109 protein-coding genes (2 of these 109 running past the window's edge) are annotated in these 112491 nt (G+C 65.7%); 52 read left to right on the top strand and 57 right to left on the bottom strand.

Going from position 1 to position 112491, the window contains the following annotated elements; all coding sequences use genetic code 11:
* The 4 genes from BIWAKO_RS31250 to BIWAKO_RS31235 form a co-directional block, all read right to left on the bottom strand.
* Window positions 1-17, bottom strand: partial view of an ABC transporter permease gene (locus tag BIWAKO_RS31250; RefSeq protein WP_069881950.1) — the start only. Its footprint begins 856 nt before the window's first position; the window shows 17 of its 873 coding nt (coding positions 1-17); its start codon is at window positions 15-17; its stop codon lies off the left edge, out of view.
* Window positions 14-766: an ABC transporter ATP-binding protein gene (locus BIWAKO_RS31245; RefSeq protein ID WP_069882974.1), complete on the bottom strand. Its 753-nt coding sequence runs from the start codon at window positions 764-766 to the stop codon at window positions 14-16. The genes BIWAKO_RS31250 and BIWAKO_RS31245 overlap by 4 nt, the downstream gene beginning before the upstream one ends.
* A 142-nt stretch (window positions 767-908) precedes the next feature.
* Window positions 909-1877: a YVTN family beta-propeller repeat protein gene (locus BIWAKO_RS31240; RefSeq protein WP_069881949.1), complete on the bottom strand. Its 969-nt coding sequence runs from the start codon at window positions 1875-1877 to the stop codon at window positions 909-911.
* A gap of 70 nt (window positions 1878-1947) precedes the next feature.
* Window positions 1948-3210 (bottom strand): ABC transporter substrate-binding protein, encoded by a 1263-nt coding sequence (locus BIWAKO_RS31235; protein ID WP_244523602.1) that lies wholly within the window; start codon window positions 3208-3210, stop codon window positions 1948-1950.
* A gap of 455 nt (window positions 3211-3665) precedes the next feature.
* Here BIWAKO_RS31235 and BIWAKO_RS31225 point away from each other — a divergent pair, with 455 nt between their 5' ends.
* A complete protein-coding gene (locus BIWAKO_RS31225) occupies window positions 3666-4583 on the top strand; it encodes a hypothetical protein (protein ID WP_069881947.1) in 918 nt (305 codons plus the stop codon).
* Window positions 4584-4852: 269 nt separating this feature from the next.
* On the opposite strand, the gene BIWAKO_RS31220 is transcribed toward BIWAKO_RS31225, so the two are convergent.
* From BIWAKO_RS31220 to BIWAKO_RS31200, 5 genes are all read right to left on the bottom strand, one after another.
* The gene (locus BIWAKO_RS31220; RefSeq protein ID WP_069881946.1) at window positions 4853-6442 is read right to left on the bottom strand and encodes an HAD hydrolase family protein; all 1590 of its coding nucleotides are present in this window, start codon (window positions 6440-6442) and stop codon (window positions 4853-4855) included.
* Window positions 6331-7785, bottom strand: coding sequence for a phosphoribosyltransferase (locus BIWAKO_RS31215; protein ID WP_141740304.1), 1455 nt, complete (start codon window positions 7783-7785; stop codon window positions 6331-6333). The genes BIWAKO_RS31220 and BIWAKO_RS31215 overlap by 112 nt, the downstream gene beginning before the upstream one ends.
* 758 nt (window positions 7786-8543) lie before the next feature.
* Window positions 8544-9419 carry an ABC transporter permease gene (locus tag BIWAKO_RS31210; protein WP_069881944.1) on the bottom strand — a complete coding sequence of 292 codons (876 nt, stop codon included), beginning with the start codon at window positions 9417-9419 and terminating at the stop codon, window positions 8544-8546.
* 37 nt (window positions 9420-9456) lie between these two features.
* Window positions 9457-10410 carry an ABC transporter permease gene (locus BIWAKO_RS31205; RefSeq protein ID WP_069881943.1) on the bottom strand — a complete coding sequence of 318 codons (954 nt, stop codon included), beginning with the start codon at window positions 10408-10410 and terminating at the stop codon, window positions 9457-9459.
* Window positions 10411-10480: 70 nt separating this feature from the next.
* Entirely contained in the window at window positions 10481-12166 is a 1686-nt protein-coding gene (locus BIWAKO_RS31200; RefSeq protein WP_069881942.1) for a peptide ABC transporter substrate-binding protein, read from the bottom strand.
* Between the two features lie 303 nt (window positions 12167-12469).
* Here BIWAKO_RS31200 and BIWAKO_RS31195 point away from each other — a divergent pair, with 303 nt between their 5' ends.
* The 3 genes from BIWAKO_RS31195 to BIWAKO_RS31185 all read left to right on the top strand — a co-directional run bounded on the left by BIWAKO_RS31195 (window position 12470) and on the right by BIWAKO_RS31185 (window position 15023).
* Window positions 12470-13090 (top strand): helix-turn-helix domain-containing protein, encoded by a 621-nt coding sequence (locus tag BIWAKO_RS31195; protein WP_201788673.1) that lies wholly within the window; start codon window positions 12470-12472, stop codon window positions 13088-13090.
* 67 nt (window positions 13091-13157) lie between these two features.
* On the top strand, window positions 13158-13502 hold the full coding sequence (locus BIWAKO_RS31190; protein WP_069881941.1) for a RidA family protein: 345 nt from the start codon (window positions 13158-13160) through the stop codon (window positions 13500-13502).
* A gap of 84 nt (window positions 13503-13586) precedes the next feature.
* Entirely contained in the window at window positions 13587-15023 is a 1437-nt protein-coding gene (locus tag BIWAKO_RS31185) for an NAD(P)/FAD-dependent oxidoreductase (RefSeq protein ID WP_069881940.1), read from the top strand.
* A gap of 79 nt (window positions 15024-15102) precedes the next feature.
* Here BIWAKO_RS31185 and BIWAKO_RS31180 read toward each other — a convergent pair whose 3' ends face one another.
* From BIWAKO_RS31180 to BIWAKO_RS31170, 3 genes are all read right to left on the bottom strand, one after another.
* Entirely contained in the window at window positions 15103-15588 is a 486-nt protein-coding gene (locus BIWAKO_RS31180; RefSeq protein ID WP_069881939.1) for a pyridoxamine 5'-phosphate oxidase family protein, read from the bottom strand.
* A 134-nt stretch (window positions 15589-15722) separates the two neighbouring features.
* On the bottom strand, window positions 15723-16259 hold the full coding sequence (locus tag BIWAKO_RS31175) for a general stress protein (RefSeq protein WP_069881938.1): 537 nt from the start codon (window positions 16257-16259) through the stop codon (window positions 15723-15725).
* 56 nt (window positions 16260-16315) lie between these two features.
* The gene (locus tag BIWAKO_RS31170) at window positions 16316-16615 is read right to left on the bottom strand and encodes a PepSY domain-containing protein (RefSeq protein ID WP_069881937.1); all 300 of its coding nucleotides are present in this window, start codon (window positions 16613-16615) and stop codon (window positions 16316-16318) included.
* Window positions 16616-16769: 154 nt separating this feature from the next.
* On the opposite strand from BIWAKO_RS31170, the gene BIWAKO_RS31165 reads away from it, so the two are divergent.
* The 8 genes from BIWAKO_RS31165 to BIWAKO_RS31130 all read left to right on the top strand — a co-directional run bounded on the left by BIWAKO_RS31165 (window position 16770) and on the right by BIWAKO_RS31130 (window position 24587).
* Window positions 16770-17273, top strand: a complete 504-nt coding sequence (locus tag BIWAKO_RS31165; RefSeq protein WP_069881936.1) for a YciE/YciF ferroxidase family protein — start codon at window positions 16770-16772, stop codon at window positions 17271-17273.
* Between the two features lie 93 nt (window positions 17274-17366).
* Window positions 17367-18608, top strand: a complete 1242-nt coding sequence (locus tag BIWAKO_RS31160) for an NAD(P)/FAD-dependent oxidoreductase (RefSeq protein WP_069881935.1) — start codon at window positions 17367-17369, stop codon at window positions 18606-18608.
* 242 nt (window positions 18609-18850) lie between these two features.
* Window positions 18851-19243: a CopG family transcriptional regulator gene (locus BIWAKO_RS31155; protein WP_244523601.1), complete on the top strand. Its 393-nt coding sequence runs from the start codon at window positions 18851-18853 to the stop codon at window positions 19241-19243.
* Window positions 19244-19293: 50 nt separating this feature from the next.
* Window positions 19294-20358 (top strand): extracellular catalytic domain type 1 short-chain-length polyhydroxyalkanoate depolymerase, encoded by a 1065-nt coding sequence (locus BIWAKO_RS31150; protein ID WP_244523600.1) that lies wholly within the window; start codon window positions 19294-19296, stop codon window positions 20356-20358.
* A 450-nt stretch (window positions 20359-20808) separates the two neighbouring features.
* Window positions 20809-22605, top strand: coding sequence for an arylsulfatase (locus BIWAKO_RS31145; RefSeq protein ID WP_371332129.1), 1797 nt, complete (start codon window positions 20809-20811; stop codon window positions 22603-22605).
* A 90-nt stretch (window positions 22606-22695) separates the two neighbouring features.
* Window positions 22696-22917, top strand: coding sequence for a hypothetical protein (locus tag BIWAKO_RS31140; protein ID WP_069881933.1), 222 nt, complete (start codon window positions 22696-22698; stop codon window positions 22915-22917).
* Window positions 22918-23118: 201 nt separating this feature from the next.
* On the top strand, window positions 23119-23514 hold the full coding sequence (locus BIWAKO_RS31135; RefSeq protein ID WP_069881932.1) for a hypothetical protein: 396 nt from the start codon (window positions 23119-23121) through the stop codon (window positions 23512-23514).
* 74 nt (window positions 23515-23588) lie between these two features.
* Entirely contained in the window at window positions 23589-24587 is a 999-nt protein-coding gene (locus BIWAKO_RS31130) for an HAD family hydrolase (RefSeq protein ID WP_244523699.1), read from the top strand.
* A gap of 198 nt (window positions 24588-24785) precedes the next feature.
* Here BIWAKO_RS31130 and BIWAKO_RS31125 read toward each other — a convergent pair whose 3' ends face one another.
* On the bottom strand, window positions 24786-25418 hold the full coding sequence (locus BIWAKO_RS31125) for a DedA family protein (RefSeq protein ID WP_069881930.1): 633 nt from the start codon (window positions 25416-25418) through the stop codon (window positions 24786-24788).
* Window positions 25419-26357: 939 nt separating this feature from the next.
* Between BIWAKO_RS31125 and BIWAKO_RS31120 the strand changes: the two genes are divergently transcribed.
* Entirely contained in the window at window positions 26358-26735 is a 378-nt protein-coding gene (locus BIWAKO_RS31120; RefSeq protein WP_069881929.1) for a phasin family protein, read from the top strand.
* 247 nt (window positions 26736-26982) lie between these two features.
* Here the strand turns inward: BIWAKO_RS31120 and BIWAKO_RS31115 are convergent, their stop codons facing one another.
* Entirely contained in the window at window positions 26983-27624 is a 642-nt protein-coding gene (locus BIWAKO_RS31115; protein WP_069882969.1) for a GntR family transcriptional regulator, read from the bottom strand.
* Between the two features lie 153 nt (window positions 27625-27777).
* Here BIWAKO_RS31115 and BIWAKO_RS31110 point away from each other — a divergent pair, with 153 nt between their 5' ends.
* Both BIWAKO_RS31110 and BIWAKO_RS31105 read left to right on the top strand, forming a co-directional pair.
* On the top strand, window positions 27778-28440 hold the full coding sequence (locus tag BIWAKO_RS31110; protein ID WP_069881928.1) for a flavin reductase family protein: 663 nt from the start codon (window positions 27778-27780) through the stop codon (window positions 28438-28440).
* A gap of 51 nt (window positions 28441-28491) precedes the next feature.
* Window positions 28492-29826, top strand: coding sequence for an MFS transporter (locus BIWAKO_RS31105; protein WP_069881927.1), 1335 nt, complete (start codon window positions 28492-28494; stop codon window positions 29824-29826).
* A gap of 216 nt (window positions 29827-30042) precedes the next feature.
* Here the strand turns inward: BIWAKO_RS31105 and BIWAKO_RS31100 are convergent, their stop codons facing one another.
* Window positions 30043-30390 carry a helix-turn-helix transcriptional regulator gene (locus BIWAKO_RS31100; protein WP_069881926.1) on the bottom strand — a complete coding sequence of 116 codons (348 nt, stop codon included), beginning with the start codon at window positions 30388-30390 and terminating at the stop codon, window positions 30043-30045.
* A 380-nt stretch (window positions 30391-30770) separates the two neighbouring features.
* Between BIWAKO_RS31100 and BIWAKO_RS31090 the strand changes: the two genes are divergently transcribed.
* Window positions 30771-30962, top strand: coding sequence for a hypothetical protein (locus tag BIWAKO_RS31090; RefSeq protein ID WP_069881924.1), 192 nt, complete (start codon window positions 30771-30773; stop codon window positions 30960-30962).
* A gap of 437 nt (window positions 30963-31399) precedes the next feature.
* On the top strand, window positions 31400-32041 hold the full coding sequence (locus BIWAKO_RS31085) for a hypothetical protein (protein ID WP_141740303.1): 642 nt from the start codon (window positions 31400-31402) through the stop codon (window positions 32039-32041).
* 272 nt (window positions 32042-32313) lie between these two features.
* Here the strand turns inward: BIWAKO_RS31085 and BIWAKO_RS31080 are convergent, their stop codons facing one another.
* From BIWAKO_RS31080 to BIWAKO_RS35680, 5 genes are all read right to left on the bottom strand, one after another.
* On the bottom strand, window positions 32314-33204 hold the full coding sequence (locus BIWAKO_RS31080; RefSeq protein ID WP_244523599.1) for a DUF2950 domain-containing protein: 891 nt from the start codon (window positions 33202-33204) through the stop codon (window positions 32314-32316).
* A gap of 14 nt (window positions 33205-33218) precedes the next feature.
* Window positions 33219-34940 (bottom strand): DUF3300 domain-containing protein, encoded by a 1722-nt coding sequence (locus BIWAKO_RS37205; RefSeq protein WP_274533604.1) that lies wholly within the window; start codon window positions 34938-34940, stop codon window positions 33219-33221.
* 57 nt (window positions 34941-34997) lie between these two features.
* Window positions 34998-35582 carry an OmpA family protein gene (locus BIWAKO_RS31070; protein WP_069881920.1) on the bottom strand — a complete coding sequence of 195 codons (585 nt, stop codon included), beginning with the start codon at window positions 35580-35582 and terminating at the stop codon, window positions 34998-35000.
* A 16-nt stretch (window positions 35583-35598) separates the two neighbouring features.
* On the bottom strand, window positions 35599-36210 hold the full coding sequence (locus tag BIWAKO_RS35685) for a cysteine rich repeat-containing protein (protein WP_141740302.1): 612 nt from the start codon (window positions 36208-36210) through the stop codon (window positions 35599-35601).
* Window positions 36211-36389: 179 nt separating this feature from the next.
* A complete protein-coding gene (locus BIWAKO_RS35680) occupies window positions 36390-36515 on the bottom strand; it encodes a GMC oxidoreductase (protein WP_141740301.1) in 126 nt (41 codons plus the stop codon).
* Window positions 36516-36758: 243 nt separating this feature from the next.
* Between BIWAKO_RS35680 and BIWAKO_RS31060 the strand changes: the two genes are divergently transcribed.
* The 3 genes from BIWAKO_RS31060 to BIWAKO_RS31050 are packed head-to-tail and all read left to right on the top strand — an operon-like array spanning window position 36759 to window position 38994.
* Window positions 36759-36962, top strand: a complete 204-nt coding sequence (locus BIWAKO_RS31060; RefSeq protein ID WP_069881918.1) for a hypothetical protein — start codon at window positions 36759-36761, stop codon at window positions 36960-36962.
* The gene (locus BIWAKO_RS31055; protein WP_069881917.1) at window positions 36959-38026 is read left to right on the top strand and encodes a patatin-like phospholipase family protein; all 1068 of its coding nucleotides are present in this window, start codon (window positions 36959-36961) and stop codon (window positions 38024-38026) included. Before BIWAKO_RS31060 ends, BIWAKO_RS31055 begins: the two co-directional genes overlap by 4 nt.
* A complete protein-coding gene (locus BIWAKO_RS31050) occupies window positions 38023-38994 on the top strand; it encodes a helix-turn-helix transcriptional regulator (RefSeq protein ID WP_084652067.1) in 972 nt (323 codons plus the stop codon). The genes BIWAKO_RS31055 and BIWAKO_RS31050 overlap by 4 nt, the downstream gene beginning before the upstream one ends.
* 184 nt (window positions 38995-39178) lie before the next feature.
* Here BIWAKO_RS31050 and BIWAKO_RS31045 read toward each other — a convergent pair whose 3' ends face one another.
* A complete protein-coding gene (locus BIWAKO_RS31045) occupies window positions 39179-40789 on the bottom strand; it encodes a GMC family oxidoreductase (RefSeq protein WP_069881915.1) in 1611 nt (536 codons plus the stop codon).
* Between the two features lie 181 nt (window positions 40790-40970).
* Entirely contained in the window at window positions 40971-42455 is a 1485-nt protein-coding gene (gene pdxR / locus BIWAKO_RS31040; RefSeq protein ID WP_069881914.1) for a MocR-like pyridoxine biosynthesis transcription factor PdxR, read from the bottom strand.
* Between the two features lie 177 nt (window positions 42456-42632).
* Between pdxR and BIWAKO_RS31035 the strand changes: the two genes are divergently transcribed.
* The 18 genes from BIWAKO_RS31035 (at window position 42633) to BIWAKO_RS30950 (ending at window position 65306) form a co-directional block, all read left to right on the top strand.
* Window positions 42633-43739, top strand: coding sequence for a mandelate racemase/muconate lactonizing enzyme family protein (locus BIWAKO_RS31035; RefSeq protein WP_069882968.1), 1107 nt, complete (start codon window positions 42633-42635; stop codon window positions 43737-43739).
* Window positions 43736-45229, top strand: coding sequence for an aldehyde dehydrogenase family protein (locus tag BIWAKO_RS31030; protein WP_084652065.1), 1494 nt, complete (start codon window positions 43736-43738; stop codon window positions 45227-45229). Before BIWAKO_RS31035 ends, BIWAKO_RS31030 begins: the two co-directional genes overlap by 4 nt.
* Window positions 45230-45253: 24 nt before the next feature.
* A complete protein-coding gene (locus BIWAKO_RS31025; protein WP_069881913.1) occupies window positions 45254-46552 on the top strand; it encodes an NAD(P)/FAD-dependent oxidoreductase in 1299 nt (432 codons plus the stop codon).
* 168 nt (window positions 46553-46720) lie between these two features.
* A complete protein-coding gene (locus tag BIWAKO_RS31020; protein ID WP_069881912.1) occupies window positions 46721-47776 on the top strand; it encodes an ABC transporter substrate-binding protein in 1056 nt (351 codons plus the stop codon).
* The gene (locus BIWAKO_RS31015) at window positions 47773-48921 is read left to right on the top strand and encodes an ABC transporter ATP-binding protein (RefSeq protein ID WP_084652063.1); all 1149 of its coding nucleotides are present in this window, start codon (window positions 47773-47775) and stop codon (window positions 48919-48921) included. The genes BIWAKO_RS31020 and BIWAKO_RS31015 overlap by 4 nt, the downstream gene beginning before the upstream one ends.
* A complete protein-coding gene (locus BIWAKO_RS31010) occupies window positions 48918-49832 on the top strand; it encodes an ABC transporter permease (RefSeq protein WP_465247421.1) in 915 nt (304 codons plus the stop codon). The genes BIWAKO_RS31015 and BIWAKO_RS31010 overlap by 4 nt, the downstream gene beginning before the upstream one ends.
* 2 nt (window positions 49833-49834) lie before the next feature.
* The gene (locus tag BIWAKO_RS31005; RefSeq protein WP_069881911.1) at window positions 49835-50656 is read left to right on the top strand and encodes an ABC transporter permease; all 822 of its coding nucleotides are present in this window, start codon (window positions 49835-49837) and stop codon (window positions 50654-50656) included.
* A gap of 345 nt (window positions 50657-51001) precedes the next feature.
* Window positions 51002-51397, top strand: coding sequence for a response regulator (locus tag BIWAKO_RS31000; protein WP_244523598.1), 396 nt, complete (start codon window positions 51002-51004; stop codon window positions 51395-51397).
* An 87-nt stretch (window positions 51398-51484) separates the two neighbouring features.
* Complete coding sequence (locus tag BIWAKO_RS30995; RefSeq protein WP_069881910.1) at window positions 51485-53416, top strand: methyl-accepting chemotaxis protein; 1932 nt, start codon at window positions 51485-51487, stop codon at window positions 53414-53416.
* Between the two features lie 4 nt (window positions 53417-53420).
* On the top strand, window positions 53421-54848 hold the full coding sequence (locus tag BIWAKO_RS30990) for a chemotaxis protein CheW (protein WP_069882963.1): 1428 nt from the start codon (window positions 53421-53423) through the stop codon (window positions 54846-54848).
* Window positions 54845-55933, top strand: a complete 1089-nt coding sequence (gene cheB / locus BIWAKO_RS30985; RefSeq protein WP_069881909.1) for a chemotaxis-specific protein-glutamate methyltransferase CheB — start codon at window positions 54845-54847, stop codon at window positions 55931-55933. The genes BIWAKO_RS30990 and cheB overlap by 4 nt, the downstream gene beginning before the upstream one ends.
* Before the next feature lie 5 nt (window positions 55934-55938).
* Entirely contained in the window at window positions 55939-56772 is an 834-nt protein-coding gene (locus BIWAKO_RS30980; RefSeq protein WP_069882962.1) for a CheR family methyltransferase, read from the top strand.
* The gene (locus BIWAKO_RS30975) at window positions 56773-58710 is read left to right on the top strand and encodes a chemotaxis protein CheA (RefSeq protein WP_069881908.1); all 1938 of its coding nucleotides are present in this window, start codon (window positions 56773-56775) and stop codon (window positions 58708-58710) included.
* Window positions 58707-58949 carry a hypothetical protein gene (locus BIWAKO_RS30970; protein WP_069881907.1) on the top strand — a complete coding sequence of 81 codons (243 nt, stop codon included), beginning with the start codon at window positions 58707-58709 and terminating at the stop codon, window positions 58947-58949. The genes BIWAKO_RS30975 and BIWAKO_RS30970 overlap by 4 nt, the downstream gene beginning before the upstream one ends.
* Before the next feature lie 186 nt (window positions 58950-59135).
* Window positions 59136-59519 carry a response regulator transcription factor gene (locus BIWAKO_RS30965; RefSeq protein ID WP_069881906.1) on the top strand — a complete coding sequence of 128 codons (384 nt, stop codon included), beginning with the start codon at window positions 59136-59138 and terminating at the stop codon, window positions 59517-59519.
* On the top strand, window positions 59516-60154 hold the full coding sequence (locus BIWAKO_RS30960; RefSeq protein WP_069881905.1) for a chemotaxis protein CheX: 639 nt from the start codon (window positions 59516-59518) through the stop codon (window positions 60152-60154). Before BIWAKO_RS30965 ends, BIWAKO_RS30960 begins: the two co-directional genes overlap by 4 nt.
* Window positions 60155-60162: 8 nt before the next feature.
* Complete coding sequence (locus BIWAKO_RS30955; RefSeq protein ID WP_069881904.1) at window positions 60163-62541, top strand: hybrid sensor histidine kinase/response regulator; 2379 nt, start codon at window positions 60163-60165, stop codon at window positions 62539-62541.
* 242 nt (window positions 62542-62783) lie between these two features.
* Window positions 62784-65306: a rhomboid family intramembrane serine protease gene (locus BIWAKO_RS30950; RefSeq protein WP_069881903.1), complete on the top strand. Its 2523-nt coding sequence runs from the start codon at window positions 62784-62786 to the stop codon at window positions 65304-65306.
* Between the two features lie 87 nt (window positions 65307-65393).
* Here the strand turns inward: BIWAKO_RS30950 and BIWAKO_RS34585 are convergent, their stop codons facing one another.
* The gene (locus BIWAKO_RS34585) at window positions 65394-66047 is read right to left on the bottom strand and encodes a TVP38/TMEM64 family protein (protein ID WP_084652059.1); all 654 of its coding nucleotides are present in this window, start codon (window positions 66045-66047) and stop codon (window positions 65394-65396) included.
* Entirely contained in the window at window positions 66044-66778 is a 735-nt protein-coding gene (locus BIWAKO_RS30940; RefSeq protein ID WP_069881902.1) for an SDR family oxidoreductase, read from the bottom strand. Before BIWAKO_RS30940 ends, BIWAKO_RS34585 begins: the two co-directional genes overlap by 4 nt.
* A gap of 132 nt (window positions 66779-66910) precedes the next feature.
* On the opposite strand from BIWAKO_RS30940, the gene BIWAKO_RS30935 reads away from it, so the two are divergent.
* Window positions 66911-67429, top strand: coding sequence for a Crp/Fnr family transcriptional regulator (locus BIWAKO_RS30935; protein ID WP_069881901.1), 519 nt, complete (start codon window positions 66911-66913; stop codon window positions 67427-67429).
* Between the two features lie 348 nt (window positions 67430-67777).
* On the opposite strand, the gene BIWAKO_RS30930 is transcribed toward BIWAKO_RS30935, so the two are convergent.
* The 5 genes from BIWAKO_RS30930 to BIWAKO_RS30910 form a co-directional block, all read right to left on the bottom strand.
* The gene (locus tag BIWAKO_RS30930) at window positions 67778-67981 is read right to left on the bottom strand and encodes a cold-shock protein (RefSeq protein ID WP_069881900.1); all 204 of its coding nucleotides are present in this window, start codon (window positions 67979-67981) and stop codon (window positions 67778-67780) included.
* 310 nt (window positions 67982-68291) lie between these two features.
* A complete protein-coding gene (locus BIWAKO_RS30925; RefSeq protein WP_069881899.1) occupies window positions 68292-68528 on the bottom strand; it encodes a hypothetical protein in 237 nt (78 codons plus the stop codon).
* Window positions 68528-68722, bottom strand: coding sequence for a hypothetical protein (locus tag BIWAKO_RS30920; RefSeq protein WP_069881898.1), 195 nt, complete (start codon window positions 68720-68722; stop codon window positions 68528-68530). Before BIWAKO_RS30920 ends, BIWAKO_RS30925 begins: the two co-directional genes overlap by 1 nt.
* 3 nt (window positions 68723-68725) lie before the next feature.
* Window positions 68726-68869, bottom strand: coding sequence for a hypothetical protein (locus tag BIWAKO_RS36225; RefSeq protein WP_176733447.1), 144 nt, complete (start codon window positions 68867-68869; stop codon window positions 68726-68728).
* A 157-nt stretch (window positions 68870-69026) separates the two neighbouring features.
* The gene (locus BIWAKO_RS30910) at window positions 69027-69548 is read right to left on the bottom strand and encodes a hypothetical protein (protein ID WP_244523597.1); all 522 of its coding nucleotides are present in this window, start codon (window positions 69546-69548) and stop codon (window positions 69027-69029) included.
* Between the two features lie 704 nt (window positions 69549-70252).
* Between BIWAKO_RS30910 and BIWAKO_RS30905 the strand changes: the two genes are divergently transcribed.
* Together BIWAKO_RS30905 and BIWAKO_RS30900 are read left to right on the top strand one after the other, a co-directional pair.
* Window positions 70253-71488, top strand: a complete 1236-nt coding sequence (locus BIWAKO_RS30905) for a Zn-dependent hydrolase (protein ID WP_069881895.1) — start codon at window positions 70253-70255, stop codon at window positions 71486-71488.
* A 9-nt stretch (window positions 71489-71497) separates the two neighbouring features.
* On the top strand, window positions 71498-72151 hold the full coding sequence (locus BIWAKO_RS30900; protein WP_201788672.1) for a LysE family translocator: 654 nt from the start codon (window positions 71498-71500) through the stop codon (window positions 72149-72151).
* Between the two features lie 157 nt (window positions 72152-72308).
* Here BIWAKO_RS30900 and BIWAKO_RS30895 read toward each other — a convergent pair whose 3' ends face one another.
* From BIWAKO_RS30895 to BIWAKO_RS30815, 17 genes are all read right to left on the bottom strand, one after another.
* On the bottom strand, window positions 72309-74084 hold the full coding sequence (locus tag BIWAKO_RS30895; protein WP_069881894.1) for a CopD family protein: 1776 nt from the start codon (window positions 74082-74084) through the stop codon (window positions 72309-72311).
* A gap of 1 nt (window position 74085) precedes the next feature.
* Window positions 74086-74454: a copper homeostasis periplasmic binding protein CopC gene (copC, locus tag BIWAKO_RS30890; protein WP_069881893.1), complete on the bottom strand. Its 369-nt coding sequence runs from the start codon at window positions 74452-74454 to the stop codon at window positions 74086-74088.
* Between the two features lie 42 nt (window positions 74455-74496).
* The gene (locus tag BIWAKO_RS30885) at window positions 74497-75303 is read right to left on the bottom strand and encodes an ABC transporter ATP-binding protein (protein WP_069881892.1); all 807 of its coding nucleotides are present in this window, start codon (window positions 75301-75303) and stop codon (window positions 74497-74499) included.
* A complete protein-coding gene (locus tag BIWAKO_RS30880) occupies window positions 75297-76316 on the bottom strand; it encodes an ABC transporter permease (protein ID WP_084652056.1) in 1020 nt (339 codons plus the stop codon). Before BIWAKO_RS30880 ends, BIWAKO_RS30885 begins: the two co-directional genes overlap by 7 nt.
* Entirely contained in the window at window positions 76303-77325 is a 1023-nt protein-coding gene (locus tag BIWAKO_RS30875; RefSeq protein ID WP_084652054.1) for an ABC transporter substrate-binding protein, read from the bottom strand. The genes BIWAKO_RS30880 and BIWAKO_RS30875 overlap by 14 nt, the downstream gene beginning before the upstream one ends.
* Before the next feature lie 53 nt (window positions 77326-77378).
* Window positions 77379-77915 carry an OsmC family protein gene (locus tag BIWAKO_RS30870; RefSeq protein WP_069881891.1) on the bottom strand — a complete coding sequence of 179 codons (537 nt, stop codon included), beginning with the start codon at window positions 77913-77915 and terminating at the stop codon, window positions 77379-77381.
* A gap of 538 nt (window positions 77916-78453) precedes the next feature.
* Window positions 78454-79470, bottom strand: coding sequence for a PLP-dependent cysteine synthase family protein (locus BIWAKO_RS30865; protein WP_069881890.1), 1017 nt, complete (start codon window positions 79468-79470; stop codon window positions 78454-78456).
* Window positions 79471-79617: 147 nt separating this feature from the next.
* The gene (locus BIWAKO_RS30860; protein ID WP_069881889.1) at window positions 79618-80259 is read right to left on the bottom strand and encodes a GNAT family N-acetyltransferase; all 642 of its coding nucleotides are present in this window, start codon (window positions 80257-80259) and stop codon (window positions 79618-79620) included.
* Between the two features lie 282 nt (window positions 80260-80541).
* Window positions 80542-81876 carry an LLM class flavin-dependent oxidoreductase gene (locus BIWAKO_RS30855; RefSeq protein ID WP_069881888.1) on the bottom strand — a complete coding sequence of 445 codons (1335 nt, stop codon included), beginning with the start codon at window positions 81874-81876 and terminating at the stop codon, window positions 80542-80544.
* 38 nt (window positions 81877-81914) lie between these two features.
* Window positions 81915-82796 (bottom strand): ABC transporter permease, encoded by an 882-nt coding sequence (locus tag BIWAKO_RS30850; protein WP_069881887.1) that lies wholly within the window; start codon window positions 82794-82796, stop codon window positions 81915-81917.
* Window positions 82797-82815: 19 nt separating this feature from the next.
* On the bottom strand, window positions 82816-83733 hold the full coding sequence (locus tag BIWAKO_RS30845; protein ID WP_069881886.1) for an ABC transporter permease: 918 nt from the start codon (window positions 83731-83733) through the stop codon (window positions 82816-82818).
* Window positions 83730-85250, bottom strand: coding sequence for an ABC transporter substrate-binding protein (locus tag BIWAKO_RS30840; RefSeq protein ID WP_069881885.1), 1521 nt, complete (start codon window positions 85248-85250; stop codon window positions 83730-83732). Before BIWAKO_RS30840 ends, BIWAKO_RS30845 begins: the two co-directional genes overlap by 4 nt.
* A gap of 224 nt (window positions 85251-85474) precedes the next feature.
* Complete coding sequence (locus BIWAKO_RS30835) at window positions 85475-86113, bottom strand: class I SAM-dependent methyltransferase (RefSeq protein ID WP_069881884.1); 639 nt, start codon at window positions 86111-86113, stop codon at window positions 85475-85477.
* A gap of 85 nt (window positions 86114-86198) precedes the next feature.
* Entirely contained in the window at window positions 86199-87092 is an 894-nt protein-coding gene (locus tag BIWAKO_RS30830; protein ID WP_069881883.1) for a metallophosphoesterase family protein, read from the bottom strand.
* A 71-nt stretch (window positions 87093-87163) separates the two neighbouring features.
* Window positions 87164-88735 (bottom strand): ABC transporter substrate-binding protein, encoded by a 1572-nt coding sequence (locus tag BIWAKO_RS30825; protein ID WP_244523596.1) that lies wholly within the window; start codon window positions 88733-88735, stop codon window positions 87164-87166.
* Window positions 88736-88790: 55 nt separating this feature from the next.
* Window positions 88791-89693: an ABC transporter permease gene (locus tag BIWAKO_RS30820; RefSeq protein WP_074471642.1), complete on the bottom strand. Its 903-nt coding sequence runs from the start codon at window positions 89691-89693 to the stop codon at window positions 88791-88793.
* A 6-nt stretch (window positions 89694-89699) separates the two neighbouring features.
* On the bottom strand, window positions 89700-90623 hold the full coding sequence (locus BIWAKO_RS30815; RefSeq protein ID WP_069881882.1) for an ABC transporter permease: 924 nt from the start codon (window positions 90621-90623) through the stop codon (window positions 89700-89702).
* 197 nt (window positions 90624-90820) lie between these two features.
* Between BIWAKO_RS30815 and BIWAKO_RS30810 the strand changes: the two genes are divergently transcribed.
* From BIWAKO_RS30810 to BIWAKO_RS30800, 3 genes are all read left to right on the top strand, one after another.
* Window positions 90821-91579, top strand: a complete 759-nt coding sequence (locus BIWAKO_RS30810; protein WP_069881881.1) for an HAD-IIA family hydrolase — start codon at window positions 90821-90823, stop codon at window positions 91577-91579.
* Window positions 91576-92508: a MurR/RpiR family transcriptional regulator gene (locus BIWAKO_RS30805; protein WP_084652052.1), complete on the top strand. Its 933-nt coding sequence runs from the start codon at window positions 91576-91578 to the stop codon at window positions 92506-92508. The genes BIWAKO_RS30810 and BIWAKO_RS30805 overlap by 4 nt, the downstream gene beginning before the upstream one ends.
* Before the next feature lie 215 nt (window positions 92509-92723).
* Window positions 92724-93476, top strand: coding sequence for a siderophore-interacting protein (locus tag BIWAKO_RS30800; protein WP_069881880.1), 753 nt, complete (start codon window positions 92724-92726; stop codon window positions 93474-93476).
* Window positions 93477-93513: 37 nt separating this feature from the next.
* Here BIWAKO_RS30800 and BIWAKO_RS30795 read toward each other — a convergent pair whose 3' ends face one another.
* Window positions 93514-93765 (bottom strand): hypothetical protein, encoded by a 252-nt coding sequence (locus tag BIWAKO_RS30795; RefSeq protein ID WP_069881879.1) that lies wholly within the window; start codon window positions 93763-93765, stop codon window positions 93514-93516.
* Between the two features lie 187 nt (window positions 93766-93952).
* Here BIWAKO_RS30795 and BIWAKO_RS30790 point away from each other — a divergent pair, with 187 nt between their 5' ends.
* Window positions 93953-94345 carry a RidA family protein gene (locus BIWAKO_RS30790; RefSeq protein ID WP_069882953.1) on the top strand — a complete coding sequence of 131 codons (393 nt, stop codon included), beginning with the start codon at window positions 93953-93955 and terminating at the stop codon, window positions 94343-94345.
* Between the two features lie 29 nt (window positions 94346-94374).
* Window positions 94375-95055, top strand: a complete 681-nt coding sequence (locus BIWAKO_RS30785) for an antibiotic biosynthesis monooxygenase family protein (protein ID WP_069882954.1) — start codon at window positions 94375-94377, stop codon at window positions 95053-95055.
* 87 nt (window positions 95056-95142) lie between these two features.
* On the opposite strand, the gene BIWAKO_RS30780 is transcribed toward BIWAKO_RS30785, so the two are convergent.
* Window positions 95143-95715: an NUDIX domain-containing protein gene (locus tag BIWAKO_RS30780; RefSeq protein ID WP_069882952.1), complete on the bottom strand. Its 573-nt coding sequence runs from the start codon at window positions 95713-95715 to the stop codon at window positions 95143-95145.
* A 310-nt stretch (window positions 95716-96025) separates the two neighbouring features.
* Between BIWAKO_RS30780 and BIWAKO_RS36930 the strand changes: the two genes are divergently transcribed.
* Window positions 96026-96478 (top strand): PadR family transcriptional regulator, encoded by a 453-nt coding sequence (locus BIWAKO_RS36930; protein WP_244523595.1) that lies wholly within the window; start codon window positions 96026-96028, stop codon window positions 96476-96478.
* A gap of 142 nt (window positions 96479-96620) precedes the next feature.
* On the opposite strand, the gene BIWAKO_RS30770 is transcribed toward BIWAKO_RS36930, so the two are convergent.
* The 3 genes from BIWAKO_RS30770 to BIWAKO_RS30760 all read right to left on the bottom strand — a co-directional run bounded on the left by BIWAKO_RS30770 (window position 96621) and on the right by BIWAKO_RS30760 (window position 100541).
* Window positions 96621-98153, bottom strand: a complete 1533-nt coding sequence (locus BIWAKO_RS30770) for a DUF1254 domain-containing protein (RefSeq protein ID WP_201788669.1) — start codon at window positions 98151-98153, stop codon at window positions 96621-96623.
* A gap of 82 nt (window positions 98154-98235) precedes the next feature.
* Entirely contained in the window at window positions 98236-99564 is a 1329-nt protein-coding gene (locus BIWAKO_RS30765) for a DUF1214 domain-containing protein (RefSeq protein ID WP_069882949.1), read from the bottom strand.
* A gap of 338 nt (window positions 99565-99902) precedes the next feature.
* Window positions 99903-100541 carry a DUF2239 family protein gene (locus BIWAKO_RS30760; RefSeq protein ID WP_069881878.1) on the bottom strand — a complete coding sequence of 213 codons (639 nt, stop codon included), beginning with the start codon at window positions 100539-100541 and terminating at the stop codon, window positions 99903-99905.
* A gap of 89 nt (window positions 100542-100630) precedes the next feature.
* On the opposite strand from BIWAKO_RS30760, the gene BIWAKO_RS30755 reads away from it, so the two are divergent.
* Window positions 100631-100999, top strand: a complete 369-nt coding sequence (locus BIWAKO_RS30755; protein ID WP_069881877.1) for a GIY-YIG nuclease family protein — start codon at window positions 100631-100633, stop codon at window positions 100997-100999.
* A 48-nt stretch (window positions 101000-101047) separates the two neighbouring features.
* Here the strand turns inward: BIWAKO_RS30755 and BIWAKO_RS30750 are convergent, their stop codons facing one another.
* The 6 genes from BIWAKO_RS30750 to BIWAKO_RS36220 form a co-directional block, all read right to left on the bottom strand.
* Window positions 101048-102166: a response regulator gene (locus tag BIWAKO_RS30750; protein WP_069881876.1), complete on the bottom strand. Its 1119-nt coding sequence runs from the start codon at window positions 102164-102166 to the stop codon at window positions 101048-101050.
* Window positions 102167-102174: 8 nt separating this feature from the next.
* Window positions 102175-102741, bottom strand: coding sequence for a chemotaxis protein CheB (locus tag BIWAKO_RS30745; protein WP_069881875.1), 567 nt, complete (start codon window positions 102739-102741; stop codon window positions 102175-102177).
* Window positions 102738-103577, bottom strand: coding sequence for a CheR family methyltransferase (locus BIWAKO_RS30740; RefSeq protein ID WP_069881874.1), 840 nt, complete (start codon window positions 103575-103577; stop codon window positions 102738-102740). The genes BIWAKO_RS30745 and BIWAKO_RS30740 overlap by 4 nt, the downstream gene beginning before the upstream one ends.
* Entirely contained in the window at window positions 103574-107008 is a 3435-nt protein-coding gene (locus BIWAKO_RS30735) for a response regulator (RefSeq protein WP_069881873.1), read from the bottom strand. Before BIWAKO_RS30735 ends, BIWAKO_RS30740 begins: the two co-directional genes overlap by 4 nt.
* A 256-nt stretch (window positions 107009-107264) precedes the next feature.
* Entirely contained in the window at window positions 107265-107618 is a 354-nt protein-coding gene (locus BIWAKO_RS30730; protein ID WP_069881872.1) for a response regulator, read from the bottom strand.
* A gap of 216 nt (window positions 107619-107834) precedes the next feature.
* A complete protein-coding gene (locus BIWAKO_RS36220) occupies window positions 107835-108233 on the bottom strand; it encodes a DUF1236 domain-containing protein (RefSeq protein ID WP_069881871.1) in 399 nt (132 codons plus the stop codon).
* A 213-nt stretch (window positions 108234-108446) separates the two neighbouring features.
* Between BIWAKO_RS36220 and BIWAKO_RS30720 the strand changes: the two genes are divergently transcribed.
* From BIWAKO_RS30720 to BIWAKO_RS30705, 4 genes are all read left to right on the top strand, one after another.
* Entirely contained in the window at window positions 108447-108800 is a 354-nt protein-coding gene (locus BIWAKO_RS30720; RefSeq protein ID WP_069881870.1) for a hypothetical protein, read from the top strand.
* 121 nt (window positions 108801-108921) lie between these two features.
* Window positions 108922-109320: a FixH family protein gene (locus tag BIWAKO_RS30715; RefSeq protein WP_069881869.1), complete on the top strand. Its 399-nt coding sequence runs from the start codon at window positions 108922-108924 to the stop codon at window positions 109318-109320.
* Entirely contained in the window at window positions 109317-110726 is a 1410-nt protein-coding gene (locus BIWAKO_RS30710) for an efflux RND transporter periplasmic adaptor subunit (protein ID WP_069881868.1), read from the top strand. Before BIWAKO_RS30715 ends, BIWAKO_RS30710 begins: the two co-directional genes overlap by 4 nt.
* A protein-coding gene (locus BIWAKO_RS30705; protein WP_069881867.1) for an efflux RND transporter permease subunit crosses the window boundary here: on the top strand, window positions 110723-112491 show its 5' portion. It continues 1405 nt past the right edge of the window; the window shows 1769 of its 3174 coding nt (coding positions 1-1769); its start codon is at window positions 110723-110725; its stop codon lies beyond the right edge, outside the window. Before BIWAKO_RS30710 ends, BIWAKO_RS30705 begins: the two co-directional genes overlap by 4 nt.

The raw sequence follows: 112491 nt of genomic DNA, 5'->3' as shown, positions 1-112491 counted from the left end.
AGCGGGATGGTCTTCATGCCGCCACCGTGCCGGCAGGATTGGCCGTCGCTGAGCCCGTCATCGTCGTGAACGCCTCGCGTATCGTTGCGCTGCCCGTCATGGCGAGCAGGCTGTCGTGATCGCCGGCAAACAGCACCCGGCCCTTGTGCAGAATGACGATGCGGTCGCTCGGCGCGACCTCGTCGATCAGATGCGTCGCCCACAGGACACCGAGCCCCTGGCGGGCGACGAGCTCGCGCACCAGGGCAATGATGCCGTCGCGCGCGCCGATATCGAGGCCGACGGTGGCTTCGTCGAGCAGAAGGCAGCGCGGGTCGTGCAGCAGGGCACGTGCGATCTCGACACGGCGCGCCTGTCCGCCCGACAGCGCGCGCACCTTGTCGCGTGCCTTGTCGGCGAGCCCGATGATCTCGAGCAGTTCCATGGCACGCGCCCGCGCCGCGGCGCGAGCGAAGCCATGCAGCGCCGCATGATAGGCGAGGTTCTGCAGCAGGCTCAGATCGGCGTCGAGCGTGCGGCTCTGGAACACCACGCCGATCTGCCGCAACGCTGCCGACGGGGCGCGGCGCACATCATCGCCGAAGACACGGATTTCACCGCTCACATTGTCATAGAGCCGGGTGATCAGCGCAAAAAGCGTCGACTTGCCCGCGCCGTTGAGACCCAGCAGCACCGTGAACGAGCCGGCCGGAACCTCCAGCGACACATCGACGAGCGCGTGCCTGTCGCCGAAGGCATGGCTCACCCCGGCGACCGAGAGCGCCATGCCGGCCCGCCGAGTGTCGAACTCCGCGTTCACCTGACGATGAACCGCGCCGCGTTCGGCAGTGATGGAGCAAGGATGGGGACCCTCATGTCTCTCCTCCGGATGAAGCTGCTGGCCTTCTGCGTGCCGATACGCGGGGTGATCAGAATGGGGCGATGGCGACGCCCCAGGGATAGCGCCCGACCTTGACCGACTTGGTGACGCGCAGCTTCTCGACATCGATGATCGAGACATCGTTCGATGTTCCGTTCGTCGTGAAGAGCAGCTTCTCGTCGGGCGTGAAGGCGAGCTGCCAGACACGCTGCCCGACCAGGAGATAGCGCTCCACTTTCAGGGTGGCGGTATCGATGACGGCGACGCGGTTGGCTGGCCCGAGCGCGACGAAGGCCGTCTTGCCATCCCTGGTGATCCGCACCCCCACGGGCTGGATGGCGTCGGCGTTGACGCCGTTGATCTGGAACGACACCTTGCCGATGGCTTTGCGCGTCTTGACGTCGATGACGCTGACGGTGCCGCCGATCTCGGAGCTGACCCAGACCTGCGATCCATCCGGCGTGAACTGCGCATAGCGCGGACGGGCGTCGACCAGGACATGATCGACCGTCTTGTTGCTCTGCGTGTCGATGAAATGCGCCATGTTCGTCGTTTCGGAGGTGTTGACGAGAATGGTCCCGTCAGGGCTGATGCCCATGCCCTCGGGCTCGACGCCGACGGGGATTTCCGAGAGGACCGAGCCTTTTTCGATATCGACGACGGTGACGATGTTGTCGTCCTCGTTGGCGACATAGAGCGGGTTGCCCTTCGGATGCAGGGTGAAGAGTTCCGGGTCCGGGCCCGATGGCAGATTCTTGACGAATTCCAGGGTCTTGGTGTCGAATACCTGCACGACATTGTCGTCGCTCGCGCAGATCAGCAGCCACTCGCCGTTCCGGGCGAGCACGATCCCGCGCGGACGTTGACCGACCTTGATGGTCTTGGTCACTTCCAGCGTCGTGCTGTCGATGACGCTGACGGTGTTGTCCTTTTCATTGGAGACAAACACCGTGTAGGCATTGGCTGTGGATGCGAGCAGTAAAAGCGCGCCCGCCGAAAGACATGATGAGAGCCGCATGGTGTTCCGTTTCCGATGATGATGTCGAAAAACCAGGACGCGGTTGGCTTCAGGCTCTGACTTTACGCTCCTACAATCTGCATTTCGTTTCCGGTCGGTCGAGCCCGAGCGTATCCAGCGTCGAGAACTGGTGCAGGAAGCCCGGCTGCGGCGAAACCGAGACCGGGATCTTCGGCGTCGCGATCAGGATCGGTTCGCGCAGCTGACCGTTCCAGTCCCTGAATGTCAGTTTCTGGCCCTTGAACCCTGCCACATCGAACTCTGCGGAGCGCAGATAGGCCGCGATCTCGGCAAATGCGGTCGAGCGACGGCGCGCTGCCGCCTCGCCAATGCTGCGGACCGCGAGCCAGGCATCGTAGTCGAGCGGCCGCATCGTCCGGTTCGCCGATCGCCTGAAGCGGTTCTGGAACTGGGTCGCTCCCCATTGTTCGAGCGCGGGATGCCAGCTTGTCGCCGTCAGCCCCTGTGTCCCCACCACCGGTCGCGCCTCCCAGGTCCGAAACGGGAAGTACTCGCCGAACAGCCCGGCCTCGTCGGCCAGGACCACGACGTCATGTGCCGCCGCATTCTGCGTGAAGACCGGGATCTGCAGCTGGATCTGCTCGTGACCGCCGTCAGCGCGCCGCGAGCCGCCTTCGTCGGAGAAAGCCCGCTCCTCGACAATGCGGCCGCCGAAGCGCTTTGCCGCCCGTCGCACGGCCTCGGCGAAGGCCTGGTCTTCCGGCTGCGTTCCGCGAACCAGGAACCAGCGCCGCCACTGTTTCCAGACGAGATATTGAGCCAGCGCATCGGCGAGCATCGCGCGCGACGGGCTCGTATGCAGGACATTGGCGCGGCAATCCTCCTCGCGCAGGTTTTCGTCCGGCGCGCCGGCGTTGAACAGCAGTACATCCTTTCCCTTCAGCGCGTCGGCGAGCCTGAGAACGGTTTGGGGCCGAACGTCGAGAACGAGAAAATGCTGCCCGGTGGCGACGCGGCTTTCGGCTTCGGCAAGCAGTTCATCGGCCTTGGCGCTCTCGATGACGTCGAGCCGAAACTCCTGGCCGAGAAAACGCCCCGTATTGTTGTTGTCGGCGAGGGCGAGCCGCGCGCCGGCGATACCGTCGTCGGGCGGCGGAATGTCGAGCAGCGACAGCGGGAGAGGGCGGTCCTGGATCTCCCGGATGAACAGGACGCCGATCGTCCTGGCCTCCGTCGGCGGCGCCGATTGCGCAAGCGCCTTGATCGGTTCACCGGCGAGCAGCATCACGCCGAAGACCAGAAAGATGGCCGCAAGGCGCAGCATCCCGGCCTTCAGTCGAAGGTCATGGCGATGGGCCTCGCAATCCTCCATGCGCGGCACTCCCCGACGGGCGAAGGCCGGTTACAGCCGTGCGCGTCGCCCATTCCCTGCAAAGCTGCGCCCAGGCGCAATCGACGTCAACCGGGGCACGGCTGGCAGACCGATGCCCTGCCGTTCGGTCGCGGGACACATGTCGGAGGTTGCGGCCAGGCTCCGCTGTGCCGGTGACAGTATTCGATTCGATCCTGTTCGCGGGAAAGCCGAACGAGGGCGAGGCTATGGGGACTTTCTCACGAAACGCGACGCGAATCCGATGGGTCATTCTTGTCGCGGACCGTGAAGGGCAGCAACGCGAGGTCCATGTCGGCAAGCTGATGATCGTGACTTCGAATTTGGGCGGGTGGGATAAGTAAATATGTCACACCCATCGCTGCTTTGCGGTGGCAAGCAAGTTGCTCATTGAGCGGGATCAGTCTTCGGCGGATGCTGAGTGTGGATTTCGCAGCATGAATCGCAAAAAGGGGATTGCGATGACACTCAGCCACGCGAGGGCTTGCGGCTTCACCTTGTCGATGATGCTCGGGCTCGGCAGCGTCGTGGCGCAGGCCGCCGATCTGCCACCCCCGCCTACGCCCGTGCCGCCCGTGATGACTTCGGCATGGACCTACCGGTTCACGCCTTATGGCTGGCTCATTTCGCTCAACGGAAACCAGACCGTGAAGGGGCGAACCGCGAAGGTCGATGCGAGCTTCATCGATATCGTCGATGCTACGCTCGGAGACGGGGGCACGCTGTTTGCCCTGATGGCGGATATCGAGGCCCGCAACGGCCGGTTCTCCCTCCTCGGCAATTTCGCCGGTCTCAATGTCAGCGTCGATCGCGGTGGCATCAGGACGCGGAACGTTACGCCCGATATCGTGGGCGCGGTCGGCGCGTCCGGCGATGCCAAGACCTCGATGGCCATCATCGAAGCGGGGGCCTCTTACGAGTTGGCGCGCTACGGATCGGTCGCCTTCGACGTCCTGGCGGGTGCGCGCTACTGGTATCAGCGCGGCGAGCTTTCCTTCGATGCGGGCGCGACCGTCGATGTCGGCGATCTCAGCTTCGGGCGCAATGTCGCGATCGCCCGCTCCGGCTCGGTGGACTGGGTCGACGGATTTGCGGGTGCGCGCATGCGGATCGGCGTCGCGCCCGGCCAGGAAATCTTCCTGCGCGGCGACCTCGGTGGTGGCGGCAGCAAATTCTCGTGGCAGGGCATTGCAGGCTACAGCTTCGATTTCGCGGAGAAGAACGGCATCACCTATTCCGGCATCCTCGGTTACCGGGCGCTCTACGCCGACTACGCCCAGGGAGACGGACGTCGGCGTTATGCTTTCGATATGTTGATGCATGGCCCGGTCGTCGGGCTCAGCCTGAGGTTCTGAAAACTGGGCCGGGCTTCCGATCCTGCCGGGCATCGAGAGCGTCGCGAAGTCCATCTCCAATGACGTTGACGGAGGTCGCCGCGAGCGTGATCGCGGCGTCGGGGATGATCGCCAGTCGTGGACGCAGCCGAGACGCGACCTGCGCCGCTCGCTGGCGTCACCCGTGAGCGGGGGGAGTTCACAGGCACGACAAGATCATCGGTATCGCTCGCGGTCCTGCCGCCAAAGGAGCGGGCCAGCATCTCAAAGGCTGCAGATTCAGCGGGGTCTCACCAAAGGGCCCTCATCAGAGTTGCCCAGGGGGGCCGGTCCGCCGCCTTCAGGGTCTCCAGAAACAGATCGTCCCTGGGCCACGGCTCCCGGAGATTCGAGCAGTGGCTGCAGCGGCTGCCATCCGGGTGGGCGAGCAGGCGAGCGATATCCAGAAGGCCTCTCTGGTCGGAATGCGGGGCGATCTGGCAGCCGAGAAGCCGAGCCTGGAGCGCGCAATCGATCTGGGCCGGCGCGAAACAGCGATCGGCGACACGAAACATTGGGAGATCGGCTTCCGAATCGCCAATGGCGATTGTTTCAGCATCAGGGCTCAAGACCCAATCTCGCAGTGCCGTCAGGCCGACGCCCTTATCGGTCTCCTTTGCCACGATCGTCGTGTCGTTCATGGTCTTGTGGACCGAAAGCTGGTCCAGCCCCAGTTCGGTCATCAGATGATCGATGGCAAGCGGGGGCAGGGGGGTGGGGGGGCCGGGCCCGATGCCGAACCCACGAAGCGCGTTCACCAGGACGGAGAGCATGGCGCGCGGCATGGCCTGATAGGTGAAGGCCCGGATGGAGTACTGATGTCGGTCGTCGAGGAACACGCCGGGAATGGTGCGCAGGCGCGCGCGCAGTTCTGCCAATTGACGCCTGGCCTCCTCGCCGATGAGGACTTGCCCGCGCTGGGCCACCGCATCCCATAGATAGCTGCCATACTCGGCCACACCTCCGGCGAAGCCGTAAGCCTGACAATAGGCCTTGACCTCTGCGACGGAGCGGGCCGTGTTCAGCGCCACGCAGAATCCGTGGGCCCCCAAAAGCGAGACGGCCTCGATCCCGTCAGCCGTGGTCGACGGGAACCCGAAACGGCGGTGATCCAGGACACCGTCGATATCCAGGGAGACAAGCGGCGAACGCCACTGCACATCCGGCGACGATCGACAAAGAGCGCCGCAGAAAAGCGCCGTCTGCTCCGTCAGAAAGTTCCAGGCGCTCAGGAATTGCTGGTGGAGTTGCTGCTGTCGGTCGGCAGGCTGTGACTTGCAGAAGAGATGTTCCTGGGCCGAGGACATTGTCCAGAGACCCGCGAGCAACTTGTTGATGAACAGCCGCTGCTCCAGTTCATCGTCCCCGGTCATCTCGACATAGCGCCGGATGAGCCTGTGCTCCTCCTCCGGCGAGAGCGCCAAGGTCAGGATCGTCTCCGCTAGATCATAAGCCGGGTCCGTCGTGTTCAACTCGGACTTGCCCATGCCGTGGTGCTCATAGTCTGTCTTGAGCGGCCCGTGCGGCCCCATGATCCACTCGGCACGTCCCATTTTCCCATCGATGAGCGTGGGCAGCGGGCTGCGTTGCCGGGAGAGTTGCCGCTCGAGGCGGCGGCGCATCAGCGTGTGTCCCAGGAACCACGGATAAGCCCTGCCGAGCGTCTTGCGCAGCAGCTGAAGGCCCTCTTCGTGCCGCTTGATGCTCTTGCCCGATTCCGGGAGGCGGTTCAGGGCAAGGCTGCGGGCTCTCGCGGCGACATAGGAAGCCGATATGTCGATGAGTTCCTGCCGCGCGCCATCCTCCTGCTGGGCAAGCGACAGCTGAGGATACCACTCCATGTAAACGATCCCATCGCGTAGTCCGAGGATGGGCGGGACGAACCCGGAGAGCCGGTGACCGGCGAGAAAGGCATGATAGCCGAGCCACCCCCAGCCGACGCTCTTGGCGAGGACGTACCGGGTCTCCTTTCCCCGTCGTCTCTCGAGGCGAACTTCGTAGCCCCCTTGAGCCGCGCGCCGCGATCGCCTGACGATAGATTCTGCAAGCCTGCATTGAAGTCCTCGGCCGCCTTGCTGGCGACCAGGCGCACACTGAGGACATCAGGGGCCTGGAAGTACTCAGCCAGCCGTTGCTCGGCCAATTTCGGGTCGAGCAGGCGATACTTGTGCCATTGCTCGGGCTCGATGGAGATGACGATCTGGTCGGATAGTACCTTCAGGCAGTCTCTTCTTGCCGGATGATACGGGACGAGGGCTTTCAGCTTGTCGAGGGAAAAGCCAGCCCGACGAACGATATCAAGAGCCAGGACGATCGTGCCGGCGGTGTAGGGCGAGTCGTCCACGACGAGGGCCGTAAACCCCTGCCGGGCACAATGGTGCAGCTGTTGACGCTCCCAGCGACCGGGACCCTTGCCCGGGTGGATCGTCAGCGACACCACCTCCTGGTAGCCCTCGGCCTTGAGACAGGCCTGCAGCAGAGGGGCGAAATAGGACCCCGAGGTGCGCAACCCCACGATCAGGATGGCTTGGGAACGATCCGGACAGCGGTCCGCGAAGCGCTGACCGAGTGCCATGATATCGTAATGCGTCGTATCGAGCCTTCGGAACAGGGTGGAGGCGGCAACCTGTTTGGCTTGCAGATCGGCCGGCAGCGGGGGCGATACCAGCAATTCGGTCAAGCAGGCGGCCGATCCGGCGAACGAGGCAGGCGCCAATGGTTGCCCCTTGACAAGGATTGCGAGGAAATCGCCGAGGCTGGCCTGCCAACGCTCCTGCCAATCGCGCAGGCTGGCCTGATTGCGGCCCGAGCGGATATTCGCCGCTCTTTCCACGACGCGCGTGGCGCCATCCATGGCCCACATGGCGCCAGGCCCAAGGCGCGTCATCAGGCGTCCCGGTATCCTCACGGACGGCCCGCGCAAATACTCTTCGACGGCATGCAGCAGTCCGCAGGACAGGAGGAATATGTTGGTCGCGACTTCGTGGGTCTGCCAATCATTCAGATCGAGTCGGAGTTTCTCGATCTCGGACCCGAGATATTGAATCGTGTCCTTCACGTCAGGATAGGCATTGAGGCACCAGGTATAGGTGTCGTAAAACTCTAATTCGGTTGCAAATGAATGTGTTTCTGTTGATTGTTCCCGATAATCAGGCGTCGATCTTCTGACATGTACTGTGTTCATGTCGGGACCCATGTCGGTTGGCAGTGAAAAGGGGGCGTCATGACGTTGCTTCTTTCGCCTCCCAGCCCCAGTCCGGATATCTCGCCGCACGGCGTCAGCAATCCTGTCGTAGCCGCTGGTGAAGCGGCTCTTGTCCTCCAGGCGTACGAGGTTTGATCAGAGGGGGAGGCGGGTATGGACGCTCGGCTCTGTTTCCACGGGCCCACGCTGATGGACCATTCGGGTGCGGTGGAGTTCCCATCGCGAGGCACCTAAGTTGGGATGGGTGATCGGTCCGTTCGGGCTTCGAGGCGCGCGCCCGAGGACACTGCGCAAACACCATCGTGCGGGGTGCGCATCATGACGCCACCGTCTCTACAGCCCATATACCGTGGAGAAAACACGATAGCGGAGTAAATGACTTTGCATCATCATTCGTTCGAATGAAATCACGGGAACTTGATTGAGTGAAACCGGTTAGATACTTATGTTCAGGCCGGCCAATTTTGGCGTGCGAGAGCCTTGGTTTCTCCGACGATTTTCAGTTATTTGCCTTTCCAAGCGGAAATTGTGAGATGAAGTTGATTGATCTGGAGAGGTGATCGCGAAATACACACGAACATTTCGAGAATTGTAAGAGGAGGCATGGGCAAGACTGCGGTGTCGATTGCGCCGAGTGCGACCGAGCCGCGAGAACCGGAGGCGTTCGCGGAGCGCAGGCTCGAGTGCCAAGTGCCAAGCGCTGGTCAGTCGAACGGGGCTCTGCTCCCCACAACTGCTCAATCCTGCCGCGCATCGAGCGCGTCGCGAAGTCCATCTCCAATGAAGTTGAAGGAGGTGACCGCAAGCGTGATCGCGGCGCCGGGGATGATCGCCAGCCAGGGTGCGCTGGTCAGGTAGCTCTGGGCGCTTTCGAGCATATTGCCCCAGCTCGGCGTCGGCGGCTGGATGCCGAAGCCAAGGAACGAGATGTAGCTTTCCGCCAGGATCGCATGCGCGACATTGAGCGTGGCTGCGACCACGATCGGCGCGACCGCATTGGGCAGCAGGACGCGGAACATGGTGCGCTTGCTGCTGGCCCCGAAGGAGATCGAGGCCTGCACGAATTCCCTGGTCTTGAGCGAGCGGATCTGCGCCTCGACGACACGGGCGACCTCCATCCAGGAGGTCATCGCGATCAGCAGCACGATCGAGGGCACGGAGGGCTGGATCAGCGCCGAGACCGCCAGCAGCAGGAAGATCGAGGGAAAACACAGCATCGCATCGACGAAGCGCATCAGGGCGGCGCCCAAAGCCCCTTCGTAGAAGCCCGCGACCAACCCGACCACGACGCCGATCGCCATGGCGATCGCCATGGCGGAGAAGCCGATGGCGAGCGAGATCCGGCCCGCCATCAGGAGCCGAGCGAGGATGTCGCGCCCGAGTGGGTCGGTGCCGAGCACGTGCGGGCCTGAGAAGGGCGCCGCGAAGCGGGAGCGGATGTCGATGAAAGTGTCGGTATAGGGCAGCAGCCACGGCCCGACGATGCAGGCGAGCGTGAGCAGGGTGATGCTCGCAGCCCCGAAGACCGCGAGCCTGTGGCGCCGGAAGCGCCGCATGCCCGGGCTGTTCCAGAAGCCCGGCGCGGGCGCAAGCATCGGTTCGGCCATGCTCATGAAGGGCGCCTCTCGCTCATCGGTGACATCCGGCTCATCAGTGGCTTCCGGCGATGCGCGGATCGGCGACGCCGTAGAGCAGGTCGGCGATCAGGCTGCCGAGCAGCACCAGCATGGCGGAGAACATCAGGATGCCCATCACCACGGGATAGTCGCGATAGCTGATCGAATCGAGGAAGAGCCGGCCCATGCCGGGCCAGGTGAACACCGTCTCGGTCACCAGCGCGCCCGACAGCAGCGTCGGCACATGCAGGCCGGTGATGGTGATCATCGGCAGCAGCGCGTTGCGCAGTACATGCCGCAGCAGGATGCTCCGCTCCGGCACGCCCTTGGCGCGGGCGGTGCGCACGTAATCCTGGTTGATCACGTCGAGCATCGAGGAGCGCATGTAGCGGCTCCAGACCGCGGTCGAGACCAGAGCCAGCACGATGCAGGGCCCGATCAGGTGGTGCAGCTGGTTCAGGAAGGAGCCGTCGCCGACCGTGTAGCGGTTGCCGGCGGGCAGCCAGCCGAGGCCGACGGAGAAGACATAGATGATGACGAGCCCGAACCAGAAGGTCGGGATCGAGAGCGCGATCATCGCGCCGATCGTCGCCAGCGAGTCGAAGATCGAATAGCGCTTGATGGCGCCGAGGATGCCGACCCAGGCGCCGAGCAGCATGGCGAGCAGCGTCGAGGTCAGCATCAGCTCCAGCGTCGCGCCGATATGGGAGGCGATGATGTGCAGCACCGGCTGCTGGTCGCGATAGGAGCGGCCCCAGTCGCCGCTCAGCATGCGCCAGAGCCATTCCGCATATTGCACGGGCAGCGGCCGGTTCAGGCCGAGCTGCTCCGCGATGCGGTCGAGATCGGCCTGGGTCATGTCGCCACCGGCGGCGAATTGCGAGAGCGGCCCGCCTGGCGCCAGGTGCAGGATGGCGAAGCCGATCACCGAGACGATGAGCAGCAACAGCAGCGCCTGGCCGAGGCGGCGCAGGAGGAATCCGATCATCGCGCCGTTCTCCCGGCCGCTCCGCGCTTCATGTCACTTGGCCCGTTTCAATCACTTCGCCCGGTGCCAATCACTTGGCCCAGTACCAGCTGCCCATGTTCCAGGCGTTCTGGCGCTGGTTGATATTGGGGCGATAGCCGATCAGTCCTTCCTTCACGCCCTCGATCGGCGCGTATTGGAAGATCGGCAGGATCGGCAGCTCCTCGCGGACGATCTCCTGCAGCCTGAAATAGATCGCCTTGCGTTTCTCCTGATCGAAGGTTTCCTGGCCTTCCTTCATCAGCGCATCGGCCTCGGCATTTTCCCACTGCATGTAGTTGCCGCCGCTGCCACCCTTGACCGGAATGGCGTCGGAGGCGAAGCGCGAGGCCGGGTCGGGGTCGACGCCGGTGCGGAAGGTCGTGCCGACCAGCAGCGACTCGAATTTGGAGCGCACGTAGAACTCGCCCCAGATCACCGCTGCCGGCATGTTGTTGATCGTCATCTTCGCGCCGACCTGCTGCCAATCCTGCTGGATCAGCTGCTGGCATTGCTCGCGCAGCTGGTTGCCGGTCGTCGTCGAGACCGCGAATTCGAGCGGCACCCCGTTCTTCATGCGCGTGCCCGAGCCGGAGCGCTTCCAGCCTGCGTCGTCGAGCAGTTTGTTGGCCCGGGCAAGATCGCGCTGCTGGACGGGGAGGGCCGGGTTGAATGCCCAGGATTCGCGCGGCGCGAAGGATTCCGTCGGCTTCGGCACGCCGTAATAGATCGCGTCGATGATCGCCTGCTTGTCCATCGCCGCATAGAGCGCGTGCCGCACGGCCTTCTCGGCGAAAGCCTTGTTGCCGAGATTCGGCATGATGATCTCGAGATTGCCGCTCGGCGCGACCGCGACCTTGCGGCCGGGAAGCTTGATCGCCTCCTGGTAGAAATTCGCGGGAATGCCCGAGATGATGACCAGGTCGACCTGGCCGGTGCGGAACTGGGCATAGAGCGCCGTCAGGTCCGGGATGTATTTGAGAACCGCCTTCTCGAGATAGGGGCCGTCGCCGTGATAGCTTTCATTGGCGACGAGCGTGATGTTGTCGCCGGGCTGCCGCGTGCCCCAGCGGAATGGGCCGGTGCCGACGGGCGCATTGTTGAACGGCGCGGTATTCGGGTCCGCCGCCTTGCCCAGGATGTGCTTGGGAACGATATGCGTGTTCGCCAGCATCGCGAGATAGGGGGCGTAGGCCTTCTCCATCCGCCACGAGATCTCGTGCGGGCCCTTGACCAAGATATCCCTGACGAAGGCATGGCCGACGCGCGTGCGCGCCTTGAAGCCGGCGGTGTTGATCAGTTCCAGCGAGTATTTGACGTCCTCGGCGGTGAAGGCCGTTCCGTCATGCCATTTCACGTTGTCGCGGAGCTTCACGCTCCAGGCGAGGCCGCCGTCCGAGATGCCGCCATTCGCCTCGCTCGGCACTGCGAGTGCGAGATCCGGGCGAAGCGTGCCATCGGGCTCGGCGACCCAGAGCGAGTTGAAGACGCTGGTCCAGACGACTTCGTCGACCTCGACGCCCGGCATCAGCGGGTTGAAGGAAACCGGTTCCTGCGAGAGCCCGACCACGACGACGCCGGTCGGCTTGGCCGGCGGCGGGGCCGTGGGCTTGGCTGCCGTCTGGGCCTGTGCGGCAAGGCCGTAGGTCGCGGCAAGCGCGCCGGCGCCGAGGCCGAAGAGATCGCGCCGATTCAGGTTCCAGTTCGAAAACCGCCGTGGATCGTGACTGTCTCGCATCGTGCTTCCCCTCTCCCAAGGCAACCGCTTTCAGCGAATGCGCTGAAAGGCTTCATCATAATAATGAACACAAGCGGCGACCCATCTTCAAAATGGGCGTCATTCGGCTAAAAATCTTCATCATATGATATCGGGCGTCAAGGCCTGAGGATGCGTCGATACAAGGAATTTGGCCGATAAAGCCCGCAAATCATTGTGTTTAAACGGTAATTTTATAAATCATCGGAATTTCATCAAAATAGTTGCGCGGGCATTTTCATCATCATATCGTTTGCGGGCCTTCAATCGCTTCCCTGGGACCCCATGCCGGATAAAGTGCTGCCCGCCGAGAACGCCGACGTCGACAGCGACGAGCAGCTCGAGGCCATGAGGATCGGGCAGCGGCTGCGAGCCCTGCGGGCCGAGCGCGGGCTGACGATCCTGGAGCTGGCGGCGAAGGCGGGCGTTTCCTCCGGCAGCATCAGCCAGATCGAACGCGGCGCCTCGAACCCGTCGGTCAGCACGCTGCAGAAGCTGCGCGCCGCGCTTGGCGTCACGCTCTGGTCGTTCCTGGAAAGCGACGCGGCCGAACCGGCCCGCGAGTCGCAATATGTCCGGCGCCAGGCCAATCGCCCGCGCATCGTCGTCGGCACCAATCAGCTGACCAAGGAGTTGTTGTCGCCGCGCGACAACAATGAGCTGCGCTTCATGATCCTGACCGTACCGCCCGGCGCCGAGAGCGGCAGCTTCCTGAGCGGGCCCGGCGACAAGGGCGGCTACGTCCTCTCCGGCCGGGTCGAGCTCAGCATCGGCGACGAGGTCTTCGAAATCGGCGAGGGGGACAGCTTCCAGTTCCCCAGCACCATTCCGCATCAGGTCGTCAACCGCTCCGCGAGCGAAGCGAAGCTGATCTGGATCATCAATATCCGGGAATCGCACCTGTAGGGCGATCGTATCAGGCGGGGCCGGCAAGGCCGCGTCCGCCTGCCATTCCAGCAGACCCAGAGGAACCATGATCACACGTCACGAAGTCACCGGCCGTCTCAGCAAGGTGCTGGTCGCCAATGGATTTGCCTTCCTGTCGGGCCTCACAGCCAAGGACCGCAGCGGCGGCGTCAAGGAGCAGACCGCCGATATCCTCGCCCAGATCGACGCCTATCTGGCGATGGCCGGCACGGACAAGACCCGCATCGTCGTCGGCAATATCTGGCTGAAGGACATCAGCACCTTCAGCGAGATGAATGCGGCCTGGGAAGCCTGGGTCGACCCGAAGCAGCCGCCGGCGCGTGCGACCGTCGAGTCGCGCCTGGCTGCGGACGACATTCTCGTCGAGATCCAGGTCCAGGCCCTCGTTTGAGCCTCGGCGTCCGCCGTGCGTGATCGCGGCGGACCTTTTCGCGTGTCCCCAAATCCTCGCGTCCTCCAGCGCAAGCGGTCCGCCATGCCTCAGTCATCTGCCCTTCCGAGCGTCGTCCCCGGTGACCCGTCCTGGTGGTTCAGCGAGGCTATGAGCGCTGAGGCGGGCCGACCGGATTCGGCGCTGCTGTCGGGCAGCATCACGGTCGATGTGGCGATCGTTGGTGGCGGCTTCACGGGGCTGTGGACGGCGCTGGCCTTGAAGGAGCGGGCGCCGCAGCTCTCGGTCGCGCTGATCGAGGCCTCGCGCTGCGGCTCGGGGGCAAGCGGCAAGAACGGCGGCAAGGTTTCGGGCTATTGGGGCTCGCTTGCCGGAATGGAAGGCAATATCGGCTCAGACGGCGCGCTGGCGGTCGCCCGCGCCGGAGCCCGCGCCCAGGACGCGATCCGCGCCTTCGCAACGGCTCCCGGTCGCGATGTCTGGTGGCGCGACGGCGCCAGCATCCGCGTCTCGGCCTCGCCGGCGCAGGATGCAAAGATCAAGGGCTATGTCGAGACCGCGCGGCGTCTTGGCGTGCCGGATATGGCCCATGCGCTCTCGCCGGACGAGGTGGCAGCCTATTGCCGCTCGCCGGTCTTCCGCGGTGGCGTCTACCTGGCCGAGGGCGCAACCGTTCAGCCTGCCAGATTGGCGCGCGAGCTGCGGCGGGCCGTGATCGAGGCCGGTGTTTCCGTCTTCGAGAACACCCCGATGGTCGCGCTCGATGCGGGCATGCCGAGCCGCGTGCGAACCCCGGATGGCGAGATCATCGCCCGGGAAGTCGTGCTCGCCACCAATACCGAGCTGGCGAAGCGCCCGGAGGTGAAGCCGCATGTCAGCGTGTTCTCTTCCTTTGCGCTGATGACCGATCCGGCCCCTGAGAAGCTCGCCGCAATGGGCTGGACCCGCGATGAAGGGCTCGCGGATCTCAGGATGTTCGTCCACTATTTCCGCAAGACGGTCGACGGGCGCATCCTGATGGGTTCGGGTTCCGGCCCGATCAGCTTCGGCGGCAATGCCCGCGATCCACGCCTGACCACCGATATCGCCTCGGCCGCCCGGGCCGAGAAGGGGTTGCGCCGGTTGCTGCCGAGCTTCGCCAATGTCGGCATCGCCAAGATCTGGGGCGGCGGCATCGACGTCTCCTCCGATCGGCTGCCATTCTTCCGCACCGTGCCCCGCACGCGCGTCCATTATGGCTGCGGCTATTCGGGCCATGGCGTGAACCCGACGTATATCGGCGGGCAATGCCTGGCCTCGCTGGTCCTGAACGCCAGGGACGACTGGGCGAACCTGCCCCTGTGCACGCGCAGCCTTCCCGCGCTTCCGCCCGAGCCGTTCCGCGCCGTCGGCGGCCGGCTGGTGCGGTGGGGCATCATCGGATGCGAGGAGGCTGAGGAGAGGGGCGAGCGCGCGGGTGCCGCGATGAGCGCCGCAGCGGCGATCCCGAAACTCTTCGGCCTGCGCATCGGAACGCGCTGAAAGTCGCGCTCCGATGATCTAAGCCTTTGTGTCCGCATCGGCTTTTCCGAAGCCGCAATCTGCTTCTCGAGCCGATGCCTTAGCCCAGCCGGACCTTGGCAACCTTGTCCTTGTAATCGTCCTTGGGATCGACGCCGAGCAACATCTTGATCCCGGCGACCAGGTTATTGGCGTTTTCCCAGATCTCGGCGCTGCTCGGTTCAAAACGCAGCAGGGCGAGATTGGGATCGTCCTTGCCGCCTTCGAACCAGGCCGCGATGAAGCTGTTCCAGAGCCGGTCGATGACCTGACGGTCCATATCGATGGAGAGGTCTCCCTCGACCGAGACGAACAGGTCATGGCCCTTTGACGCCAGGCTGAAGGCGGCGGGCTTGCTGCCGGAGAGCGCCTTGACCAGTTCGGTGTCGCGCGAGGCGAAGAACCAGATCGGCCCGTGGTCCGCTTCGAGCTGCGCCGTCATCGGGCGGGTATGACCCTGTTCGGAACCGGCGAGGCCCAGCATGACGGTCATGTCGGACTTCAGGGTCTTCCAGAATTTGGCTTCCAGTTCGCTTGGCGTCGGCATGGCATTCCTCCTGCTTCTGCGTGTCGGATTTCTGTGCTTGGAACAGCCGGGCGACGGCCATGCCCAGTTCGTCCGCGCTGGCGATCCAGCGCAAAAAACCCCGCGGCAAGGCCGCGGGGTTGCAGGTTTCGTCCTCAGACGACGGGCGGACGATAGGGGGTGGCCGTCTCGTCGAAGCGACTCCAGCCGGCGGAGCGATACTCTGCCTCGCGGGTGGTACGATCGATCGGCGTCGCGCCATCCATGATGCTCACGATGGTGGCTTCGTGCTCGGGCTCGGCCCGGACCGCGACGACCGAGCCGCCACGGCGCACAGTCTCGGCATGGTATTCGGCTTCGGCCTTGTCGACACCGGCACTGGTGAAGGATCCGACGATCCCGCCGGCAGCCGCGCCGGCGACCGCTCCGGCCGCCGTCGAGGCCAGCCAGCCGGCCGCCACCACCGGGCCGATGCCCGGAATGGCGAGCATCCCGAGACCGGCGAGCAGGCCGGCGGCGCCGCCGACACCGGCGCCGATCCCGGCGCCCTCGGCTGCGTTGCTCTCGGTTGAGGCGCCGTCGCGGCCGATGACGCTGATGTCGCTGCTGGCGACGCCGGCGTCTTCGAGCTGCGTAACGACCGAGCGGGCGGTTTCATAGGTATCGTAGGAACGGGTGATGGTGCGGGTCATGGTAACCTCTTGTGCTGTGAGAACAGGATTCGCGGCGTGAGGAGTGCTTGGCCCGCTCAGTGGCGGACGATGTTGCCGCGATAATCGACGGAGACATTGACCTTCGCGCCGGCATTCGTCGCCATGCCCTTCCAGACGCCGTCCTTGTCCTTCTTCAGGCCGGTCACGTCGGAATAGCCATTGGCTTCAAGCCGGCTCTTGGCCTGCCCTTCGGTGAAGCTATTGGCGCCGGGAAGCGGCGCGTTCTTGTCCGCTTCGGCCTTTGGTGCGGGCATTGGTGACGTTGTCGAAGTCTGCGCAACGGCGCCGAAAGCAGTCACTGAAGCGATCATCGAAACGATGAGAAGTTTTTTCATGGTAATTCTCCGCAGGTGCGTGATTGTACGGCCTGATGTCGGATCAACTGGCCTGACCGGCAGAGAGTTCCGTAAATAAATACTTCATTGAGAGGGAACAGACGGCTGCGTCGTCGGTTGGGCGAGCGCTACCCGAAATCACTGGAGAACACCCATGGCCCCGACACCGAAGCCACTCGACGAGCTGTTCCACGACATGCTCAAGGACGTTTATTATGCCGAAAAGCAGATCCTGAAGGCGCTGCCGAAAATGGCCAAGGCTGCGACTGCGCCCGAGCTGAAGAAGGCGTTCGAGACGCACCGGACCGAGACCGAAGGCCAGGTCGAACGCCTGAGCGAGGTCTTCGAACTGATCGGCAAGGCGCCGCGCGCCAAGACCTGCGATGCCATCCTCGGCATTCTCGAGGAGGGCAAGGCCGTGATGGAGGACTATGCGGACAGCCCGGCCCTGGATGCCGGCCTTGTCGCCTCTGCGCAGGCTGTCGAGCATTACGAGATGGCGCGCTACGGCACACTGAAGGCGTGGGCGCAGCAGCTCGGCCATAAGGATGCCGTCAAGCTGCTCGACGCGACCCTTGCCGAGGAGACGAGGACGGACAAGGCGCTGACGCAGCTCGGCGGCCCCGCCAATACCGCAGCCGTTGCCAAGGCTGCCTGAGCGAACTGCCCATCAGGCCCCGGCGGCAACGCTGTCGGGGCTGCTTTCGTGCGTATTCCACTGATCGGCAGGCCATGATCCAAGCTGATACCCATGTTCGAAGCTGACACGACCGAGCAGGACGATCTTCGCGGCGGGCGCCCGCCCTGGACCACGGGTTTCAGGCGCCCGGTGCGCGTGACGCTGGACCGCAGCCTGCAATGCGATGTCGTCATCATCGGCGCCGGCATCACCGGGGCGCTCGTGGCGCAGCATCTGACGCGGCTCGGCCACAAGGTCACGATGATCGACCGGGAGCGCGCCGGCTTCGGCAGCACAGCTGCCAGCACGGCGATGCTGCAATGGGAGATCGACTGCCCGCTCGGCGAGTTGACGGCGTTCTACGGCTTCGACCGCGCAGCCAATATCTATCGTCGCAGCCTGCAGGCTGTGTCGGGCCTCAAATCGCTCGTGGACGAACTCGCGCTCGGCTGCGCTTTCCGGCACCGAAGCTCGCTCTATATCGCGGGCGGCGATGTCGGCGCGAGCGGACTCCTCGCCGAACACCGGTTGCGCGAGCGCGCCGGCCTGCCTGGGGCCTATCTCGACTATTTCACCTTGAAGCGAGAGTTCGATTTCGACCGCGAGGCTGCGATCATCTCGCCGGGTTCCGCCGATGCCGACCCCTTGCTCCTGGCGCACGCCTTGATTGCGGACGCGCTGAGCCATGGCGCCGCGCTCTATGACGCCGAGGCCGTCGGCTACAACAGTTTTGGCCATGGCGTCGTCGTCGCGCTCGATAATGGTCACGAGATCCAGGCCAGGCAGGTCATCCTCGCGACGGGCTATGTCATGCCCGATTTCGTCCGGACGGAGCTGCACAAAACGGCATCGAGCTGGGCGATCGCCACGCCGCCCCAGGTACCAGAGGCACTCTGGCGCGATGGTGTCCTGATCTGGGAGGCGTCGGACGACTATCTCTATGCCCGCACCACAGGGGACAATCGCATCATCGTGGGAGGCGAGGACGACGAGGATGTCACCGAACCCTCTGAACGGGACGCATTGATGCCAGCCAAGGCCGTGGCGATCCTCAGGAAGCTAAAGCTGCTGCGACCGGCAGCGGACGCGACCGCGGAATTCGTCTGGTCCGGAGCATTCGGCGAAACCTTGGACGGCTTGCCGTTGATCGGGCAGGTGCCGGGCTACCCCGCCGTCTTCGCCGCCTACGGCTATGGCGGCAACGGCATTACCTTCAGCTTTCTCGCCTCACGCATCGTGGCGAAGATGATCGCCGGTGATCGCGAGGATTGGTACGACGATCTCGCTATCGACCGGCCGTTGCCGAGGGCGTGAGATCCGATGAAGCTTCGGCCTCGATCTTGTGCTGCTGGACGCCTGCGCAGGCTGCCTTCCCCTTCACGTCGCACAGATTTCCCTGGCGATGACGACGCCGGGCGCAGCTGCATCCCCTGTCTTCGGAGTCGAGGTCGGCGCCGCTGCTCTCTGGGAGGCGAGGCGATTATGGCCCGGTCCCTCTTGCGTGTCGCCATTCGGCATCCATATACCATCCCAATGGATGGTATATGGATGGCAAAATGAAAGCGCCCGATAGCGAAAAGCTCACGCTCAATCTCGGCTTCGTCGATCTCGGGCGCATCGACCTGCTCGTCCGGGACGGCTTCTATTCGAACCGCTCGGACTTCATTCGCACCGCGGTGCGAAACCAGCTCGCGACCCATGCCGATGTCGCGGCGCAGGCGACGACGCGGCTCTCTCTCGAACTTGGCCTGCGCGTCTTCACGAGGCGCGATCTCGAAGCGGCCAAGGCCGCCGGCGAACGCCTGGAGATCCGCGTGCTCGGCCTCGCCGTCATCGAACCGGATGTCTCGCCGGACCTCGCGCGGGAGACGATTGCCTCCCTGACCGTGCTCGGCGCGCTCCATGCCTCCCCCGAAATCAAGGCCGCCCTGGCCGACCGACTGGCATGAAAAGGCACAGCGACATGAACTTGCGCATCCGCTCCGCTATCGGCGAAGCCATGACACGTCTGCGAGGCGCCGATGTTGCAGGCGCGACTGCGGCCATTCAGCAGGCGCTCGCCGGGCGGCCTGTTCAGCCCCCGCAACAACCCGGCGGCGACGAGACGGGCAGGGCCGGATTGATCGTCCCGCGCCGCCTCGGTGACGTCCTGCAATCGCTTCGGACGGAGCGGGCGCGCTTCGCCGATCAGCCGGCCGCGCGCCGTCACCAGCCTGGCCCGACAGAAGAGGACGGGCGCTTTCGCTCGCGCAGCTTTCGCGGCGCTGCTGGAGCACTGGCCTACAAGCTCTACGTGCCGGCGGATCATGCCGGGCGGGAACTCGCGCTCGTCATGATGCTGCATGGCTGCACGCAGGATCCCGATGATTTTGCGCGCGGGACCCGGATGAACCGGCTCGCCGACGAATTCGGCATCATCGTCGCCTATCCCCACCAACCGCGTTCGGCCAATGCCCAGGGCTGCTGGAACTGGTTCGATCCGCGTCATCAGCGGCGCGGGGCGGGAGAGCCCGCGGCTCTCGCGGGCTTGGCCCAGGAACTCGCCGCCGAGTTTGGCATCGATCGCGCGCGTGTCTTTGTCGCCGGCCTGTCTGCCGGCGGCGCGATGGCCGATGTGCTGTCCTCGACCTATCCTGATATCTTTGCCGCCGCCGGCATCCATTCCGGCCTTGCCCATGGCGCCGCAAGCGACGTCATGTCGGCCTTTGCGGCGATGAAGGGCAATGCGAAGCCGATATCCCGGGCGACGGGAAGCGGCGCCCGGCAGATCATCTTCCACGGTACGGCCGATGCCACCGTTCACCCCTCGAATGGCGGGACGCTGTTTGCGCGGGCCAGCGCCGGCCATGGCGCGCTGGGGGAGTTGACGACCGATGTCGTCGTCAACGGCCGGCATGTCACCCGCACGCTGGTCGGACCAGCCCATGGTCCGGCCACCACCGAATACTGGCTGGTCCAGGGAGCCGGTCACGCCTGGTCGGGCGGGGATGAGGCGGGAAGCTTCGCCGATGCGTCGGGCCCGGATGCCTCGCGCGAGATGATCCGGTTCTTCCTGGAAACCTGACGGCGTCGCAGCCTATGCCGCGGGGAGGGGGCGGCGGCGTGGTCCTTGCGTGCCGTCGGATCGAGCGTCGGCGCGGGAGATAGCGAGATCACCGCCGGGCCGAGCAACGCGACGAAACCTCCTTCGGAGCTGCAGGAGCGCAGCCAGCGCCTTCGCTGCGTTCAATCTCCCAGCGCGGTCATCGTTACCCAGAATTCGAATTTGGTTCACATCGAAGTCGGGGCGGTTTATATAGTCGTGTGGTAGTTGGCTGATCCAGCCCTTCAATAACATTTGAATCACGAACGCACCAATACTGAGGCCGGCTACTCAGATTTACGCAGTCGAATTCAGAATCAAATGCATATCTCGGCGTCCCGGATCAAATTCTGGGCGTGGTAGTTCTTTGCTCCGTTTCGGAAGGATCAAATCCGAAAGAGGTCTTCTCCCAGGCAAATGTTGGAGATGAAAATGACACCTCGACGCGAGATGGGTGGACTTGCAGACGTCAAAAACTATTTACAACGAACATTTTGTGGCTGGCAGGGGCGAACCCGCGCAGCCCTGCTCGGCGCCACCGCGCTGATCGGTGCCGCGGCCGCGACACCGGCCGCGGGGCAGACTCCGGCACCCGCCCAGGCGCCGTCGCGACCGAACATCCTGTTCATCATGGGCGATGACATCGGCATCATGCAGCCGAGCATCTACCATCGCGGCCTGATGGTCGGGGAGACGCCGAACATCGACCGGATCGGCCAGGAAGGCGCGCTCTTCACGCATTACTATGCCGAGCAGAGCTGCACGGCCGGCCGCAACGCCTTCTTCACGGGCATGCATCCGCTGCGCACCGGCATGATCCCGCCTCAACTGCCGGGCAGCCCGTCCTATCTGCGGCCCGGCACGCCGGCGCTTGCCAAATTCCTGCTCGATCTCGGCTACAACACCGGCGAGTTCGGCAAGAACCATCTCGGCGACCACACCGACGCGCTGCCGACCGCGCACGGCTTCCAGGAATTCTGGGGCTATCTCTATCATCTCGATGCGATGCAGGGCGTGAGCTTCCCCGACATCAACAGGACCCCGACCCAGCAGACCGTGGCTCCGCCATGCATCAACACGACGATCCCGGGTCTTCCCCCGGTTCCCGGCGCGGTGGACCCGCGAACCACCGTTTGCCTGACGCCGCCACGTCCCGTGATGTTCTGCACATCGTCCAATGGCACGGCGGCCAACCAGACCTGCCGGGACGAAGGGCCGCTGACATTGGAGCGCTCGAAGACGGTGGACGAGGAAATCTCGGCCAAGGTCGTCGATTTCCTCGAGCGCAACGACCCGAGGCGGACCAACAAGCCGTTCTTCGCCTGGTACAACCCGGCGCGCATGCACATCACGACCGTTCTGTCGCCGAAATACGAGGCGATGATCGGTGAGGCCGGCGGCAAGGACTGGGGCCTCAACGAAGCCGGCATGAAGCAGATGGACGACAATATCGGCGTCGTGCTGAAGAAGCTCGAGGATATGGGGCAGCTCAACAATACGATCGTCGTCTTCACCACCGATAATGGCGCCGAGACGATCACCTTCCCGGATGGTGGCACCACTCCCTTCAAGGGCGGCAAGCTGAGCACCTGGGAAGGCGGCATGCGCGCACCTCTGCTCGTTCGCTGGCCAGCCGGCGGCATCCGCGCGGGCACGGTCAAGAACGAGATCTTCGCGGCGCTCGATTGGCTGCCCACGCTGGTCAACCTCGCAGGCGGAGACAAGGGTGATGCGCTGAACCAGCGCATCAGGGCCGGCAGCTATCCCGGCATCGTCAAGACCACGCTCGATGGCGTCGACCAGGCCGAATACCTGCTCGGACGGTCGGAAAAGTCGGCGCGCGACACGTTCTTCTACTATTCCGGCAAGGACCCGTCGGCGGTCCGGTACAAGAACTGGAAGATCTATTTCGCGATGGTGTCGGACTCGCCGGCCGGCTTCATCTCGGGCGTGCAGCCCTTCCACTGGGCCCAGGTCGTCAATATCAAGCGCGATCCCTTCGAGACCTCGATCGGTTCGCAATACAAGACGCTCATGGGTATGGGCGGCACGATCGGTTCCCCCTCCACCGCCTATATCTACGATTGGAACATGCTGCCGATCGGCCAGGCGCTGTGGATGAAGGAGCTTCTCTCCTACAAGGACTTCCCGCCGATGCAGGACCCGGCGAGCTACAACCTTGACCAGGTCATGGACCAGATCAAGAACGCGAAGGGCCGGTCCGACTGAGCGCCGGCGAAATCAACCAGGCGCCTCTGTACCGGGGGCGCCTGTTTTCCTCCATCGGGCGGGCAAGAACCTCAATCAAGGGAGGTCGTCATGAAGACCTACGTCCTGACCGGCATTGCGCTATCAATCGGATTGATCCTGTCCGGCTGCCAGAGCTCGCAATCCAGGCAGCAGCAACTCGCCACGATCTGTGCAGATCCCAATAACCGGGCGCCCAAGTCCGGCTACTGGAGTGAGTGCCAGGCGCTCTATCCTTCAAGCAGCCGGCAGCTGCAGCGGGATTATCGGCTCGGCGCCCCTGCCGGTAACTGAGGCTTGCCCTGGGCCGGATCGCCCGATCCGGCCCAGGCCATTTCAAATCAATACTTTCCAACTGAATATTTCCCAGCGTAATCCTTGCACAATGAAGCCTGTCCCTTCGTCAGGCCTGTGTCCCGCGAGCAAGCGACGCACCGCTGAAAGGATCCGGGCCAGATTACCCCGCATTCACTCCCCGAACATCCGGAGGAAACCATGGCACCGCACGTCGTCACGGCCCTGACGCTCACTTTGGGACTCGCCTTGGCCGGTTGCCAGTCCACATCCCAGACCGTGCAGCAGAAGGAGGATCTGCTCTCTGCCGCCGGCTTCACCCCGCAGCCCGCGAACACGGCGGAGCGCCTCGCGGCGATGAAGAAGCTGCCGCCCAACAAGTTCGTGCAGCAGGTCAAGAATTCGCAGATCATCTATGTCTACGCCGATCCGATCGTCTGCCAATGCGTCTATTTCGGCAACCAGGCGGCATACGCCCAGTTCCGCCAGATGGTCTTCGCGCAGAAGCTGGCCAATGAGCAGCAGATGACGGCCGTGATGAATCAGAACGCCTTCGATTTCGGACCCTGGGGGGGACCGGGACCATTCATGTATTGAGGCCTGTTTCTGGCGAGCTTTGAAGGGAGGCACGGATGACGTCGATCAAATCTTCCGCCGACATCGACCGACGTATGTTGCTCAACGGTCTTGCGGCTCTGCCGGCTCTGACCATTCCGCTAAGTTTCACAGTCACTTCGGCCTCCGCCCAAACTGACCCGTTGCCGTCCTGGAACGATGGGCCGACCAAGGCATCGATTGTCGATTTCGTCACGCGGGTCACGACCCAGGGCGGGCCGGACTTCGTCGCCCCGGCCGAACGCACCGCGGTGTTCGACAATGACGGCACCTTGTGGGTGGAGCAGCCGATGTATGTCCAGCTCGCCTTCGTGCTCGATCGCGTCAAGGCGCTGGCGCCGCAGAATCCCGGCTGGAAGACCAAACAGCCCTTCAAGGCGGTCCTCGGCGGCGACATGCGGGCATTGGCGGCCTCAGGCGAGCAGGGGCTGATGCAGCTCATCGGCACCACCCATTCCGGCATGACCTCGGAAGAGTTTGCGAAGATCGCCACGGACTGGCTGGCGACGGCGCGCCACCCGCGCTTCAAGCGGCCCTATACCGAGCTGGTCTACCAGCCGATGCTGGAATTGCTCGCCCATCTCCGGGCCAATGGCTTCAAGACCTATATCGTGTCGGGAGGCGGGGTGGAGTTCATGCGACCGTGGACGGAGCGGGTCTACGGCATCCCGCCCGAGCAGGTTCTGGGCTCCTCGATCAAGACGCAGTTCGAGATGCGCGATGGCAGCCCGGTGATCTTCCGCCTGCCTCAGATCAACTTCATCGACGACAAGGCCGGCAAGCCCGTAGGGATCAATCAGCAGATCGGCCGCCGGCCGATTGCGGCGTTCGGGAACTCCGACGGGGATCTCGAAATGCTGCAATGGACGACCCTGTCGGGCGGGCCGCGCTTTGGCCTGATCGTCCACCACACCGATGCTGAACGAGAATACGCCTATGACCGCCAATCGCATTTCGGAAAGCTCGACAAGGCGCTCGACGCGGCGGCCGTGAACAAATGGACCGTGGTCGACATGAAACGGGACTGGAAGAAGATCTTTCCCTTCGAGGGATGACGAAGGGTTCCGAGAAGCCGTCCGTCACTGACAGGGCGATTTCAGGGGAGGGCTGACGTTGCTTCTCCAGGACGAGGTCGCCACTGCGCAGAGAGGCGCGCAGCCACACGGGAAGGCCAGGGCGTCCTTGACGATCCAACCTTCCATGTTGGCATCGGCCTTCCCCGAAGACCACGCTCCACGTTTCGGGCCGCTGCTCTAGTGCGGCGAGCCTTGTTGCTTGCGGCTGCGCCAAAGCGAGACGAGGAGCACGATTGCGCCGATGGCGGCCAGGACGAGCGGGAGCACCCTTATCCCGACATGACCCCATCGCGGGATATAGGCCGCGATCCCGGAAATGTGCGTGCCAAAATAGAAGGCGCCGGCACCCCAGACGGCAACCCACAGCGCGCCGCCGAGCGCGTTGAAGAGCAGGAAGCGCCGCCAATCCATTCCGGTCGTGCCGGCGGCGATGCCATTGAGCTGCCGAAGGATGTTGACGAACCGCGCCCCGGCCACCGTCGCTGGACCATAACGTGCAAAGACCGCTTCGACGCGATTGAAGCGTTCAGGTGTCAATCCGATCCGGGATCCATGCTTGAGTATGACGGCTCGGCCGAAGGTCCGGCCGATCAGGTAGCCGACATTGTCGCCGAGGACAGCTCCCACCCAGGCATTGAAGAGGACGGCGGACAAGGACAGCTCGCCGCGGGATGCGAGCACGCCGGCGAAGATCAGCGCGGATTCCCCCGGCAAAAGTGCTCCGAGCGACTCCAGAAACAGGATCACGAAGATGGCGACAGCGCCATATTCGCGAATATAGGGCTCGACGGCCGAAAACAGATGTTCCATTCCGCGCGTCGCCTCGCTGGATCATCGGAGCCGATATCGTATCCTGTCCGAAGACAGATCGGCACATCTGCGGTGATTATGGGCGGAGCACCCGACTTGCAAATCGACTGGTCGCGGCGGAAGGCTCCACGGTCGACCGGAGCGAAGCCCTTCCAAGGATCGTCGGTCGCCAGGCTGCCCGGAACATATGATTGCATGGCCGGTCGCCGGGCCAGGACTGTCGGCAGTCCGGTCACGGGGCCATCTTCATCTTATTGTGGACGTTGAGTCATCGCGCGCAAGGTCTTCCGCGGACTCACGTTTCTATCTGACCCGCGAGCGTGTGACTTGAGCCGCCGGCCGGCGCAAACCGGGCAACCGAAGCCCGCTCCCCGGCTCCGAGCCGTCTCGCGCTGCTATTTGAACGCCATCGGGACGACGAAGAGTGCGGCGAGAGCCAGCACGACCCCGATACGCAGCCAGACAGCCCTGACGTGATGTCTCACAAGCATGCGACGCTCCCTCAGACACAACGACGGAACTCACGTAGCGAACCCGTCGCGGACCTGCATTCCGGTGACGGAGCCAGCCAAGCCTCGATCCCATCTTGAACCTGCCCCTGCGCGCCGCAAGCGGCGTTGAGGCTGCCGGGCTCCTGGCCGGGGTCACGACTTCGTCAACGGGCAGCCCGGCCCCGTGGCCAGCGTCCGGGCGACGAGCTCTCCCGTCAGGAAACCGCCATCATCGACGAGCACAACGCGGGCATCATCCCGGCATGCGGCGCAGCCTCATCCCAGTCTGCGGCAGGCCGCGGTTGGTTCGTTCGCGGATATCGGCCGCGCTGTCCACGGTCGCCGCGACGGGACGATCCGATCTTGGCGAGGACGGCCCGAAAGCGGCCCGAGCGCGGCCAATTTCCAGGCGCTGTCGTCCCACCACCACAGCAAGGGAGACGCGACCATGCCTGAGCTCTCGAACACCCTGATCGACCCGTGGCAGAATTCTCTGACTGTCGCCGTCGAGACGAACAGGCTCGCCCTGGACGCTGCCCAGAAGCTTGGCGTGCTGCAGATGAGGATGCTGCGGAGCTGCATGGACCTGGGCTTCGCGCGCCTGAGCGCTGCCGCCGAGATCAAGGACGCGGATGGCCTCCTGGCGTTCCAGGCCGGCCAGCTCGAGGCCGCGATGAGCCTGTCCGAAAGGCTGGTCGACAACAGCATGGCGCTCGCCGATCTCGGCGAGGGGATCATGGCGGAATGCGGCAGGCTGACCGAAGACGTCATCGGCCCATCATCGCAGCCGCTGTCCCTGCGGCCGGCACATCGTCGGAACCAATGAGCCTGCTTGCTATGACAGCATTCTCGCGCTGGGACCGATCACGACGGCAAAGCGCTAGAACTCCGCTCCTCATCCCGACTTCCCCGAGCCGGCCTATGAACCCCAACGCCGTGAGCCGAGTCGGGAATTCACACTCTGCTCCGCGCGGGTGAGGAGCCAAGGCGCGGACGGTGGAGCGCGGCGCGCGGACACTCTGTCCGGGCGTGACCGTCTTGACCCTCGCCGGCCTTCCCTTGGTTCGCCGGGTCTATCGTGGCGTTGCCATCCGTCCGACGACCGCCAGTGCGAATTCGACGAGGTAGCTGTTCAGCGTCAGCGACGCCGTGCTGGCTGCGGCCACATCCCTGCTGGCGATGCCCTTGAGGATCTGCTGGTGGAGCCGCTTGCCGCGCGCGATCTCCTGCTGCTCGTCGCGCACATGCATGACCCAGAAGCGCCGCGACAGGGATTGAAGCGGCGTCATCAGGGCCGCGAGATAGGGATTATGCGCCGCCTCGATGATCAGCGCGTGAGTCTCTCCGACCGTTTCTGAATAGTCGTGCAGCGTGAATTCGCCATCAAGCGCGGCCGCCAGCTTTTCAATCGCGGCAATGTCCTTCTGCGTTGCGCGCGCGCAGGCAAGCTCCACCGCGAGCAGCTCATTGGCGCGCCGCACCTCCAGGCCGCTGAGCTGATCCTCGATCGAGATGCCGGGGATTTCGATGCCCTTGTTGGGGTGGATCCGTACCATGTAACTGAGCGCGAGGCGTTGGATCGCCTCCCGCACCGGCGTCCGGCCGAGCCCGGTCAACTCCATCAGATGACGCTCCGAGACCATCGAGCCGGGCTTCAATTCGCCCCGGACGATGAGGCGCTGCAGCACGGCGACGGCTTCTTCCGACTGATTCATCTCACCCTTCCGCGCCGCGCTGTCTCGCCTTGCAGGCCCGCAGCGGCGTTCGAATCCGCCTACCTCATCCGCGCCGGCTTTCCAAACCATTATTCATCCGATATATCGGTTGCATACTATCGATGTTCAATGCCGTCGCCGGAGGAATGATCCTTGAAATACGCCCCCCATCTCGAGCCCAGTCCCTTGCCGTTTTCGCCCTTCAAGAGTTGCACGGTGCCGCGGCCGATCGGCTGGCTGTCGAGCGTCAGCGCAGCCGGCGTCGAAAACATTGCGCCCTACAGCCAATGGCAGAACCTCACTTTCGACCCGCCGATGGTGATGTTCTCGGCGAACCAGTATCCAGACGGTCGCCGCAAGGACACGGTCCTCAATGCCGAAGAGACGGGCTGGTTCGTCTGGAACATGGCGACCTTCGACCTGCGCGAGGCCGTGAACATCAGCGCGATGGCCTTGCCCGCGCATGAGAGCGAATTCGAGCGCCTGAACGTCACCAAGGAATACGCCGATAACGCCCGCATTCCCATGGTCAGGGAAAGCCCGGTCAAGTTCGAGTGCAGATATGTCAGCACTCACCGGATCAAAGGCAATTCACCGGTCGGCTCCATCGATATCGTCTTCGCCCAGGTCGAGAAGATCCACATCGATGATGATGTGATCTTGCCGAGCGGAAAGCTCGACATCGAGAAGATCAAGCCGATCGCCCGGCTTGGTTATTTTGACTACACGGTGGTCAAGGACATCTTCGAGATGCGGGTTCCGGGTGCTGACGGAGACGCGCGGCAAGGCCTGGAGGGGCGCTCCACCTTGCGTTGACGGTTTCACCGATTTTCTCACCGAAGAACCAAACAATAAGAGGGGAATTCCATGTCAACGGCCGAGCTATCCCTGGCGGATCGCGCCCCGACCTCGCGTCGCATCAAGGATCTGATCGCAGTCAATTTCGGAAATACGCTGGAATGGTTCGATTGGGCGATCTATACGATATTCGCTCCCTATTTCGCGCTTCAGTTCTTTCCGTCGAACGATAAGTCAGCCGCGTTGCTGGCGGCCCTGGCCGTATTCGCCGCCGGTTTCCTGACCAGGCCTCTGGGTGGCCTGATCTTCGGGCTCTACGCCGATCGCGTCGGCCGCAAGCGCAGCCTGACGCTCGCCATGCTGGTGACGGCCGGCGGCAGCGTCGTCATCGCCTGCGCTCCGACCTATGCCTCGGCTGGCCTGTTTGCCTCCGTCGTCCTGCTGGTCGCGCGCCTCGCCCAGGGCATCGCCCATGGTGGCGAGATGGGCACATCGGTGACCTATCTGGTCGAGCGCGCGCCGCCGCACCGGCGCGCGCTCTACGGCAGCACGTCGTGGATGAGCGTCGTGCTTGGCACGATGATCGCGACCTGCACCGGTCTCCTGCTCAATGCCAATCTCGAACGGGCGGCCCTGGAAAGCTGGGGCTGGCGCATCCCCTTCGCGATGGGGGGCCTGCTCGGGCTCTACGGCCTGTACCTCAGGCGCAAGCTGACGGAAACGGCCAGCTTCGAGAAGAAGCAGAAGCAGGCGCAGACCGCCAGGACGACGGGACTTGCGCCGCTTGCACGGAATTGGCGCGGCGTAGCCGTGGTCTTCGGCCTCTCCGCCGGCGGCTCGATCATGTTCTACACCTGGCTGATCTACAGCCCGACCTTCGCCCAGATCAGCCGTGGTCTCGACGCAAAGTCGGCCCTGACGGCGAGCCTCATCGCGCAAGCGGTCTTCTTCGCCGCGATCCCGCTGGTCGGCTGGCTCGCCGACCGGTTCGGACGACGGCCCTTCATCATCCTGTTCGGGCTCGGCTTCATCGCCCTGACCTTCACTCTGGACGGCATGATCACCAACCAGTTCAGCGGGCTGCTCTCGGCGATGATCGCGGCGCTGCTGATCCTGGCCTGCCTGTTTGGGGTGAACACGGCGGTCTGGGCCGAAGTGTTTCCCACCGAGATCCGGGCGACCGGGGTGAGCGGGCCGCTCTCATTGGCGACCGCGATCTTCGGAGGCACCGCGCCCTATGTGAACACCTATCTCGCCCAGCAGGGTCAGCATTCGCTGTTCCTCGTCTATCTCATGGTCGTGTCCGCGATCACCTTGCTGACCGGCTTCCTGATCCCGGAAACCAGGCATCTCGATCTGGACCGGCCGGACACCGGACGCCTGGCCAACAGCCCGCGAGAATGATCCCCGAGAATGATCCCAGGGATACCGGCCCTGGCCTGAAGGCCCAAGGTGAACAAGAGGAGGGCCGCCGATCGTGCGGCCCTCTGCACCGTCTTCCACCCCGCCATCCCCGCCGCCAGCAGGCTGTCGCTCATCACCGCTCCGGAGGCGGAGGCAGGCGGCCCGACCGAAATCCCGGTACGGCCCCGGCCTGGCGTGCCCGGCTTGGGCCGCCGCTCAGGCCGACAGCGTCAACGGAGCCAGCCGCCTGATGAAGTCGGCCTGCGAGCGGCTGCCGGTTTTCGCCAGCACCGCCTTGACCTGGCCGCGAACCGTCTCCCGGCCGACCCCGCGCGACAGCGCGAGCTGCTCGACCGTGCAGCCCTCCAGGAGCCCGCCGGCGACGGCTGCCTCCGCCCGGGTCAGATCATAGAGCTCACAAAGCAGGGAGGCTTCGATCCGCAGGCTTCGGGCCGACGTCGTGATGACGAGCAGGGCCTGGGCGCGCGAGAAGATATCCCGCGCCAGGCGGCGGACCGGCAGCACATGGACGATGAAGGCGGGGCGGTCGCCCTTGCAGGGCACCGGGATCGAGCGGGTATCGCCAACCCGGTCATGCCCGAGATCGGCAAGCGCCTTTTGCAGCAGCGCGTTCGCACGGGGATCCTCGAGCGCGATCTTGTCCCTTGCCCTGACGAGATCTGTCCGATTAGCGCCTCGAAGCCCGGATTGGCCGCGCTGAGCGCGCCGCCGGCGCCGACCAGGGCAGCCGGAGAACCGGCCTTCTCGAAGGAATCGAGGCTCACCTGGGCGCGTTGCATCTGCAGCTTCGAGGCCAGAACCGCGGCCCGTGCGAGGTGCGGGCGGACGCTGTCGAGCAGTTCGGTATCGCGACGGGAGACCGGACCCAGTTCGAACTTGCGCTCCAGGGTGAAGACGATGGTCTCGCCCGATGACGAACGCACATGGGTTGCCGTGCCCCAGCCATAGCCCTCGGGCCGCAGGAAATCGCGATAGAGCGCGGTCTCGGCCAGCTCGTCCTCTGTGAAGAGGTCGTGATCGGTCACGAAACCGGTCCCGCCATGCGCCAGAAGGCCGGCCATGCGCGCATTCCGGTCCATCCAGCCCTGATCCAGGAAGCGCTGGAAGACCGGTGAAAACTCCTTGGACGCGACCCAGTTCGTGCCTTGTCCGGAATGCACGAAGAGTAGCCCCCCGGTACAGCCGGCGATCTCTGCCAACCGCGCGATCGCCGTCGGCCAGACCTCCGGAACGGCGGCGGCCTCATAGAGCATGGCGACCGCATCCCCGAACTCATTGGCATCCAGCATGATCGTCGATTCCCCCGCAAACGAGAGTGGAGCAGCGCGAGCCGTTGCTCAATCGTCTTGGCCGAGACCTGTTGTGGACGCAGATGATGGTCAGGCAGATCGCTGGCCGACAGGACGAAACCTTGGCAGGGAAGGCCCACAGTTGGGTCGCCAGAGCGGTCCTCACCTTATTGTGGACGGTGAGATATCGCGCGTAAGGGACTCTATTGATTCATGTCTTCGCATGGCCGCCGGACATGCCTGCAGGTGTGCGGGCCGAGGGCTTGCCGCTGACCTTGCGACGCTGGTGGGCAAGCGCTGTCGGCACTTGGCCGAGAATAGCAATTTATTGGCGTGAAGGCGCAAATTGCAGCGCGAAGCGCTGTGTTAGCGCAGCTTCGACAATGAAGATTTACGCTGCGGTCTGTCCGATTTCGCCTTCGCGGATGATCGCGTCCGCACCCGAAACAATGGACGCGACGATGTTCAATGAGTTTTCCCGTCGGTCGAAGGCGACCAAGATTGCTGGCCGGCTGGAAGCCTTCATCAGCATGCTCAACGCCGCCGCTGAAATCAGCGCCGCCTCTGGTCATGGCGATGCCCGCCGCATGTTCGAGAACACGCTGGCATTCTACGCCGCTGTCTGGGCCGCGGCGGACGCCTATGGGCAATTGCTTCGCGCATCGCCCCAGGAGACCGCGGAAGCCGTGCGGCTGCACATCGGACGCGTCGCCGATGCCGCCGAGACGTTCGAGCTGATGCAGACCGCCTTTTCGCTGCCGGAGCTTGCCCCGGTTGTTCAGGCCACTGGTTTTGCGATCTTCACGAGCTCTTCCGCCCCGGCTGGCGGCACGGTTTCGCATCGGCTGATCCCGCTCGCCGAGCTGATCGCCAATTTCAAGGGGCGCCCTCGTCTCTCCAGTTGATCCGGTGCCCGCGAACGGCACGGCACCAGGGATCGGAACCTCGGCGCCAGGCTGTTCGTTCTCGCGGCCGGCAGTCCTACCGAGGGATGCATGACGAATCCTGGATGAGCGCGGCGCGGGGCCAGTGCGAACCACGGCGGCTTCATCGTTACAGCAGCGGAACAGGCCCTCACTTTCTCCCCGTTACCTGGGGTTGTCGAGACAATGGAGCGAGCTTCGCCCACGGTTCGTTCGTTCGTTGATATCGGCCATGCTGCCCGCGCGGCCCCCGCCTATTCGACCGGGGCCCAGCTGCGGTCGGGGTCGTAGCGCAGCAGGCGTTCCGCCATCGCGCTGGTCTTCGGTCCGAGGTTCTTCTGCAGCACGACCCCGTTATGTCCGCAGATGAAGGTCATGACGCCGGTCTTGCCCCATTCGGCCGGCCAGGCCACGAGGCCGAAGCCAGCGATCATGTTGCCGTTGACGACATAGGAATGCGCGCCGCCGGGCGCCCAAGGTCCCTGTGCCTTGAGGATGCGAAAGCGATAGCCGGCATAGGTTTTGTTCCCGCGATCCAGCAGGGCCTCGCTCAGGGCGCCTTCGAGGGGGCTGACATCGGCCTGCCCGGTTCTCGGCCAGTACAGCCCGTCCTGCGTGCCGGGCGTCGAGATCAGGTTCTGGGCATATTCCGGCACCTGATCGCCATCATGATCCTTCCGGATATATTCGCGCTGGGCGCCGATATAGGCCTGGCAGGCCTCGATAGCGCGTAGTTCGTTCTCGCCGACGGCGCGGTTGAGGATTTCGCTGCGCCCGGCCGGGACATCGAACATCCAGGCCTCGCCGCGTCGGACGATCGGGATCGGGAACTCGAACTTGCGTTTCCCGATCGTCAGGATCCGCGTCGCGTCGCCGCGCGGCGTCAGCGTGACGGATTCCGCCGCGGCCTCATTGAACCGGTCGAGTCGTGCGCGGTCCAGCGTGGCGTCGCCGGTGCTCAGCACGTCGCGAGCCCCCGGCCCGAAAATGCGATCGAGCACGCCGGGCTCGCGCGCCCGGGCCGCTTCGACCAGCGCGCTGGACGCCGCATCGGGGGAGGGGAAGCTCTGCTGGGCTGCGGCAGGGCCTGCCATCAACAGGACCGCGAGCGAGACCGGGACTGAAAACCGAGCGTGATGTGCCATGATCATGTCCCCAATCAGCGCCGTCCACCGCGACCACCACCACCGCCGCCGCGGCCACCGCCTCCGCCGATATGCCCACCGCCGCCACGGCCGCCACCGCCGATGTGAGCGCCGCCACCGCGACCTCCGCCGCCGATCTGTCCGCCTCCGCCGCCGCGCCCCGCCGGCATGTTGATCTGCCCACGGCTGGCCGCGCCGCGATTGCCATAGGCCGCCGCGCCGCGCCCGGCATCGATGCCGTCGAAGGCGGTCGGGGCTGCCGGGCGAGGTCTGGCACCCTGTGGCGCCGCTGGTCGCGCCTGTGCCGTCGGAGGCCGTGCCGAGGGCCGGTCAGGGCCCGACGGTCGCGTCGCGGGTCGGCCTGCGTCGACCTGCGGTCGCCCCTGTCCAGCCCCGCCCTGGGGGCGGTCCTGGCCGGGCCGTGCATCGGGGCGGGCGGGTTGCTGGGACGGACGCTGGCCGATCATGCCTGCCGCCGCGCCTCCGATCGCGCCTGCCGCCGCACCGCCCAGCACACCACCGATGCCGCCGGCGCCGCCTGGGCCAGCGCCACCCGGGCCACCGATGCCGCCTGGACCGCCAACACCGCCTGGGCCGCCTGGACCGCCGACGCCACCGGGCCCTCCGGGGCCACCGACGCCGCCAGCCGACCCGGGGCCGCCAATGCCGCCAACGCCACCCGGGGCGCCTGGCCCACCGACGCTGCCGATGCCGCCTGGGCCTCCCGGACCACCTATGCCGCCTGGACCAACTGGGCGGCCTGGGCGGCCTGGGCCGCCGGGGCGGGCGAGGCCGGGCTTGGTCCCCTGGCCAGGCCGATACCGGTCAGGGTCGGGCCGCCACGGCTTGGTGTTGCCGATGCTGTTGCCGTTGCCGATGTTGTTCCCGCTGCCGATGGTATTGCCGCCGCCGATATTGATCTCGTTGCCGATATTGATGTTTCCGCGCCCGGGCGCGCCGGGATAGCCGGGCCGGTAGCCTGGATAACCCGGCCAGCGCGGCGGATAGACTGCACCGGTGCCCCAGTTCCACGGGTTGTTGTACATCACGGCGCCGACGGCGATGGCCGTCCCGAAGGTCAGGAGCGCGCCCGGGACGGCGGAAGCGACAGGCTGGTAGACGACGGCGGGATCGTAACTGGGAACGTAGATCACCTCCGGCTCTGCCGGCTCGATATAGATGACGTTGCTGGATCCCTCGGTCTTCTGGACGACGGTCTGCTGCGGCGTCGACTTCAGGGCGCCGCCCTTGGCCGCCTGGGCTCGCAGGTCCTGGATGACGGCGGCGACATCCGTCGGCTGGTAGACGAAGGCGTCGCCGAGATCGCTCGTCCAGTCGAGGTTCTCGTTCATCTGCTTGATCAGGTCGGGAAACCGGATCAGCGCCTTGACGCTGGCATCCCAGTTCATGGCGTCGGCTGCCGTGAAGTCGGCCTTCTCGACGGCCGCCTTGTTGCGCTCGATCCAGCGCGCCGCCTGCACGATGTCGAGCGGATAGGCCGAGGCCGGAAGCAGCTGGGCGAGCAGCGAGTCGGGGTAGAGTGCGATCGGCTTCACCAGCGGCTCGATCTCGGCACGGGTGAAGACCGCGTCCGCGGCCTGCACTGGCGCGGTCTGTGCAGCCTGGGGCGCTGGAGCGGCCTGTTGGGCGAATGCGGCGCCGAGGCCCGGGAGAAGGGCGCTGGCTGGAGCCAGCGCCAGCGCCATTGCCGATAGCGCAATCATTCCGTGTCGCATGCCCGTCCTCGCGCTCGAGTATCTGCCACCAAGCTGTTCCGACACTGGCCGGCTCGCCTATCTGAAACGACCCACATTCACGATCTGGACGCGTCGGTTCGCCGCTGCGTCCGGGTTCTTCCGGTTCTGCAACTGTTCTTCGCCGAGGCCGACCGAGACAATCCTGGCAGGCGAGATGCCGAACGTGGTGACCAGCGCGTCACGAACCGCATCGGCCCGCTTCTGGCTGAGCGTCAGGTTGGACTTGCGGTCGCCGACCGCATCGGTGTGGCCGACGATCAGGAACTTGTATTCCCGCAAGGTCGGGTGGAGCAGAGAGTCGGCGATCACGCCAACCGTGCGGAACGATGCAGGGCGGATCACCGCCGAGCCGGTTCGGAATTGGATCTCGACGGTGAATTGGGAGAGATTGTCCAGTTCCTGCGAGAGCGGCTCGCGCAGCGAGGCATCCGGGCCTCGGTTGGCGGCGACGCTGTCGACGGCCTGGCGCCGGAGCGCGGCGACGTCGATCGATTTCGACTGATCGAGGACGTTCAGCGTTTCGATCAGCTGCGCGTCGTTGAGCCGCTCCTGGGCCTGCACAGCCGTGGCTGCGGCGCTGAGGGCGATGGCGGCGGAGAAGACGAGGGCGATGGGTTTCATGGGATGCACTGTCCTGTCAGTTCCAGCCGGCATCGACGATGACCTGCTTGCAGCCATTGCTGACGACTTTCGATGCGGTCAGCAGGCACTGCAGCCTGTAGCCATCATGGGGCTGCACACCGCTGCAATATTGGCCAAGGTCGCGCTCGCAGACCTTGACCGCGGCGGCCTGGGCATTGGCCCGTTTCGCGAGCGATTGGAAGACTTCTGCCGAAGCGCTCTTGCAGCCGGCCGAAAGCCGCGCCTGGTTGCGATCCAGGCACGTTTTGACGGCGCCGCCGCCAAGCGAAACCTTCGAGCAAAGCTTGTCGATGTCCGAACCACAAGATTTCGCCAGCCGGTCATAGGCTTCGGCGAAGGTGAGCGTCTGGGCCGAACCGGCCAGTGGGATCATCATGCTAGTTAGCAGGCAGGCTGCGGCGAGGGCTTTGCGTAGACTCACGATCGTCTCCCTGGTTTCGGTCGGTAATCCCCCGCGTTCTCTTATTTTATTGCCCTTGGGGGAAGGGCAGAAGAGAGAACGTATCCGAAGGTTCCAGCCAATCAAGTGGTCAGGCGATTTCAGCGAGGTCAGCGTTCTTCTTGCCGGAAAGCGCCAGGGGGTGAGTTGATCGATCAGGAGGCGCACGAAGACATCTGGGCGGCCGGCACCAGAACATGTTGGCTGCTTGCAGATCTCGTCCTGGCGGGAGGCTGTCGTGACAGAGGCCAGTCCCCGGGGGGCGAAACTCGATCTTCTTCGAGGTTGGGTGAGGGAGAAACAGGCCGGGGCTCACGCCGGCGATGGACGGTCCCCCGCAGCGCGCGTCACTCTGCGAGCATGAGCTCGGCGGCACGCTCACCGACCACCATTTCCAGAGCGTTGGTGTTGCTCGAGCGGATCATTGGAGAGATTGACGCGTCCGCGATGCGCAGGCCGCTGAGCCGATGCATCCCGAGGCTCGTATGATCACCGATTCAATAGGGGCCGGCCCCAGGCGCCAGCGGAATCGTGGCGCGATCGTTCAATCCCAGTGAGATCGGTCATGATATCCCGTCGCGAACGACGCCCGCGACGCACCAGGAGATTGCCATGCGCCTCGCATTGAACGATTCGGCGGTGAGGGCACCCAAGCGCATGGCAAGGGATGGCGGGGGCAGGTCTCCCAGGCGCTCTCCCTGGCCGACGGCGCCGGGGTGCAGAGGAGCTTCGCCGATTATGCCGCGCCGCACGTCTCCGGCGTGCCGGGAATGATCATCGATCTGATCGATGCCCGCGAGGACCCGACAGGTGCCGTGGAGACTGCAATCGTGACGGCGCCAGCGATCGCTAATGCCGTCGCCGCCATGACCGGCAGGCTTGTGCTGGGGCGGCCCTGGCAGGCCGATCAGCCGGCATGATGCGATGGAGCCGCCTTGCCCTCCTTGCCGGCGTGCTGGCGCTCGGCGGTTGCTCCATTGCCCCGACGGGCCAGGCCCTCGATCCGCAAACATTGCGCGTGGCCGCTCAGCAGCCAGAGCCTTGGTCGGCGCAGGGCAACGGCCGTCATGTGCTCGCCTTGTCGAGCGGCGGGGCAGATGGCGCCTTTGGAGCTGGCGTGCTCGTCGGCTGGACGCAAAGCGGCAAGCGGCCGAGGTTCGATCTGGTCAGCGGCGTCTCGACGGGGGCATTGCAAGCGCCTCTCGCCTTTCTCGGACCGCGCTACGACCGGATACTGGAGGCGGTCTATACCACGACGCGCACCGCGGACGTGCTCAAGGGCAACGGCATCGGGGTGCTCATCAAGGCAGGGCTCAACAAGGCCGATCCACTGCGCCGGACGCTCGAAGGCGTGATCACCGAACCCATGCTGGCCGAAATCGCCGAGGCGCACCTTCAGGGTCGGCGGCTCTACGTCACCACCACCGACCTGACGAACGGTCGGCCGGTCACGTGGGATATGGGCCGGCTTGCGGCATCGGGCCGGCCCGATGCGCGTCGTGCCTTTATCGAGATGCTGGTGGCTTCGGCGGCCCCGCCTGGCTTCGTCGAGCCGGTCCCGCTCCTGGACACGGCAAGCGGCGTGGTCGTGCTTCATGGCGATGGCGGCGTGATGCGCCCCATCGCGGTCGAGCCCGCTATGGTGCGCGGCGCGGGCAGGGTGAACCTCTGGGTCATCGCCAATGGACATGTCAGCTCCGTCGCTGCGACGCAGGCCACCGGACATGGCGCGGTCACGCTGGCGCGTCGCGGCGTGTCAGAGCTCCTGAGAAGCCTGCTTGTCATCGCCGTCGAGCGCGCGGCGATGCTGGCGAAGGATGAAGGCGCGGCATTCCGGCTGCAGCGCCTTCCGAACGCCATCCCCGAAACGGAAAACCCCTTCGTTTTCGAGCCTGCCGAGATGCGGCGCCTCTTCGAGGTCGGCCGGCGGCATGGCAAGGATCCAGCGAGCTGGCTGCGTGCCGCGCCAGAGGCCGGCGCATGATGTCCCCGGTGAAGGACGATCTCACGGGGGCTGCGCTCGTTCGACTGATGCAGCTGTCTTTCGCTGAACAGGAGATCAGCCTGCCTGACCGCGGGCCGAAGACACGGCCCAATTCGCCCCACGCGTCGCTCACCGACAAGACAGCCCTGGCCGAGGCCGTGCTGGCTGCACACGGTCCCGCCGCACTTCTGAAGGTTGGTCAATCGGTGCAGCGCATGGCGTTCGATCCACTTGGAGCGGCGCTGCTTGCCGCGCGGAATGGGCCAGACCTGATTGCGCGCTGGAACCGGCTGGAGCGCTACATTCACACAAGGCACCCCATCATCGTCCGCTCCGTCAGCGAAACCGGGGCGCTGCTCGATCATCGCGGGGCGCCCGAGGATCCGCCAAGCCCGGCGGTCGACTACGTGTTGGCGGGCGTTATCGCCGGACTTCTTGCGGTGGCGGGCTGCACCGATCTCTGCCTGGCCATCGGGCCTGATGACGAGCCGTCAGTCGTCATCGCGGCAGGCGCTGTGGTGGACGGGGCGCAGCCGATCGCCGAGCAGACAGGGCTCTGGCGCCTGAGCTGGACGCCCGGAACAAGGCAACCCGGGCCCGCTGCCGCGTTGTACGCCCAGCCGGATCAGCACTTGAGCAAGCCAAGCCGGACTGCGATTGCGCTGGTCGAAGGCGATTTGCTCGTGATCTGGTCTTTGCCACGTCTCGCAAGACAGCTTGGTCAGTCGCCGCGCACCTTGCAACGTCGCTTCGCTGAGGACGGCCTGTCGCTGCAGGGGCTGCGACGCGCCTCGCAAATTCGTCACGCGAGCCTGATGCTGCTGAGCGGGCCGGCTTCGCTGGCGTCGATCGGCTTCGCCTGTGGCTTCAGCGATTCCGCCCATTTTACGCGCGCCTTTCGCAAGGCGACCGGCATGAGCCCGACAGAGTTCCGAAACTCGGCCAGGACCGGAGCAAACCAAGGCTGATGCGTTGGTGGAGCCGCATGGCCGGTCTGTGATCCCGAGCTTTGATGGCGTGACGTCCTTTTGAATGGAGGGGGCACGACGGGCTAGGTTCTCCACGGGAGCGCCGCGGCGCCGGCGGCGGTCTCTCACGGTCAGGCCGAACAGGGGGGCTCCGGGATGTCGGCGGTCGCGCTGTCTGCGCAGGTCACTCCGCGAACATGAGTTCGGCGGCACGCTCGCCGACCATCATCGCCGGAGCGTTGGTGTTGCCCGAGGGGATTGTCGGGAAGATCGAGGCATCGGCGATGCGCAGGCCGCTGAGGCCATGCACCCTGAGGCTCGCATCGACCACTGAATCCGCAGGATCGGGCCCCATCCGGCAGGTGCCGCAGGGGTGGAAGACCGAATAGGCCTGCTGCCGGATGGCGTCGAGCTGCGCCTCGTCATCGCTGCAATCTGGCCCCGGACGGATCTCGCTCTCGATCAGGGCGGCGAAGCTCGGCGCCGCTGCCAGGCGGTGCAGGAAGCGTGCGCCGGCGAGGATGTCGCGGATATCCTCCGCATCGGAGAGATAGTTCGGTTCGATCACCGGGGCGACATGGGGATCGGCCGAGCGGATCGCGACATGGCCGCGGCTGCGCGGCCGGCAGGGCGAGACACTGGTGCTGAAGCCGGAGAACGGATCGGGCTTCATCAGCGCGCGCACGCCGGGCAGGGCGCGCTCATAGCTCAACGGCGAGAAATAGAGCTGCATGTCCGGGCGCTCGAGCCCCGGCCGCGTCTTGAAGAAGCCGCCGCCCTGGTTGACGCTGAGCGAGAGCGGGCCGCTGCGCTGAAGCGCGTATTGCAGGGCCATGCCGATGCGGCCGGACCAGGACAGCAAAGCCTCGTTCAGGCTGGGCTGCCTGGACCGGTAGACATGGTCGTAGCAGAGATGGTCCTGGAGATGGGCGCCGACCGCCGGCAAGGCGTGCAGGGGCGTGATGCCGTGCTCAGCGAGCAGCGCGGGCGCCCCGATGCCGGAAAGCTGCAGGAGCTGGGGCGAATTGATTGCGCCCGCCGAGACGATGATCTCGCCGGCGGTGCGGAAGCTGACGGGCTGGCCGTCGCGCCGACCCTCGACGCCGACCGCGCGGCGCCCTTCGAACAGGATGCGCGAGGCGAGAACCCCGGTCTCGACCTTGACGCGCCCGGCCTTGCGGGCCGGATGCAGATAGGCGCGTGCCGCCGATTCACGCAGGCCGCCGCGCGTCGTGATCTGGTAGATGCCGGCGCCCTCGCAGCTTTCGCCGTTGAGATCGGGATTGAAGGGCAGGCCGGCTTCCTCGGCCGCCTTGACGAAGATCGGCGTCAGCGGATGGACCACCGAGGCGATGTCCTCGACATGCAACGGGCCGCCCGCGCCATGCCAGACCGAGGCGCCGAGCGCATGGTCCTCCATGCGGCGATAGGCGGCGAGCACCTCGCGCCAGCCCCAGCCGGGATTGCCCATCGCCTCCCAGCCGTCGAAATCCTCACGCTGGCCGCGCATATAGACCATCGCATTGATCGCGCTCGACCCGCCCACGACCTTGCCGCGCGGCTGGTAGATCTCGCGGCCGGCGAGCCCCGGCTGCTTTTCCGTCCGGTACATCCAGTTCAGGCGCGGGTGGTAGAAGGTCTTGCCGTAGCCGATCGGCAGATGCAGCCAGGGGCTCAGGTCGCGCGGCCCGGCTTCCAGCACAAGGATGCGGCCGCGCCCGGCCAGCGCCAGGCGCCCGGCCAGCGCGCAGCCGGCCGAGCCTGCGCCGATGACGATGACATCCCATTCCTCCAAGACGGACTCCCTGCCGCTTCCGGCGTTGGCTGAGCATCAGGCTTTCGATGCGTTGGCATCGGCTTTCCCCAAAGCCGCCAGCCACTTTTCGGGTCGATGCAATAGGATGAATTGGGCTAGCCGCTAAGGGCCATTCTGTTCGAAGCGCCAGTCCAATCGGCGAGCAAGATCAAGCCGCGGATCAGCCAGGGGCGATATCGTCGATCGCCTGCCTGAGGCCCAGCACGCCGGCCTGGATCTGTGCCGGCGTGAAGCCGCTGAAGCCGAGCACGAGCCCGTCCCGCTCCATCGGTTCCAGGCTGAAGCGGCTGATCGGCGCCACCGTGATGCCGCGCCGGGCGGCCGCCTGCGTCACCGCGACGGCATCGAGCCCCTCGCGCAGGAGGCCGATCGTGTGCATGCCGGTATGGGTGGGCACGACGGTGAGATCGCCCGCAAGATGTGCATCCGCCGCGGCGATCAGCGCCTGGTGGCGCTCCTGGTAGAGCTTGCGCATGCGCCGGACATGGGTGGCGAAATGGCCCTCGACGATGAAGTCGGCGACGATGCCCTGCAGCGCGGTGGGCACACCCGGCGAATAGGCGTCGAGGCAGATGCCGATCTGCTCGGCGAGCTGGGGCGGGGCGACGAGGAAGCCGAGGCGCAGCGAGGGAAACAACGTCTTCGAGAAGGTGCCGACATAGATCACGCGGCCGGTGAGATCGATGCTGGTCAGCGTCGCCAGCGGCGCGCCCTGGAAGCAGAACTCGCCGTCCCAGTCATCTTCGATGATCCAGGCCGAACTCGCCTGCGCCGCCTCCAGCAGGGCCAGGCGCCGCTCCAGGCTCATCTTGGCGCCGAGCGGCTGCTGGTGCGAGGGCGTGACGAAGGCGAGCTTGAAATCCGGCGCGCGGCGCAGGCCCGCCTCGACGATCAGCCCGGCCTCGTCGACCGGCACCGGCACGATATCGGCGCCCGACAGGATCAGGCTGTTGCGCGCGCCGATCGCGCCCGGGTTCTCGAACCAGACCTTGTCGCCGGGATTGATCAGGGTCGCGCCGAGCAGCTGGAAGGCCTGCTGCGCGCCCGCGACGATGAAGATCTGCTGCCATTCGCAGGCGATGCCGCGGTTGAGCCTGAGATGGGCCGCGATCGCCTGGCGCAGCACCGCTTCGCCATGGGGATCGGGATAGCCGAGCACCTGCTGGCGCGCCTTGCGCCAGTGCCGGCCGGAGAGCTTGGCCCATTGCGCCATCGGGAAGGCGTCGAAAGCCGGCATCGCCGTGGTGAAGGCGCGCGGCTGGTGCGGCAGGCGCGTGCCGAACAGTTTTGAGGCGGAGTCCATCGCCTGCGCCAGCTTGAGTTTTGCGGTCGGCACGGCCACCGCCGCGGTCGCGGGCGCCGGCCGCTCGCTCGCCAGCGCCTGGCTGACATAGGTGCCGGCGCCGACGCGCGTTTCGACCAGCCCCTCCGAGGCGAGCCGCTCGAAACTCTCGACGATGGTGGTGCGGGCGACGCCGAACTCCTGCGCCAGCGTGCGCGTCGCCGGCAGCCGCTCGCCGACCTTGAGCGCACCGCCCAGGATCAGCTCGCGCAAGCCGACGCAGATCTGGACGCTGAGCCCATGCGGCCCGTCGCGATCCAGCACGATCGACTGCAGCAGGACGCCTTCCTCGCGTTTGACCATGTCTTCCCCATCTCGGCGATTGTCTCGCCTAAGCCAGCGTTGGTCCCGATCCCGCGGATTGGACTGCTGCTTTCGTCAGAATGGACCTTGGGTTCAGGCCAATTCAAGTCCCCTTCTGGGCCCGCCGCAGCCTCGCAATCGCGCCGGGTCACGGCGAGGGAGCAGGCCGCGGCAGCCATGAAGATCACCCGTCTCGAGAGCTTCACGACGCCCGATGTCGGCTTCGTCCGCGCTACCTGCGAGGATGGCAGCCAGGGCTGGGGCCAGTTCTCGCCCTATAACGCCGACATCACCGCCACCGTCTTCCACCGCCAGGTCGCCCGCTGGGCGATCGGCTGGGACGCCTTTGCGGTCGATGACCTCGTCGCGACGATCGGCGAGCGCGAGCACAAGTTTCCAGGTTCCTATCTCTGCCGCGCCCTGACCGGGCTCGACACGGCGCTCTGGGACCTGCGCGGCCGCAAGGAGCGGAAGAGCGTCTGCGAATTGCTCGGCGGCACGCCGCGCCCGTTTCCGGTCTATGCCTCCAGCATGAAGCGCGGCGAGATCACCCCGGAAGCGGAGGCCGAGCGCCTGGCCCGGCTGCGCGATGCCCATGGCTACAATGCCTTCAAGTTCCGGGTCGGGCGCGAATGCGGTCGCGACCAGGACGAATGGCCCGGCCGCACGGAGGCGATCGTGCCGCAGGTCCGCGCCGCGCTCGGCGACGAGGCGACGCTGCTCGTCGATGCCAATAGCGGCTACACGCCGGCAAGCGCGATCGCGGTTGGCCGCATCCTGCAGGACCATGGCATCGTCCATTTCGAGGAACCCTGTCCCTATTGGGAACATGCCTGGACGCGTGAGGTCCGCGAGGCGCTCGACCTCGACGTCACCGGCGGCGAACAGGATTGCGACCTCGCGATCTGGCGCGCGATGATCGATGGGCGCGTCGTCGACGTCGTGCAGCCGGACATCTGCTATATCGGCGGCGTCGGGCGCATGCTCACGGTGGCGCGCTGGGCGGCCGAGGCCGGCCTGCCGGTGACGCCCCATTCCGCCAACCAGTCGCTGGTGACGGTGTTCACCCTGCATGTCATGGGCGCGCTCGCCAATGCCGGGCCCTATGTCGAATTCTCGATCGAGGGACCGGACTATTACCCCTGGGAGCAGGGGCTGCTGCGCAATCCGCCTAAAGCCCGCGACGGCATGGTCGCAATCCCCTCCGAGCCCGGCTGGGGCGTCGAGATCGAGCCCGACTGGCTCGCACGGGCCGAGTACCGCGTGACCGAGGTGTCGGCGTGACGCCCGACCGCGCGAGGCTGGTCGAGGAAGCGCGACGCACCGGCACGCTGGCAGGCCTGCCGCGCGGGCATTTCATCGGCGGCCGGCTCGTCGCCTCCGTCTCCGGGCGGGAGATGGAGAGTTTCGACCCCGGACGCGGCGTGCCCTTCGCCAGCGTCGCAGCCGGCGCCGCCGAGGATGTGGCGGCGGCGGTCGCTGCGGCACGAGCGGCGCTGTCTGGCCCCTGGTCGCAGATGACGCCGGCCGCCCGCGGCGAGATCCTGATGCGGGCGAGCCATCTGCTGCGCGAGCGCGCAGCGCGGTTCGCCGTCGTCGAGACGCTCGATTCCGGCAAGCTGCTCGCCGAATCCGAGGGCGATGTCGGCGGCGTCATCCGTGCCTTCGCCTATTATGCGGGGGCAGCCGACAAGCTCCATGGCGACAGCGTGCCGCTCGGCCCGGACTATCTCGGGGTGACGATCGAGGAACCGGTCGGTGTCGTCGCGCAGATCGTGCCGTGGAACTATCCGCTCTCGACGGCCGCGCGCGGCATCGCGCCGGCGCTCGCCGCCGGCTGCACGCTCGTCGTCAAGCCGGCCGAGCAGACGCCCTTCACCACCCTGATGCTGGCGGAATTGCTGCATGAGGCCGGGCTGCCCGACGGCGTGCTCAACGTCGTCGCCGGTACGGGGGCGGAAGCAGGCGCAGCGCTCGTCTCCCATCCCGACATCGACCACATCACCTTCACCGGCTCGGTCGCGACCGGCCAGCGCGTGATGCGGGCAGCCGCCGAGCATGTCACCCGGCTGGCGCTCGAACTCGGCGGCAAATCCCCCGTCGCGCTGCTGGCCGATTGCGAGATCGGGCCGGCGGTCGAGGGCGTGCTCGGCGCGATCTACGAGAATGCCGGTCAGATTTGCTCAGCGGGCTCGCGGTTGATCCTGGAGGCGCCGATCGCGGGCGAGGTTCTCGACCGGCTCGTCGCACGCGTGTCAGCGATGCAGCTCGGCCATGGCCTGGGCGAGGCCGGCATCGGGCCGATCAATTCGCTGCAGCAACTCGCGCGCATCGAGGCCCATGTCGAGCGGGCGCGTGCGGCCGGCAACCGCATCCTGATCGGCGGCGGCATCATCCCGGGTGGCGAATGCGGCGGTGGCTGGTTCTATCGCCCGACCATCATTCTCGCCCGCGGCCCCGACGACCCGCTGGTGCAGGAGGAGATCTTTGGCCCGGTCCTGACGGTGCAGATCGCAGCCGATCTGGACGAGGTCATCGCGGCGGCAAACGCGACTTCCTATGCGCTGGTCGCCGGCATCTACACCCGTGACCATGCCAAGGCCTGGCGCTTCGCGCGCGCGGTCGATGCCGGCCAGGTCTACATCAACGAGTTCTTCGCCGGCGGCATCGCCATGCCCTTCGGCGGTAACCGTAAATCCGGCTTTGGCCGGGCCAAGGGCATGGCGGGCTTGCGCAGCTACTGCAAGCTCAAGAGTGTTGTGGCGCGGCTCTGAACGGGCCCGGGGGGAAACGACGGAATGTCGACTGAGCTGTTTACCGCCGATTTCAAGGCGGCACCCTATTGGTGGGACGGAGTCCCGCGGCCGGAATTGCCCCGCTCGGAGCCGCCGAAACAGGCCGATGTCGTGGTTGTCGGCTCCGGCTATACCGGCCTGCATGCCGCGCTCCAGACCGCCAGGGGCGGGCGCAGCACGGTTGTGCTCGATGCGGAAGCCGCCGGCTTCGGCTGCAGCACCCGCAATGGCGGCCAGATCTCGACCAGCATCAAGCCCAGCCTTGACGCCCTGGCGCGCCGTCACGGCGAGAAGCGTGCCTTCGCGATCCTGCAGGAGGGCCATCGCTCGCTGCGCTGGATCGGCGAGTTCGTGCGCGAGGAGGCGATCGACTGCGATTTCGGCGTGGTCGGGCGCTTTCACGCCGCCCATTCGCCGGGCCAGTACGAGATGCTGGCGCAACGCGTCGACAACCAGACCAAGGGCCTCGAAGTGCCCTGCCATGTCGTGCCGCGCACCGAGCAGCGCGACGAGATCGGCTCGGATCTCTACCATGGCGGCGTGGTCTATGCCGTCCATGCCTCGGTCAACCCGGCGCGCTATCACCAGGGCCTGCTGGAACGCGTCCTCGCGGCCGGCGCCGAACTCATGCCGTTCTGTCCGGCGACCGCAATCACTCGCCAGGGCAAGGATTTTCTGGTCGAGACGCCGCGCGGCACGATCCGCGCGCGCGACGTCATCGTCGCCACCAACGGCTATACCGGGCCGGCGACCGGCTGGCTGCGCCGCCGCGTCATCCCGATCGGCAGCTACATCATCGCGACCGAGCCGCTGGAGCCGGCGCTGATGGACAAGCTGATCCCGCGCAACCGCATCGTCAGCGATACCCGCAAGGTCGTCTATTACTACCGCGCCTCGCCCGACCGGCGGCGCATCCTGTTCGGTGGCCGCGTCTCGCTCAGCGAGACCGATCCGCGGCGCAGCGGGCCCAAACTCCATGCCGACATGAGCGCGATCTTCCCCGAGCTCGCCAAGACGCGGATCAGCCATTCCTGGTGCGGCTTCGTCGCCTACACCTTCGACGAGCTGATGCATGTCGGCCGCCATGACGGGCTCTACTACGCCATGGGCTATTGCGGGGCAGGCGTCGGCACGGCGAGCTATTTCGGCATGCGGCTCGGCCAGCAGGTGCTCGGCCTGGCCGAAGGCAAGACGGCGCTCGACGACCTGCCGTTCCCGACGCGGCCCTTCTACAGCGGCAATCCCTGGTTCCTCGCACCATCGGTCTTCTATTACCGCTGGCGCGATCGACTGGCCCGATGAGCCAGCAGGATCGTCTCTGCGGATTGGCCTTCCCCAATTCTCAGAATGGACCTTCTGGCCAGACCAATTCCAACAAACTCTGCACGCTCTCAATGGTGGGAAGCTGGGTCGCTGCGGCGACTGCGCGACTGCCGCTGGACATGCGCCCCTCAGCTCAGGAGATATGACATGCAGTGCCCGCCGATCCTGCCGTCGCGATCGACCCTCGTCCTTCTCCTGAGCCTGGCCGGCGCGCTGCCCGCCGTCGCGCAGGAGCTCACCGTCGTGTCCTTCGGCGGCTCCTATCAGGAGGCGCAGAGCAAGGCGCTGTTCGTGCCTGCGGCCAAGGCGCTGGGCATCAAGCTCAAGGAAGAGACCTATAGCAGCATCGCCGACCTGCGCCTCAAGGTGAAGGCCGGCGCCGTGACCTGGGATGTCGTCGCCAGCGGCTCCGGCAGCGCGGCGCGGGCGGGCTCCGAGGGCATCCTCGAAAAGCTCGACTACAAGGTCATCGACACCTCGAATTTCGTGCCCGGCACCGCGCAGGATTACTGCGTCGGCGGCGACGTCTTCTCCACGGTTCTGGCCTGGAACACCAAGACCTATGGCGAGAAGGGCCCGCGGAGCTGGGCCGATTTCTGGGACGTCAAGACATTCCCGGGCAAGCGCTCCTATCGCAAGGGCGTGGCCGGCGCACTCGAGCCCGCGCTGATGGCCGACGGCGTGCCGCCCGAAAAGGTCTACGAGGTTCTGTCGCAGCCCGGCGGCATCGAGCGCGCGATCAAGAAGATCCGCGAGCTGAAGCCGCATATCGCGGTCTGGTGGAGCTCGGGCGCCCAGCACGCCCAGCTGATGAAGGATGGCGAGGTCGACATGATCACCGGCTGGAACGGGCGCTTCGACGTCGCCGCCAAGGACGGTGCCAAGGTCGCCTACACCTTCAACCAGGCGCTGCTCGACTATGACTGCTTCGCCATCGCCAAGGGGGCACCGAACAAGGACCTGGCGATGAAGTTCCTGGCCGAGATCAGCAAGCCGCAATACCAGGCCGAATTCACCAAATACATCACCTACGGGCCGACCAACAAGAAAGCCTACGACCTCGGCACGATCGAGGCGGCCTATGCCAAGTCGCTGCCATCGCATCCCGACAATGCCGCCAAGCAGGTGCCGATCGACCTCGACTGGTACACCAAGTTCGAGACCCAGGCCTCGGCAGCCTATCAGAACATGCTGACCGAATGAGACTGGCGGCTGATTCCGGCGAGCGGGAGGCTGCCATCGCGGCAGCCCCGCTCGTCTCACCCGTAGGCAAGGCGCTGCCGATCGGCGTGCGGCGCCTGAGCAAGGCCTATGGCGCCGTCTCCGTGCTCGACGATGTCGATCTCGACGTCAGGCCGGGCGAGTTCCTGACCCTGCTCGGCCCGTCCGGATCGGGCAAGACGACGCTGCTGATGGCGATTGCCGGCTTCCTGCGGCCCGACAAGGGCAGCATCCGCTTCGGCGAACGCGAGGTCGTCCGGCTTGCGCCGCACAAGCGCGAGATCGGCATGGTCTTCCAGAACTACGCCTTGTTTCCGCACATGAATGTCGCCCGCAATGTCGGGTTCCCGCTCAGGCTGAGGCGCGTCCCGGCGAGCGAGATCGCCCGGCGCGTCGAGGCCGCGCTGGAGATGTTCCAGCTCGGTGGCTATGGCGAGCGCAGCATCAACCAGCTCTCCGGCGGCCAGCGCCAGCGCGTCGCGCTTGCCCGGGCCATCGTCTTCGAGCCGCGCATCATCCTGATGGACGAGCCGCTTTCGGCGCTCGACAAACAGCTGCGCGAGCGCATGCAGATCGAGCTGCGCCAGCTCCATGACCGACTGGGCACCACCACCGTCTATGTCACGCATGACCAGCGCGAGGCCCTGACCATGTCGGACCGCATCGCGGTGCTCGACCGCGGGCGGATCGCGCGGATCGACGCCCCGCGCGCGATCTACGATCAGCCCGGCAGCCGCTTCGTCGCCGAGTTCATCGGTGAATCCTCGTTTCTCGATGTCACTATCGCCGATGGCATCTGCCGGGCGGCCGGCGCCGTCATCCAGGCGCCCAAGGTCCCGGCCGGGCAGCGGCACTGCGTGATGATGCTGCGCCCGGAACGGCTGCGCATCCTCGACGGCAGCGAAACCGAGGCGATGAACCGCTTCGAGGGCACGGTCCAGAGCGCGATCTACCAGGGCGACACGCTGCTGCTCCAGCTCGTGCTGGGGGATGGCAGCCTGGTCAGCCTGCGCATGGCGACGCGGGGCGACGATTCCGCGCCGCCGGCGCGCGGCACGCCGATCGCGGTGGGCATCGCCGTCAGTGACACCGTTCTGCTGGCCGACGAGGGGAGGGCGCGCAAGTGAGCGCGCCCGGGCTCAGCATGGCCGGCGCGGCCGGCGACGATTTCCATGCCGCGGCGCTGCGCCGCGATCATTGGCGCGAGCGGTTCGGGCTGGCGGCGCTGGCCGCGCCTGCGCTGCTTCTCGTCACGATCACGGTGCTGCTGCCGGTCGGCTGGCTCTTCGGCCTGTCCTTCCTCGACGATTCCGGCGCACCCAGCCTGGAGCATTACCGGCGCATGCTGGCCGAGCCTTCCTATGGCCGGACCTTCCGCACGACCTTCGAGATCAGCCTGCTGACCACGGCGATCTGCATCCTGCTCGGCTATCCGCTCGCCTATTTCCTGTCGCAGCTGCCGCGGCGCGCTGCCAATCTCTGCATGATCGCGGTGCTGCTGCCGTTCTGGACCTCGCTCCTGGTGCGCACCTATGCCTGGCTGGTGCTGTTGCAGCGCCGGGGACTGATCAACACCTGGGGCATGGAGCTCGGCCTCTGGAGCGAGCCATTGCAGCTCGTCCACAACGTCGCGGGAACGCTGATCGGCATGGTCCATATCATGCTGCCCTTCCTCATCCTGCCGCTCTACGGCACGATGCGGGCGATCGACCGCGACCTGCTGAGAGCGGCCTCCAGCCTCGGCTCGACCCCGGCCCATGGCTTCTGGACCGTGTTCTTTCCGCTGTCGCTGCCCGGCCTTGCCGCCGGCTCCGCGCTCGTCTTCGTGCTCTGCCTCGGTTTCTACGTGACGCCGGCCATGCTCGGTGGCGGCAAGGTGACGATGGTCTCGAACCGCATCGCCAACGATATCGAGCTGTTCTTCAACTGGGGGGCGGCGAGCGCGCTCGGTGTCGTGCTGCTGGTGATCACGCTCGTCGTGCTCGTCCTGGCCGCCCGGCTGTCGCGCGGCGCCGGCCTCTTCGGCGGGGGGCATTGACTATGAGCTGGTTCGATCGCCCCGCCAGCGACACGCAGATCACGCACCGGTCGCGGCTCTGGCTCTACGGGCTCGGCGTGCTGGTGCTCGCCTTCCTGGCCCTGCCGACGCTGATCGTAATCCCGATGTCGTTCTCCCAATCGCAGTACCTGGAGTTTCCGCCGCGGCAATGGTCGCTGCGCTGGTACGAGGCGTTCTTCTCCTCGCAGAGCTGGATGGCGGCGACCGCGACCTCGCTCAAGGCCGGCATCTGCACGGCGCTCGTGGCGACGCCGGTCGGCACGCTTGCGGCCTATGGGCTGCATGTCTCGCGGTTGCGCTTCGGCGGGGTCGTGATCCTGGCGCTGCTGACGCCGACGATCGTTCCGGTCATCCTCGTCGGCGTCGCGCTGTTCTATGCCTTCGTGCAGCTCAAGATGGTCAACTCCTTCCTCGGCATCGTGCTAGCGCACACGATGCTTGCTGTGCCGATCGTGATGATGATCGTCGGCTCGGCCCTGAAGAGTTTCGATCTCGACCAGGAGCGCGTCGCCCGCAGCCTGGGCGCGACGCGGGCGCAGGCCTTCCTCCAGGTGACGATGCCCCAGATCGGCTTCGCCATCGTCACCTCGGCCCTGCTCTCGTTCCTGACCTCCTTCGACGAGGTGGTGGTCTCGCTCTTCGTCTCGGGCGGCGACAACTCGACGCTGACGCGCGCGATGTTCATGGCGCTGCGCGACCAGATCGACCCGACCATCGCGGCGATCTCGACCATCATGATCGTGATCACCTCGCTGCTGCTCGCCGCCTCGCAGCTGCTGGGGAAGTCCGGGAAAGAGGGGTGAGGACGATGCCGAGGCGGTAGCCCATCTCCAGCCCAACCGAGGCTTTGTTGGGACAGCGCGATGGGCACAGTCCAGCCTGTTGCGAGGCCGGCAAACCGGACGACGATCTGAGGGGCTGAACCACGGGGCGGGGCAGCGCTTGCCCAGGCGGCGACGGCCCGGGGCGGTTTGGGATCTGAGCCTTGCAACCTCCTTCAGCCGGATTTGCTCGCCTCGATCCAGGGTGAAGCTGCCGCTCGGCGGCGACCGGGGCTGCGGAAAATAAAATCGTCCTCCGCCCGGAACCTATCGCCGGGCCGCGCGTTGTCCGTGGCTGGCCGTCGGCCGCGTGGGGGACTTGCTATCGTGATTGCGACTGAAAGCGGCTCTGCAAAGCCGAAAATCCTCATTGTCGAGGATGAGCCTCTCATCAGCATGATGTTGGAAGAGATGCTGCTCGACGCGGGCTGCCTCGTCGCTGGCAATGCGCAGAACCTCAGGGAGGCGCTTCCCCTGGCCGAGGCAGCAGATTTCGATCTGGCGATACTCGATCTGAGCTTGGGCTCCGAGTCGTCCCTCCCGGTTGCCGAAGTGCTCGCGCGTCGCGAACGGCCCTTCATGTTCGCGTCCGGCTACGGCAGCACGTCGCTGCCGGTCGAGCATCGCGACCGGATCGTTCTCGACAAGCCGTTTCATTTTACGGCCCTGGTCAAGAAGCTGGAACTCGCGCTTCCCGGTTGGGTTCCCCCTGCCGATCTCTGACCGCTCACGCTTGTTGGGGACGATTTGGCTGCGTAGGCTGCTCGTCGCGCGCGAATTCGGTTCGCCCGCGCATTTTCGAGGAAAACGATGGCGCTGGTGAAGACGACGGACCTCGCGAAGCGGCGGGCCAGCCCGCCGGAACTGCAGCCCGAGCAGGACAAGCCGGTGAGCAGGATCGCCGTTGCGCGGCGGTCGCAGCAGCGTTCGCGCGCGAGGCAGCAAAAGGCCGCCGAGCGCATCGGCGCGGCGACCGAGCAGCTTGCCAGCGGCATGACGCAAGCGGCGGCGGCCTCCGAACAACTGAAGCAGTCGCTCGAGCAGATCGCGGCCGGGGCCGAGGAGGCGGCAGGTGCCGCCCAGCAATCCCTGACGGCGATCGATACGCTCGGTACGACATTCACCCAGGCGCGAGGCCACGCGGAAACGGCACGGCGCAAGACCGATCTCCTGCAGGTGGCCGTGCTTGAAAATGCGGCCCAGATCGATGACGCCGCAAAATCCATCGAAAGCGCCGCGGCCCGGCAGCGGGCGTCGGTCGAGATCATCGGGAAGCTGCTGTCCCAGGCGACAGGCATCGGCGCGACGACGCAGATGGTGGCCGATATCTCCGATCGAACCAATCTGCTTGCGCTCAACGCCGCCATCGAGGCGGCGCGGGCAGGGGATGTCGGCAGGGGCTTTGCAGTCGTTGCCGATGAGGTGCGGGCGCTGGCCGAGACAGCCGAGCGCACGGCGCGTGAAATCGAAGAGCAGGCGGGCACGATCGGGCGCGAAGTCCTCTCCCTTGCGGAACAGATCAAGGCATCTGCGAGCGCCGCCGAGCAGCAGAAGGACACGGCTCGCGCGGTCGCCCATGACCTGTCCGAGGTCCGGCAGGGCCTTGGTGCGCTGTCCGGGAGCAGCCAGACGATCCTGACCTCTGCCATCGAAGCCGATATGGCGGTTCGTGAGGCAGGCCGGGGCGCGGAACTCGTCGCAAGCGCGGCCGAGGAACAATCGGCGGCGGTTGCCGAAGCGCAGAGATCGGTCCAGCAGCAAAGCCAGGCGCTCGGCCAGAGCGAGCAAGCCGCTCGGGCCCTGGCGACGCTCGCCGAGGATCTTCAGGGCGGCAGCTCGATCGCCGGGGGCAGCGAACAACTGGGCTCGGCGGCCGAGGAGCTTTCGGCGACGGTCCAGGAGCTTTCGGGCGCCGCCGGCGAGATCCTGATCGCGATCGACCAGATCAGCCGCGGCGCGCAGACCCAGGCAGCGGCGACGCAGCAGGCGAATGCCGCCCTGGTCCAGATCGAAAGGAACGTCGACCAGGCGCAGGGAGCCGCCCGGCAGGTTTCGGATCGCACGCAGTCGATCATGGAGCTGCTCGGAAAAGTGCAGTCGCGCGTTGCGGGGATCGAGAGCGGCCTCGCGACGGGCGAGACGGAGACACAGGCTTCGCTGAGCCTGCTGGTCTCGCTCGAGGATGTGTCGCGCAAGATCGAGAAGAGCATCGACCGGATCGTTCTCGTCGCGGTCCAGACGAATATGCTGTCGGTCAGCGGATCCGTCGAGGCCGCGCGAGCAGGCGATGCCGGCCTCGGCTTCGCGCAGGTTTCGGCCGATATCCGCAAGCTCGCCCAGGAAGCCGCGGACTATATCGAGGGCGTCAAGGATGTCGTCCGCCTGATGCAGCTTCAGATCGCCGCTGTCCGGCGCGACCTTGAGCTGGTCTTGGGCATCGCCGCCACGGAGCAGGCGAAGAACACCGCCATTTCCGAACGATTGAAGGCGATCATCGCGGATATCGGCGAACTTGCCCGCGGAAACGACGAGATCCTGAACGCCAGCGGGCTTGCCCTGTCGGCGACGCGGGAGGTGCAGCTCGGAACCCAGCAGATCGCCGCTGCAGCGCAGGAGGCAAGCTCGGCTGCCGCAGCGTCCGCGACCGCAGCCAGGGAGCAGTCGCGCGGTGCCGAGGATCTCGCAGCCGCCATCGAAGAGATCGCATCGCTTGCCGACGAACTGCAGCTGGCTGGAAACTGAGCCGGTGGCAAAGGCTCGCAAGCCCCGCGAGGCCCAGCGGCAAGTGTCGTTCCTGGTCTCCGGCCAGGCTTATGTCATCCCGGCCGAGCGCGTGCTGGAGGTTGGCCGCCGGCCGATGATCACGCGCGTTCCGAACGCTCCGCCTGCGCTGGCCGGCTTGATGAACTTTCGCGGGGCGGCGGTTCCCGCAATCCGCGTTTCCACGCTCATCGATGCGAGGGAGACGGCAGCCTCGAACGAGGCAAAGATCATCGTCTATGACGACCAGCACCCCGTCGCACTCCTGATCGACGAGATCCTGCCGCTGACGGCGGCCGATGGCGCGGCGGCCAGGACGCTCGATATCGCGAAGCTCCTCGCCGGCAGCTTCATCGCCAGCGCGGCGCCGGCCCGGCCGAAGATCGCCGTGAGTTCGGTACGGGCAAAAGGGCAATCGGCCGAAGCGGCCGACGAGCGCTCATTGCTGGCATTCACGGTCTCGGGTCAGGCTTTCGCTTTGCCGCTCGATGTCGTCGCCGAGGTTGCGCCGCTGCCGGCCGAGGTGACGGGGTGGCCGCGAAGCGAGGCTGCCGTGCTGGGCATGCTTCGCCTGCGCGGGGACGAGGTCCTGCCGCTGATCTCGATCGCGAGGCTTCTTTGCTTGCGCGACATCCCGGCAACGCGCCATCACATCGTGGTGACGCGGCTCGGACCGGCGCGCGTCGGGCTTGTCGTCGACGAGATGATCGGCGTCACACGCGTCGCGGAAGCGCTGATCGAACCTGTGCCGGGCATTCTCCAGCGCGGCGAGGGCGATGCCGAGATCGATGCGATTGCGCGCTCGGGCGGCGGGAATGCGCTGATCTCCATCCTTTCGCCGGCACGCCTGTTTCGCAATCGCGCGATCGGCGAGACGATCTCAGAGCAAAGTCAGACTGGAACGGACGTCGCGATGCATCGCCCCGCAGCTGCCGCGCAGAGGTTCATCATCTTCAGCATCGGCGACGACGTCTTCGGACTGCCGCTCGAAGCGGTCGCCGAGATCGTCCAGCTGCCCGATGCGATCGCGCATATACCCAACGCGCCGGCCTTTATCGCGGGCGTCATCAATCTTCGTGGCAAGGCCTTGCCGGTCATCGACCAGCGCCTGCGCTTCAATGCGGCCACTGGGGCGCCGCGCCGGAAATCGCGGGTCATCGTCCTCACCATCGGACCCATCCAGGCCGGCTTCATCGTCGACCAGGTCTCCGAGATCATCGCCGTGCCGGACGAGGCGATCGCGCCGGCGCCGCTCTTGCCCGGGGACAATGCCCAGACCTTCGATCGGGTTGCGGCGCGCGGAGCAGATGGTGCGATGATCCTGCTGATCAATCCCGACGAGCTCCTGCAGAAGGCGGAGCGCGATCTTCTCGCCCGTTTCAAACCGGATGCCGGGGCGGCGTCCACGTCGTGATACGCGTCCTGGTGGTGGATGATTCAGCGCTGATGCGGCGCTTCCTCGGCAGGATTTTCGAGGCCGAGGCGGATTTCGAGGTCGCGTCCGCCAAGGACGGTCTCGAGGCTCTCGACCTGATCGGGCGCTTTCGCCCGCATGTCGTAACGCTTGATGTCGAGATGCCGAATCTGGGCGGGCTCGAATGTCTCGATCGCATCATGGTCGAGCATCCCTGTCCGGTCGTGATGGTCTCCGGGCTGACGCAGCGCGGCGCCGAAGCGACCTTGCGGGCACTGGACATGGGCGCCGTCGATTTCATCGTGAAGCCCCAGGGCACGATCTCGCTGCATGCGGAGGAATTGGCGCCCCTCATCGTCGAGCGCGTCCGGGCGGCGGCAGCGACGACGATCAGGCGAAGCCGGCGCCTTGCCGAGCGGCTGAAGTTTCGCGCCGGCTCGCAACCGCCGCGCCCGCAGCCATCGCGCCGGCGAAAGGCGACGCCGCTCGCGCCGGCCGGGCGTCCGGCGGACAGCCTCGTCCTCGTCGGCGTCTCCACCGGAGGGCCGCCTGCTCTGGATGCCGTTCTCTCGACGCTGCCCCACGATTTCGGCTGGCCGGTCCTGATCGCGCAGCACATGCCGGCCTCTTTCACCGGTCCGCTGTCGCGGCGTTTGGACAGGCTTTGCGCTCTCGACGTTACGGAAGTGACCCGGCCGACGGTGATCGCCGCGGGAACGGTCTATATCGGCAAGGGCGATGCCGACCTCGTGATCAGCCGGCGTGGCGGCGAACTCGTGGCGCTCCCGGCCCCATCCGACCCGGGCCATCGCTGGCATCCGAGCGTCGACCGCCTTGTCCGCACGGCGCTGGACCATGTCCCGGCCGAAAACCTCATTGGGCTGCTGATGACCGGCATGGGCAATGATGGCGCGGCCGCGATGACCGCCCTGCGAGCCGCGGGGGGCCATACCATCGCCGAAGCCGAGAGCACCGCGGTCGTGTGGGGGATGCCGGGCGAACTCGTCGGCCTCGGCGGTGCGACGGATGTCGTGCCGCTGCCGGAGATCGGACAGCGGCTGAAGGATATCAGCCCGTGGCATTGAAGGAGATGCCGCATTATCTCTCGGCCGGCGACCTGGTGCGCCTCTGCGAGTTCCTGTACCGGCGCACGGGCATGCTGTTTGGCGAGGCCAAGCGCTACTATATCGATCGCCGCGTCGCCGAACGTGTCGCCGCAACGAACTCGCCCTCGTTCGCCCGCTATTTCGAGTTCCTGCTCGGCAGTGCCACCGAGGCCGAGCACCTGATCAACAGCTTCACCGTCAACGAGACCTATTTCTATCGCGAGGAGCATCAGCTGCGCTGTCTGAGCCGGTCGCTGTTGCCCGACAGGATGGCTGAAAAGCGGCCGGGCGACCGCATCCGGATCTGGTCGGTGCCGTGCTCGACCGGCGAGGAACCTTACTCGATCGCGATCTGGCTGCTCGAGAACTGGGCGCTGGTCGATGCCTATCATGTCGAGATCGTCGGCTCGGATATCGACAGCCTCGTCCTGCGCGACGCCGTCTTCGCCGAATACGGCAAGCGTTCGGTATCGCGCCTTTCCCGCGATCTGCGCCATCGGTATTTCGAGGATCTCGGCGAGGAGCGCTGGCGGCTGATCCCCGATCTCCAGGAATCGGTGAGCTTCAGCACCGTGAACCTGGTCGATCGCGACAGCGTCGCCGCCAAGGGGCGCTTCGACATCGTCTTCTGCCGAAACGTCCTGATCTATTTCGACGACGAGTCGCGGCGCCGCACGGTCGAGAATCTTTATGACGCGTTGCTGCCGGGCGGGTACATTTGCCTTGGACATACGGAATCCATGAGCCGGATCTCCGACCGGTTCGAGGTGGCCCGGTTCGAGGACGCAATCGTCTACCGGCGGATGCGGGGTAGCTAGGTGGACGAACTGCTGGCCCAATTCGTGATCGAGGCGCGCGAGCTGACGCAGCAGGCGGCTGAAGATCTGCTGGCGATCGAACGCGAGCCCGGCGACCGTGCGCGGCTCGAGAGCGCATTCCGGGCTGTGCATACGCTGAAAGGATCGGTCGGCCTGTTCGATCTCGCTCCCATGCAGTCCGTACTGCATTCCGCCGAGGATATCCTGGGCCGAGCGATGCACGAGGGCACGGAGCTCGATCCGGACCGTCTCGATCCGCTTGTGACGATCATCGAATGGATCGATCAATGCGTCATGAACCTGGACCTCTCCGGCACCCTGCATGCAGGCGCTACCGGTGAGGCGGTCGCACTTGCGCAGTCCGTCGCGCAGGGCGGCGCTGCGCCTGCGAGCGCGCCGCTTTCGGTCCTGCCGGGATCGTCCCCGCAATGGGCCCGCGATCTTTTTGCGTTGGATGCAGGCTCCGGCAAGAGCGGCCTCGTCGCGCTGCGCTATTCGCCGAGCCCGGACTGTTTTTTCAATGGCGACGATCCCGCCGCATTGATGGCGGCGGTGCCGGGCGTCAGATTTGCCCGGCTGTCGGCGCGGGAACCATGGCCCGATGCCGATGCGTTCGACCCTTTCCGTTCGAATCTCGTGTTCGAGGCGGTGTCGGAGGCAAGCCGGTCCGAGATCGAGGCGATCTTCCGGCTCATCCCCGATCAGGTCGCGATCGTCGCGCAGCCGGGTCCGTCTCCCACTTCGCGCCAGGAGGTTTCTTCCGGCCAGCAGATCGCACGGACAGTGCGGGTCGAGGCAGAGCGTATCGACGGCATCATGGCGATCGTCGGCGAATTGATCACCGCCAAGAACGGCATGTCGGCTCTAGTGTCGCAGGCGCAGGCGATCGATGGCGGCATGGCCCTGGCGCGCAGCCTGGCTGGAGCCCAGCAGGGGTTCGACCGTCTCGTCGGGCAGCTCCAGCGTGCCGCCAACGGGATCCGCATGGTGCCGGTCGGCGAGACGCTGAGGCGCCTGCCACGGCTCGTCCGGGAGATCTCGGGCCAAACCGGCAAGCCGCTGGAGATCGATGTCAGCGGCGGCGAGACGGAAGCCGACAAGGGGATCGTCGATGGTCTCTACGACCCGCTGCTTCATCTCATCCGCAATGCCGTCGACCATGGCATCGAGGAACCGGACGCCCGGAGCACGGCTGGAAAACCGCTTCGTGGTCGCATTTCGGTCTCTGCCCGGCAGACGGGCTACCATCTCGAACTTCGGATCGCGGATGACGGGAGGGGGATCGACCCCGACCTCGTGCTTGCCACGGCCGTGGCGCGCGGCCTCGTCGATCGCGAAGAGGCTGGGCAACTCTCGTCGGAGCAGATCCTGGAACTGCTTTTTAGGCCGGGTTTCTCGACGGCATCAGCGGTGACGGAGATTTCGGGGCGTGGCATCGGGATGGATGCCGTCCGTGCCACCGTGCGTCGCCTCAACGGGACGGTCCGTCTCAGCAGCGAGCCGGGCCGCGGAACCACGGCAACCCTGATCCTGCCGACGCAGTTCGCATTGACGCGCGTCATCATCGTGGATGTGGCCGGCGAACAATACGGCATCCCGATGGATGTGGTCGCGGAGACGGCACGCGTGCCGTCGAGCGCGATAGTGACCGTTCGGTCGGGCGAGGCGTTCGTGCATCGCAATCGCACGATCCCCGTCCTGCGGCTCGGCGATGTCGTCGGCCGCCCGGCGCCGCAGCGACCCGACGAGCTTGTGCTCATCGTCGAATTCGCGTTCTTGGCCATCGGCTTGGTGGTCGACCGCGTGGGCGAGCGCTTCGAGACGGTGCTGAGGCCGCCGGTCGGGCTGATGAAGGTCGTTCCGGGCATCGCCGGCACGACAGTCCTGGGCGACGGCAGGGTCGTCATGGTGCTCGACCCCGAGGCTTTGGCAGCATGAGCGTGGAAACCGAAGGCGGGCGCATCTGGCTCCGTGGCCGCTGCGGGGTCGAGGAAGCGGAAACGCTGCTTCGCGCGGTAACGGAAAACCCGGGCGACACCGTCGTCCTGTCAGCGGGTCAGATCCACACCGCACTCTGGCAGGTGCTCATGGCCACCCGTCCCGTCATCGAAGGAGAAGCGCCGAATGATTTTTCCGCGAGATTCATCCTGCCGTTCATCAGGCAGGACAAGACCTAGCAGGGCAAGACCTCGTGGGGCACGACCTCGCTGTACAAGACCTGGCGGGGCAAGACCTGGCGGGACCAGAGCTGTCGGCGCAAGACTTGGGGTGCCGCCGGGACGCAGACTTGCAGAACGGTTGGAACATTCGCATGGGACCAAGGAACAAACCTGCCGAACACGGCTTATGAACGGAAAGCAGAGATGACGGTAACGATTATGGTTGTCGACGATAGCAAGCTTGCACGCATCGTCGCCGGCAAGACGATTGCGGCGCTTCAGCCTGAGTGGAAGCGCCTCGAGGCAGGCAATGCCGAGGAGGCGCTGAAGCTCGTCACCGAGCAGAAGGTCGACGTGGCGGTGCTCGACTTCAACATGCCCGGGCAGGACGGCTTGGAACTGGCGGCATCGTTGCGGGAGGCCCATCCGACCATGCCGATCGCGATCATCACGGCCAATATCCAGGATGAGGTCATTGCCCGCGCCCGCGCGGTCAACGCCACTTTCGTCACCAAGCCAGTGACGGAGGACGGCATGTCGGGCTTCCTCTCGGGCGCGGCCTTGCGACTGAAGCAGGCGCGCGAATGAGCAAGGACGACATTTCGCTCGACGAGCTGGAGCGCGACGCATTGACCGAAGTGGTCAATATCGGCGTCAGCCGAGCCGCGTCGAGTCTGCGCAAGATGGTCGGCCGGCAGGTCCTGCTCTCGGTGCCCGCGGTCGAGATCGTCACGCAGGCGGCAGCCGCAGCGCTGATCGGCCAGCGCGAGAGCGAAGAGCTCGTGGCCGTTAGGCAGCAATTCGAGGGTGCGTTCTCAGGGCGGGCGCTCCTGATTTTCCCGGAGACGAAAAGTCTCGAGCTCGTCCGGGCCGTGGTCGGAGACGATGTCGGGGCCGATCACCTCGCTGAAATGGAGGGCGAAGCGCTGAGCGAGACCGGCAACGTCATTCTCAATAATTGCCTTGGCACCATGGCCAACATGTTGCGGCGCTCCCTCAAGATGTCGCTGCCCGAAGTCATCAGAGGGACTGGTGTCCAGCTGTTCGAGAGTAGCGAGCGTTCCGACAAGGACGCGCTGGTGCTGTTTCTTTACATCAATTTTTCGGTGCATGAGCGCGATATTCGCGGATACTTGGCGATGTTGATGGATTTACCGTCGATGGCCGCGCTCAAGGTTCTGATTGGCGATTTCATCGCGCGTGTGACGGAAGATGTGGGCTAGTGGCTGATATGGGCGAGAGCATCGGGGCCGATGAGATCGAGCGACAGCGGCTGGCAAGCGAGCTCAGCCGCCTGGAGGGCGAAATCCGAACGGCCGAGCAGCGCCTTCATCTGACCCTGGAGGCGACCGGGGCGACCGGGGCGTGGGAATGGGCAATTCCGGCGAAGACGCTCCGGGGCGATGCGCGCTTTGCAGCATTTCTCTCACAGGATCCGGTCGAACTCGCCAACGGGGTTCCCGCCCGTCGCTTTTTCGCGAACATCCACCCGGACGATCAAAAGCGGATTCGGCTCGCGGTTGCCGGTATTCTTGCCGGCGCCGAAGTTTTCTCGAAAGAGTACCGTCTCATCCGGCCCGATGGCAGCATGCGCTGGGTCCACGCCAAGGGACGGGCGATTTTCGACGACAATGATGTGCCGATCAGATTTGTCGGCAGCCTCGTCGACATCACCGATCAGAAGCGCACGCAGGAACAACTCCGGATTGCGCAGTCGGCGGGAGCGATCGGCACATTCGAGCATGCCGAAGGCTATGGCACCGTGACGGTCTCGGAAGAGTTCTGCGCCTTGCTTGGCCTCCATCCCACGCGGGTCCTGCCGATTAGCACCGTCAACCGGCTGGTTCATGCGGAGGATCGCCCGATTATCGAGCCGATCCTTCCCGAGACCCCGAAGCCGGACAAGATTGTCGAATTCCGCATCACGAGAGCCGATAATGGCGCCTCGCGCTGGCTGACCCGGCGCGGCGAGTATGTCAGGGACCTGACCGGTCCCCGGCTGCGCTATATCGGCGTGGCCTATGACATCACCGCTTCGAAGCTCAATGAAGAGCGGCTCAGGCAGCTGAACGAGGACCTCGCGGAGAGCGTGCGCGAGCGGACACGGGATCGCGATCTGATCTGGCAGAACTCGCAGGATCTGCTCGCGGTGACGGACCTGCACGGCCGCATCTCCGATGCTAACCCGGCCTGGGCCGCCGTGCTGGGGCATGATAGCGCCGCGCTGATCGGCAGGCCCATCGCCGATCTGGCATCGCAAGACGGCTCCGCTGCGTTTCGCGCGGAGCTCGCCTCCGTGCTTGCGGCGGGCCGTGCGTCCTTCGAAACCGGCTTGACCCATGTCGACGGCTCGCTGCGCTGGATCTCCTGGACGGCCACACGCGAAGAAGACGCGGTCTATCTCTACGGCCGGCATGTCACGGTCGAGAGGGAACAGGCTTCGGCGCTTCGGGAGGCCGAGGCACAGCTGCGCCAGAGCCAGAAGATGGAAGCCGTCGGCCAGCTGACGGGAGGCATCGCTCACGATTTCAACAATATGCTGACGGGCATCATGGGCTCGCTCGACATCATCAAGCGCCGGATGGCCTCGGGTCGCCTTGAAGGCATCGACCGCTTCATGGATGCGGCGACGATCTCGGCGCAGCGCGCAGCCAGCCTGACGCATCGTTTGCTCGCGTTTTCCCGACGTCAGCCCCTGGACCGCAAGCCGGTGGATGTGCGGGACCTGATCATCGGCATGCGGGAATTGTTCGACCGCAGCCTTGGCGAACAGATCCGGTTGCTGATCCAGCCCTCTGCCGACTGCTGGACGGCCGTCACGGATGGCAACCAGCTGGAGAACGCCCTCCTGAACCTGGCCATCAATGCGCGCGACGCGATGCCCGATGGCGGACAGCTTACGATCGAAACGCGGAACATGACCCTTGCGCCCGGCGAAATCGCCGGGCTGGCCATTCACGCGCGCCAGGATTTCGTCGCGATCACCGTGCGCGACACCGGTGTCGGCATGGCCGCGGACGTGATTGAAAAGGCATTCGATCCGTTCTTCACGACCAAGCCGATTGGTCAGGGCACGGGCCTCGGCCTGTCGATGGTTTACGGCTTCACGCAGCAATCGGGCGGCACTGTCGCGATCAGCAGCAAGCCCGGCCTGGGAACGGCGATCACCCTCTATCTCCCGCGAAGCCAGGCGGATATCGGCGGCGAAAGCGATGCCGATCTCGCCGCGATCCCGGAAGGTGCGGGCCAGACCGTGCTGGTCGTCGAAGACGATGCGGCCGTGCGCCTGCTGGTGCTCGAGGTGCTCGAGGATCTGGGATATGCGACGCTCGAAGCGGTGAACGCGGATATGGCGCTCGCCGTCATGCGGGCGAACCCGCATATCGACCTGATGATCTCCGATGTCGGTCTTCCCGGAATGAACGGTCGTCAGCTCGCCGAGATCGCGCAGGGCAAGATGCCGGATCTCAAGGTGCTCTTCATCACCGGTTATGCGGCCAATGCGGTCAACCGGACCGACTTTCTGGCAGACCGCATGGATATGATCACGAAGCCCTTCGACCTGGAAAAGCTCGGACGGAAAATCAGCGAGATGCTGGCCAGCACTTGACGCGCAGCCGCATCAACGGCGACTTCGATGTCATGGCAGTGGTGAGGGCAGGTGCGGAGGGCGTACCGTTTCTGCCCATTCCCGTGCTGGCTTGGTGTCGTTACGACGACGAGACCAATCCTTTGGCCGGCCGATTTGGCGAGGCCGTGACAAGCTGAGTGGCGCCCCCTATTCATGACAACCTGAGCTTGCGGCCGACCAAAGCAGCGCAAAGGGCTGCCGGCCATGATCGGGATGGGGGCATGGGGGACGCACCGGATTGGGTGAAGGGCGGCGTCCTGCGACGCGGCCTCGCATTCCTGATCGATCTTGTCGTCGTGATGATCGTCACCCAGGCACTGGCGGCCGTCCTGTTCCCGCTGTCGAACGGGGCGCTGATCGACGGCTCCAGCTTCATGACGGATTGCCGGCCCGCGCAAGGCCGCCCCGCGACGATCGAGAGCCCCGTCGGCTTCCGGCCGACCGCGGAGAGCATCTGCACGAAATCGCTGCTCGGGCAGCCGACCGCCCGGTTCTACACGCTGTCACGGCAGGAGGCCGGTTCAAGCGTCACGACCTCGCTCAGCTATGCGTTGAACGCTGGGGACCAGATGACGCTGGCCTTCGACCTGTCGGTCCTGCAATGGCCGCTGCTGGCGCTGATGCGGTGGCTGCTGGAGATCCGCGGCGTGCCGAGCCTCGGGCGCCATCTGTTGTCCCTGCGCGTCCTGCCACGGTGGGACGAGCCGGCCACCGCAGCAGAGATCCGCGCCGCGCTTGGCCGGCGCTACATCCTGTTCGCGCTGCCCGGCCTGGCGTCGCTGGCAATGGCGGTCCTGCTGTTCGCGGCCCTTCGCTTCGGGGGGCCGCTTCCGAACGATCTGGAATCCATCCTGGGTTCCCTCGGCAACCTGCCGCACGCCATGGCGGTGATCGCCGCCTTGTACGCGATCGCGCGGGGGCGCGACGCCTTCTACGACGAAGCCGCGGGAACCACCGTGCTCCGCCTGGTGAACGGGGCCAGGGAGGTCGCGCCCGAGCAGCCCCCTGGTGCCGAACCTGGCATTCCCGGCGGCGCTCCGGGGCAAGCCGCGCTGTCCGCCGGTCTCCGGCCCGTCCCCTGGGCAACGCTGGCGCTGGCGGCTCTCCTCATCCTCGTCTTCATCGGCGAACTGGTTGAAACCTACGTCCGGTCGCAGAGCCTCGGTGTCACCGGCATGACCATCGTGCTGTTCGGCGGCGTCTCCAGCGAACTCGCTATCCAGGCCGGGCAATGGTACCGCCTCGCCCTCGCCATGTTCCTGCACTGGAGCCTGGCGCATCTGATCGGCAATGTCGTCATCCTGGCGATCGCCGGCTGGTTCCTGCAGCCGGTCCTCGGGATGGGCTGGCTTCTCGCCATCTTCCTGCTCGGCGGGCTTGCGGGGGCGCTCGGCTCGATCCTGCTGAACCCGGCAACCCTGATTGGTGCAGGGGCTTCCGGCGCCATCATGGCCGTGATCGCTGCGGGCCTCGTGGTGAGCCTCCGGCTTGCCGACGATGCCCGCCGCCTCTGGCTGCAGGCATTCTGCGTCGCGATCCTGCTCGCGACCTTCCTCGCCGGCGGCAGGCTCGCAGCTGGCCAGCTCGACCATGCCAGCCATGGCGGCGGGGCTCTCACCGGGGCCATTCTCGGCGCCCTGATCCTGCTGTCCTGGGATGCCGGGACGCGGCGCCCGCGCTGGGCCCGCCCTGCGCTTGCAGTCGCACTCGGCCTTACAGCCCTGCCATTCCTCTCGATCCCGCGCGCGGGCTTTGGTGACGTAGCCCTGGCGCGGATGACGATTCCGCCGGCGCGCTTGCCAAAGGACGATGCTGAATGGTTCGCACGCGCCGTCGAGCTCGTTCGCCAGTATCCGCGCGATCCGCGCAGCCATCTCGCCCATGCTGTGGCGGTCGGCAACGACAAGCTTGTGCGCGAGAGGGCCTTGACGCTGGTCAGCAGGACCCAGGCCGCCCTGTCCCCCGGCGATCTCCCCAAAGTCGAGCAGAACGCCTTCCTTGTCGTCGGCGAAGCGCGGCGGAAGGCGCGGGACTGGGACGCCGCGCGCGACCTTTACACCCGCGCGATTGCCACCGCGGCGGCGCCCGTGCCCGGGATCTTTGGCCTGCGCGCCCAGGCGGAGCTCGCGCTTGGCTTGCTCGATGCAGCGCTCGAGGACGCAGAAGCCCAGGTTCGCCTGCAACCGTCCAGTGCCGAGGCGCTGGTCGGCATGGCTGGTATCCTTGACGCCATGGGCCGGCAGCGCGACGCGATCGCCAGGTTCGATCAGGCGCTCGCGCTGGACCCGGACAATGTCAATGCGTTGCGCTATCGCGGCTGGCTTGCCTTCTTCGACGGACGGCCCGACGAGGCCATTCAGGGCCTCGAACGGGCCCTGACGCTCAAGCCCGATGATGCCTACGCCGCCTTGTGGCTGCACATCGTCTCCGCACGTTCGGGGCGAGGGGGGCGGCTCGCCACCGCCGCCAAGGGGGTCGACATGACGGTCTGGCCAGCCCCGATCATCCAGTTCTATCGCGGCGAGATCGATCGCAACGTCTTGCGCGCCGCGACGCAGAGCCGGGACCCAGTCACGCATGGCGACCAGACCTGCGAGGCGAATTTCTATCTCGGCGAATGGCACCTTCTGGAGAATGCCAAGGCCGAGGCCGACCCGTTCATCTTCTATGCGGCCACGAGTTGCCCGAAGACCTTCGTGGAATGGGCGGCCGCCCGCACCGAGCACCGGCTGATCGAGCGGTGACGCGCGTGGGTCAAACATTGGTCGCAACGGCGGAGAGGGCAATTCGGGGGCGTCGCTCGCTGCCCCGCCGTCGCATCGTCATGGCTCTCAGGCCGTGCAGGAAGATCGCCTGCGGATGAGCGTCCAGGCAAGGAGAAGTCCGACACTGACGGTGATCGCAGCATAGATCGCCGGCGCGGGATTGCTCAGAGTGCTCTTCGAACCCGCCCAGGCGACGATGAAGGCAAAGGGTATGACGCCGACTGAGTAGCCGAACAGGAAACGTCGGAACCGCATCCGGGTTATTCCGGCAATGGTGCAGCTGAGCTCGGGCAGGATCGGCAGCGCCTGACAGGCAAACAGCGTGAGCAGATCGTTCTTCGCAAAGGCCCGTTCGATCTCCGCGAGCTTTTCGCCATCCTTGAAAAGCCTGGCGAGGATGGGTCTGCCAAAGCGACGCCCCATCCCGTATCCACCAAGCCCCAACAGCATCAGCCCGGTGGCGGCGGAAGCTCCGCCCAGGAGCGGGCCCATCGCATATCCGGCGATCAGGATCGTCGTCATGGTGGGCACCGCAATCAAAAGGTCGATCGCCAGCAGCAGGACGACGCCCACTCCCAGATAGAGCGGGTTGATCTCCTTCGCGGCCTCGATGAAGGCGAGCGCACTGCGCTCGGAGACCAGGCCTGTCGCTTTGACGATGAGCGCGGTTGACGCGAACGCAAGGGCGAGGGCCAGCGCGACTTTCAGAAGGCCCTTCATGAGCCGCGCATCATCTTGCGGCTGAGCCCGGGCGCCAGCCTGGATATCAGCGGCAAGAGCCTCGCCTTTCCGACATGGATCTCCGGCCGCGCACGCCTGACGCCCGCCAGGATCGCCTCTGCAGCCTCGCGCGCCGATATCTTGCCGCTGCCGCGCCCCGCGGTCATCGGGGTCTCGACGAGGGGAAGGATCGCCTCGATCACGGCCACCCCGTCCGCTTCCAGCTGGTAGCGCAGGCTTTGGGAAAAGCTGTGCAGCGCCGCCTTGGTCGCGCAATAGAGCGCTGTCCGCTGTTTGGGGAGGAAAGCCAGTCCCGATGAAATGTTGACGATCGCGGTCCCCATGCCCTGCCGTCTCAGACCCGGCAGAAACCCGTGGGTCAGCAAGGCCGGGGCCAGCAGGTTGACCGCAATTTCGGCGTCCATTTTCAGGGGATCGAAATTAGGATCGGTCAGAGCGACGGGATATTGGAGCGCCGCATTGTTGATGAGCACGCTCACATCCGCATGGCGCGCCGCGATGTCGGCTGCCACCGCCCTGACCGCCGAAGGATCGGACAAGTCGATATCGATCGCCTCCAGTCCGTTGCGCGGCTCGAGCCGGCTTGCGCTTCGTGCCAGCACAATGACGGAGTGCCCGCCGGACAGGAGCTTTTCCAGCATCTCGGCTCCAATGCCCGAGGTGCCGCCCGTCAGAACGACTTTCGAGGATAGAGAAAGCGGGGTACGCATTCCGATGTCTTCTCTCCCTTTTGCCTGTCGTTGGTCCTCCTGCCATGCCTTCGAGCGTTCCCGATGAACCCGGGTTTAGATGAGCCAGGTTTTCCGGCCGGCCGACTCCTGGGTCAGCTCCGGGAGCTTGCCTTGCAGGACAGGCTCTGGGGCGACAAACTCTGGGCCGTCAGGGCTTACCCCAAGGGCCATGTCCTGTTCGATCCGGACAATGCGCCCGCTGATCTGTTCATCCTCACGAAGGGGCTGATCAAGCTGGTCTACGTCACGCCCGAGGGCGATGAGCGGATCAAGAGCTTCATCGCGGATCAGGGCCTGTTCGCGGTCGAGGATACCGGGCCGGCCTTCGGCGCACGAACACTTGAACCTTCCACGATCATCCGGATTCCCCTGCCATGGTTGCAGCAGCAGATCGCCGAGAACGCTGATCTGCAGCGCGCCTACGGCCAGTTCGCGGATTGGGTCAGGCAGCGCAAATCGCGCCGCGAGCAGGCCTTGCTCTGCGATTCCGCCGCGGAGCGATTTCGGGCCATGCAAATGCTCGAGCCGGGCTTGTTGAGCCGTCTCTCCCAGGGAGATATCGCGCGCTATCTCGGCATCACGCCCATTGCATTCAGCAGGATCAAACGACGCCTGAGCGCAGCAGGGTGACGGCATTGCACGCCGGAACCGTGACGTTCAACCATAGCCTCGCACAAGCAATCTGCGTTGCGGCGGTTCGAATTCGGCATCCCGGGCCGTCCTGCCCGCTCCGTCGCCAACCGCAATTTCATCGACAGCGATCACGCCATGCTGACCGAAGGTTCGCAGGGCCGGGTTCCCGGTTCCGCAGCGTCTCACCCACGCGGGCTAGCCTGCGCGGGCGGGCGTAAAATCCGCCCGGCGCGCCTGATCGATGGGTGTCCTGGCCTTCCAAACGCTGCCTGACCGCGCAAATGCGATGTCAGGACATGCCGTCAGGTGGCAAGCCGTTTCGGCGCAAAAGACGTCAGGCGGTGATCAGAGAAGCTGGAGGGAGCCTGCCGCTGTCTTGCCGCGTTCGGTTTTCAAGTCGAAAGCGACCTTCTGTCCTTCGGTCAGAGTCATCATGCCGGCCTCTTTCACGGCTGTGATGTGTACAAACACATCCTTGCCGCCGTCTGACGGCTGAATAAACCCGAAACCCTTCTCAGTATTGAACCATTTCACGTTTCCCGTCGCCATAGCCGCATCCTCTGAAGATTGCGTCTTGCGGGAGGCGGATGCCTGATCCGACGACCCACGGGGAAAGAATTGACCGAAAAGACAAGGTTGTCGAGATCAAACGTGAAGCGTAACTGGCCGACGATTACAATCGTTTATCATCACAACTGTAAGTTGCCATCAAATGGCGCTGATGCGTCAATATACACATCCGGTAGGGCTGGATCGATCATGCCCTGCGCCGGCGCGTGATCTTTCCAAAGGCGATGATCATTGCGCCGCGCGCAACCTGCGTCAGGGGAGGCGGACGTCCATTGCCCGCCGGTATCGCTCACGACTGCTCTGGTCTCGCGTGCGACGGCAAGGAGCGCCCCGTCCCGACATCGCCGCGCGCAGTATCCGCGAGCAAGGTCGCCGCATCCCTGAAAGCCTTCAGTGCCGTGTGGATCGCCGAATTGAGCGGCACCGTCGCTTGATACTGCCCAATCTCGCGGTGGGCGCTCTCGACCAGGGCGAGGAGTTTCTCCGCGTCATAGGGCGAGAAATGCCTCTGCGTGCGCGTCACCATCATCCAATCCTCTTCCACGGCGCGCGACCGCGCACAAAACCCTTCGAGACCAGTCGCTCGGCATCAGCGGCCAGGACTGCGAGATCATGCAGCAACATGCGGATCGCCTCGCGCGCATCTCCCTCGGCCTCGCGCAGCACCGCGTCGATATCCTGATCGGTGATGACCGTGATGGCCGGCTGGTCGTCGGGCATATTTCATTCCTGTAACAAGAACAAAATAGGAACATTGTGGGACTGGAGAGTCAAGGTTCCGGTGGCGACAACGCGATGGCGAGCGGGGCGATGTTCACGGCGCTGCGACCAGATCGACCCACCCATCGCGGCGATCTCGACCAGCATGATCGAACCATCTCCGTGCTTCTCGCCGCTGGCTTCCCGCCGCGCAGCAGCGACGTCTTCACCGGGCAGAAAGAAGCCCGGCGGTCGGGCCGGGCTCTCAATCAGAGTGGTTGGAGCCGGTTCTCGGCCGCCAGACTTGCGATCGGATATGTTCCCGTCATTTGATCTCCCACACCGTATTATGCGGGATGTCCATCGCGGTGTATCCGCCGGGGCCGGCCAGGACAGGCATCGCCAGGCAAGCAAAGGGCTCACGCCCGGTGATGCCCTTGTACTTGCCGGAGCCGCCGGTGATGACATGGGTGCCACAACCCATCTCCGGCTGCGATTTGTCGAGGTCCCGCGTATCAAAGGTGGAGAAAATCTTGTCGCCATCGGCGTCGGCCAGCACGCAGGCACCGTCGATGTATTTCTTGTCGCCCGACGCGATGCTCAGCGCTGTGCACTGTGCCGACATCTTGTCGAACATCTTTTCACCCTTCATGTTTTGGGTGGTGCCGACTGCCTCCAGCGAGGTGGCCGTGCCGAGGCCGGCAATGTCGATGTTCATCAAAGGTCGAAAGATGAAGTGCGTCACGTAGGGCGTGGTCCCCTTCTTTTCGATCGGCTGTCCGAGGACGACCCCGGGGGCCAAGGACAAGAGTAACCCGGAGAGAAACACTGTTTTGACAGGTGTCATCGTTGGTTCCTCCATGGTGTGAGCGGCGGAACAAGCTGACGCTCCGCGCCGCTGCAGATCAGGAGACCACCTGCTTGCGTTTGAGGCGTGTGTGGTTTCGCCGGGCGCCTGTCCCCCGACCAAGATCAAGCGCGCGGTCGCACGCCAACCCGATTGGCTTCGACGGAGCCTGGGACGAGACTGCATCTCCGATCGCCGATGCCTGGAGCGCGTCTCCAAGCTCATGTCGCAGCCGACGCATGAGCAATTGCCTCCCAAACAATAATACCAGAGTTTGCGTGCCGAACCACGTTCCGCGGCGCATTTTTGGGCTGGCGGCGGCTCTGCTCCGAATGCGGGGTCCGTGTCCTTCGAGACGACGCACCGGCCCAGGATAGAGGCGTGGTGTCGTCCTTCCAGGGACAGCGAGATCGGCGCGATCGAAGGGGCGAGGGCAACGGCCGCGTCGACCACTTAAGCCTCGATGAAACAAACGTACAATTGGGGCGGTCAATTGGAGCGCTTTTTTCGATCGCCATGCAATATCGTTTCGGCAGGTGATCCCAAGAGGCCCGTATGCTCCTGCTCGACCATCTCGCCAGATATCGTCAGCCGCCTGATTCCGCCGGTGCCGAAACGCGGGTGCCGGCCGACGCCGGACGCGCGTGTCCGCGCTCGCAAGCCGCCCGCGCTGCGGCTGACGGCCACCGCGTCGAGACCCTGCCATGAGCAAGGCTTCGATCAACTCGCAGCGCCTGCTCGACCGCCTGCGGGCGCTCGGCGAAATCGGCCGCCTCGCAGATGGCAGGCTGACACGGCTTGCCGGGTCGGATGCCGACAAAGCCGGCCGCGACGCGTTCGTCTCATGGCTGCAAGGTGCAGGGCTTGAGGTCGCCATCGACCGGATCGGCAATGTGTTCGGCATCTGGAAGCTGCCCGAAAACGCCGGCGAGCGGCCGCTGCTGCTCGGCTCCCATATCGACACGGTCATCGATGCCGGCATCTATGACGGCTGTTACGGCGTGCTGGCCGCGCTGGAGGTGATCGAGACGCTCAAGGAGGCCCGCTATGCGCCTGCCCGTCCCATCGCGGTCGCTGCCTTCACCAACGAGGAAGGGGTGCGCTACGCACCGGACATGATGGGCTCGCTCGTCCATGCCGGTGGGCTCGGCGCCGACGAAGCCTTGGCGACGGTCGGCACGGACGGAACAATCCTCGGGGCGGAGCTTGCGCGCATCGGGTATGCCGGCCAGGAGGAGCCGGGCTTCCTCAAGCCGCACGCCTATATCGAGCTGCATATCGAGCAGGGGCCGGTGCTCGATCGCGAAAGCGTTCCGATCGGCGCGGTCGAGAACCTCCAGGGCATCTCCTGGCAGCGCGTAACCATTGACGGACATGCCAACCATGCAGGCACGACGCCGATGTCGATGCGTCGCGATGCCGGCTATGCCGCGGCCCGCGTCATCGCCTTTCTACGCGACCGGGCCAGGACTTCGAACACACCGACGGTCGCGACGGTGGGCTGCATCAGCTTCGAGCCGAACGCCATCAACGTCATCCCCTCGCGCGCGACCTTCACCGTGGACTTGCGCGATCCCGATGAGCAGCGCCTTCTCGAAGAGGAGGACGCGCTGGCCGACCATCTCAAGGAACTGGCGGGCGCCGAGGATGTGACGATCTCCGTCGAGCGGCTGGCGCGGTTCCAGCCGGTGACATTCGATCGCGGCATCGTGGAGCTCATAGAGAAAGCCGCGCGCGGTCGCGGGCTGGCCGCGAAGCGCATGACCTCGGGGGCCGGCCACGATGCCCAGATGATCGCCCGGATCGCGCCCGCGGCGATGATCTTCGTGCCGAGCGTCGATGGCATCAGCCATAATCCGCGCGAACATACGTCCGGAACGGATCTGGTTGCCGGGGCGAACATCCTGCTCGACGTCGTCGCGCAGCTCGCCGCAAACTAGGAGACACGCGTGCCCGAAGCGCCGACACTGATCCTGTTCGTCTTTGCTTGTCTGGCCCTGATCCTGACGCCTGGCCCGGATATGGCCCTGACCTTGACCCGTGGCATCACCCAGGGTTTCCGCCTGGCGCTGTTGAGCGTGGTCGGAACCTGGGCCGCGGGATTCGTGCAAATACCGCTCGTGGTGATCGGCCTGGCTGCGGTTTTCCAGCAGTCGCCAAGCCTGTTCATGGCGGTGAAATTGGCCGGCGCCCTCTATGTCGCTTATCTCGCCTTCCGCGCGCTCAGGCGCTGTCTTGCCCCGGCAGCAGCTGCAGTTCCGGCGCTGGCGGCCGCTGACCGAACGGTGTTCTGGCAGGGCTTTTTCACCAATCTGCTCAATCCCAAGGTCTTCCTCTTCCTCACGGCCTTTCTGCCGCAATTCGCCGATCCCGCGGCCGGGCCGATATGGCGCCAGCTGCTGATCCTCGCGATCATTTCGAAGACGCTCGGGCTTCTGGTCGGAATTGGCATTGCGGGAGGGGCGGCGCAGCTCCGCGGCTGGCTCTCACGGAATGCCTGGTTCGCAAGAATCCAGGACGGTGTGCTGGGTACGGTCATGCTCGCAATCGCGGCGCAACTGGTCGTGAGCCACGGTACACCGCCTGGCGTCGCCGGACGCTGATGAGCGCACACATGACTTCGCCGGACTGAGGACCGTCAAACGCCACAGGCCGGTGACCTGGTTGGATCGGCATAGCCAGCGCCGGCGGCCGGGTCGCGCACTCGATCCCGACCCAGTCATCGCCGCGGCAGGCGGACACCAGATTCGCGACCGCAGATCAGTGGTGCAAGGAGGTGGCGTCAAAGGGCTGCTCCCGAATGAGCGTCAATTCGGTCGCGACGATGTCGGGTGAGGCGCTGCTTTCGGTCTTGAAGGCGCGGCGCAGCCAGCCATTGGCGTCGATCAGAACCTGCGCGGGCGGCGCCTTGCCGCCGGTCAGTTCCGCGAGCGCAGCGGCCAGCGGCTCGGGGTCCTCGACCGGGCAGCGGGCGACCGCGCCGTCGGCCTGGACCTGCGCCGTCGCGCCCAGCGGGCCGGGCTCGATCCACAGGCGCAGGACCCGGCCATTACCCGGCGCCAGGATAGCGTCGTCGCGGCAGCGGGCGACGAAGCCCGGCATGCGGGCGGCCCCGGCAAAGCGCATCTCGGAGGGGGCATAGATGCGGGCGCCGGCGCGCAGCCGGATGAAATCGATCAGGGCCCAGATCTCGGCATCCTCGAGCCCGGTTGCCGCCGGCATCGGCTCGGCGCCATGCCGGATCGACCAGAACAGCTCTCCGCCCGGCCGGCCTGCGATCAGCGGCGCCGAGAGATCCGGCGGCCAGACAGCTTGCGCGACCGCGACCGGACCGCGGCCGCGCGCGTCGCTGCCATGGCAGCTCGCGCAGTCGCGCTGGAACAGCGCCCGGCCCGTTGCGATCGCGCGCGCGGAATGCCCGGTCGGCGAGAGCTGGAAGCTAGTCGGCACCGCGGCGACGACATAGGGCCGCCATGGCGGCACCTGGACATAGAACAGCGCGACGGCTCCGGCCGCGAGGGCCGGCCAGCGCAGTTTGCGCAGCAGGAAAGCCAGCGCGAAGAGCGCGACCGCGATGGCGACAGGGCCGAGCAGGCGCAGGAGCCCGTCGCGCAGATAGGCATCGTCCCAGAGCCCCGGAACAGGTCGCAGCGGGAGGGGCCAATCCGGCTGTTCGTGGATGCCCGGCGGCTGGCTTGCGAGTGCTGCGGCAGCCGCGACCATGGCCAGTCCGAGGCCGGTCTCAAGGGCGAGGGCGCGCCGCAGGCCGCGTGTCGAACCGCCGGCTTCCGCTTGCGGCACGAAGCGGAAGCGGCTGGCGCTTGCGATCGCCAGCAGGCCCGCGAAAAGCACGAGCTTGAGCAGGATGAGCCGGCCGTAACTCGTGCCGAGCGTCGCCGCCAGCGTGCCGAGAAGCGCCTGAACCTGCATCAGCGAGGTGAGGGCAAGCGTCAGCACGCAGGCGAGGCCGAGCGGCGTGAAACGGCGTGCGATTGCGGCGGCCTGCGCGGGCAGGAGAGTGCAGGTCGCGAGCAGCGGCAGCAGCGCGCCGAGCCAGAGCCCGGCTGCCACGACATGCAGGCCAAGGGCGATCGTGACCCAGCCCTCGGTCGCCGCGCCATGGCCGAGCCCGCCTTGCAGGAAGGCAGCAGCGGCGAGAAGCGGCAGGGCGATCGATCGCCCGCTTTTCTCGCTCTGCAGCAGCCACAGCGCGATGACCAGCAAGGCGAGGCGCAGCAGCAAGGTCTCGCCGAAGCGGGTCTGGAGGACGGCAAGCGCCGCCTCCCGGCTTGCGACGGCGTTTCCCAGCATGGCGCCGCCCTGGAACCAGAGCCAGGCGACGCCGCTGACAAGGGAGATTGCGACGCCGGCCCGGCTGAACCAGGTCAACCTCCGCAGCAACGAGGCAGCCTCCGGCGCGGCGCCCAGTCGTCCCCATGCCAGCAGTCGAAAGGCTTCGGTGCCGAGGCTGGACAGCAAGGCGGCCAGATGGAGCCAGCGGATCGCCGGCAGCGCCGCCTCGATGAACCCGTTCACATCAGGGCCTGACGATGAAGCGGTACTGCCCGGTGACGCGATGCGTATCGACCGAGGTCGCCGCCCATTCGACCGTGTAGGGGCCGGGCGCCGCCGCCTTCAGGCGGATCTTCAGCGCCTTGCCGTCGCCGGGCACGGCTTCCGCCGGGGCCGCCTGCACCGCCTGGCCCTGCGCATCACGAACGGTGATGCTGCTGAGCCTGACCTCGAGAGCCTCGGTGAAGCCGAGCACGATCTCGGCCGGGGCGGCGACTGTCGCGCCCTCCGCCGGCGAAGCGGTCCTGAGATGGGCATGGGCGAAGGCGTGTGAGGCGGCAAAGGTGGAGACGGCAAGAGAGAGGGCGAGCGCGAGCCCGGTGACGCGAGACATGAAGATGGTCCTGTGATGGAGAGATGGGCTTTCGCCTGGCGATCACCAGCTGGCGTCGAGCCCGAGATGGGCGAGGGCCTGCCCGCGCAGTTCCGCCAGCCGCGGGTCGCCGCGATGGCGCGGGTAGGGCAGGTCGTTGACGATCTCGGCCTTGATCCGGGCCGGGCGCTCGCTCAGCACGATGACGCGCTGCGCCAGGAACAGCGCCTCTTCGACATCATGGGTGACGAGCAGCGTGGTGAAGCCGCGCTGGCGCCAGAGTTCGGCGATCTCGGTCTGCATCGCGATCCGCGTCAGCGAGTCGAGCTTCCCGAGCGGTTCGTCGAGGATCAGCACGCTCGGATCATTGACGAGTGCGCGCGCCAGTGCAGCGCGCTGCGCCATGCCGCCGGACAGCTGGCGCGGAAAGGCCCGCTCGAAGCCGGCGAGACCGACCGTCCACAGCGCGTCGTCGACACGGCCCTTTTGTGTGGCGAGCAGCCCGCGCGCCTCCAGCCCGAGCGCGACATTCCTCCAGACGGTGCGCCAGGGATAGAGCGTCGGGTCCTGGAAGACGACGACGCGGGACGGGTCGGGAGCGGTGATCAGCTCTCCGGCGGCCGCGATCCGGCCTTGAGAGGGCTGTTCCAACCCGGCGACGAGCCGCAGCAGCGTCGACTTCCCGCACCCGCTCGGGCCGAGCAGGGCTACGAATTCGCCGGCCCGGACGTCGAGGTCGATATCGTCGAGCACCGGCAGCGGCCGGCCCTCGAGATCGAAGGCATGCGAGACACCGGAGATGACGAGATCAGCCCCGCGCGCAGTCGGCACGTCCCGCTCCGGTGCGGAGGCGAATTGCACGGCTACCATTTCACCACGTCCTTCTGCCAGCCGAGCAACCGGTCGCGCGCAGCAAAGAGCAACGTGATCAGGCTCGAGAAGATCAGCGCCATGACGATCAGCGCGCCATACATGTTGGCATAGGCCGCCCAGCCCTGGGCCCATTGCAGGTAGTAGCCGAGGCCGGATTTGACGCCCATCATCTCGGCCGCCACGAGCACCGAGAAGGAAGCGCCGAGCCCCATGAACAGCCCGACGAAGACATGCGGCAGGGCGGCCGGGATCGCGACCTTGAAGATCAGGAACGAGCGGCGGGCGCCGAGCGTGCGGGCGACGTCGTAATAGGCCTTGTCCACGCTGGCGACGCCGGACCAGGTCAGCACCGTGACCGGGAACCAGGTCGCGAGCGCGATCAGGAAGATTGCCGCCGAGAAGCTCGAGGGAAAGAAGAAGAAGGACATCGGAAGGAGCGCGGTCGACGGGATCGGCCCCAGAAATCGCAGCACGGGGTGGACCCAGTAGCCGAGCCCGCGCGACCAGCCGATCGCGACGCCGGTGATGAAGCCGGAGACCGTGCCGAACAGGAAGCCGAGCGCGAGCAGCCGCAGCGAGTGCAGCACGCTTTCGCCGAGCCGCGGCCAGTCCTCGGCATAGACCTCCACCAGCGAGGAGGGCGGCGCGAAGAAGGGCACCGGAAGCAGGCCGAGCTTGGCCGTCAGCAGGTCCCAGACGCCGACGAAGAGCGCGAGCACGACGAGCCAGGGCGCGGCCCGGCCGAGCCGCGCGCCGAGCGGCGGCCAGACGGCGCCGATCGTCGTGGCAACCGCGAGCAGGACCGCCCATGCGGCCAGGCCGAGATTGGTCTGGTCGACATAGAGCGGTTCGGCGAAGCCGACCTTCCTGTTCGCGAGCAGGGTGACGGAGGCCGCGACCGAGGTCCAGGCGACCGTCGCAAGCGCGCCCCGCGCCAGCACCGCGCCATCGACCTGCAGGGGCGGCCGCTCGAAGCTTGCGGCGGAGCCTGTCTGTTCAAACGGCGACATTGGGCACGATCTTCTTCGCGAAGGCCTTGGCGTCGGTGCTCTTGCGGATCACGTTGACGAGCTTGAGCTGTTCGGTGAACAGGGCGACATCGTCGCGCAGCGCCGCTCCGGTGGAGTGGTGGTCATGGGTATGGCTGCGCAGGATCGCCGCCACCGTCTCGGGCGTCACCTTCGCCGGGACGAAGGGGGCGAAGATTTCGGCCGTCTTGTCGGGATTGGCCGCGGTCCAGGCCTGGGCCTCGACGATAGCGCGGGAAACCGCGGCTGCGACCTGCGGCTGGTCGCGGATCAGGGCGCCGCGCAGACCGAGCACGCAGCAGGTCGACTTGGCGTATTGGCCCTCGAGATTGGTGGCGAGTTCGACGAGCTTGTCGCGCTCGCGGATGAGATAGAGATGCGGGTCGTCGCCGGCCAGCGCCTGGACCTCGCCCTTCCTCAGCGCTTCGCCGAACAGATCCTGCGGATACTGCACCCAGCTGACATCCTTCTCCGGATCGAGGCCGATCTCGGCCAGCCGGATGGCGAAGAAATTGCGCACCGGGCTCGCCGGGTCGGTGACGGCGACGGATTTGCCCTTCAGGTCCTTCAGGCTGCCGATGCCGGCATTCTCGGCGACGAGCAGCCGCATGCAGCCGCCATGGGTGCCGACGCTCAGGCCGACGTCAAAGCCCTGTTCGAGGGGCTTCAGCCAGCGCAGTGCCATGCCGATGCCGCCATCGGCATGGCCGGTCGCGATCGCCTGGAGCAGCGCATCGGTCGGCCCGCTGAAGTTCACCGGCTCGACGGCGATATTGTATTTCTCGAACAGCCCCTGCTTCAGCGCGACCGAGATCGGCGACTGGCAGACGGCCGTCTGGCCCCAGGCGAGCTTGATCGTCTGCCGCTGCGCCAGCGGCGCGGCCTGGGCAAAGGCATGGTGCCCGGCGACACCGACGAGTGGCGCGGCGGCGAGGGCGGCGGCGCCGCGCAGCAGCGTGCGGCGGGTGGGCTGGCTGGTGAGAAGGGTCATCTTCGCTCCTTTGCCGCTGCTCTGAGCGGCCTCTATTCAGGGCTTTGGAAAAATCAGGCGGCGGCGCGGCTGGCCGGGATGCGTTCGACCGTTCCACGCACCTCCGTGCCGCGCCGGAGCAGGTTCAGGATCGGGCAGAAACGCTCGACGGCCGCGTTGAGTGCGTCAAGATCGGTCGCATCGGTGGTCAGCCGCACCGTGTAGGAGAGGTCGTGCGGATAGACCGGCGTCGTCTCGAAACCGGGCGTGCCGGCGCGGGGATCGAGCTGGCCCTGCACCTCCACCGAGACATCCCGCAGATCGACCTGCTGGTCGGCCGCCTGGATCAGGTAGGTGTGCGTCAGGCAGCTGGACAAAGCGCCGAGCAGGAGTTCCGGCGAGCTCGGGCCGAGATCGTAGCCAGCGAAATCCGGCGGGCTGTCGCTGACGACCTGGAAGTCGCGGATCCGGATGCGCCGGACGCCGCTGCGCCCTTCGGCGGTTGCCCGGGCTTGCAGGCGCTGTGGCCGGGCCTCGGGCGTGCGGGCATGGGCCTTGCGGCGCAACAGGGCGTCGCGCTTCTGGGCGAGATATTCCGTGAGATCGGACATGGTTTAAAGCTCTGCGGATGGGAAAGGGGAGACGGAATTCGCGCGTTCGCCCGGCCGCTGCGCCGCTGGGAGCCGGCGCATCGGAGACAAGTCTAAATCCAGGGAGAGGTCGTCCGGGCGGCGTGAACATCACGTCCCGTCGGGAAAGGCCGATGCGCGGGAAGGCCGCTGTCGCGGTTTGTCCGCGGCCGCGATGAGCGCCAGCCTAAATCTCCGAAATCATAACCTTCGATGGCAGGGGTTCTGCCGGCCGACCGTTGTTAGTTCAGACGGGAAGGGCATTCGCGTCTCCAAAGCAAGAGAGGAGCCCACGAGTGATCGTGGTGCTTTTAGCGTTGTTGACGCGGCGCAAGCTGCTCCAGCAAATCCCGCGGTGAAGACGTCAGGAATACTCTTCACGTTCAAGATTATTGCTCAGATGATTATTTGTGGCAATGAAACAAAATAGGCGTTTTGATTGCGGGGAGGCGATGATTTGTTTCTGTTCGAGGCGTCCGGTGACGAAAATCAGATCCGCCAAACCCCGCCCTGCCGAATCTCACCAGGCTGCGGCGACAGCCGCGAGCGATGCCGGCCTCGCCGTTTCCGTCCGTGCGACGCTGGGGCCGAGCTTGGGAGGGCTGAGATAGCGTTCGCCGCTATCGGCGACGATGGCGACGATTGTCTTGCCGGCGTTTTCGGGGCGCCGGCCGAGGGCCGCGGCGGCAAACAGCACCGCGCCCGACGATGTGCCTGCCAGGATGCCTTCCTCCTGCGCCAGGGCCTGCGCGAACGCGCGCGCCTGCGCCGTGTCGGTCACGATCACCTCGTCGACGACGGCAGCGTCGAAATTTTCGGGCAGGTAGGCGGCCTCGACATCGGTCACCTTGTGGACGCCCTCGATGCTGTCCGGGTAGGGCGTCTCGGCCGAGGGGATCGAGGCCGCGCCGGGCTCGACGACGACGACCTTCACGCCGGGCTTCTGCGCCTTCAGGAAGCGGCCCGTGCCGGAGATCGTGCCGCCGGTGCCGACCGCGGCCACGAAGATGTCGACCTCGCCCTTGGTCTCGCGCCAGATTTCCGGCCCGGTCGTCTCGAAATGAACCCGAGGGTTTGCCGGGTTGCCCCGCTGATTGGTGTAATACGCATCGGGATTCTCGCGGCGGACGCGGTCGATGATCGCGTGGATGGCACCGGTTTCCAGGAATACGCTGTTGTCGATCAGGACGGTTTCGGCGCCATATTGGTGCAGCAACCGGATCTTGTCCTCGCTGATCGTGTTGCGGAGATAGAATTTCGAGCGGTAGCCGCGCGCCGCTGCCAGGGCGGCGAGGCCGATGCCGGTATTGCCGCTGGTGAGATCGACGATGAGCTGGCCGGGCTTCAGCGCCCCCGTCTCCTCGGCCTCGCGGATGATGCCCCAGGCCGTGCGGTCCTTGATGCTGCCGGCCGGGTTCAGATACTCGATCTTCGCGAAGATGCGGGAGGCGACCTCTAGCCTGTCCGCAAAGCGGCGCAGTTCCAGCAGCGGCGTGTTGCCGACCAGCGCCGCAAAGTGGTTGTTCTGCGTTCCCATGATGCTCTCGCTCTGAGGAGAGGTGGCGCATGCCACCGAAGACCGGCGCGATGGCCGGTCACCTATGTCGGGCAGACGCTTGGCCCTGATCGGCGGGGCTGCCGCGTGTGGAGTCAGGCTGCCGGCGAGACTGCGGCTCTGCGCCGCTCAGGCCGCTGCCACCTGTGCCGTCGCCGCGCGATGGGTCGCCAGGCGGGCCGCAATCCTGGCTTCCTGCTCGGCCTTGACGATGGCGACGCGGGCCGTCGCTTCCTCGAGCGATGCGGCCGGCGGATAGATTGCTCTGCTGCCCGCCGTGCCGGCCTTCGCCCCGATATGTTTTTCAAAAGGCAGGGAGCGATAGAGCGTCGGGTCGACTGTCGTGTCGAAGAGCGGCCGATAGCCGAGCGAGAGATAGAGGCTCGTCGCCTCCGGCTGCCGGAACCCGGTGGTGAGATAGGCTCGGGTGTAGCCGAGCTCGGCCGCCGCCTCTTCGAGCGCGAGCACGATCTGCCGTGCCAGCCCCTGCCGCCGCAGGTCGTCTCGCGTCCAGATGCGCTTGAGCTCGGTTGTTTCGTCGTCATGGCTCATGAAGGCGCCGCCCGCGATGGTCTCGTCGCCGCGCCGCAGGAGCAGGAAATCTCCCAAGGGCGGGGCGAAGACCTCTGCCGGGTAGCGCAGGATCTCGGAGCGCGCGCCGCCTGGCCTGCTATTGGCCCCGTATCGGCCGTCGTACTCGGCAACAAGCCCTTCGATCAAAACCTCTGCTTTCCCATCAAAGGGAGACGATCGCACGATCAGGTCAGTCATGGCACGGTTCCGGAATTTGTCGTTGAGCGGGAATAAGCGCCCATCGCATTCGTATCTGAACAGGTCGTGCAATCAATACTTCAAAGATAATAAGTATATTTCGCTATACTGAGTGTCGTTGTGAAATCTATATTTCCAAAATGGGCTGGCGAGACGGAAGGAATTTATCCGTCTCACCGATCAGCGCCCCCGGCTCCGACCGTGCGCAGGGCCCGCAGGCCCCAATCCGTGGTGCTTTGCGCACCCCATCTCAGATCGGCCGCCACCGTCATCGCCGATCGCTCAGTTGGCGAATGCGGCGAGCCGCGGGATGCCGAGGCCAAAGCGCTCGCGCAGGCTGGTTTCCTCGTAATGTCGGCGGAACAATCCCCGTTCCTGCAGGATCGGGATCACCCGATCGACGAAATCGTCGATCCCGTCGGGCATCGATGCCGGGATCAGGTTGAACCCGTCGGCAGCGCCCTGTTCGAACCAGAATTGCAGGTCGTCGGCGATCGTCTGGGGTGAGCCGATGATGATGCGATGGCCATGGGATGCGATCGCGAGCGCCGCGAGTTCGCGCAGCGTGTAATTCTCGGCGCGTGCCTTGTTCAGCAGCAGGCGCACCCGGCTCTCGCCATGGATGCGTTCGCCCGGCTCGGGCACCGGCCCGTCGAGTGGATGGACGGACAGGTCATAGCCCCAGCGCCCCGACAACTGGCGGATGCCGGCGGCGATGTCGGTATGCTCCTGCATCGCCGCGAATTTCTCGCGTGCCTCGGCATCGGTGCGCCCGACGATCGGCATGATTCCGGGCAGGATCGGCAGGCGTGGCGCCTTGCGCCCGGCGGCTCTCGCCGCCTCGCTCAGCGCGTCGCGATAGACGTGGGAATCGGCGATCGTGTCCTGCGCCGTGAAGGCGAGATCCGCCTCCGCCGCCGCGAGCGCGATGCCGTCGCGCGAGGAGCCGGCTTGCACGATGACCGGATGACCCTGCGGCGGCCGCGAGATGTTGAGCGGACCGCGCACCGAAAAATGCTCGCCCTTGTGCTCCAGCAGGCGCACCCGCTGCGTATCGAGGAACGCGCCGGATTGCCTGTTCATGACGAGGGCATCATTGGCCCAGCTGTCCCACAGGCCGCGCACGACCTGCACGAATTCCCGGGCGCGCTCATAGCGGGCGGCGTGATCGGGCAGGGCGGCGAGGTTGAAATTCTCGGCGGCCCGGTCCGATTGGGTGGTGACGACGTTCCAGCCGGCGCGGCCATGGCTGATATGGTCGAGCGAAGCGAGCTGCCGGGCCACGTTGTAGGGCTCGGCGAAGCTGGTCGAGATCGTGCCGACGAGACCGATCTTCGAGGTCGCGACGGCGAGCGCCGAGAGAAGGGTCAGGGGCTCGAGCCCGCCGGCCTTGCCCTGTGCGCCAGGCTCCGGGCCAGCGAGGTTGTCGGCGACGAAGAACATGTCGAACAGTCCTTCCTCGGCCTTGCGGGCGATCCGGATCGCCCAGTCGATATCCTCGGGATGGCCCTGCGCGGTGTCTTGCCGCCACGCTGCCGGATGCCGGCCGATCGGCTGGTGGAACAGGCCGAGATGGAGCCTGCGGGGCTTGCGAGCGGTCTGGTCGGCGATCGTCATGGTCTTCTCAAAGCGAAGTGAATGGAGAGGGGCGGTGCTCAATCGAGGCGCGGGTCGAGATGGTCGCGCAGCCAGTCGCCGAGCAGGATGACGCCGAGCACGGTCAGCGTGATCGCGATGCCGGGAAAGGTCGCAACCCACCAGCTGGTCGCCAGGTACTGGCGTCCCTCGCTCAACATCTGCCCCCAGGAGATCTCGGGCGGCTGGATGCCGAAGCCGAGGAAGCTGAGGGAGGATTCCGCCAGGATGACGGTGCCGACATTCATGGTCGAGACGACGACGAAGGAGGACAGGATATTGGGCAGGATGTGCCGCAGGATCAGTCCGAGCGGGCGCGCGCCGATCGACCGCGCGGCCGCGATATAGTCCATTTCCTTCACGCCCAGGACGTCGGCCCTGACGATCCGGGCACAGCCGACCCAGTTGGTCGCGGCGATGACGACGACGAGCGGGACGAGCCCGGTTCCCGCTACGAGGGCGACGACAAGCATGAACAGCATCGTCGGGATCGCCAGCATCGCGTCGATCACACGCATGATCAGCGCATCGACCCTGCCGCCTGCCATGCCGGCGAGCAGGCCGAGCGATAGGCCGATCAGGCTGGAGAGGGCGACGGCGGCAAGGCCGACCGTCAGCGAGGTGCGCGCGCCGAAGATGATGCGGCTGAGCAGGTCGCGCCCCTGGCTGTCGGTTCCCAGCAGATGGCGCGGATTGCCGCCCTCGAGCCAGGCCGGCGGGAGCAGCTTCAGCGAAAGGTTGCGCCGCAGCGGGTCGAGCGGCGCCAGTTGATCGGCCATCAGCGCCGTCACGGCGATGACCGCGACGATGGCAAGGCCGGCAAGGCCCGCCTTGTTCGACAATAGCGAGCGCAGCAGGCGTGGCAGGCGCGGGATACGGGGGAGCGGGAGGGATATCTGCATGGTTTTCACGTGAGGGCGATCAATGCCGCAGGCGCGGGTCGATCAGCCGGTAGAGGGCGTCCGTCGTCAGGTTGATCGTCAGAGCCATGATGGTGATGACGAACACCGCGATCTGAATGACCGCCATGTCCTTGGTGTAGACCGCCTGCACGACGAGCTGGCCGAGCCCCGGCCAGGAGAACACGGTTTCCGTGACCAGCGCCCCGCCGAGCAGCGCGATGGCATGGAGCGATGTCATGGTCAGTGCCGGGATGAGCGCGTTGCGCAGGCCGTGGCGGAGGATGACGAGGATCTCCGGCACGCCCTTGGCCCGGGCGGTCCGGATATAGTCCTGACCCATGACCTCCAGCAGGCTGGACCGGATCAGTTTGGTCAGCTCCGCGGCAAAGCCGGTACCCAGCGTTAGCGCAGGCAGGATCAGATGCGCGAAGCTGCCGCTGCCGGAGACCGGAACCAGCCGGAGCCAAACGCCGAAGACGAGGATCAGCATGATGCCGACCCAGAAATTCGGCATCGCCTTGCCCAGGATCGTCACGGCGGAGATCGCGAAATCCGGCATGCTGTTGCGCCGGAGCGCAGCAAAGATGCCGGTCGGCAGGGCGATGAGGATCGCAACAATGAGGCCGCCCGCCGTCAGTGTCAGGGTTGCAGGGATGCGTTCGAGCACGACCGGCAGGGCGTCCGTGCCGTAGCGATAGGAAACGCCGAAATCCCCAGTCAGGATATTGCCCATGTAGCGGAGATATTGGACATACCAGGGCCGATCGAGCCCCCATGCGGCGACCAGCACGAGGCGGTCTTCTTCGCTCGCATCCTCCGGGATCAGCAGCGCCGAAGGGTCCCCCGTCAGATAGACCAGCATGAAGACGATCAGCGAGACGATGTAGAGCACCGGTACGAATTGTAGCAGCGCCTTGAGGGGAGAGCGTCCGCTCATGGGCGCGAGACGTCCTCGGCTGCGATCATTTCGTCGAAGCGCCCCTTGTAGACGATGCGATCGCTCACGCCGTAGATCGATTGCGGGAAGAGCAGACCGATGCGGACGCGCTGTTCGGCGACGATCTGCTGGCCTTGCTGCGAGATGGCGATGCGGTCGGTCTCGCTCTTCGCCTGGCGAACCGAGGCGGCGAGTTTCTCGAAGCTCTCGTCCGACCAGTCGTAGTGACGCTTGAAATTATCGACGAAGAGGGTCGAGGCATCGGTGTAGGAGCCCATGCCCCAGAGATAGAGCTCGCCAAAACCGTCGCCGACGACCTTGTTGTTGTAGACGGTCCAGTCGAGCACTTCGACCTGCGCCCGGAAACCGGCATCCTCGAGATAACCGGCGACCGCCTCGACGATCTCGCGATCCTTCACATAGCGGCCGCTCGGCGTGCTGATCTTGATGGCGGGACGCTTGCGGTCGCTGTAGCCCGCCTCGCGCAGCAGCGCCTTCGCGCGCTCCGGATCGAAGCGGATGTCGCGGCTCAGCTCAGGGGCAAAGCCCGGGATCGCCGGCGGGAAGAAGCCGCGCGTCGCCCCGCCATGCCCTTCCAGCACCTGCTGCACGATGGCATTGCGGTCGATGGCGAGGTCGATCGCCTCGCGGACGCGCGGATCGCCCGTGACGCGGTCCTTGCCGGTGCGGACATGCAAGGCGAGGTTGCGCGCGATGTCGAAGGTGATGGCGCGCGTGCCCTTGTTGTCGTTCAGGCGCGCGATGTCCTCCGGCGGGACGTTCACGGCGATATCGACGCCGCCGGTCAGGAGCTCGGCGACCCGCGTCGTGGTTTCGGGGATCGAGCGGATGACGACGCCATCCCATTTCGGCGTGCCGCCCCACCAGCGCGGGTTCTTCGCCAGGACGACGCGGTCGGATTTGACCCATTGCTTGAAGACGTAAGGTCCGGTGCCGACCGGCTGCTTGAAGAACTCGTCCTTGCCCGCCTTCTCGAACGCTGCCTTGGGCAGGATGCCGGCGCCGTTGCCGACGAAGGCGTGCAGCAGCAGCGTATCGGGCCCGTCAGTTTCGATCCGCAGCGTGGTGTCGTCGGGAGCCTCGACCGCCTTGATCCGGCGGAACTTGCCGGAACTGATCAGCTTCTTGTCCTGCTGCGACCGCTCGATCGTGAACTTGACGTCCTGCGCGGTGAATTTGTCGCCATTGTGCCAGTAGACGTCGTCGCGCAGCTTTAGCGTCCAATGGATATTGTCGTCGCTGCTCCAGGAGAGGGCGAGGCGCGGGGTGAAGCGCAGTTGCCCCTGGCTGAAATCTTTGTCGACCAGGTAATCGTAGATATTCACCAGCGCCGACTCGGTGCTGTTATTGCCGTGATTGGCCGGATCGAGCGAAAGGATGTCGTTTCCTTGCGCGATGGTCAGCGTCTCGGCCGCCGCTATCTTTTGAGGGCCTGCAAAGATCAGCGCTGCCGACATGGCCAGAACCGGCCAGCGGATCAAAGCGAACAGACTCATGGAAACGACGCCTTTGCCTTCGAGACTATCGGGATTGGCGCCAAAATAGCCTGCGCTATCCGGAAAAGGTCTTCAAATGCACGGCGATATCGACGGAGATCCTCTCCGATCATGAGGGCGGGCAGAAGTTTTATTGTCGGCGCGGCCTAGGGGAGGGCGGCAGAGTCGCGTGGGATCATGCCGGCGCTTTCCACCCGCCGATCGCAGCGTTTCCCCGGCTGATCTCAGCGCTTCCGTGCCACGAGGAAGGGCCGGGCGTCCCGGCCGCGCGAGGCGTGGCGCTCGCGCCCGATCATCTCGAACCCCGCGGCCGCGATCTCGCGCTCGAGATCCTCCGTGCTGAGGAAACTGACATAGGGCGCCTTGCCGATGCGCTGCATCAGCGGCACGACGAGGCGCAGGAGCGGGTTCATCTCCTTGAGGCATGGCGTCTTGGAGATGAAGATCCCACCAGGCTTCAGCAGCCTATGGAGGCCGGCCAGGGTCTCCCCCCGCGCCGCGATCAGATGCAGGACATTGAACCCCAGCGCGACGTCGAATGTCGCGTCGGGCTCCGAAATCGCAGCCAGTGTCGCAACCTCGAACGCGACATTGCCGATCCCTGCGGCCTCGGCCTTGCCCCGGGCGATCGCGATCATCTCGCCTGAGATATCGGTCGCCACGATGCGCCTAACGGAGGGCGCGAGTCTCAGCGCGGTGGTGCCGGTGCCGCAACCGAATTCGAGCACCGTATCGTCGGCCTTGAGATGCTGCCGCGTGCGCTCCACTGTGCGCTCATAGCCCGCCATGTCGGCGATCGGACCCGCGGCGTATTTCCGCGCGGTCCGGTCCCAAAAGCGCGCATCATTCGCGATCTGTGCCATGGCAGCCCCCCAAGTCGCCCTCTAGCACGGGCGCGGCCATTCTGCATTGCCGCCTGCCTCGTCCGCGCGACCGTGAAGCGCGAGATCACTCCGCCGCCAGCGCAGGATGGCGGCGGCGCAGTTCCGGATGCTCCGAGAATGGCTGTAGCGGCGTCATCCAGCGTCGAAGCGTGTCTGCGGCATCGAGCTTCGCGACGAAGGGGTCGTTGCCATGGACTGTCCAGGCGATCGTCTCGCCGAGCTCCAGCAACCCCCAGGCGCCCGCCGGCCGCGGCAGGGTGGTGAAGCTCTCGGTCAGCGATTGCAGCGTCAGATGCGGGATGCCGTCGACAATCGTCAGTGTATTCCAGTGGACATGCCCGGCGAGGCAGATGACCGGAACCCGGGCCTGACGCAGCACGGCGCGTGCGCGCTCCGCACCGGGATAGGTCGAGAATTCGGGATTGCGCTCGAAATAGTAGTTGCCGGTCTGGGCGTGGCCGGACAGCGGGACATGGCTCATGATCGCGAGCGGGCGGTCGGCGGCGTTGACGGTCGCGGCGAGCCAGAGCAGGTCGGCCTCGGTCAGGATGAAGCCGCCCGGGCGGTGGATCCGTGAATCGGCCGCCCAGAGCACGAGGCGCCAATCGCCCAGATCGATGGTCCGATGGCCGAGCGGCTGGCCGAGGATGGCCTCGTTCTCGGCGACGCTCAGATGATCGCGGTCATGATTGCCGCAGAGATGGAAGCGCGGCACGGCGATGGCAGAAAACGCGTCCGCCACCTCCTGCTCCAGCCGCAGGTCGGTCGCGTGGTCGCGGTCCGAGATGCGGTCGCCGAGATCGATCACGGCATCGGGCCTCGCCTCTTCGACGAAGCGGCGGAACTCGGCCATGAGCGGCAGGGCCTCGCTGCCCATCTTGGTGAAACTGTTCTCACCGTGATGGATATCGGCGACGACGGCGAGGCGAATGGGCGCGAGGCGAAGAGGCTTGGCCATGGCTGGGCTCACGATGCGAAGGACGAGGACGGAAGGGAGGGGCCGGCGGGGGCCGACCCCTCGCGATGGGTTCAGCGGGCGGCGAGCGTCACGCGGCCGGCACGGAAGTCAAGGACATAGGGGATGTGCCCGGGCAGGGGCCGCCAGGCGAGCGAGCGCTTCATGCCGTATGACTCGTAGGGCTGATAGAGCGGCAGCACCGGCGGGTCGTTCTTAATCGCCTGCATCAGATCGGCATAGGCCTTCTTGCGCTCGCCGAGGTCGGTCGAGAAGCGGAAGCGCTCCCACAGCGCGACATAGGCGTCGTCGGCCTTGAAGCGGCCTTCCGAGGCGGAATTGCCGGTCGGCGCCCACATGATGCCGAAAGCGCCCGCGGGATCCGGGAAATACATCGGGTTCGACCAGGCGCGTGCCATCATGGTCGGGTCGGAGCCGGTCCATTGCTCGGTGACGTTGAGCTGGGTCTTGACGCCGATGGCGCCCCACATCTCCTGGATCGCCTGCGCGGCGAGCAAGCCATTGGTGTAGTAGGCGGCCTGAACGTCGTAGCGGATCGGGGTGCCGTCATAGCCGGCTTCCTTGAGCAGGGCCTTGGCCTTGGCAGGATCGTATTCGAAGGTGGCGAGCTCGGGCATGTAGAGCTGGCCGAACTGCTGGAAGCTATGGCTCGTCGGCACCTTCGCCTTGCCGAACCAGAGCGCCTCGTTCAGCGTCTTGCGGTCGATGGCGTAGGAGAGCGCCTGGCGCAACTTCGGATTGGCCATCTTCGGGTTCTGGGTGTTGAAGATGACGACGTGGAAGAGCGGCGTCTGCATGCCCTCGACCTTGAGCTTCGCGTCCGAGGCGATCGGCTCGAGTTGGTCCGGCGGGACATTGGTGATCAGGTCGACCTCGGCATTCTTCAAGGCCGTCAGGCGGCCGGAAAGTTCCGGGATGCGTTGCACCGTGACCTTCTGGAACGGCGCCTTCTCGCCCCAGAAACCGTCGAAGCGCTCATAGACGAGGCGCTGGTTCGGCACGAACTCGGCGATCTTGTAGGGACCGGTGCCGACGGGCTTCAGCGCGAAGGCCTCGAAATCGGAGGGCTCGGCGACGTTCGGATCGCCCGTCAGGGCCATAATGTATTTCTTCGGCACGATCATGCCCTGCTGCACGTTGAGCAGGGTCTCGAACAGCGGCTCGGGCTTCGTCGCGGTGATCCGCACCGTCTCGGCATCGACGGCCTCGACCTTGGCCATGTTGGGCAGCGTGTCGCGCTTGCGCACGGAATAGGGCGCAAAGCTCGCGTTGATGATGCGGTCGAAGGAGAAGAGCACATCCTCGACCGTCATCGGAGCGCCGTTGTGGAAGGTCACGCCCTGGCGGATCTTGAGCTCGATCTCGGTCGGCGAAACCTGCTTCCAGCTCGTGGCGATGCCCGGCTGCCAGACGCTCTCGGCGCGGGTGGCGTCCTTGCCGATCAGCGGGTCGAAGGCGTTGAAATAGAACTGCGAGCCGACATTGGAGAAATCGCGGCCGGGGTCGAGCCAGGGCGCCATGTTCTGCACGCCGACCTTGAGCTCCTGGGCGCGCGCAAGCCCGGTCAGGGCGGTTGTCGCGAGCGCGGCGGCGAGCGCGGTCTTCAGCAAGGTCTTGAGCATCATGTCAGCCCTTTCGGTTCGAGCAACGGTGGTTCGGCAGGCAAGGGGAGACGGCGCCTCAGCGTTCGCGCAGGCGCACGTCGAAATGGTCGCGCAGGAAATCGCCGAGCAGCATGGCGGCGAGGCTCACGAGTACGATCGCCGCAGCCGGCACCACCACGATCCAGGGTGCGGAGGCCATGTAGTCGCGCCCCTGGCCGACCATGGAGCCGAGCGTGGCCGTGGGCGGCTGGACGCCGAGCCCGAGGAAGGAGAGGGCGGATTCCAGCAGGATCAGGTTCGAGAAGTTCAGGCTCGCCATCACCACGACCGGCGAGACGATATTGGGGATCATGTGGACGGTCGCGATGTGCCAGCGGGTCGCTCCCGCGGCCCGGGCCGCCTCGATGAAGGGCATTTCCCGAAGGCCGAGAACCTGGGCGCGCACCAGCCTGGTGAAATGGGCCCAATAGGCGATGCCGAGCACACCGATCAGCACCGCGACATCGGTCCCCGCCAGCGCGACCACGAGCAGCGCGACGAGCGTGAAGGGCAATGACAGCTTGATGTCGACGAGCCCCATGACCAACGCATCGACCCGGCCTCCGAGCTGCCCGGCGACGAGCCCGAGCGCGACGCCGATGACGAGCCCAATCAGCGTTCCAAACAGCGCGAGCGCCAGTGTCAGCCTGAGGCCGTAGAGACAGCGCGAGAGCAGATCGCGGCCGAGTTGATCGGTGCCGAGCCAATGCGCCGGATTGGCGCGCTCGAAACCGAGCGGGGGCCGCAGCCGGGCCAGCAGCTTCTGCTGATCGGGGTCGAAGGGCGCAAGCACGGGCGCGAGCAGCGCCAGAAGAACGAGCGCGAGCGCCAGAAGCGCAGCCGCGACGACCAGTGCATTCATGCCCGCTGGGCGCACGAAGCGCCTGCGCGGCTTTCGCTCCGGTGCAAGCGCGATCTTGGCGTCGAGAGTATCGGTCATGACCGCTCAGGCTCCAGCCAGGCGCACGCGCGGATCGACCAGCGCATAGGCGAGATCGACGAGCAGGTTGACGACGATGACGGCGGCGGCGACGACGAGGACGCCGAATTGCAGGACGGGATAGTCGCGGCGCAGCGTCGCGCCGACCAGCAGGTCGCCGACGCCGTTCCAGGCGAAGACGGTTTCGACCACCACCGCGCCCGAGACGAGCGTGGTGATCTGCAGGCCGAGCACCGTGATGACGGGGATCAACGCATTGCGCAGGCCGTGATGCAGAATGATGCTGCTCTCGGCGAGACCTTTGGCCCGGGCCGTGCGCATATAGTCCTGCGAGAGGACGTCGAGCATGGCGTTGCGGGTGTAGCGGACCAGCGCCGCGATGAAATAGGCCGAGAGCGCGACCGTCGGCATGACGTAATGCGCGAGCGTGGCCGAGCCGGCGCTGGGCAGCCAATGCAGCGTGTAGGAAAAGACCAGCAGCAGCAGGATGGCGAGCACGAAATTCGGGATGGCGTAGCCGAAGAAGGCCGTGAAGAGCACGGCGCTGCCGCGCCCCTGGCCGCGCCAGACGGCAGCCAGGATACCGGCCGGCACGCCGACGCAGATCGTCAGGGCCAGGGTCGCGACCAGGAGCGAGGCGCTCTGCCAGAGCCGTTCGGTGAAGATCGTCGCGACCGGCCGGCGCTCCATCAGTCCGAGGCCGAAATCGCCTGAAAGCAGCGAGCGCCAGAACAGCCAGTACTGCTCGGCGACGGAACGATCGAGCCCCCAATAGGCGATCATCTCGCGCCGCGAGGCGGCATCCAGCCCTTCCGGCATCAGGAAGTCGATCGGGTTGCCGGTCAGGCGCGTGGCGAGGAAGACGACCGAGGCGATCACCCAAAGCGTGATGCCCATGCGCAGCAGTCGGCCCGCGAGGAATTCAAGCATGTCTTCCTCCTGCCCTGGAGCCGCCGGACGTCGCCCTGCATGCCCCGCCTCAGTCGTGGCCCGTGCTGCGACGGGCTCGTTCTAGGCCGCGCTTCATGACAGGACGATGAAACAAACTCATTCAATCTAGAATTTGACACTGAGATTATCTCAGTTCATGGACGGGCATCATTTGCTGTCAGTTTTGGATTCGCGCGATGGGCTCGCTTCACGGCATTCAGGGGTGTCTCGTCGATCTCGACGGCACCCTGGTGCGCGGCCGGCAGATGCTTCCCGGCGCAAATGTCTTTCTCGAAAGCCTGGAGGGGCGTTTCGTCATCGTCTCCAACGATGCCGAGCACACACCGCTCGAATTGTCGCGCGGCCTCAAGCGTCTCGGCCTGACCATCGCGCCGCACCGGATCGTTCTCGCCGGCGCGACCGCGCTCGACGAGATCGCGCGCTGGCGGCCCCGAGCCCGCATCGCCATGATGGCCAGCAAGAGCCTGATGATCCATGCCCGCGCCCTCGGCCTGGTCCCGGTGCAGGAGCGGCCGGACGTCGTCTTCCTCGGACGCGACCGGCATTTTTCCTACGAGCGCCTGATGGTTGCAGCCAATGCAGTGCGCTGCGGTGCCGAACTCGTGGTCGCCAATCCCGATCTCGTCCATCCCGGCCCGCATGGCGCGGTGGTGCCGGAGACCGGCGCTTTGCTGGCGGCGCTGCTCGCCTGCACCGGTCCGGTGCCCTGCCGCATCATCGGCAAGCCGGAGGCCGCCTTGTTCGAGGCTGGCCTGGCGCTGCTCGCGCTGTCGCGGAACGCGGTGCTGATGGTTGGGGACAACCCGGCGACCGATGGCGAGGGCGCCCGGCGTCTTGGCCTGCGCTATTTCGAGCTTCGCGACGGGGTCTTCCCTGAGATCTCGGCGCGTGCGCCTTGTCGCGATCCGGCCGGCATGCTGGCCTTATCCGCATGACGACGTCGAATCGCAATTCCGGACCGGCCGAGGCTGCCCCCGGCGAACCGGGCGCCGAGAAGCGCAAGGGCACCGGCACGCCCGGTCTCGAGGGGGCGCTCGAGCGCCTGCAGGCGCTACGCGCCAACCTGCCGCCCAAAGCTGCCCGCATCGCCGATTTCTTCATGAGCCATGCCGCCGAGGTGGTGCATATGTCGGTCACCGAAGTGGCCGAGCGCACCGGCGCGAGCGAAGGCAGCGTCATCTCGCTCTGCCAGCAGCTCGGCGCGCGGGGCTTCCAGCAGGTCAAGATCGCGCTGGCGCGCGATCTGGTGCAGCCGGTCCAGTTCATCCACGAGGATCTGGCCCGTTCCGACGATACCGGCGCGGTGATCGAGAAGATCTTCCGCAGCGATCTCCAGGCTCTGCACGACACCATGAAGGTGCTCGACACCACGGCGATGGAGGCCGCGGTCGCCGCGATCCTGAAGGCGCGCCGGGTCGAGCTCTACGGCATCGGCAGCGCGGCCCCGATCGCCGAGGATGCCAATTACCGCCTGCTGCGCATCGGCATCGAGGCGAAGGTCGTGGTCGATTCCCATGTCCAGGCAATCAGCGCCTCGTTGACCGGCCCCGACGTGGCGGTGATCACCATTTCCCATTCCGGCAGCACGCTTGAGACGGTCGCAGCCACGAAACTGGCCAAGGAAGCCGGCGCGACGACGATCTGCATCACCAATTTCGGCAAGTCGCCGCTGCTCGCCCATGCCGATATCGTGCTGCACACCATGGCGCGTGAAACGCAGTTCCGCACCGAGGCGATGACGAGCCGGATCGCACAGCTTGCCATCATCGACGCGCTGATCGCCTGCCTGTCGCTCGCCGATTACGACAAGGCCCTGGCGACGATCGGCAAGACCTTCGACGTCCTGTCGAGCAAGCGCTTCTGAGCCCGGGGGCAGGAGCCTCATCCCCGGGACGCCTGATCGAGCCTGCCGCGACGGCCTGCCTTCAGATGGCGCTGCGGGCCCCATGCCCGCTCAGTCAGTCCCGCTGGTTTAGAGATAGTCTAAATAAATCAAAGACTAAGCGGCTTGCGGGCTGCGTCGCTCCGTGGAAGAAGCGCCGGTGCTGGTTGTCCGATGCGCCGGGGTGAGTTGAGTCCATGACGGAAAATCCGTTCCACGAGGCGACGCTGGTCGCGCGCCGTTACCTCACGCCTGGCATGATCAGGCTGACCTTTTCCGGCGAGGGCCTGAACCGGTTTCGCTCGACCGGGATCCCGGACGAATATATCCGCCTGTTCTTCCCCGATCCCGCCACGGGCGAACTCGTCCTGCCGACGATCGATGCCGAGGGGCGCTGGGTCCTTCCGGAGGAACGCCAGCGCATCCGCTATTCCACCTATACGGTCCGCAGCTTCGACAGCGCGCGCTGCGAACTCGAGATCGACCTCGTGGTTCATGATGGGGGCAAGGCCAGCGACTGGGCTCGTGACGCCGAGATCGGCGCGCGGATCGTGATCAACAATCCGCGCGGGCTCTATGCCCGGCCAGACGCGCTGGACCGGCAGATCCTGATCGCGGATGCCACCGGCCTGCCGGCGGTTGCACGGATTCTCGAACAGACGCCGGAGCATGTCGCGAGCCGGGTCTTCATCGAGGTGGCGGATGAAACCCACGAGCAGCCCTTGCCGGACCATCGCCTGGCGACAACGACATGGTTCCATTGTCGCGATGGCGAAACGGATCGCAGCCGCCTCATCGACCTGCTGGCCTCGGAACAGCTCGACGACGGACGGACCTATCTCTGGGCCGCGGCCGAGAAGGCCGTCGTCAGGACATTGCGCGCCCAGTCCGAGGAGCTGAAGCAATCGGGCGCCGAGCGCCAGAAGATCGTGGCCTATTGGGCGCGCTGAGCCGCGATCGGAACAGCCGATTGCGGTTGCCTGCGCTTCACATGCGCAATCGTCGCACATGCCCCGTGGCGACCGCTTCCTCGACATAGTCGAGCAGGACGCTGCGGAAGGCATGCAGCCCGGCCGTGGGTGCTCCCGGGAGATGGACGATCCCGCCCGGCCGGGCCCCCGTCGGAACGACGAGGGGGACGATCCGGACAAGTCCGCGAACGAGATCTCCGACCATCGTCAGGCCGGAAAGTACCGTGATCCTGTCCGATGTCAGCAGCATTTCGCGGATCATCGACATGGAGCTGGCGCGCAGCACCGGGCCGCTGGGTACGAGATGGCTCGTGCGCAGGGCCGCGATCCTTCGGTCGCGACCGTAGTGCTGTCGAATGACGGCGGCAGGGGGTGGCGGTAGAGATGGGGAGTGCCCGGCGCGACCCATGCCCGTCGCGGCTTTCGATCGGACAGGGGCAACGGGAGTGGCGGCTGTGAAGAGACAGATCATCCGTGCCGAGCCGCTGGCGAGCTATCTTGAAAGGCACAAGGCGCCGACGTCGACGGTGACGAAGCATGGCGATACGATCTATGTATCGGGCGCGCCGCCGTTCGATCCGGAGACAGGCGAAATCTATACGGGCGGGATCGAGCGCCAGACGGAGCTTGTCCTCGAGCAGATGAAGCTCTGCGTCGAGATGGCAGGCTCCTCGCTCGACGACGTCCTGAAGGTCAATGTCTACGTCACCTCGGTCGAGATGTTCCCGGCGGTCAACGAGGTCTATCGCCGCTTCTTCCCCAAGGACCCCCCGGCTCGGATCTTCATCAACGTCCCGGCCTGGAATGGCGGCTTCGACATCGAGATGGATTGCATCGCCGCCGTGTGATGCGAGGAGCGCGGTTCGAGGAGAAGCCGATGTTCTCTGTGATTTTCGAAGTGCATCCGGCGCCGGAGCAATGGGATGCCTATCTCGGCGTGGCCAGGTCGCTGCGGCCCGAACTGGAGGCGGTGGACGGGTTCGTCGACAATATCCGCTATCGCAGCATGACCCGCGAGGGCTGGCTGCTTTCGCTCTCGGGCTGGCGCGACGAGAAGGCGGTGGTGCGCTGGCGCACGACGATACGCCACCATCTCGCGCAGGAGAAAGGCCGGTCCGGCATCTTCCTCGACTATCACCTGCGCGTCGGCGAGATCACGCGGGACACGCAGATCCCGGAGGGCCAGACGCTTCAGCAACAGCGTCTCGACGAGACGCAAGTCGGCGAGGGGACGACCGTCACGCTGATGACGGGCCTTAGGCCGGCCAATCTGGGCGAGGGAGCCGGCGCGGCCGAGTGCGCGGCGTCGCTCGGCCTGCTCCCGGGAGCCGCCGGCCTGCTGTCATGGGATGTGTTCGATGCGGTGCTGACGCCCGGCGACCTGATCCTGCTGCTGTCCTGGCGAGACATGAATGCGGCGACGGACTTTGAGGACAGGGCATCGCTTGCAGGGCAAAGACTGCGCCATGTCCGTGTCGTGCGCGATTACGGCATGTTCGACCGGCGCGAGGCTCCGCAATACTATCCAGAGGTCGATGCCCGGCTGCGTGGCGGCTAGGACCCTGCCACCTCGAGACATCGGCTGCACGCAGCCGCGGCTGGACCGGCCTCGCGTCTCGGGCAACTGGCGCCTTTCGCTCCCGGCTCAGAGCAGCCCCTTCAGGCGACAGAGACCAAGGGCTGCGACGCTCATCGCGTCCTTGATCCGGCCATCCCCAATCATGGCGATGACGGCGTCGAGGGGGAAGGTCCGGCTGATCAGCCCGTGTTCCTCGGGATCGAGCTTTGTCTCCGTCACCTGCAGATCGCGCGCGATGAAGATGTGGCAGCCTTGCGTCGAGTAGCCGTAGCACTCGAAGAGATGCCCGACATAGTGCATTTCCCTGGCCAGGAGGCCGGTCTCCTCCTGGAGTTCCCCGCGCGCCAGTTCGAGAGGGTCGGCGGTCGCAACGCCTTCCCAGGAGCCTTGCGGGAACTCCCAGAACCGGCCCTTCACCGGGTATCTGTACTGCTCGACAAGGCAGAGCGCGCCATCGCTCGCGACCGGGATGATCAGCGCGAAGTCGCTCTTCTCGACGACGCCATAGATGCCCCGGGAGCCGTCGCTGCGTTGGATGCTGTCCTCCCTGACGGTCATCCACCTGTTCCGGTAGACGACTTTCGTTGCGAGCGCCGTGATCTCGCAAACCGGGCTCTCGCGTCCAACGTCCTGTGCCATGCCCGCCGCTGCCCTTGCCCATGCGCCGTCGTCGGCGACCTCATCTGCATCCATCCATGCCTCAAGACGGGCCCCGGCGCATCCGCGCGCCGCAACGGCGTCGCGGTCCTCTTGTAATTACGTTATTTTACGATATATCTTAGTCATATCTAAAATGGAGAACATGAAGATGAATTTTGACCATCCCTCCCATCGAACCCATCGCAGGCATTCGCATCCCCGCGAATTCGGCCATCGCCCACCGCGGGATTCCCACCATTTCGAGCATGAACGGGGCCGGGATCGCGGCGAGCGCGGCGGCCGCAGGCGCATGTTCGATTCAGGCGATCTGCGCCTCGTTCTGCTCAAGCTGATCGCCGAGCAGCCGCGCCATGGCTACGATCTGATCCGCGCGATCGAGGAGGCCTCGGGAAGCAGCTATGTTCCGAGCCCCGGCGTCGTCTACCCGGCCCTGTCGATGCTGCAGGACCTCGGACAGATCAGCGAGGTCGCTTCGGAAGGCGCCCGCAAGGCCTTCGCGATCACGCCGCAGGGCACGGCCGATCTCGCCGCCCATGCGGAGAGGATCTCGGAGCTTCAGGCCCGCCTCGCCATGATCGCCACCATGCGCGAGCGCACGGATGGCGGCCCGGTTCGCCGCGCCATGGAAAATCTCAAGGTCGCGTTGAGAAACCGCCTCGGCGGCAACGATACGGATCCGAAGATCGTTCATGACGTTGCCGCGATCCTCGATGACGCCGCGCAGCGGATCGAGCGGCTTTGAAGCCGAAGAGGGCGGGGCAGGCGGCCTTGTCGCCTGCCCACGTCGCCCCTCCAGGAGACCTGGCATCCTGTTCAATGCCAGGGCTTCCGCGCCGGGAATGGCCCTTGGCGGTCTGTCGCCGCTCTTCGGGCAGGCGTCGCCGTCAGCTCGTCCTTTGCACCGCAGGCGGCGTCCAGGATCCGTCCATCGCCGCCGCTTTTGGCCAATAGGCCCGGACATAGAGCGAGAACACGCCCTTCGGGGCTGGCAGCCAGTTGGCGCGTTGAACCGGATCGGTCGGCGCGTCGGGCTGTACATAGATCGTCAGCGAACCATCGGCCGCAACCTTGAGATCCTTGTTCTTCGTGCCGACCGAGAAGCGGTTGATCGGGTTGGCGACGAAGAAATGGTGCTCATTATAGATCGAGAGCGACCAGAAGCCGTTCACCGGTGGCGTGCCGTCCTTGCCGAACGTCACGGTGTAACGGTTCGTGCTGTCGAGCCGTGCGCCCGCGGAATCGAGGTCCTGATAATAGTACTTCGTCTCATTGGGCGAATTGACCAGGATGTTCGATTTCGCGACCGCGGTCCGCGTGAAATAATCCGTTCCGAACGCGGATTCATTGGAGATCGTGCTCCAGTGATGCGGCAATTGCTGGCCGTAATTGCGGAACTGGAACAACGGGTTGACGAGCTTTTCCTCCGCCTCCTTGGCAGCCGCGATCATCGCCTGCTTCAGCTCCGGCCTGTCCTTGGCGGCAGCGAGCACGGCGAGCAGCTGTGCGTAGCGCGCTTCTTCCCCAGGGAGCGGTGGCGCATCGGCCAGCACTGCGGGAAGCTCGTCGAAGAATTTTTCAGGGAAGACCCAGCGTGTTTCCTCCTCGCCATGCGGGGCGCCGGGCACTCTGGGCAGCTTGCTCCACTCCATCGTCTTCATCCGGCCATCGTATTCGGCGAGCGGATACATCGCGATGCCGGTCAGTGCCTTCTGGATCGCGCGCTTGTCGTCGGGCGTGTCGTCCTGGAAGATGCGCGGCGCGACCAGGCCGGTATTGCTTGAGGCGCGAAACACGCGGGTGATGCCGTTGGGCACATTGCCCTGCCAATTGGGGCCAGCCAGCAGGTAGAAGCCGGGCGTGGTTCCGTACATCTTGCCGAGCTGAACGAAGCTGTCGGTGCGCAGATCGACGATCTGGTAGACCCAGAAGCGGTCGCCGAAATCCGGCACCTGGATCACCACCGGAGAGACGTCCAGCGTGATCATGCCCAGGCCATAGACCACGTCCTGGTTGGGGCAGGCGACATTGCGCTCTTCGGGATCGACATAGTCCATCAGCATGGTCAGGCTGTTCAGCGGCGCTTCGAGCAGCGGGCCGCTATACCTGTTCTCGGTCATTTTCGAGAAGGCGAGGCGGCGATTATAGACGTTGACCAGCGGCCAGGCCCAGAAGAACGCGTCGCGCGCGACATGGGCGGCATAGGCTTCGGTGATCTTCACGCGGGCATCGGGGCCTGGCGGCAGCGCGCGCGTCCAGCCAGGCGAGGGCGGCAGGGGCTGGGGCAAGGGCTGAGAGCTGAGCGAGGAGCTTTGCGCGCGCGCGGTGGAGGGCGCACTGGTGACGAGCGCCGACGCGGCGGCGAGTGTCGCTCCCGTCAGCAGGAGGTTGCGCCGATCAAGCCCGTTCTTGTCGCTCATGGTCGTCTTCCTCTTCAGAAACGGAACCGCGCGGCTGCGGCCTCACGGACGCGCCGCGTGGGAATGACCCGGTTGCCGGGCTTCACTGCCGTTTCACCAGTGCGGGCGGAAAATAGGTCGCATTGGCAACACCTTCCGTCGGCCGGTAGAATCGGAATGTGAGCCGATAACTCGCGCCCTTCGGCGTCGGCAGCCAGTTACCGTCGGGCGCATCGCCCGGCTTCTGATCGGCAAAATAGAGCGTCAGCGAGCCGTCGGCGCCATATTGCAGCTTCGACTGGTTGTTGAGCAGGAAGCGGTTGATCGGATTGGGCAGGACACGGAACCGCGCGCCGTCGACGGCGATCACCGACCAGAAGAACGTGGCGAACTGGGCGGGGAGCTCGTCCCTCGGGAAGGTCAGCGTGTAGACATTGTCACCGCTGAGATCATCCCCGGCCTGATCCTTGCTCCCCCGGTAATACAGCACCTCCGGCTTGATGTTCGCCCAGATGCCACCATGGTTGACCAGTGTCCGCGCAAGGTAGTCCAGGCCATATTCGCCGACGACGCCGGGCCGAGCCCAGCCATTCAGCACCGTGCCGTGGCCGATGATGGCTCCTGCCTTGGCGATATCGGCGAAGGCGCTGGTCCGGATCACCTGATCGACGCGGGCGCGCTCGGCCGGGTCCTTGACGGCCCTGGCGATGGCGCGGGCCTTGTCCTGCATCTCCTCGAGCCCGACGCTGAGGTCAGGCTCGCTGTCGAGTGCGGCATCCGCGGCCTCGAAGGCCTCGGCGCCCGGCAGTGCCTCGAGCGCGAATACCGGGGTCTTAGGAAGCTCCGGAAGCGTCGGTGTACCCGTCGCCCGGAAGGTGAACTGGTGCTGCAGGGCGATCGCGGTCTCCGGATCGGCGCCGAGTTCGACCCGGGCCAGCACCCGGGAATATCTCACGGGCAGATCGATACGCGTCGCTCCCGGGGGAAGCGCGACATCGGCGCCCCTCAGGCACATCGCGAATTCCCCGAACGGCCGCTTCGGAAACAGGCGCTCGTTGATATTGGCGACGGTCTCGCCCCAGCCATTGAGGAAATGGACCGTGTAGTAACGCCCCTCGACCTTCGGCACGGTGACGATCGTGCAGCTCTTCTCGTCGACCGCCACCCAGGCCTCGGAATAGGCGACATCGAGATTGGGATTGGGCCAATCGACCGCGCCGGGCTTGCGGTGCACCAGCTCGTTCCACTTGAACCCGTCCTGGAAATCGAGCTGCTGCTGGCGCGCAACGAGCAGGCGGCCCAACAGGTAGACATAGGCGTCGGCGATGTCCTGATCCGGCATGCGGGCAGGCTGCTGGGCGTTCGTGGTGGCCGCCCCAACCATGAGCATGGCCGCAAACAGTGTTGTTTTGACTGTTCTGTTGGTGATCATTCGATCCTCCCTGCGCTGCGGCGCGTCTTCTCGCAGCCGAGCCCGGAACCCGTCGGGCGTCGCCAAACCGGGTATGATCATCACCGATCGGCAAGCCGGAAGCATCCCCCATTCGGCCTCGTCACGCGAGGCCATTCCGGGGGCATCACCGCTTTCGGGGTCAAAATCGCTTTCCCGGCGATGCCGCTATCGGCGAACCTGGTTCGTCCGCGGCATTTAGGCGGCCCGCCCGCCAGGCATGATAGCGACCGGCAGGGCGCTGGGCTCAGGCGGACATCATGTCTGTCTAGGGGGCAGGAGCGGTCCTCGCGGAGAGCGCCGGAGCGCCCATGCCACGATCACGGTTCACCGGGGCCGCGCATATGGGGGCGCTTCAGCAAGGTTTCGGCATAGGTGCGGATGTCCGGCGGCCAGGCTTGGTTCTGCTCGGCGAAGCGCGCGTGATCCCCGGCGAACAAGGCGCGCGTCGCCTCCTCGAACCCCGCAAGGTCGCCGGCCATCGCCGCGATGAAGGTATAGGTCGCCGTCTGCGCGGCGCGGGCCTCGGTCCGGCCGCCATCGCCGCGTCGCGCCTCCTCCACCAGTCGGCGCAAGGCCTGCGAGGCGCCGCCCGGCTGCAGCGCCAGCCAGTCCCAATGTCGGGGGAGCAAGGTCACTTCCCGGGCGACGACGCCGAGCTTCGGGCGGCCGCGACCACGCTCCGGCATCCCGTCGTCCGGCTCGGACCCGGCGAGCGTTGGTTTCGCGCGGTCTGCCGCCTCGGCGCGTTCAACCAGGCGCGCCACGATCTCCGCGGTCTCGCCGCGCAGATTGAGGTCCACCACCGCGCCGGTCGCATCGTCGAAGGTGAGGCAGGCCGAGCCGGGATCGGTCTCCATCGCCGCCTTCACGACCAGCGCGACATCGATCAGCGGGCCAGCGGCGATACGGCGGGTTCCCTGGAAGGCGGTGCAAGGCTTGGACAGAAAGGGGGGCATGGTGGGGTTCTCGAATGGAGTCTTATATTACCCGGGTAAATCTCTTGATGTAAATATCATCCGGGTATAAATGGCGCGACCAGCCGGCGATGGCCGGATGGCTGGTGCAAAGGAGATGGATCGTGAAATCCGAGGACAGAAGGGCGGCCGTCGCGGCCTATAAGCTTCGCAAGGCGGCTCCCGGCCTCTATCTCCTGCGCTGCGCGACGACGGGCCAGCAATGGGCGGGAAGCGCGCCTGATCTCGGCACGATCTGGAACCGCCTGTCGTTCACGCTGCGCCAGGGCGCCAATACGCATCGCTCCCTCCAGGCGGCATGGCGGGAGCATGGCGCCGAGAGCTTCACTTTCGAGATCGTCGAACGGGTGGATATCGAGAAACTGCCCTATGTCCTCGATCGCTTTCTAAGGGACCGACTGGCGCATTGCTGCAAGACCCTGCAGGCCGAGCCGATCTGAAGACGGACCGGGACTGCGCCCTGTCCCATCCGTTCGGTGTCCGGGGCCTCAACTCGCGAGCTTAGCCAGCGGAATTCGCAGGGAAAGGGAAAGCCCGTCGTCTTTCCACTCTCGCGAGATCGCACCGCTCATGCCCCTCAGCAGGGCCCTTTCAAGCGTCGCTCCAAAGCCCTCGTGCAACCCGGATCTGGCCTGGGGAGAGGACCCGCACTCGTCCCATTTCACATGGAGAAGGCCGTCGGCGGCGCTGATATCGATGGTCAACCGCCCCCCGGGCGTAGACAGGGCGCCATATTTCGCGGCGTTCGTCGTCAACTCGTGCAGCAGAAGGGCCAGCGACGACAACACGTTGGCGGAGAGCTCCACGTCGGCACCGGTCAGCGTGATGCGCGAGTCCTGACTGTGTTCGTGAGGCGCCAGGATCGCCCGGGTCAGGGCGAGAACCGTCGTCCCGGCTTCTGAGACGCCATTCTGGCTCAGGTCGGGCAGGGTGAGGTCGTGGGCACGACCGAGCGCCTGCAGTCGCGATGTCAGATCGGCGGCGAGCTCCTGGACGTTCCTGGACGATCTCGCACTGAGTGAGATCAGTCCTGCCGTCAGGCTGAAGAGATTCTTGATGCGGTGATTGACCTCGCGCAGAAGCACGTCCTGCTGCGCCCGCGCATGCTCATGCAGGCTGATATCCTGCGTCAGGGTGAGGAGGGACGCGTCCTTGCGACGCCCGGCTTCTTCGAGGGCCTTGGCCTGCGCGGCCAGCTCGTCTCGCTGAGCCGCGATCTGTTGCCGCTGCCGGTACAGTTCGAAGAAGACCTCGGCCTTGCTGCGCAGGATGTCGGGCTCGATCGGTTTTTGGATGAAATCGACCGCGCCGGCCTCGTAGCCGCGAAAGCGGCGGCGGCCATCGGCGCTGCCGGCGGTGACGAAGATGATCGGGACGCGCCGGGTTCGCTCGTTGCCGCGCATCAGTTCCGCCAGCTCGAAACCGTTCAGGCCCGGCATCTGGACGTCCACAAGCGCCAGCGCGACATCGTTCTCGAGCAGCAGTTCAAGCGCCTCGTCGCCCGACCGCGCCTTCAGCAGAACAAGGCCTTCGCGCCGCAAAAGGCCTTCCAGGGAGACGAGGTTGTCCTCAAGGTCGTCGACCAGCAGGAATGAGACAGGACCCATGATCGAACTCAAATCTCCTTTAAAAGCGCCGCGAGGGCGTCGAGTGTCATGATGTGAGCGCTGGGGCAGGCCGCTATGGCCGCTTCGGGCATCGCGGATGCAAAGGCGCTGGCTGGGTCTTGAACGAGCGCAGTGCCGCCCGCTTTGACAATGGCCCGCATCCCGTTCGCTCCGTCCTGATTGGCGCCAGTCAGAACGATGGCGATCAGGGCAGGGCCGTAGGCATCGGCCGCGCTTTCGAACAGGACATCGATCGAAGGCCGCGAGAACAGGACGGGTTCGTCGCTGGAGAGCGACAGGCACCGATCCATTTCGACCAGTAGATGGTAGTCGGGCGGGGCGAAATAGACCGTGCCGGCCTCGATCGGTTCCTTGTCTTCCGCCTCTCGCACCGGAATTCGGCACTTGGCGTCGAACAGCTCTGCCAGCATGCTGCGCCGGTTCGGCGGCACATGGACGACCACGATCACCGGCAATCGAAATCCGGCAGGCAGTGCGGGAAGGATCACGGACAGCGCTTCCAGCGCCCCTGCGGAGGCGCCGATCACCACGGCCTCGGCTCGGTCCGCACTCATTCGCTGCGCCTCTGATAGATTTTGTCCTCGCGCACGAAATCCGTGAAGGCGCCGGCATGCTCGGAGAAGCGCAGGCTTTCCTTGGCGCCGAGCCCGAGGAAGCCCTTTCGTGCGAGCGAGTCCTTGAACAGGCCCAGCGCCCGGTCCTGGAAGGTGCGATCGAAATAGATCAGGACGTTACGGCACGAGATCAGCTGCATCTCGGCGAAGACCGCGTCCGTCACCAGGCTATGGTCGGAAAACACGACATTGCGGCGCAGGCTCTTGTCGAACGAAACCCTGCCATAGGCGGCATGATAATAATCGGACAGGGATGACTTTCCCCCGGACTGGCGATGATTCTCAGTGAACAGCGGCACCCGCTCCATGGCGAAGACGCCGGCCTCGGCCGAACGGAGCGCCTCCTGGTTGATGTCGGTGGCATAGAACAGCGTGCGCTCCTCGAGGCCTTCTTCCCGGAACAGGATGACCAGGGAATAGAGCTCCTCGCCGCCGCTGCAGCCGGCGATCCAGACCTTGAGCGAGGGATAGGTCCGCAGATGCGGCACGACCTTTTCCCGGATCGCGCGAAAATAACTCGGATCGCGGAACATCTCGCTGACCTGAACGGTCAGATATCCGAGAAGCCGCGGCAGAACGGCCGCGTCATGCAGCAGGCTCTCCTGCAACGCCGAAAAGCTGGCGAAGCCCAGCTGGTCCCTGGCCTGCTTGAGGCGGCGCTTGATCGAGGCCATCGCGTAATTGCGGAAATCATAATGATACCGAGCGTATAGCGCCTCGAGCAGAAGTCGTATCTCAATCGCTTCGATCGCCTCGGATGCGAGCGCCTCCTTCATCGCGGCATCCAGACCCGCACGAGCGACAGGAGCTTTTCGACATCCAGGGGCTTGGCCATGTAGTCATTGGCCCCCGCCTCGATGCAGCGCTGCTGATCGTCGGGCATGGCCTTCGCCGTCAGCGCGATGACCGGCAGCTTCGCCAGGTCCGGGTTCCTGCGGATCTCGCGCGTGGCGGTGAGCCCGTCCATGACCGGCATCATCACGTCCATGAGGACGAGTTCGATCCTGGGGCCGGATTGCTTCGCGGATCGTTCGAGCGCCTCCAGGGCCTCGCGGCCGTTGCGGGCGATCTCGATGATCGCCCCCCGGGGTTCGAGGATGTTGGTCAGCGCATAGACGTTGCGGACGTCGTCCTCGACGACAAGGATGCGCCGCCCCTCGAGCAGGGCATCCCTGCTTCGCGCCTTGCGGATCATCTTCTGCTGCTCGGCCGGCAGTTGGGAGACCACCTGGTGAAGGAAGAGGCTGACCTCGTCGAGCAGGCGCTCGGGCGATTTCGCGCCCTTGATGATGATCGATTTCGAGTAGCGGCGGAGCCGCTGTTCGTCATCCGCCGAGAGGTCGCGGCCGGTATAGACGATGACCGGCGGAAAGGCGTAGGCGCTCTCCTGGCTCAGCGTCTCCAGCAGCGAATAGCCGGACGCATCGGGCAGCGACAGGTCGAGCACCATGCAATCGAATGTCTCTTCCTTGAGGAGCTTGAGGCATTCGGCTGCAGTCCCTGCGGTCACTGTCTCGACATCATGGGAGGTCAGCAGCGTTGCGACCGCCTCGCGCTGCACCAGGTCGTCCTCGACGATGAGGACGCGATGCACCCGCGGGGACAGCTTTTTCTCCAGCTTCTCGAAAACCTCGACCAGCTGCTCGCGCTTGACTGGCTTGAGCACATATCCGACCGCGCCCAGCGCGAGCGCGGTTTCGGCGTGATCTCCAGCCGAGACGATGTGAATCGGAATATGGCGGGTCTGGACGTCGCTCTTGAGCCGGTCCAGCACGGAAAGGCCCGACTGGTCCGGCAGGCCGACATCGAGGATGATTGCGCTCGGCATGAACTCCCTGGCCAGGCCTAGGGCCTCCGCGGCGGTTCCCGCGACCAGCGAACGGAATCCCATTTCGCGCGTGAGATCGCGCAGGATGGCGGCGAAGGAATCGTCGTCCTCGATCACCAACAGGACGCGCTTGGCATCGGATGGCGCATCGCGGTCGTCCTCGACCGTGTGCCTGCGTGGCAGGACCGCGGCCCGGGGCGCCTCCGCATTCACGAGCGTGGGCACGGCGCGAATGGTTTCGCGCGACTCCCGGGGGCCGACCTTCGCCGGATCATAGATTTCGGGAATGGTGATGGTGAAGGTGCTTCCCTGTCCCTCGCGGCTCTCGAGCGTGATCGTGCCGCCGAGCAGGTGGGCGAGCTGTCGCGAGATCGAAAGGCCGAGGCCGGTGCCACCATATTTGCGGCTGATGGTGCCATCGGCCTGATGAAACGCTTCGAAGACGCTGCGCTGCTGCTCCTCGGCGATGCCGATGCCGGTGTCCGACACGGACAGGGCGATCTGCCCTTTGCCGGCCGGGTGGATCGAGACGCGGACCTGCCCCCGTTCCGTGAACTTGAAGGCGTTGGACAGGAGATTTTTCAGAACCTGTTCCAGCCGCTGCGGATCCGTTTCGATGCTCGCGGGGCAGTCCGCCGCCACGTCGACGAGAAAATCCAGCGTCTTGCCCTGGGCGACAGGGTGAAACAGCTGCCGAAGATTGCCGGTCAACCGCTCCAGGGAAACGGTTTCGGGCCTGATTTCCACATGGCCGGCCTCGATCTTCGAAAGATCGAGGATGTCGTTGATCAGGTTCAGCAGGTCATTGCCGGAGGACTGGATCGTCTGGGCATATTTGACCTGCTCCTCGCTCAGATTGTCGTCGGGATTATCCGCCAGGAGCTTGGCCAGGATCAGCGATGAATTGAGCGGCGTGCGCAGCTCGTGCGACATGTTGGCAAGAAAGTCCGACTTGTAGCGGCTCGCCTGCTCCACCTCCCGCGCCTTGACCTGTATGGCCGCATTGACCTGTTCGAGATCGTCGCGCTGCGTCTCCAGCTGCTGGGTCTGCTCCTCCAGCTGCGAATTGGTCTGTTCGAGCTCGGCCTGCTGCTGCTCGAGCCGCATCTGCGACTCCTTGAGCGCCCGGCCTTGCTCCTCCAGTTCCTCGTTCGAGACGCGCAATTCCTCGCTCTGGGTCTGCAATTCCTCCGATTGGCGCTGCGTCTCCTCGAGCAGGTCCTGGAGCTCGCCGCGATACTTGGCCGAACGGACAGCGATCGCCACCGCGTTGGAGGCGAACTGCAGCAGCTTCATGACGCCGTCGTCGACCGGGCGGAGGAACCCAAGCTCGATCACGGCATTGACGGTTCCGTCGACGCTGGCGGGCAGGATGACGAGATGTTTCGGCTTGTCCTGTCCCAGGGCGGAGCCGAAGGCGAGGTAGCCGTCGGGAACCTCGCCGATGAGCACGGTCCGCTTCTCGCTCGCCGCCTGGCCCAGCAAGCCTTCCCTGAGCTTGAATTGCGTGACAATCGGGGCGTCCTCGGGAATGCCATAGGTCGCAGCGCGCCGGAAAACCGCGCGATCGACGACGAAGAGCGCTCCTGCGACTGCGCCGAGATACTGCGCCAGAAATGCGAGAATGCTGTTTCCGAGCTGCTCGGCCTGCGGATCGCCCATCATGGCGGAGGCCAGCCCGACCTGGCCTGATTGAAGCCACTCCTCCTGCCTGCGCGCGAGCGTTGCCCTGCGGACCAGAAAGCCGATGGACAGCGTCAGGAGTAACCCGAGCAGGCCTGAAAGGAGGCCGCTCACCAGCGCGGTCTTCTGGGCGTCGGCCATCTCGACGAGGCGCTTCGCGCGCGTTTCGCCCTCTTCCTGGGCGATCGCGGCAATCTGCGAGCGGATGGCGTCCATGGCCAGTTTTCCGCGGTCCGAGCTGACGACGGCCATCGCCGCGTCGATCCCCTGGGCTCGGCGCAGCTCGATCGTTTCCTTGAGTTCTGCGAGTTTGGTGCCGACTTGTCGTCTCAGCGCAGCGATCCGCGGGCCCTGTGACGGATTTTCGCGGGTTCGCTCCGAGATCTCGTCGAGCTGGGCTGGAATCGCCGACACGGCGGCATTGTAGGGATCGAGATAGCGTTCATCGCCTGTCAGCAGGAAGCCGCGCTGGCCTGTTTCGGCGTCTTGCGCCTGGGACATCAATCGCTCGAGCGCGACGATGACCTGATGGGTCTGAATGACCCGTTCGCTCCCGTTGCGCAGGGCCTGCAGATTGAAAAAGGCGACGATTCCGCTGATCAGGAAAAATGCGATCGCGCCGGCAAGGCCGAAAGCGACGACAGGCTCGAGGCCCAAGCTTCGCCTGGAGGCGCCGGGCAGTTGGCTTCGTTTCATTTATGCTCTCATCGGCCGGCAAGACCTGGCCGACCCGCATAGCGGTGCCGCCCGGTTGTCGCCATCCAGGCAGGATTCCGGTGGCTGCGACATATGGGATCGCGGCCTGTGCACGTTGTCGTCTTCCATCTCCATGCGGTTGGCTATCCCGCCCCCTGGAAAGTTGGCCCCAAAACTGGAATGCGGTTTTCGGTGCGAAGCCGGCGCTAACCCAGACGTAGCGTCATCCGACCGGATACGAACCCGGTCCGATGATCTACGCAGCAGCGCGCAACGCTGCCTCGATCTGGCTTGGCCGGAATGGCTTGGCGATGAAGCGCGCGCGCTCGGGCAATGCGCCTCGACCCGGCATCATTTGTCCGGACACCACGATGATTTCGACCGGCGGCCAGCGGTCCCTGACCGCATATGCAAGTCGGACACCATTCATCGAGCCGGGCATCTCGATATCGGTGATCATGATCCCGATCGCCGGATTGGCTGCGAGCTGGTTGATGGCTTCGTCGGCATTTGCCGCCTCGATCGCTTCGAAGCCGGCATCCTCGACGGTATCGACGGTATCCATGCGGATGAGAGTGTCATCTTCGACGACGAGAACGCATTTTCTCACGACTGGGCTCCGGTTGTTCCCAGCCACAACGCATCGGGCGCGGTTTTGTTCGCCACGCCTTGCAATTCTTTTCAGCCTCCCTGCGTGAGCTTGAGATCGTCTCGCGGCAGGGTCTGATGGATCGGGCCCGACCCTTGCGGGACGGGCCTCGGTCCAGCGGAGTCGCGGGCTGTCGGGCTTTGCGACACCGCGGTGATTTTGCGACTCCTGGGTGCTTCAGTCGATGAGCTGAATGATGCGACGGGTGCGCGGCTCAACCACGACGGCGCGCTCGTTCACCACGGTGTAGCGATAGCCCGGCGCGCCATATTCGGCCGGAACCTCGCGATAGACGATGCCTTCGTCGGGCAGGATCGTGCCGACCGCGACCGGGCGGCCATAACTATAGGACGGCAGGCGCTGCTCGATCACATAGGTCCGGAAGCGCGGGGAGTCGTCGATCATGGTGCCGCCGGCTGGGTCGCGCATCATCGGAACCTGAACCGTCCCGACGCCAAGCGCCGGATCGCGCGTCGTGCCGCCGGCCGGATCGGGAATGATTGGCCCGCTGCTCTGGGCGAAAACGGAGGCGGGCAGCACGGCAAGCGCCGCGGCGAATGCAAGTGTCTTCATCATGCTTTGGTCTCCCTGACATTGGGGGCTTCCTGGACCAACGAGGCTGCGGCGCCGAGGTTCCAGCAAAACGACGAGGCCTGAGCCTGGGCTGAGCATGCGCGCGGCGCCACGCGCAGGGGGCATCGCGATGCGTTGGCTCGATCGCAGGGCGTTGACGATGTCTTGACCGGGCCTGCCTTTCGGACGCACGCGGCCTGTGGCACTCATGCGGCCATGAAGCTCCGGCGCCTCGCGCATTGTCTGGTTCTGACGCTGTTCGTCACGGCGACCATGCTGGCCGCCGTCGTCAGCCCGGCGACGGCGGGCTATGCGCGGATGGATGCAGAGGCCGTGATGCCGATGCCCGCCGATATGCCGTGCTGCCCTCCCGATCAGGAGAGATCGCAGGACTGCACCAAGGGCTGTCTGGCTCTCAGCTTCTGCCTGACGAAATGCTTTGCCGCCCAGCCGGCCTCGTCGCTCATCGCATCGTTCCGGCCGATCCTAGGCCTGACGGCGCTCGCCGGGGATGACGCTGCGCGCGCCTCGCGACCTTTCGGTCCCCCGGCGCGACCACCCCGAACCTGAGGCATAGCCGGCGCCGCCGCGCCGGACCCGATCGCGCAAGCCGCGGTCGGTGAGACGTGGCTCGTCGCCGCGCCGCCAGCCCTGTGCAAGCCGGGCACCTCATTGGTTCGGAAACCAGAACATGACTGTCATCACCCACTGGCGCGCGCTTGCCGCAGCGCTTCTGCTCGCCATGGCTGCGGGGCCAGCCCGCGCCGAGATCACGGATTATGAGTTTCGCCTCCTCCAGGGGGAGCTCAAGCCGGGCCATGGCGTTATCGTCGCGGTCCAGCTCATCGACAAGCGCTCGGGCAAGCCGGTGCCCGACGCCGTGATCTTCGCCAGGCGCATCGACATGGCGCCTGACGGCATGGAGACGATGACGTCCCCGATCGAAGCCGTGCCCGCGACCGAGCCCGGCACCTATCGCTTCAAGACCAACCTCACGATGGAAGGAGGCTGGCGGCTCTCGCTGGCTGCGAAGGTGCAGGGCGAGAAGGGCACGCTCGAAAGCCGCCTCGTCTTGAGAGCCGTGCGATGACGCGCCTTTTCGCAACCGGGCTTGTCCTGGCCGCCATCGCGGCGGCCGGGGCTGGCGGCTATGTCGCCGGCACGCGTGGCGTCCCGGTGCCGGGGCTCGATCGGTTCACCAGACCCGCAGTGCCTCGGCCGAAACCGGCACCGGCCGGGCCGATCGTCTACTACCGCCACCCCGACGGGATGGCGCTCTATGCGCTCGAGCCGCGCAAGACCGAGGATGGGCGTGATTTCCTGGCCCGGCATGCGAGCCAGGATGTCAGCTTCGATGACGAGGCCCCCGGCTCCAGCCCGGACGCTAAGGGCGAGCGCAAGCCGCTCTACTATCGCCATCCCATGGGGTTGCCGGACACATCCCCCGTGCCCCGGAAGGACGGGATGGGCATGGATTATCTGCCGGTCTATGCGGGCGAGGAGGCCAATGAGCGGCTCATCACGCTTTCGCCTGGCCGGGTGCAACGCAGTGGCGTGCGATCAGAGCCGGTCAGCCGTGGCGCCATCACGCGGTCGATCCGGGTGCCAGGGACCGTCCAGCTCGACGAGCGGCGTCTCGCCGTGGTCGCAACCCGTTCCGATGCCTTCATCCAGGAGGTCGCGCCGGTCACCACCGGCGATCGCGTGGCCAAGGGGGATCGGCTCGTCAGGCTGTATTCGCCCGAGATCGCGGCTGCCGGTGCGCAGTTCCTGACCGACCTCAATGCAGCCGCCCGAGGAGCGCCGGAGGGCGGCGCGCGTCAGCGCCTTGAAAACCTCGGTGTGCCCGCAGAGATCGTGGCCGAGATCGACCGCAGCCGAAAGGTCCCGATCACGATCAGCTGGTCCGCGCCGCGTGACGGCATCGTGCTGGAGCGCAACGTCGTCGAGGGCATGAAGGTGGCGGCGGGCGACACTTTGTTCCGGCTCGCCGACATCTCGACCATCTGGGTCAATGCCGACGTTCCGGAAAGCGAACTGGCGGCTGTTCGCATCGGCGCACCGGTCACGGTTCGGCTGCGGGGGCGGCCCGAAGCGGCCTTCCAGGGGAAGGTCGGCCTGATCTATCCGCAGGTGGCCGAGGCGACGCGCACCACCAAGGTCCGCGTCGAACTCGCCAATCCCGACGGGATTTTGCTTCCCAACATGTATGCCGAGGTCGAGATCGGATCGGGGGACGGGGTCCCTGTTCTCACCGTTCCCGAGAGTGCCGTGATCGACACGGGCACACGCCGCATCGTCATTCTCGACCGCGGGGAGGGCCGCTTCGAGCCGCGCGAGGTCAGGCTCGGCCTGCGTGGCGATGGCAGGGTCGCGATCAGCGACGGCGTGGCGGATGGCGACCGCGTCGTGGTTTCGGCCAATTTCCTGATCGATGCCGAAAGCAACCTCAAGGCCGCCTTGAGCGGGCTCAATCCGCCAGAGGTCAAGCCATGATCGCCCGCCTGATCGCCTGGTCGGCGCGCAACCTCGTCCTCGTCTTCGTCGCCACGGCCTTTGCCGTCGCGGCCGGAATCCATGCGGTCAGGACGCTGCCGCTCGACGCCATCCCCGATCTCTCCGACGTCCAGGTCATCGTCTACACGGAATATCCCGGCCAGGCGCCGCAGGTGATCGAGGACCAGGTCACCTATCCCCTGACGACCGCGATGCTGACCGTCCCGAAGGCCCGCGTCGTGCGCGGCTTCTCGTTCTTCGGGGTCTCCTTCGTCTATGTGATCTTCGAAGACGGCACCGATCCGTACTGGGCGCGCTCGCGCGTGCTCGAATATCTCAATGCCGCAGCGCGCCGCTTGCCGGCCGGTGTCGCACCAACGCTCGGCCCGGATGCGACCGGCGTCGGCTGGGTCTATCAATACGCCGTCATCGCCAAGGAGATGACGCTGGCCGAGCTGCGCTCGACGCAGGATTGGCTCGTGCGCTTCGCTGCCTCGCGCGCACAGGGCGTGGCGGAGGTCGCCAGCGTCGGCGGCTTCGTCAAGCAATACGCCATCGTGGTCGATCCGGTGCGGCTGCGGGCGCAGGGCGTCTCGCTGGCGGCGCTGCGCGAGGCCGTGCGCAGCAGCAACATGGATGTCGGCGGGCGCACCGTCGAACTCGCCGAATTCGAATTCGTGGTGCGGGGGCGCGGCTATCTGAAATCGATCAGCGATATCGAGGCGATCGTGCTCAGGAGCGAGCGCGGCGTGCCGTTGCGCCTTGGCGACGTCGCCCGCGTCGAGCTTGGCCCCGATGAGCGACGCGGCATCACCGAACTCAATGGCGAAGGCGAGGTCGCGAGCGGCATCGTGCTGCAGCGCTTCGGAGCAAACGCGCTCGGCGTGATCGAACGCGCCAAGGCGCGATTGGCCGAGATCGCCGCGAGCTTGCCGGGCGGGGCGGAGATCGTGCCGGTCTATGATCGCTCCCCGCTGATCGAACGGGCGATCGAGACGCTGAAGGGGACGTTGATCGAGGAGAGCCTCATCGTCGCGCTCGTCTGCATCGTTTTCCTGTTGCATCTGCGCAGCGCACTGGTTGCGATCCTGATGTTGCCGGTCGGCATCCTGATGGCCTTCGCGGCGATGAAGGCGCTGGGCTTGGGCTCCAACATCATGAGCCTGGGCGGCATCGCGATCGCTGTCGGCGCCATGATCGACGCGGCCATCGTCATGATCGAGAACGCGCACAAGCATCTCGAACGGGCGTCGCCCGACAAGCCACGCATCGAGATCCTGATCGAGGCGGCGAGCGAGGTCGGGCCGGCCCTGTTCTTCAGCCTGCTCGTCATCACCGTCTCGTTCCTGCCGATCTTCTCGCTGGAAGCGGAGGAGGGTCGGCTGTTCGGGCCGCTTGCCTATACCAAGACCTTCGCGATGGCGGCTGCAGCCCTGCTGTCGGTGACGCTTGTGCCGGCGCTGATGGTCGTCTTCATCCGGGGCAGGATCATTCCCGAGCACAGAAATCCGCTCAACCGCGTGCTGATCGCCCTCTACCGCCCGCTCATCCGCGGCGTGCTCAAGGCCAAGACGCTGACGATCCTGCTCGCCTTGGCGGCGCTCGGCGTCAGCGTCTGGCCGGCGCGCCAGCTCGGCTCCGAGTTCATGCCGACGCTGAACGAGGGCACATTGATGTACATGCCGACGACCTTGCCCGGCATCTCCGTGACCAAGGCGGCCGAGTTGCTGCAAACCCAGAACCAGATCATCCGGTCCTTCCCGGA

The sequence above is a fragment of the Bosea sp. BIWAKO-01 genome (assembly GCF_001748145.1).
In the GTDB taxonomy this organism is placed as follows: domain Bacteria; phylum Pseudomonadota; class Alphaproteobacteria; order Rhizobiales; family Beijerinckiaceae; genus Allobosea.
The sequence above is the reverse complement of the archived record's forward strand: the minus strand, read 5'-3'. Positions and strand labels throughout refer to the sequence as shown.

Coding starts and splice junctions, on each gene's coding strand:
- BIWAKO_RS31245 (WP_069882974.1), bottom strand. CDS start 766: ATGGCGCTCTCGGTCGCCGGGGTGAGCCATGCCTTCGGCGACAGGCAC.
- BIWAKO_RS31240 (WP_069881949.1), bottom strand. CDS start 1,877: ATGCGGCTCTCATCATGTCTTTCGGCGGGCGCGCTTTTACTGCTCGCA.
- BIWAKO_RS31235 (WP_244523602.1), bottom strand. CDS start 3,210: ATGGAGGATTGCGAGGCCCATCGCCATGACCTTCGACTGAAGGCCGGG.
- BIWAKO_RS31225 (WP_069881947.1), top strand. CDS start 3,666: ATGAATCGCAAAAAGGGGATTGCGATGACACTCAGCCACGCGAGGGCT.
- BIWAKO_RS31220 (WP_069881946.1), bottom strand. CDS start 6,442: ATGGAGTGGTATCCTCAGCTGTCGCTTGCCCAGCAGGAGGATGGCGCG.
- BIWAKO_RS31215 (WP_141740304.1), bottom strand. CDS start 7,785: ATGAACACAGTACATGTCAGAAGATCGACGCCTGATTATCGGGAACAA.
- BIWAKO_RS31210 (WP_069881944.1), bottom strand. CDS start 9,419: ATGAGCATGGCCGAACCGATGCTTGCGCCCGCGCCGGGCTTCTGGAAC.
- BIWAKO_RS31205 (WP_069881943.1), bottom strand. CDS start 10,410: ATGATCGGATTCCTCCTGCGCCGCCTCGGCCAGGCGCTGCTGTTGCTG.
- BIWAKO_RS31200 (WP_069881942.1), bottom strand. CDS start 12,166: ATGCGAGACAGTCACGATCCACGGCGGTTTTCGAACTGGAACCTGAAT.
- BIWAKO_RS31195 (WP_201788673.1), top strand. CDS start 12,470: ATGCCGGATAAAGTGCTGCCCGCCGAGAACGCCGACGTCGACAGCGAC.
- BIWAKO_RS31190 (WP_069881941.1), top strand. CDS start 13,158: ATGATCACACGTCACGAAGTCACCGGCCGTCTCAGCAAGGTGCTGGTC.
- BIWAKO_RS31185 (WP_069881940.1), top strand. CDS start 13,587: ATGCCTCAGTCATCTGCCCTTCCGAGCGTCGTCCCCGGTGACCCGTCC.
- BIWAKO_RS31180 (WP_069881939.1), bottom strand. CDS start 15,588: ATGCCGACGCCAAGCGAACTGGAAGCCAAATTCTGGAAGACCCTGAAG.
- BIWAKO_RS31175 (WP_069881938.1), bottom strand. CDS start 16,259: ATGACCCGCACCATCACCCGTTCCTACGATACCTATGAAACCGCCCGC.
- BIWAKO_RS31170 (WP_069881937.1), bottom strand. CDS start 16,615: ATGAAAAAACTTCTCATCGTTTCGATGATCGCTTCAGTGACTGCTTTC.
- BIWAKO_RS31165 (WP_069881936.1), top strand. CDS start 16,770: ATGGCCCCGACACCGAAGCCACTCGACGAGCTGTTCCACGACATGCTC.
- BIWAKO_RS31160 (WP_069881935.1), top strand. CDS start 17,367: ATGTTCGAAGCTGACACGACCGAGCAGGACGATCTTCGCGGCGGGCGC.
- BIWAKO_RS31155 (WP_244523601.1), top strand. CDS start 18,851: ATGAAAGCGCCCGATAGCGAAAAGCTCACGCTCAATCTCGGCTTCGTC.
- BIWAKO_RS31150 (WP_244523600.1), top strand. CDS start 19,294: ATGACACGTCTGCGAGGCGCCGATGTTGCAGGCGCGACTGCGGCCATT.
- BIWAKO_RS31145 (WP_371332129.1), top strand. CDS start 20,809: ATGACACCTCGACGCGAGATGGGTGGACTTGCAGACGTCAAAAACTAT.
- BIWAKO_RS31140 (WP_069881933.1), top strand. CDS start 22,696: ATGAAGACCTACGTCCTGACCGGCATTGCGCTATCAATCGGATTGATC.
- BIWAKO_RS31135 (WP_069881932.1), top strand. CDS start 23,119: ATGGCACCGCACGTCGTCACGGCCCTGACGCTCACTTTGGGACTCGCC.
- BIWAKO_RS31130 (WP_244523699.1), top strand. CDS start 23,589: ATGTTGCTCAACGGTCTTGCGGCTCTGCCGGCTCTGACCATTCCGCTA.
- BIWAKO_RS31125 (WP_069881930.1), bottom strand. CDS start 25,418: ATGGAACATCTGTTTTCGGCCGTCGAGCCCTATATTCGCGAATATGGC.
- BIWAKO_RS31120 (WP_069881929.1), top strand. CDS start 26,358: ATGCCTGAGCTCTCGAACACCCTGATCGACCCGTGGCAGAATTCTCTG.
- BIWAKO_RS31115 (WP_069882969.1), bottom strand. CDS start 27,624: ATGAATCAGTCGGAAGAAGCCGTCGCCGTGCTGCAGCGCCTCATCGTC.
- BIWAKO_RS31105 (WP_069881927.1), top strand. CDS start 28,492: ATGTCAACGGCCGAGCTATCCCTGGCGGATCGCGCCCCGACCTCGCGT.
- BIWAKO_RS31090 (WP_069881924.1), top strand. CDS start 30,771: ATGGGTTGCCGTGCCCCAGCCATAGCCCTCGGGCCGCAGGAAATCGCG.
- BIWAKO_RS31080 (WP_244523599.1), bottom strand. CDS start 33,204: ATGGCACATCACGCTCGGTTTTCAGTCCCGGTCTCGCTCGCGGTCCTG.
- BIWAKO_RS37205 (WP_274533604.1), bottom strand. CDS start 34,940: ATGCGACACGGAATGATTGCGCTATCGGCAATGGCGCTGGCGCTGGCT.
- BIWAKO_RS31070 (WP_069881920.1), bottom strand. CDS start 35,582: ATGAAACCCATCGCCCTCGTCTTCTCCGCCGCCATCGCCCTCAGCGCC.
- BIWAKO_RS35680 (WP_141740301.1), bottom strand. CDS start 36,515: ATGCATCGGCTCAGCGGCCTGCGCATCGCGGACGCGTCAATCTCTCCA.
- BIWAKO_RS31055 (WP_069881917.1), top strand. CDS start 36,959: ATGATGCGATGGAGCCGCCTTGCCCTCCTTGCCGGCGTGCTGGCGCTC.
- BIWAKO_RS31050 (WP_084652067.1), top strand. CDS start 38,023: ATGATGTCCCCGGTGAAGGACGATCTCACGGGGGCTGCGCTCGTTCGA.
- pdxR (WP_069881914.1), bottom strand. CDS start 42,455: ATGGTCAAACGCGAGGAAGGCGTCCTGCTGCAGTCGATCGTGCTGGAT.
- BIWAKO_RS31035 (WP_069882968.1), top strand. CDS start 42,633: ATGAAGATCACCCGTCTCGAGAGCTTCACGACGCCCGATGTCGGCTTC.
- BIWAKO_RS31025 (WP_069881913.1), top strand. CDS start 45,254: ATGTCGACTGAGCTGTTTACCGCCGATTTCAAGGCGGCACCCTATTGG.
- BIWAKO_RS31020 (WP_069881912.1), top strand. CDS start 46,721: ATGCAGTGCCCGCCGATCCTGCCGTCGCGATCGACCCTCGTCCTTCTC.
- BIWAKO_RS31015 (WP_084652063.1), top strand. CDS start 47,773: ATGAGACTGGCGGCTGATTCCGGCGAGCGGGAGGCTGCCATCGCGGCA.
- BIWAKO_RS31005 (WP_069881911.1), top strand. CDS start 49,835: ATGAGCTGGTTCGATCGCCCCGCCAGCGACACGCAGATCACGCACCGG.
- BIWAKO_RS30995 (WP_069881910.1), top strand. CDS start 51,485: ATGGCGCTGGTGAAGACGACGGACCTCGCGAAGCGGCGGGCCAGCCCG.
- BIWAKO_RS30980 (WP_069882962.1), top strand. CDS start 55,939: ATGCCGCATTATCTCTCGGCCGGCGACCTGGTGCGCCTCTGCGAGTTC.
- BIWAKO_RS30970 (WP_069881907.1), top strand. CDS start 58,707: ATGAGCGTGGAAACCGAAGGCGGGCGCATCTGGCTCCGTGGCCGCTGC.
- BIWAKO_RS30965 (WP_069881906.1), top strand. CDS start 59,136: ATGACGGTAACGATTATGGTTGTCGACGATAGCAAGCTTGCACGCATC.
- BIWAKO_RS30960 (WP_069881905.1), top strand. CDS start 59,516: ATGAGCAAGGACGACATTTCGCTCGACGAGCTGGAGCGCGACGCATTG.
- BIWAKO_RS30955 (WP_069881904.1), top strand. CDS start 60,163: ATGGGCGAGAGCATCGGGGCCGATGAGATCGAGCGACAGCGGCTGGCA.
- BIWAKO_RS30950 (WP_069881903.1), top strand. CDS start 62,784: ATGGGGGACGCACCGGATTGGGTGAAGGGCGGCGTCCTGCGACGCGGC.
- BIWAKO_RS34585 (WP_084652059.1), bottom strand. CDS start 66,047: ATGAAGGGCCTTCTGAAAGTCGCGCTGGCCCTCGCCCTTGCGTTCGCG.
- BIWAKO_RS30940 (WP_069881902.1), bottom strand. CDS start 66,778: ATGCGTACCCCGCTTTCTCTATCCTCGAAAGTCGTTCTGACGGGCGGC.
- BIWAKO_RS30930 (WP_069881900.1), bottom strand. CDS start 67,981: ATGGCGACGGGAAACGTGAAATGGTTCAATACTGAGAAGGGTTTCGGG.
- BIWAKO_RS30925 (WP_069881899.1), bottom strand. CDS start 68,528: ATGGTGACGCGCACGCAGAGGCATTTCTCGCCCTATGACGCGGAGAAA.
- BIWAKO_RS30920 (WP_069881898.1), bottom strand. CDS start 68,722: ATGCCCGACGACCAGCCGGCCATCACGGTCATCACCGATCAGGATATC.
- BIWAKO_RS36225 (WP_176733447.1), bottom strand. CDS start 68,869: ATGCTGGTCGAGATCGCCGCGATGGGTGGGTCGATCTGGTCGCAGCGC.
- BIWAKO_RS30910 (WP_244523597.1), bottom strand. CDS start 69,548: ATGACACCTGTCAAAACAGTGTTTCTCTCCGGGTTACTCTTGTCCTTG.
- BIWAKO_RS30905 (WP_069881895.1), top strand. CDS start 70,253: ATGAGCAAGGCTTCGATCAACTCGCAGCGCCTGCTCGACCGCCTGCGG.
- copC (WP_069881893.1), bottom strand. CDS start 74,454: ATGTCTCGCGTCACCGGGCTCGCGCTCGCCCTCTCTCTTGCCGTCTCC.
- BIWAKO_RS30885 (WP_069881892.1), bottom strand. CDS start 75,303: ATGGTAGCCGTGCAATTCGCCTCCGCACCGGAGCGGGACGTGCCGACT.
- BIWAKO_RS30880 (WP_084652056.1), bottom strand. CDS start 76,316: ATGTCGCCGTTTGAACAGACAGGCTCCGCCGCAAGCTTCGAGCGGCCG.
- BIWAKO_RS30875 (WP_084652054.1), bottom strand. CDS start 77,325: ATGACCCTTCTCACCAGCCAGCCCACCCGCCGCACGCTGCTGCGCGGC.
- BIWAKO_RS30870 (WP_069881891.1), bottom strand. CDS start 77,915: ATGTCCGATCTCACGGAATATCTCGCCCAGAAGCGCGACGCCCTGTTG.
- BIWAKO_RS30865 (WP_069881890.1), bottom strand. CDS start 79,470: ATGGGAACGCAGAACAACCACTTTGCGGCGCTGGTCGGCAACACGCCG.
- BIWAKO_RS30860 (WP_069881889.1), bottom strand. CDS start 80,259: ATGACTGACCTGATCGTGCGATCGTCTCCCTTTGATGGGAAAGCAGAG.
- BIWAKO_RS30855 (WP_069881888.1), bottom strand. CDS start 81,876: ATGACGATCGCCGACCAGACCGCTCGCAAGCCCCGCAGGCTCCATCTC.
- BIWAKO_RS30850 (WP_069881887.1), bottom strand. CDS start 82,796: ATGCAGATATCCCTCCCGCTCCCCCGTATCCCGCGCCTGCCACGCCTG.
- BIWAKO_RS30845 (WP_069881886.1), bottom strand. CDS start 83,733: ATGAGCGGACGCTCTCCCCTCAAGGCGCTGCTACAATTCGTACCGGTG.
- BIWAKO_RS30840 (WP_069881885.1), bottom strand. CDS start 85,250: ATGAGTCTGTTCGCTTTGATCCGCTGGCCGGTTCTGGCCATGTCGGCA.
- BIWAKO_RS30835 (WP_069881884.1), bottom strand. CDS start 86,113: ATGGCACAGATCGCGAATGATGCGCGCTTTTGGGACCGGACCGCGCGG.
- BIWAKO_RS30830 (WP_069881883.1), bottom strand. CDS start 87,092: ATGGCCAAGCCTCTTCGCCTCGCGCCCATTCGCCTCGCCGTCGTCGCC.
- BIWAKO_RS30825 (WP_244523596.1), bottom strand. CDS start 88,735: ATGATGCTCAAGACCTTGCTGAAGACCGCGCTCGCCGCCGCGCTCGCG.
- BIWAKO_RS30820 (WP_074471642.1), bottom strand. CDS start 89,693: ATGACCGATACTCTCGACGCCAAGATCGCGCTTGCACCGGAGCGAAAG.
- BIWAKO_RS30815 (WP_069881882.1), bottom strand. CDS start 90,623: ATGCTTGAATTCCTCGCGGGCCGACTGCTGCGCATGGGCATCACGCTT.
- BIWAKO_RS30810 (WP_069881881.1), top strand. CDS start 90,821: ATGGGCTCGCTTCACGGCATTCAGGGGTGTCTCGTCGATCTCGACGGC.
- BIWAKO_RS30805 (WP_084652052.1), top strand. CDS start 91,576: ATGACGACGTCGAATCGCAATTCCGGACCGGCCGAGGCTGCCCCCGGC.
- BIWAKO_RS30800 (WP_069881880.1), top strand. CDS start 92,724: ATGACGGAAAATCCGTTCCACGAGGCGACGCTGGTCGCGCGCCGTTAC.
- BIWAKO_RS30795 (WP_069881879.1), bottom strand. CDS start 93,765: ATGTCGATGATCCGCGAAATGCTGCTGACATCGGACAGGATCACGGTA.
- BIWAKO_RS30785 (WP_069882954.1), top strand. CDS start 94,375: ATGTTCTCTGTGATTTTCGAAGTGCATCCGGCGCCGGAGCAATGGGAT.
- BIWAKO_RS30780 (WP_069882952.1), bottom strand. CDS start 95,715: ATGGCACAGGACGTTGGACGCGAGAGCCCGGTTTGCGAGATCACGGCG.
- BIWAKO_RS36930 (WP_244523595.1), top strand. CDS start 96,026: ATGTTCGATTCAGGCGATCTGCGCCTCGTTCTGCTCAAGCTGATCGCC.
- BIWAKO_RS30770 (WP_201788669.1), bottom strand. CDS start 98,153: ATGAGCGACAAGAACGGGCTTGATCGGCGCAACCTCCTGCTGACGGGA.
- BIWAKO_RS30765 (WP_069882949.1), bottom strand. CDS start 99,564: ATGATCACCAACAGAACAGTCAAAACAACACTGTTTGCGGCCATGCTC.
- BIWAKO_RS30760 (WP_069881878.1), bottom strand. CDS start 100,541: ATGCCCCCCTTTCTGTCCAAGCCTTGCACCGCCTTCCAGGGAACCCGC.
- BIWAKO_RS30755 (WP_069881877.1), top strand. CDS start 100,631: ATGGCCGGATGGCTGGTGCAAAGGAGATGGATCGTGAAATCCGAGGAC.
- BIWAKO_RS30750 (WP_069881876.1), bottom strand. CDS start 102,166: ATGGGTCCTGTCTCATTCCTGCTGGTCGACGACCTTGAGGACAACCTC.
- BIWAKO_RS30745 (WP_069881875.1), bottom strand. CDS start 102,741: ATGAGTGCGGACCGAGCCGAGGCCGTGGTGATCGGCGCCTCCGCAGGG.
- BIWAKO_RS30740 (WP_069881874.1), bottom strand. CDS start 103,577: ATGAAGGAGGCGCTCGCATCCGAGGCGATCGAAGCGATTGAGATACGA.
- BIWAKO_RS30735 (WP_069881873.1), bottom strand. CDS start 107,008: ATGAAACGAAGCCAACTGCCCGGCGCCTCCAGGCGAAGCTTGGGCCTC.
- BIWAKO_RS36220 (WP_069881871.1), bottom strand. CDS start 108,233: ATGATGAAGACACTTGCATTCGCCGCGGCGCTTGCCGTGCTGCCCGCC.
- BIWAKO_RS30720 (WP_069881870.1), top strand. CDS start 108,447: ATGAAGCTCCGGCGCCTCGCGCATTGTCTGGTTCTGACGCTGTTCGTC.
- BIWAKO_RS30715 (WP_069881869.1), top strand. CDS start 108,922: ATGACTGTCATCACCCACTGGCGCGCGCTTGCCGCAGCGCTTCTGCTC.
- BIWAKO_RS30710 (WP_069881868.1), top strand. CDS start 109,317: ATGACGCGCCTTTTCGCAACCGGGCTTGTCCTGGCCGCCATCGCGGCG.